Source organism: Kitasatospora sp. NPDC048296 (genome assembly GCF_043201815.1).
Taxonomy (GTDB): Bacteria; Actinomycetota; Actinomycetes; order Streptomycetales; family Streptomycetaceae; genus Kitasatospora.
The window spans coordinates 1-82,050 of sequence record NZ_JBICZB010000033.1; the positions used below are offsets into that span (position 1 = coordinate 1).

General features: G+C 72.3%; 79 protein-coding genes, 1 pseudogene and 1 riboswitch. Of the genes and pseudogenes, 52 read left to right on the forward strand and 28 right to left on the reverse strand.

The window, feature by feature from the left end; translation table 11 throughout:
* Nucleotides 1–182: 182 nt before the first annotated feature.
* Nucleotides 183–902 carry a phosphatase PAP2 family protein gene (locus ACGF12_RS20430; protein ID WP_393031694.1) on the reverse strand — a complete coding sequence of 240 codons (720 nt, stop codon included), beginning with the start codon at nt 900–902 and terminating at the stop codon, nt 183–185.
* 179 nt (nt 903–1,081) lie between these two features.
* Complete coding sequence (locus tag ACGF12_RS20435) at nt 1,082–2,230, reverse strand: NlpC/P60 family protein (protein WP_393031886.1); 1,149 nt, start codon at nt 2,228–2,230, stop codon at nt 1,082–1,084.
* A 248-nt stretch (nt 2,231–2,478) separates the two neighbouring features.
* On the opposite strand from ACGF12_RS20435, the gene ACGF12_RS20440 reads away from it, so the two are divergent.
* From ACGF12_RS20440 to ACGF12_RS20465, 6 genes are all read left to right on the forward strand, one after another.
* The gene (locus ACGF12_RS20440; protein WP_393031697.1) at nt 2,479–2,829 is read left to right on the forward strand and encodes a hypothetical protein; all 351 of its coding nucleotides are present in this window, start codon (nt 2,479–2,481) and stop codon (nt 2,827–2,829) included.
* Nucleotides 2,830–2,997: 168 nt separating this feature from the next.
* Complete coding sequence (locus ACGF12_RS20445; protein WP_393031700.1) at nt 2,998–3,816, forward strand: hypothetical protein; 819 nt, start codon at nt 2,998–3,000, stop codon at nt 3,814–3,816.
* Nucleotides 3,806–5,092: a hypothetical protein gene (locus ACGF12_RS20450; protein ID WP_393031703.1), complete on the forward strand. Its 1,287-nt coding sequence runs from the start codon at nt 3,806–3,808 to the stop codon at nt 5,090–5,092. Before ACGF12_RS20445 ends, ACGF12_RS20450 begins: the two co-directional genes overlap by 11 nt.
* Nucleotides 5,093–5,099: 7 nt before the next feature.
* Nucleotides 5,100–6,689 (forward strand): SCO6880 family protein, encoded by a 1,590-nt coding sequence (locus ACGF12_RS20455; protein WP_393031706.1) that lies wholly within the window; start codon nt 5,100–5,102, stop codon nt 6,687–6,689.
* A gap of 79 nt (nt 6,690–6,768) precedes the next feature.
* A complete protein-coding gene (locus ACGF12_RS20460) occupies nt 6,769–8,118 on the forward strand; it encodes an ATP-binding protein (RefSeq protein WP_393031709.1) in 1,350 nt (449 codons plus the stop codon).
* Nucleotides 8,119–8,326: 208 nt separating this feature from the next.
* Entirely contained in the window at nt 8,327–10,126 is a 1,800-nt protein-coding gene (locus ACGF12_RS20465) for a bifunctional metallophosphatase/5'-nucleotidase (protein WP_393031712.1), read from the forward strand.
* An 81-nt stretch (nt 10,127–10,207) separates the two neighbouring features.
* Here the strand turns inward: ACGF12_RS20465 and ACGF12_RS20470 are convergent, their stop codons facing one another.
* The 5 genes from ACGF12_RS20470 to ACGF12_RS20490 form a co-directional block, all read right to left on the reverse strand.
* A complete protein-coding gene (locus ACGF12_RS20470) occupies nt 10,208–11,698 on the reverse strand; it encodes an ATP-binding protein (RefSeq protein WP_393031714.1) in 1,491 nt (496 codons plus the stop codon).
* Nucleotides 11,695–12,465, reverse strand: coding sequence for a response regulator transcription factor (locus tag ACGF12_RS20475; RefSeq protein WP_393031717.1), 771 nt, complete (start codon nt 12,463–12,465; stop codon nt 11,695–11,697). Before ACGF12_RS20475 ends, ACGF12_RS20470 begins: the two co-directional genes overlap by 4 nt.
* Before the next feature lie 88 nt (nt 12,466–12,553).
* The gene (locus ACGF12_RS20480; protein ID WP_393031720.1) at nt 12,554–13,720 is read right to left on the reverse strand and encodes a S1C family serine protease; all 1,167 of its coding nucleotides are present in this window, start codon (nt 13,718–13,720) and stop codon (nt 12,554–12,556) included.
* 115 nt (nt 13,721–13,835) lie between these two features.
* The gene (locus tag ACGF12_RS20485) at nt 13,836–14,894 is read right to left on the reverse strand and encodes a LacI family DNA-binding transcriptional regulator (RefSeq protein ID WP_393031723.1); all 1,059 of its coding nucleotides are present in this window, start codon (nt 14,892–14,894) and stop codon (nt 13,836–13,838) included.
* A gap of 114 nt (nt 14,895–15,008) precedes the next feature.
* Nucleotides 15,009–15,740 (reverse strand): response regulator transcription factor, encoded by a 732-nt coding sequence (locus tag ACGF12_RS20490; RefSeq protein WP_380613189.1) that lies wholly within the window; start codon nt 15,738–15,740, stop codon nt 15,009–15,011.
* Nucleotides 15,741–16,476: 736 nt separating this feature from the next.
* Here ACGF12_RS20490 and ACGF12_RS20495 point away from each other — a divergent pair.
* From ACGF12_RS20495 to ACGF12_RS20525, 7 genes are all read left to right on the forward strand, one after another.
* The gene (locus ACGF12_RS20495; protein ID WP_393031727.1) at nt 16,477–16,770 is read left to right on the forward strand and encodes a MoaD/ThiS family protein; all 294 of its coding nucleotides are present in this window, start codon (nt 16,477–16,479) and stop codon (nt 16,768–16,770) included.
* A gap of 5 nt (nt 16,771–16,775) precedes the next feature.
* On the forward strand, nt 16,776–18,200 hold the full coding sequence (locus tag ACGF12_RS20500) for a hypothetical protein (RefSeq protein ID WP_393031730.1): 1,425 nt from the start codon (nt 16,776–16,778) through the stop codon (nt 18,198–18,200).
* A 154-nt stretch (nt 18,201–18,354) separates the two neighbouring features.
* Nucleotides 18,355–19,077 carry a DUF2993 domain-containing protein gene (locus tag ACGF12_RS20505; RefSeq protein ID WP_393031733.1) on the forward strand — a complete coding sequence of 241 codons (723 nt, stop codon included), beginning with the start codon at nt 18,355–18,357 and terminating at the stop codon, nt 19,075–19,077.
* Nucleotides 19,078–19,346: 269 nt separating this feature from the next.
* A complete protein-coding gene (locus tag ACGF12_RS20510; RefSeq protein ID WP_350517234.1) occupies nt 19,347–19,427 on the forward strand; it encodes an Ms5788A family Cys-rich leader peptide in 81 nt (26 codons plus the stop codon).
* Nucleotides 19,428–19,662: 235 nt separating this feature from the next.
* A complete protein-coding gene (locus ACGF12_RS20515) occupies nt 19,663–20,499 on the forward strand; it encodes a sulfurtransferase (protein ID WP_393031736.1) in 837 nt (278 codons plus the stop codon).
* Between the two features lie 39 nt (nt 20,500–20,538).
* Nucleotides 20,539–20,829 carry a DUF1416 domain-containing protein gene (locus ACGF12_RS20520; protein WP_030059605.1) on the forward strand — a complete coding sequence of 97 codons (291 nt, stop codon included), beginning with the start codon at nt 20,539–20,541 and terminating at the stop codon, nt 20,827–20,829.
* A gap of 63 nt (nt 20,830–20,892) precedes the next feature.
* A complete protein-coding gene (locus ACGF12_RS20525; protein ID WP_393031739.1) occupies nt 20,893–21,183 on the forward strand; it encodes a DUF3099 domain-containing protein in 291 nt (96 codons plus the stop codon).
* A gap of 37 nt (nt 21,184–21,220) precedes the next feature.
* On the opposite strand, the gene ACGF12_RS20530 is transcribed toward ACGF12_RS20525, so the two are convergent.
* Nucleotides 21,221–21,583, reverse strand: coding sequence for a DsrE family protein (locus tag ACGF12_RS20530; RefSeq protein ID WP_393031742.1), 363 nt, complete (start codon nt 21,581–21,583; stop codon nt 21,221–21,223).
* Between the two features lie 371 nt (nt 21,584–21,954).
* On the opposite strand from ACGF12_RS20530, the gene ACGF12_RS20535 reads away from it, so the two are divergent.
* The 3 genes from ACGF12_RS20535 to ACGF12_RS20545 all read left to right on the forward strand — a co-directional run bounded on the left by ACGF12_RS20535 (nt 21,955) and on the right by ACGF12_RS20545 (nt 24,116).
* Nucleotides 21,955–22,557, forward strand: a complete 603-nt coding sequence (locus ACGF12_RS20535; protein ID WP_393031745.1) for an FABP family protein — start codon at nt 21,955–21,957, stop codon at nt 22,555–22,557.
* A gap of 112 nt (nt 22,558–22,669) precedes the next feature.
* Nucleotides 22,670–23,134, forward strand: a complete 465-nt coding sequence (locus tag ACGF12_RS20540; RefSeq protein WP_393031748.1) for a Fur family transcriptional regulator — start codon at nt 22,670–22,672, stop codon at nt 23,132–23,134.
* Nucleotides 23,135–23,144: 10 nt separating this feature from the next.
* On the forward strand, nt 23,145–24,116 hold the full coding sequence (locus ACGF12_RS20545) for a YgfZ/GcvT domain-containing protein (RefSeq protein WP_393031751.1): 972 nt from the start codon (nt 23,145–23,147) through the stop codon (nt 24,114–24,116).
* A gap of 12 nt (nt 24,117–24,128) precedes the next feature.
* On the opposite strand, the gene dtd is transcribed toward ACGF12_RS20545, so the two are convergent.
* Nucleotides 24,129–24,569: a D-aminoacyl-tRNA deacylase gene (gene dtd, locus ACGF12_RS20550; protein WP_393031754.1), complete on the reverse strand. Its 441-nt coding sequence runs from the start codon at nt 24,567–24,569 to the stop codon at nt 24,129–24,131.
* Nucleotides 24,570–25,056: 487 nt separating this feature from the next.
* Between dtd and ACGF12_RS20555 the strand changes: the two genes are divergently transcribed.
* The 3 genes from ACGF12_RS20555 (at nt 25,057) to ACGF12_RS20565 (ending at nt 27,052) form a co-directional block, all read left to right on the forward strand.
* A complete protein-coding gene (locus ACGF12_RS20555) occupies nt 25,057–25,701 on the forward strand; it encodes an ABC transporter substrate-binding protein (RefSeq protein WP_393031757.1) in 645 nt (214 codons plus the stop codon).
* Nucleotides 25,702–25,773: 72 nt separating this feature from the next.
* A complete protein-coding gene (locus tag ACGF12_RS20560) occupies nt 25,774–26,733 on the forward strand; it encodes an asparaginase (protein WP_393031760.1) in 960 nt (319 codons plus the stop codon).
* 109 nt (nt 26,734–26,842) lie between these two features.
* Nucleotides 26,843–27,052, forward strand: a complete 210-nt coding sequence (locus ACGF12_RS20565) for a dodecin (RefSeq protein WP_030288965.1) — start codon at nt 26,843–26,845, stop codon at nt 27,050–27,052.
* A 142-nt stretch (nt 27,053–27,194) separates the two neighbouring features.
* Here ACGF12_RS20565 and ACGF12_RS20570 read toward each other — a convergent pair whose 3' ends face one another.
* Nucleotides 27,195–27,686, reverse strand: coding sequence for an inorganic diphosphatase (locus ACGF12_RS20570; protein ID WP_030244505.1), 492 nt, complete (start codon nt 27,684–27,686; stop codon nt 27,195–27,197).
* A 142-nt stretch (nt 27,687–27,828) separates the two neighbouring features.
* On the opposite strand from ACGF12_RS20570, the gene dacB reads away from it, so the two are divergent.
* The 6 genes from dacB (at nt 27,829) to folE (ending at nt 35,918) form a co-directional block, all read left to right on the forward strand.
* Nucleotides 27,829–29,385, forward strand: a complete 1,557-nt coding sequence (gene dacB / locus ACGF12_RS20575; protein ID WP_393031763.1) for a D-alanyl-D-alanine carboxypeptidase/D-alanyl-D-alanine-endopeptidase — start codon at nt 27,829–27,831, stop codon at nt 29,383–29,385.
* Nucleotides 29,386–29,647: 262 nt separating this feature from the next.
* Entirely contained in the window at nt 29,648–30,832 is a 1,185-nt protein-coding gene (locus ACGF12_RS20580; protein WP_393031766.1) for a zinc-dependent metalloprotease, read from the forward strand.
* 336 nt (nt 30,833–31,168) lie between these two features.
* The gene (gene tilS / locus ACGF12_RS20585; protein ID WP_393031769.1) at nt 31,169–32,296 is read left to right on the forward strand and encodes a tRNA lysidine(34) synthetase TilS; all 1,128 of its coding nucleotides are present in this window, start codon (nt 31,169–31,171) and stop codon (nt 32,294–32,296) included.
* 70 nt (nt 32,297–32,366) lie between these two features.
* Nucleotides 32,367–32,921, forward strand: a complete 555-nt coding sequence (hpt, locus tag ACGF12_RS20590; RefSeq protein ID WP_393031772.1) for a hypoxanthine phosphoribosyltransferase — start codon at nt 32,367–32,369, stop codon at nt 32,919–32,921.
* Nucleotides 32,922–33,147: 226 nt separating this feature from the next.
* Complete coding sequence (ftsH, locus tag ACGF12_RS20595; RefSeq protein WP_393031775.1) at nt 33,148–35,205, forward strand: ATP-dependent zinc metalloprotease FtsH; 2,058 nt, start codon at nt 33,148–33,150, stop codon at nt 35,203–35,205.
* A 107-nt stretch (nt 35,206–35,312) separates the two neighbouring features.
* Nucleotides 35,313–35,918, forward strand: coding sequence for a GTP cyclohydrolase I FolE (folE, locus tag ACGF12_RS20600; protein ID WP_329883966.1), 606 nt, complete (start codon nt 35,313–35,315; stop codon nt 35,916–35,918).
* A gap of 19 nt (nt 35,919–35,937) precedes the next feature.
* Here the strand turns inward: folE and ACGF12_RS20605 are convergent, their stop codons facing one another.
* Together ACGF12_RS20605 and ACGF12_RS20610 are read right to left on the reverse strand one after the other, a co-directional pair.
* Nucleotides 35,938–36,726, reverse strand: a complete 789-nt coding sequence (locus ACGF12_RS20605) for a ferritin-like domain-containing protein (RefSeq protein ID WP_393031779.1) — start codon at nt 36,724–36,726, stop codon at nt 35,938–35,940.
* A gap of 126 nt (nt 36,727–36,852) precedes the next feature.
* Nucleotides 36,853–38,007, reverse strand: a complete 1,155-nt coding sequence (locus tag ACGF12_RS20610) for an alpha/beta hydrolase (RefSeq protein ID WP_393031782.1) — start codon at nt 38,005–38,007, stop codon at nt 36,853–36,855.
* A 369-nt stretch (nt 38,008–38,376) separates the two neighbouring features.
* Between ACGF12_RS20610 and ACGF12_RS20615 the strand changes: the two genes are divergently transcribed.
* From ACGF12_RS20615 to ACGF12_RS20645, 7 genes are all read left to right on the forward strand, one after another.
* Nucleotides 38,377–40,221, forward strand: coding sequence for a phosphatidylglycerol lysyltransferase domain-containing protein (locus ACGF12_RS20615; RefSeq protein ID WP_393031785.1), 1,845 nt, complete (start codon nt 38,377–38,379; stop codon nt 40,219–40,221).
* A 75-nt stretch (nt 40,222–40,296) separates the two neighbouring features.
* Complete coding sequence (gene folP / locus ACGF12_RS20620; protein ID WP_393031788.1) at nt 40,297–41,178, forward strand: dihydropteroate synthase; 882 nt, start codon at nt 40,297–40,299, stop codon at nt 41,176–41,178.
* A gap of 10 nt (nt 41,179–41,188) precedes the next feature.
* The gene (locus tag ACGF12_RS20625; protein ID WP_387624798.1) at nt 41,189–41,686 is read left to right on the forward strand and encodes a nuclear transport factor 2 family protein; all 498 of its coding nucleotides are present in this window, start codon (nt 41,189–41,191) and stop codon (nt 41,684–41,686) included.
* A gap of 247 nt (nt 41,687–41,933) precedes the next feature.
* Entirely contained in the window at nt 41,934–42,293 is a 360-nt protein-coding gene (folB, locus tag ACGF12_RS20630) for a dihydroneopterin aldolase (protein ID WP_030288941.1), read from the forward strand.
* Nucleotides 42,294–42,336: 43 nt separating this feature from the next.
* Nucleotides 42,337–42,936: a 2-amino-4-hydroxy-6-hydroxymethyldihydropteridine diphosphokinase gene (gene folK, locus ACGF12_RS20635; protein WP_380613211.1), complete on the forward strand. Its 600-nt coding sequence runs from the start codon at nt 42,337–42,339 to the stop codon at nt 42,934–42,936.
* Between the two features lie 177 nt (nt 42,937–43,113).
* Nucleotides 43,114–43,602: a DUF3180 domain-containing protein gene (locus ACGF12_RS20640; protein ID WP_387624792.1), complete on the forward strand. Its 489-nt coding sequence runs from the start codon at nt 43,114–43,116 to the stop codon at nt 43,600–43,602.
* Nucleotides 43,603–43,802: 200 nt separating this feature from the next.
* A complete protein-coding gene (locus ACGF12_RS20645) occupies nt 43,803–45,017 on the forward strand; it encodes a hypothetical protein (RefSeq protein ID WP_393031794.1) in 1,215 nt (404 codons plus the stop codon).
* A gap of 97 nt (nt 45,018–45,114) precedes the next feature.
* Here ACGF12_RS20645 and ACGF12_RS20650 read toward each other — a convergent pair whose 3' ends face one another.
* A complete protein-coding gene (locus ACGF12_RS20650) occupies nt 45,115–45,690 on the reverse strand; it encodes a TerD family protein (protein WP_387632125.1) in 576 nt (191 codons plus the stop codon).
* Between the two features lie 152 nt (nt 45,691–45,842).
* Nucleotides 45,843–46,340 (reverse strand): hypothetical protein, encoded by a 498-nt coding sequence (locus tag ACGF12_RS20655; protein WP_380613215.1) that lies wholly within the window; start codon nt 46,338–46,340, stop codon nt 45,843–45,845.
* 67 nt (nt 46,341–46,407) lie between these two features.
* On the opposite strand from ACGF12_RS20655, the gene arfB reads away from it, so the two are divergent.
* Nucleotides 46,408–46,839: an alternative ribosome rescue aminoacyl-tRNA hydrolase ArfB gene (gene arfB, locus ACGF12_RS20660; protein WP_393031798.1), complete on the forward strand. Its 432-nt coding sequence runs from the start codon at nt 46,408–46,410 to the stop codon at nt 46,837–46,839.
* Between the two features lie 16 nt (nt 46,840–46,855).
* On the opposite strand, the gene ACGF12_RS20665 is transcribed toward arfB, so the two are convergent.
* The gene (locus ACGF12_RS20665; protein ID WP_393031801.1) at nt 46,856–47,392 is read right to left on the reverse strand and encodes a flavin reductase family protein; all 537 of its coding nucleotides are present in this window, start codon (nt 47,390–47,392) and stop codon (nt 46,856–46,858) included.
* A 357-nt stretch (nt 47,393–47,749) separates the two neighbouring features.
* On the opposite strand from ACGF12_RS20665, the gene ACGF12_RS20670 reads away from it, so the two are divergent.
* Nucleotides 47,750–49,543, forward strand: coding sequence for a diguanylate cyclase domain-containing protein (locus tag ACGF12_RS20670; RefSeq protein WP_393031804.1), 1,794 nt, complete (start codon nt 47,750–47,752; stop codon nt 49,541–49,543).
* 201 nt (nt 49,544–49,744) lie between these two features.
* The gene (locus tag ACGF12_RS20675) at nt 49,745–50,749 is read left to right on the forward strand and encodes a carbohydrate-binding protein (protein ID WP_393031807.1); all 1,005 of its coding nucleotides are present in this window, start codon (nt 49,745–49,747) and stop codon (nt 50,747–50,749) included.
* Between the two features lie 63 nt (nt 50,750–50,812).
* Here ACGF12_RS20675 and nagA read toward each other — a convergent pair whose 3' ends face one another.
* Together nagA and ACGF12_RS20685 are read right to left on the reverse strand one after the other, a co-directional pair.
* Nucleotides 50,813–51,994 carry an N-acetylglucosamine-6-phosphate deacetylase gene (gene nagA / locus ACGF12_RS20680; protein ID WP_393031810.1) on the reverse strand — a complete coding sequence of 394 codons (1,182 nt, stop codon included), beginning with the start codon at nt 51,992–51,994 and terminating at the stop codon, nt 50,813–50,815.
* Complete coding sequence (locus ACGF12_RS20685; RefSeq protein WP_393031812.1) at nt 51,991–52,938, reverse strand: ROK family protein; 948 nt, start codon at nt 52,936–52,938, stop codon at nt 51,991–51,993. Before ACGF12_RS20685 ends, nagA begins: the two co-directional genes overlap by 4 nt.
* A 380-nt stretch (nt 52,939–53,318) precedes the next feature.
* On the opposite strand from ACGF12_RS20685, the gene ACGF12_RS20690 reads away from it, so the two are divergent.
* A complete protein-coding gene (locus tag ACGF12_RS20690) occupies nt 53,319–54,557 on the forward strand; it encodes an extracellular solute-binding protein (protein ID WP_393031815.1) in 1,239 nt (412 codons plus the stop codon).
* 19 nt (nt 54,558–54,576) lie between these two features.
* Here ACGF12_RS20690 and ACGF12_RS20695 read toward each other — a convergent pair whose 3' ends face one another.
* On the reverse strand, nt 54,577–54,924 hold the full coding sequence (locus tag ACGF12_RS20695) for a cupin domain-containing protein (RefSeq protein ID WP_393031818.1): 348 nt from the start codon (nt 54,922–54,924) through the stop codon (nt 54,577–54,579).
* A gap of 102 nt (nt 54,925–55,026) precedes the next feature.
* On the opposite strand from ACGF12_RS20695, the gene ACGF12_RS20700 reads away from it, so the two are divergent.
* Together ACGF12_RS20700 and otsB are read left to right on the forward strand one after the other, a co-directional pair.
* Complete coding sequence (locus ACGF12_RS20700) at nt 55,027–55,254, forward strand: DUF3263 domain-containing protein (RefSeq protein WP_387617682.1); 228 nt, start codon at nt 55,027–55,029, stop codon at nt 55,252–55,254.
* Between the two features lie 50 nt (nt 55,255–55,304).
* Nucleotides 55,305–56,144 carry a trehalose-phosphatase gene (otsB, locus tag ACGF12_RS20705; protein WP_393031821.1) on the forward strand — a complete coding sequence of 280 codons (840 nt, stop codon included), beginning with the start codon at nt 55,305–55,307 and terminating at the stop codon, nt 56,142–56,144.
* On the opposite strand, the gene ACGF12_RS20710 is transcribed toward otsB, so the two are convergent.
* Both ACGF12_RS20710 and ACGF12_RS20715 read right to left on the reverse strand, forming a co-directional pair.
* Entirely contained in the window at nt 56,131–57,597 is a 1,467-nt protein-coding gene (locus tag ACGF12_RS20710) for a trehalose-6-phosphate synthase (protein ID WP_393031824.1), read from the reverse strand. The genes otsB and ACGF12_RS20710 overlap by 14 nt on opposite strands.
* A gap of 38 nt (nt 57,598–57,635) precedes the next feature.
* Complete coding sequence (locus ACGF12_RS20715; RefSeq protein ID WP_393031827.1) at nt 57,636–58,640, reverse strand: glucosyl-3-phosphoglycerate synthase; 1,005 nt, start codon at nt 58,638–58,640, stop codon at nt 57,636–57,638.
* 144 nt (nt 58,641–58,784) lie between these two features.
* A riboswitch (SAM riboswitch) is annotated at nt 58,785–58,917 on the forward strand.
* Between the two features lie 17 nt (nt 58,918–58,934).
* Between ACGF12_RS20715 and thrC the strand changes: the two genes are divergently transcribed.
* The 5 genes from thrC to ACGF12_RS20740 all read left to right on the forward strand — a co-directional run bounded on the left by thrC (nt 58,935) and on the right by ACGF12_RS20740 (nt 63,729).
* Entirely contained in the window at nt 58,935–60,242 is a 1,308-nt protein-coding gene (gene thrC, locus ACGF12_RS20720) for a threonine synthase (protein WP_393031830.1), read from the forward strand.
* Between the two features lie 28 nt (nt 60,243–60,270).
* A complete protein-coding gene (locus ACGF12_RS20725; protein WP_387617690.1) occupies nt 60,271–60,549 on the forward strand; it encodes a MoaD/ThiS family protein in 279 nt (92 codons plus the stop codon).
* Nucleotides 60,550–61,100: 551 nt separating this feature from the next.
* Nucleotides 61,101–61,304, forward strand: a complete 204-nt coding sequence (locus ACGF12_RS20730; RefSeq protein WP_030289665.1) for a cold-shock protein — start codon at nt 61,101–61,103, stop codon at nt 61,302–61,304.
* Between the two features lie 348 nt (nt 61,305–61,652).
* Complete coding sequence (groL, locus tag ACGF12_RS20735) at nt 61,653–63,275, forward strand: chaperonin GroEL (RefSeq protein ID WP_045692318.1); 1,623 nt, start codon at nt 61,653–61,655, stop codon at nt 63,273–63,275.
* A gap of 103 nt (nt 63,276–63,378) precedes the next feature.
* Entirely contained in the window at nt 63,379–63,729 is a 351-nt protein-coding gene (locus ACGF12_RS20740) for a hypothetical protein (protein WP_393031835.1), read from the forward strand.
* A gap of 173 nt (nt 63,730–63,902) precedes the next feature.
* Here ACGF12_RS20740 and ACGF12_RS20745 read toward each other — a convergent pair whose 3' ends face one another.
* Together ACGF12_RS20745 and ACGF12_RS20750 are read right to left on the reverse strand one after the other, a co-directional pair.
* Complete coding sequence (locus ACGF12_RS20745) at nt 63,903–65,126, reverse strand: IS4 family transposase (protein ID WP_393031838.1); 1,224 nt, start codon at nt 65,124–65,126, stop codon at nt 63,903–63,905.
* Nucleotides 65,127–65,171: 45 nt separating this feature from the next.
* The gene (locus ACGF12_RS20750) at nt 65,172–65,810 is read right to left on the reverse strand and encodes a hypothetical protein (RefSeq protein WP_393031841.1); all 639 of its coding nucleotides are present in this window, start codon (nt 65,808–65,810) and stop codon (nt 65,172–65,174) included.
* A 64-nt stretch (nt 65,811–65,874) separates the two neighbouring features.
* On the opposite strand from ACGF12_RS20750, the gene ACGF12_RS20755 reads away from it, so the two are divergent.
* Genes ACGF12_RS20755 through ACGF12_RS20765 form a run of 3 tightly spaced genes read left to right on the forward strand, consistent with a single transcriptional unit; the run spans nt 65,875 to nt 67,910 of the window.
* Complete coding sequence (locus ACGF12_RS20755) at nt 65,875–66,228, forward strand: PadR family transcriptional regulator (protein ID WP_393031844.1); 354 nt, start codon at nt 65,875–65,877, stop codon at nt 66,226–66,228.
* Nucleotides 66,225–67,166 carry a hypothetical protein gene (locus ACGF12_RS20760; protein WP_393031847.1) on the forward strand — a complete coding sequence of 314 codons (942 nt, stop codon included), beginning with the start codon at nt 66,225–66,227 and terminating at the stop codon, nt 67,164–67,166. The genes ACGF12_RS20755 and ACGF12_RS20760 overlap by 4 nt, the downstream gene beginning before the upstream one ends.
* A gap of 57 nt (nt 67,167–67,223) precedes the next feature.
* Nucleotides 67,224–67,910: a copper homeostasis protein CutC gene (locus ACGF12_RS20765; protein WP_393031850.1), complete on the forward strand. Its 687-nt coding sequence runs from the start codon at nt 67,224–67,226 to the stop codon at nt 67,908–67,910.
* A gap of 94 nt (nt 67,911–68,004) precedes the next feature.
* Here the strand turns inward: ACGF12_RS20765 and ACGF12_RS20770 are convergent, their stop codons facing one another.
* Complete coding sequence (locus ACGF12_RS20770) at nt 68,005–70,074, reverse strand: HelD family protein (protein WP_393031853.1); 2,070 nt, start codon at nt 70,072–70,074, stop codon at nt 68,005–68,007.
* A 290-nt stretch (nt 70,075–70,364) separates the two neighbouring features.
* Between ACGF12_RS20770 and ACGF12_RS20775 the strand changes: the two genes are divergently transcribed.
* Nucleotides 70,365–70,526 (forward strand): hypothetical protein, encoded by a 162-nt coding sequence (locus ACGF12_RS20775; protein ID WP_393031856.1) that lies wholly within the window; start codon nt 70,365–70,367, stop codon nt 70,524–70,526.
* Nucleotides 70,527–70,538: 12 nt separating this feature from the next.
* Here the strand turns inward: ACGF12_RS20775 and ACGF12_RS20780 are convergent, their stop codons facing one another.
* Nucleotides 70,539–72,176, reverse strand: coding sequence for a DNA repair helicase XPB (locus ACGF12_RS20780; protein WP_393031859.1), 1,638 nt, complete (start codon nt 72,174–72,176; stop codon nt 70,539–70,541).
* Between the two features lie 157 nt (nt 72,177–72,333).
* Here ACGF12_RS20780 and ACGF12_RS20785 point away from each other — a divergent pair, with 157 nt between their 5' ends.
* Nucleotides 72,334–72,585: a hypothetical protein gene (locus ACGF12_RS20785; protein WP_393031862.1), complete on the forward strand. Its 252-nt coding sequence runs from the start codon at nt 72,334–72,336 to the stop codon at nt 72,583–72,585.
* Nucleotides 72,586–72,602: 17 nt separating this feature from the next.
* Here ACGF12_RS20785 and ACGF12_RS20790 read toward each other — a convergent pair whose 3' ends face one another.
* On the reverse strand, nt 72,603–75,104 hold the full coding sequence (locus tag ACGF12_RS20790; RefSeq protein WP_393031865.1) for a helicase-associated domain-containing protein: 2,502 nt from the start codon (nt 75,102–75,104) through the stop codon (nt 72,603–72,605).
* A 342-nt stretch (nt 75,105–75,446) separates the two neighbouring features.
* On the opposite strand from ACGF12_RS20790, the gene ACGF12_RS20795 reads away from it, so the two are divergent.
* Nucleotides 75,447–76,154 carry a hypothetical protein gene (locus ACGF12_RS20795; RefSeq protein ID WP_393031868.1) on the forward strand — a complete coding sequence of 236 codons (708 nt, stop codon included), beginning with the start codon at nt 75,447–75,449 and terminating at the stop codon, nt 76,152–76,154.
* Between the two features lie 60 nt (nt 76,155–76,214).
* Here ACGF12_RS20795 and ACGF12_RS20800 read toward each other — a convergent pair whose 3' ends face one another.
* Nucleotides 76,215–78,632, reverse strand: coding sequence for an LPXTG cell wall anchor domain-containing protein (locus ACGF12_RS20800; RefSeq protein WP_393031871.1), 2,418 nt, complete (start codon nt 78,630–78,632; stop codon nt 76,215–76,217).
* Between the two features lie 212 nt (nt 78,633–78,844).
* Between ACGF12_RS20800 and ACGF12_RS20805 the strand changes: the two genes are divergently transcribed.
* The gene (locus tag ACGF12_RS20805; RefSeq protein ID WP_393031874.1) at nt 78,845–79,375 is read left to right on the forward strand and encodes a hypothetical protein; all 531 of its coding nucleotides are present in this window, start codon (nt 78,845–78,847) and stop codon (nt 79,373–79,375) included.
* Here the strand turns inward: ACGF12_RS20805 and ACGF12_RS20810 are convergent.
* Complete coding sequence (locus ACGF12_RS20810; protein WP_393031877.1) at nt 79,369–80,178, reverse strand: alpha/beta fold hydrolase; 810 nt, start codon at nt 80,176–80,178, stop codon at nt 79,369–79,371. The two genes, ACGF12_RS20805 and ACGF12_RS20810, sit on opposite strands and share 7 nt — an antisense overlap.
* A 183-nt stretch (nt 80,179–80,361) precedes the next feature.
* Here ACGF12_RS20810 and ACGF12_RS20815 point away from each other — a divergent pair, with 183 nt between their 5' ends.
* The gene (locus tag ACGF12_RS20815) at nt 80,362–80,775 is read left to right on the forward strand and encodes a VOC family protein (protein ID WP_393031880.1); all 414 of its coding nucleotides are present in this window, start codon (nt 80,362–80,364) and stop codon (nt 80,773–80,775) included.
* A 63-nt stretch (nt 80,776–80,838) separates the two neighbouring features.
* On the opposite strand, the gene ACGF12_RS20820 is transcribed toward ACGF12_RS20815, so the two are convergent.
* Entirely contained in the window at nt 80,839–81,501 is a 663-nt protein-coding gene (locus tag ACGF12_RS20820) for a hypothetical protein (protein ID WP_393031883.1), read from the reverse strand.
* A gap of 179 nt (nt 81,502–81,680) precedes the next feature.
* Here ACGF12_RS20820 and ACGF12_RS20825 point away from each other — a divergent pair.
* Nucleotides 81,681–82,050: pseudogene (locus tag ACGF12_RS20825) on the forward strand (hypothetical protein); the annotation flags it as partial.

Genomic DNA, 82,050 nt, shown 5'->3' on the forward strand with positions numbered 1-82,050 from the left:
GACCGGACCAGCTACAAGGCCACCATCAGCATCGACATCCTGACGACACCAGACCCGTGACCGGAACCCGCAGGCTCTATCTACACGGCGTTGGGACTAGACCGGACCGGACCCCTTCCCGTCGACGGGCTCCGGTGGGTTCCGGCGGGCCCTGGCAGGCTCCTGAGGCCCCTGTTGGACGCTCAGGCCGCGAGGTCCGACTCCGGCGGCTGCTCCTCGGCACGCACCGCCCCGCGACCGCGCCGACGGCCGCGCGGGGCCGAGCCGCGGGCCGAGTCGCCGCGTTCCGGCGCCCGGATCAGCGGGGCGACCGCCGTACGGCTCAGCGCGTGGCAGAACGGGACCAGCACCGCCATCGCGATCGGCGCCAGCAGCAGCACCACGGCCACGGCGAGTGCGAAGCCGCCGATCACGTCGGTCGGGTAGTGGACGCCCATGAACATCCGGCAGAAGCCCTGCAGCAGGGCCAGGCCCCCGGCGATCCAGCCCAGCTTCCGGTTCACCAGGAACAGCGCCACCGCGACGGCCATCGTCATGGTCGAGTGGTCGCTGACGAAGGAGTGGGTGCCGGCCTTGCCGTCCACCAGCACCAGCAGCCCGGGATGGTCGACGAAGGGCCGCGGCCGGTTCACGATCGCGGCGATCGGCAGGTTGGCGAGCTCGGCGACGGCCACCGAGAGCGGGACCCAGAGCAGGCCGGCGATCGCCACCGGCGCGTCCGCCCGGCGCCTGGCCTGCAGCCAGGCCACCAGCCCGAGCATGGCGAGGCCGATCAGGATGCCGTACTCGCCCACCCAGGAGACCAGGTGGTCCAGCCACTGCGGGGAGCGCTTGGCCAGGCCGTTGACGGCGTAGAGCAGGCCGAGGTCGGGGTTGGTCGTGTCGGCAAGCGGCGTCGACACGCCGCACCTCCTTCTGGTCCGCAGCAGCTGATCGTTTCGGCCGGGGCCCGCCCGGCGCGGAAAGCTGACGAGGGGCCACCGGACCCAACGTCATCGCCGGGGCACAGCGTTCCACGGAAACGCGCGGTTATGGAAACTTGACTCAGCGTCCACAGGGCACACACAGGTCGACGGCGGGCTCAGCCGCCCCCGACGGGTCGGCCCGGCCCGGCCGGCGCGGGCGGGGCGGCGACCGCCGGGGCGGGCGGGGCGGCGACCGCCGGGGCGGCGGCGGGCGCGGACGGGGCCGTCGTGCCGGGACGGCTCGGGGCGTTGACCGCGCCGTTGTCGTTGCGGGTCGGCAGCGCCTGGGCGCCGTCCGAGGTGACCCGGGTCGCCCCGATGTACTCCTTGGTGTCGATCTTGTCGTAGCGGATCACCGCATTGGTGTGCGGAGCGTTGATCATGTACCCGCCGCCGACGTAGATCCCCACGTGGTGGATGCTCCGCGGATCGCTCAGGTCCGTCGCGAAGAACACCAGGTCGCCCGGCCGCAGCTGATCGCGCGACGGGTGCGGGCCGGCGTACCACTGGTCGTTGGCCACCCGGGGCAGGATGATGCCCACGCTGCCGAACGCGGCCACGGTGAGCCCGGAACAGTCGAACCGCCCGTTCTGCCAGGGCTGCCCGTCACCGCCCCACAGGTACGGCGTGCCGAGCTTGGTCTGCGCGAAGTAGATCGCGGCCGCCGACTGCGCGGAGACCTCGACCGGCGCGGTCGGCGCGGTGAAACTGCGGGCCATCGCCTGGATGTTCCGCACGTAGCCCTGGGTCTCCTTGTACGGCGGGATGCCCCTGTTCTTCGTCACCGCGTACGGGCCGGCGTTGTAGGCGGCCAGCATGTTGGCCTGCGGGTCGCCCGGCACACCGGCGACGTCCTTGGCGAGCGCGCAGTCGTAGACCGCCGCCGTGGCGATCGCGTCGTACGGGTTCCAGACGTCCTTCTTGCCGTCCCCGTCGCCGTCCGCGGCGTACACCGGCCAGGTGTCCGGCATGAACTGCGCCATTCCCTGCGCCCCGACGCCGGATTGGGCCTTGGGGTCGAAACCGCTTTCCTGGTACAGCTGCGCCGCGAGCATCGGCGGGGAGATCTCCGGGCAGATCGATCCCCACTTCTGGATCGCGTCCTGGTAGGCGGCCGGAACGGTTCCCGGAGAGAGGACGGAACGATTCGCCGACTGCTGCGGCGTCCCACTCGCCGCATAGGTCCCCATCGTCACCAGACCGACGAACCCGAACGCGACAACTCCCGCAGCGGCGGCGGCCGTACCGGCCTTCCGGAGTACCATCAGCACCATCCCGACGAATCGTCAGTCGAAGTGTCCCGGAAGGCGTTGCTCACCGCAATCATCAGAGATACAAAGAGTGAGCGCTATCCTTCGTACGGTGGACATCCTCGCGTACGTGTCCGGTGCCTCACGACCAATACGCGAGAAGTAGCCAAGTCGACATCAGATCTGGCCAAGAATAGGCACCGACCCTTCGCGCGGGCGGGGTCAGGGCCCTTGAATTTGCCTGATCGGGCGGTGAGATGGAAATGAATCTGAGCAGCGTGCACACCTATGCGGTCGGCCACCTGGCCGACGATCCACCCAAGAAGCCGAGCATCGACACCATCATCGGCGGAATCGCCCCGGACTGGGGGCCGTTCGCGAGCCTCGGGTCGGAGGCCCGGGTGATGGTCGAGGTCATCATGGCCGTCGCCATCCTCGCCTGCCTCGGCATCGCGGTCTGGGGTGCCGCCAAACAGCGGATCGGTGCGACCGCGATGCGTGACAGCTTCGGCGCCGAACAGGGCAAGGGGCTGATCATTGCCGGGCTGACCGGCGTGTTCATCATTGGATCACTCGGCACTCTGTTCACCATTGTCTACGGCATGGCGATCTGACGATCAGACAGCAGTGAGCCGGCCCGCCTGAGGACAGGTTCCCGCCCGTACCTCCCCAGTGGCCGACCCGCCCAGGAGTCCACCCCCGTTCCCACCCCCCGTCCGCGCCCGCCCCCGGACGGAGGGCCCCCGGAGCCGCCCCCGGCTCCCCGCACCAGGAGGGCCGCCGTGCCGTTGTCCGACGACCAGCCGCACACCCGTACGCGGCTGCCGGTCGGCGAACAGCCCTCCTCACCGCCGACCCTCGGTCAGTCACGCCCGCTGCGAGCCCTGCTGACCGTCCTCGTGGTCGTCACCCTGCTCGTCGTGGCCATCTCCATCGCCAACCGCAGCAAACCCGACCCCGGCAGCAGCGGCGGCGGCTCCGCCGACCGCGCCGCCCCCAGCGCCCCCGCCGGCGCCGGTCCGCCCCCCAGCGGCGACCAGCCTGTCGGCACCACCGTCAACGGCATCGCCTCCGGCTTCCCGCACACCGAACAGGGCGCCCAGTCCGCCGCCACCAACTACGCGGTGGCGGTCGGCTCCGCGGACATGTTCCGCGCCGACAGCCGCCACGGCATCATCGCCACCATCGCCGACCCGGGGGCGGTGGGCGCGCTGCAGAGCCGGCTGGACCAGGGATTCTCGCCGGAGACGGCGGCCCGGTTCGGCGTGGACACGCAGGGGAAGCCGCCCAAGGGCCTGACTTTCGTCAGCCGGACGATCCCGGTCGGGGCTAGGAGCAACGGCTACACCGCGGAGAGCGTCAAGGTCGATGTCTGGTGCAACGGCCTGTTCGGACTGGCCGGGCAGCAGTCGACCAAGCCCGTCTCCGAGGAGTGGTTCACGCTCAGCCTCAGCCTGCGGTGGACCGGGACTGACTGGAAGCTCACCGATTTCAGCCGCGTGGCGGGTCCGGCACCTGTCCCGCCGGACCAGCAAGCCGCGACCGCGGAGGAGATCACTGGTGCCGTCGAGCAGTTCGGAGGCTTCCGCTATGCCCGCTGACGGTAACTCGGGTCTCGTCAGGCGGGCCGTCGGCCGTGTGACGGGTTTGGTGCTGTTCGGCGCCCTCTCGGTAGTGCTGACGGCCACCCGGGCGATGGCCGAGCCCTCTCCCACCCCTAGTTCCGCGGCCACCAACACGAGTTGTCCCGGAGTCCCGCTCCCCGGGAACGACGTCTACTGTGCCCCGCCCAGTGGTGGCGGCTCGCTGCCCGGGAGCGGCACCGTCAACAACGTGACCGATCCGCTCGGCTCGCTCGCCAAGGGCTGTGCCCAGGCGGCGGCCTGGGTGGTGCGGAAGCTGTCGGGGGCGATCGACGGGACGACGCAGGTGGACTTCACCAACGCGTCGTTCCTGCAGCAGTACGCCGTGGTGTTCGCGGTGTCGACGGTGATCACGCTGGTGCTCTGGCTGCTGGCGGTGACCAAGCGGGCGGTGCGGGGGGCGCCGCTGACGACCGCGATCTCGGAGGCGATCGGCTTCCTGTGGCTGACCGTGGTGGCCTCCGCGTTCACGCCGCTGATCCTGTTCACCGTGGTGAGCGTGACGGACGGGCTGACCAAGGCGATCGCGGTCGGGACGAAGTCGGACACCGGGACGTACCTGGGCGGGTTCGCCGACACCCTGGAGAAGGGGGACGTCGGCGGCGGCCCGCTGATCCTGGTCATAGTGTCGCTGGTCGCGGTGCTGGCGGCGGCGGTGCTCTGGATCGAGCTGGTGATCCGGGCGGCGATGCTGTACGTGGGCGCGCTGCTGGGGACGGCGGTGTACGCGGGGCTGGTGGACCGGCAGTTGTGGAAGCACGTGCGCCGCTGGGCCGGGATGATGCTGGCGGTGGACCTGGCGAAGCCGATCATCGTGATCATCCTGGGTCTGGCGGGCGCGGTGGCGACCGGTGCCGGGGTCAACGACGACTTCTCCCGGGTGCTGTCCGGGCTGGCGATCCTGTTCCTGTCGATCTTCGCGAGCGCCGCGGTGTACCGCTTCGTCCCGTCCTTCGGTGACGAGATGCTGAACATGCGTCGGGCCCGGGCCAGCGCGGTGCAGGCCGGCTCGGCGATGATCAACGGCACCGCGAACCTGATGAAGCAGGGCATCACCACCCACGGCGACCGCGGTCCGCAGGCGGCCGGCTCGGGTGGCGGGGGTGCGGGCGGCGGTTCGGTCGCGCCCGGCATCGCCGCGCACGCCGGCCGGACGCCCGCCCCACCGCCGCAGGCCGGGCCGCCGCAGGCCCCGGTTCCGATCCGCGACAGCAATCCAGCGAAGGGAGGGTGACGGGTAAGTGAGCAGCGAACCACTCGGCCAGTACGGTGCCCAGTACGCCCAGCCGTACGTGCACCAGCGCCGCACCTACCTGATCGGCAAGGCCCGCCCGAATGCGGTGATCGGCAGGAACCGGGAGTCCGGGGAGATCCTGCTGATCATCTTCGGGGCGTTCCTCGGGATGCTCTGGGGCCTGCTGATGCCGATCCTGCCGCTGCGGATCGGGGGTCTGCTCGGCCTGCCCCTGCTGGCCATCGCGGCGGTCTACGTGCCGTACCGCAAGCGGACCTTCTACAAGTGGGTGGAGATCAACCGCACCTACCGTCGGACGGCACGCAGCGGACGCGGGCTGTGGCGGTCGGAAGCGATGGACGCGGGCACCCGGATGGACGGCCGCGAGGTGGAGATCGGCCCGCCGCCGGGGGTGGGGCGGCTGCGCTGGCTGACCGCGCCGTTCGGGCCGGACGAGGTCGGGGTGCTGATGCACCTGGAGCGGCGGACGGTGACCGCCGCGATCGAGATCGAGGGCCCGGGCGTGGGCCTGCGCGACTCGGAGGACCAGGAGGCGCTGGTCGACCGCTTCGGCACGCTGCTGAAGCACGTCGCCAACGGGGACGGCTTCGTGACCCGGCTGCAGATCCTGGCCCGTACCCTGCCGGCCGACCCGGACGCGCACGCCAAGGACGTGGAGCGGCGCGGCGACCACGACTCCCCGCGCTGGCTGAAGGAGTCGTACGACCAGCTGCAGTCGATGGTGTCGACCTCCTCGGAGCAGCACCGGGCGTACCTGGTGGCCTGCATGCACTACACCCGCGACCTGGCCGCCGAGGCGCACGCGATGGGGCGCAGTGCCCATGAGAAGCGTGCCGCCGGCGGCCCGTCCCGGGACGACGACGGGCTGGCGGCCGTGATGGCCCGCGAGCTGACCGACATCTGTGCCCGGCTGGCCGAGGCGGACATCCGGGTGCGCCAGCCGCTGGGGCAGGCCCGGCTCTCCTCGCTGCTGCACTCGATGTACGACCCGGACCACCCGATCGACCACATCCAGGCGATGTCCCGGCGCAACGCCTGGCCGGCCGAGCTGGACGCGACCCACCCGCAGTACCTGAGTGCGAAGACCCGCGAGTCGGCGACCCGGGAGCCGTGGTGCCATGCCACCGCGTGGATCAAGGAGTGGCCGCTCACCCCGGTGGGCGTCAACTTCCTGGCGCCGCTGCTGGTGCACACCCCGGACGTGATCCGTACGGTCGCGGTGACGATGGACCTGGAGCCCACCGACGTCGCGATCGAGCGGATGCTGACCGAGAAGACCAACGACGAGGCGGAGGCCAGCCGCGCGGCCAAGATGAACCGCACGGTCGACCCGCGCGATCTGGCCCACACCGGCCGGGTGGACCAGCGCGGTGACGACCTGGCCTCCGGCGCGGCCGGGGTGAACCTGGTCGGCTACATCACGGTCTCCTCGCGCAACCCCGAGGCGCTGGCCCGCGACAAGCGGACCATCCGGGCCTCGGCCGGCAAGAGCTACCTCAAGCTGGAGTGGTGCGACCGCGAGCACCACCGGGCCTTCGTCAACACTCTGCCGTTCGCCACCGGCATCCGCCGCTGACCGCCGCGCACGTCCACCCACCGCGCTTTCCCACCCACTGCGTTCGTCCACCCCTACCGCTGGCACCAGGAGGCCGCCCATGGCGCTCGGCAACCTCACCGACGCGTTCACCAGCCTGATGTTCGGCAAGGTGGAGACCACCCGGCTGCCGGTGCGCACCTCCACCGGCCAGGCGCAGGCCGTCTACCTGCCCACCGCGGCGCCGGGGTTGGGCGACTCGGGCGTGATCATCGGGCGTGAGGTGTACAGCGGCAAGGGGTACGTGTACGACCCCTTCCAGCTGTACGGGCAGCAGCTGCCGGCTCCGCACTGGCTGGTGCTGGGCGAGTCCGGCAACGGCAAGTCGGCGCTGGAGAAGACGTACGTGCTGCGGCAGTTGAGGTTCCGCGACCGCCAGGTCGTGGTGCTCGACGCGCAGGGTGAGGACGGCGTCGGCGAGTGGAACCTGATCGCCGACGCGCTGGGCATAAAGTCGATCCGGCTGGACCCGATGGCGGCCCGGGACGGCGGGGTGAAGCTCAATCCGTTGGACCCGGCGATCACCCAGACCGGCCAGCTGTCGTTGCTGCGCACCATCATCGAGGTGGCGATGGGGCGCGGCCTGGAGGAGCGGGCCGGGTTCGCGCTGAAGGCCGCGCACGCCCATGTGGTGGCCTCGGTGAAGGATCGTCAGCCGGTGCTGGACGACATCATCGACACCCTGCGCAACCCCGACCTGTCGTCGGTGGAGTCGCTGGGCGTGGCGGTGGACGAGGTGCAGTCCTGGGGTCTGGACGTGGCGCTGGTGCTGGACCGGCTGGTCGACGGTGACCTGCGCGGCATGTTCGACGGGGCGACCACCGAGGGCATCGACCTGGACGCGCCGCTGATCGTCTTCGACCTCTCGCACATCGACCGCAACTCGATCGCGATGCCGATCCTGATGGCGATCGTCGGGGTGTGGCTGGAGCACACGTGGATCCGGCCGGACCGGAAGAAGCGCATCTTCCTGGTCGAGGAGGCCTGGCACATCATCAACAGTCCGTTCGTGGCCCAGCTGTTCCAGCGGCTGCTGAAGTTCGGCCGCCGGCTCGGCCTGTCCTTCGTCGCGGTGGTCCACCACCTGTCGGACGTGGTGGACGGCGCCGCGGCCAAGGAGGCCTCGGCGATCCTGAAGATGGCCTCCACCCGGACGATCTACATGCAGAAGGCCGAGGAGGCGCGGGCCACCGGCCGGGTGCTGGGTCTGCCGCGCTGGGCGGTGGAGATCATCCCGACCCTCTCGCCCGGCATCGCGGTCTGGGACGTCAACGGCAACGTCCAGGTGGTCAAGCACATCATCACCGAGACCGAGCGGCCGCTGGTGTACACCGACCGCGCGATGACCGAGGACGCGGTGGCCGAACGGGTGCGGGCCGAGCGGCAGTTGGCGGCCGAGCCGGGGGTGTGAGCGGCGCCCCGGCCGGGGCGCCGGGGGCGGCTTCTCCGCGGTCCGCGCACCACTCGGACGGCGACGGTTCGTCAGCAGGTAATCGTCTTGTTACGTCCGACACCCTGACAGCTACGCGCGTTGACTCTAGGCTGCACACGCACAACACATGCCCGAACGCCGGTGCTGTCCGCCGCCCGGCGCTCCTCCAAGGTGCAGAGGACCCCTCATGCTCACCGTCAGATCACGACGGACGGCGCTCGCCGTCGTCGCCGCCGCAGGTCTGTTCGGCACGGTGGCCGTGCCGACGGCCGCCCAGGCCGCCGACGCCAACGCCAAGCGTCACAAGACCGTCAACCTCCAGCTGCTGGCGATCAACGACTTCCACGGCAACCTGGAGCCGCCGGCCGGGTCCTCCGGCACGGTCAAGGAGGTCGACCCGGCCACCGGTCAGGTCGTCTCGACCCCGGCCGGCGGCATCGAGTACCTGGCCACCGAGCTGCGCCGGGCCCGGATCCCGGCCGACGACTCGATCACCGTCGCGGCCGGCGACATCGTCGGCGCCAGCCCGCTCACCTCGGCGCTGTTCCACGACGAGCCCACCATCGAGGCGATGGACGAGCTCGGCCTGGACGTCACCTCCGTGGGCAACCACGAGTTCGACCAGGGCGCTGCGGAGCTGCTGCGCAAGCAGGAGGGCGGCTGCCACCCGACCGACGGCTGCTACGAGCCCGGCCGCACCTTCAAGGGCGCCAACTTCAACTACCTGTCGGCGAACGTCACCGACGAGCAGACCGGCAAGCCGCTGCTGCCCCCGTACTGGGTGACCAAGTCGCAGGGCGTGAAGATCGGCTTCATCGGCGTCACCCTGGAGGGCACGCCGAACATCGTGACCGCCGAGGGCGTCAAGGGCCTGAAGTTCGCCAACGAGGTCTCCACGATCAACAAGTACGCCGCGGAGCTGAAGGCCAAGGGCGTCAACTCGATCGTCGCGCTGATCCACGAGGGCGGCTACCCGGCGAGCAGCGTCTACAACTACGACTGCGGCCCGGCCGGCCAGGGCATCTCCGGTCCGATCGTCGACATCGCCAAGAAGATCGACCCGGCGGTCGGCGCCATCGTCACCGGCCACACCCACAACGCGTACGCCTGCACCATCCCCGACCCCAACGGCGTGCCGCGCTCGGTGACCAGTGCCGCCTCCTTCGGCCGGCTGTTCACCGAGATCGACATGAAGCTGGACAAGACCACCGGCGAGATCGTGCGCCCCTCGGTCAAGGCCGAGAACCACGTGGTGCGCCGCACGGTCGAGAAGGCTCCGGACATGACGGAGCTGATCAACCACTACGAGAAGCTGGCCGCCCCGATCGCCAACCGCCCGATCGGCTACATCTCGTCGGACATCAACGGCCGCGGCAGCGGCGACCTGGAGAAGCCGCTCGGCGACGTGATCGCCGACGCGCAGCTGGAGGGGCTCGCCCCGGCACCCAAGGGCGGGGCGCAGGTGGCCTTCATGAACCCCGGCGGAATCCGCTCCGACCTGGTCCACAAGGCCTCGGGGAGTGAGGGCGACGGCGTGGTGACCTACGGCGAGGCGTTCACCGTCCAGCCGTTCACCAACATGATGCAGGTCAAGACGCTGACCGGCGCCCAGCTGATCCAGCTGCTCCAGCAGCAGGTCAGCGGCCTCAACGACGCGGCGCCGAAGGTGCTCCAGGCGTCCTCGAACCTGCACTACACCCTGGACATGCGCAAGACCGGCGCGGACCGGGTCCTCGTCGACTCGATCCGGCTGAACGGCGCCCCGGTCGACCCGGCCGCCAAGTACCGGGTCGCGGCCAACGAGTTCCTGGCCGGCGGCGGCGACGGCTTCCCGGCCTTCGCGGCCGGCACCGACAAGCTCGTCGGCGCCTCCGACCTGGACGTCTTCACGGCCTACCTGGCGGCCCACAGCTCGGCGGCCTCGCCGCTCAAGCCGCCGGCGCAGGACCGGATCAAGGTCCTCGGCCCGGGCAGCGACATCGACTGACCGTGAGCCGATCCTGAGGGACGGGCGGGGCGCTGTCGGGGCGCCCCGCCCGTCCTGTTTTCCGCTGTTCGGGCTCTTCCGCTATTCGGGCGCCGGCCCGCCGGGCAGCCGTACGGTGGCCAGCGCGCCGGGGCCGCCGTCATCGGCCGGGCCGAGGGTGACCTCGCCGCCCGCCTCCCGCACGCTCTGCGCGACGATCGACAACCCCAGGCCGGAGCCGGGCAGTTGGCGCGAGGAGGGGGAGCGCCAGAACCGGTCGAAGACGTACTGCAGCTCGTCCGGCGGTATGCCCGGGCCGTGGTCGCGGACGGTCAGCACGCCCTGCTGCAGCCGCACGTCGATGGTGCCGCCGGGCGGGCTGTACTTGACCGCGTTGTCCAGCAGGTTGATCACGGCACGCTCCAGCCCGGCCGCGTCGCCGTGTACGAACCAGGGCTCGGTGCTCGTCTCGAAGACCAGCCCCGGCCCGCGCAGCTTCGCCCGCTCGATGGCCCGCCCGGCGATCTCGTGCAGGGCGACCACGGTGAGGTTGGGGCCGGCCTTCGGGGTGTCGGGGCGGGAGAGCTGGAGCAGGTCGCCGATCAGGATGGTGAGTTCCTGCATCTGCGCCTTCATGTTGCCGAGCAGCTTGGTCTTGGTCGCCGGGGGCAGCGGGCGGCCGGTGTCGTTGCTGCGGATCAGCAGGTCGACGTTGGTGCGGAGCGAGGTGAGGGGCGTACGGAGTTCGTGGCCCGCGTCGGCGATCAGCCGGGTCTGGCGCTCGCGGGAGTTGGCGAGGGCGGTGCTCATGGAGTTGAAGGAGGTGGACAGGCGGGCGATCTCGTCGTCCCCGTGCACCGGGATGGTGGTGCCGACCTCCTCGGTGCGGGCGATGTGCTCCACGGCGTCGGTGAGTTGGTCGACGGGCTTGAGGGAGGAATGGGCCACCAGGCGTCCGGCGACGGCGGCGAGGAGGATGCCGCCGAGGGAGACGGCGCCGAGGAGGATGGCGAGGCCCTGGAGGGAGTCCTCTATGGATTTGGTCGGTGTCGCCACCATCACCAGCACGGGCGGGGCACCGGGAGGGCGAACGACGGAGATGCGGACCATCGCGGGATCGCCGTTGGTGTAGCGGCCGTCACGGATGATCGACTGGCCGTTCTTGAACCGGAGCGCCTGGACATCGTCCTTCTGGATCGCGATCGCGTTGCTCGCCATCGATGGTAGGCAGACCTGGGTCGGATCCAGCAGGACGTACTGGGTGTCCCGGGGGACGGGCCCGCCGGTCACCTCCGGCGTGGAGTTCTGAACCTTCTGGAGGGCCGCCTCGGGCGTGCTGGGGCAGGGAACGTGGAGGAACACACCTCGTGGGTTCGGCGCGTTCCGCAGTTCCGTCTCCACCTGGTCGTACAGCTGCTTGTGCACGATGAACCAGCACGCCAGTGCCGACAGCGCGATCGCCACCGCCACCGCCGCCGCGCTCAGGAAGGTGAGGCGGCCGCGCAGCGAGCGGGACCGTAGCCAGTGGACGACGCGCGTGCGGCGGCCGGGCGCGCGCGGCGGCGCCAGAGGGGGAGGCGGAACGGTGCTCACGCGCTCGTGCCGGCGGCAGGGCGCAGGGCGTAGCCGACGCCTCGTACGGTCTGGATGAGGCGCGGCATGCCGCCCTGCTCGGTCTTGCGGCGCAGGTACATCACGTACACGTCCAGGGAGTTGGAGGAGGGCTCGAAGTCGAAGCCCCAGACCGCCTTGAGGATCTGCTCGCGGGTGAGGACCTGGCGGGGGTGGGAGAGGAACATCTCCAGCAGCATGAACTCGGTGCGGGTGAGTTCGACCGGCTTGCCGGCGCGGGTCACCTCGCGGGTGGCGGTGTTCATCCGCAGGTCGGCGAAGGCGAGCACCTCGCTCTCGTCCTCGGCGGCGGCGCGGGCGGCGGCCTCGGCGGCGAGGGCGTTGCGGCGCAGCAGGGCGCGGACGCGGGCGAGCAGTTCGTCGAGCTCGAAGGGCTTGGCGAGGTAGTCGTCGGCGCCGACGTCGAGGCCGGTGACGCGGTCCCCGACGGCGTCACGGGCGGTGAGCATCAGCACCGGGACGGTGTCGCCGCGGGAGCGCATCCGGCGGACGGCGGTGAGGCCGTCCATCCGGGGCATCATGATGTCCAGCAGGACGAGGTCGGGCTTGTCGCGTTCGACGGACTCCAGCGCCTCGTAGCCGTCGGTGGCGGTGGCGACCTCGTAGCCCTCGAAGGCGAGGCTGCTCTCCAGGGCGTCCCGGAGGGCGGGTTCGTCGTCGACCACGAGGAGCCGGGCGGAGGGGTGGCCGGCCTCGGCGGGGGTGCGGTCGTCGGCGGACGGGGTCATGGGCTGGTGCCCTTTCTCGTCGGGTGGAGGGCCTGCTGGGAGTAATTGTCCGCCTCGCGGACTCTTACCGGCTCTTACGGATTGTGGCTCACAGGTTCTGGCCGGCTTCGAGTTTCGGCAGGACCTGCTTGATGTCGTTGATCGGGATGGCGAAGCCGAGGCCGACGCTGCCGGCCGTGCTGCTGCTGCTGCCGCCGCCGGCGGTGGAGTTGGCGCCGTTGGGGGCGTACATGGCCGAGTTGATGGCGATGACCTGGCCGTTGGCGTTGATCAGCGGGCCGCCAGAGTTGCCGGGGTTGAGGGCGGCGTCGGTCTGGAAGGCCTTGTAGGTGGTGGTGTCGCCGCCGCTCTGCTGCTGCGGGATGCTGCCGCGCAGGCCGGGCAGGTTGGGGAAGCCGAAGCCGCCGTTGTTGCCGGTGCTGCCCTCGTCGAGCTGGACGGTGACGTCGCGGTTCTCGGCGCTGATGATGCCGGAGGTGACGGTGCCGGTGAGGCCGTCGGGGTTGCCGATGGCCACGACGGGGTCGCCGACGGCCATGGCGGAGGAGTCACCGAGGACGGCGGGGGTGAGGTTCTTGCCGCCGGTCGCGGTGATCACGGCGGCGTCGAGGTTCTTGTCGGTGCCGGTGACGGTGGCCGGCGCGGTGGAGCCGTCCTTGAAGGTGACGGTGATCCGGCCGCCGCTGGCCGCGGTGTCGATCACGTGGAAGTTGGTGAGGATCTGGCCGCCGGTGTTCAGGACGACGCCGGTGCCGGTGGCGGTGCCGTTGCCGCTCTTGACGGTGATCTGGACGACGCTGGGCGACACGGCGGCGGCGATGGCCGGCACGTCGGCGCTGCCGTCGGAGCGGGCGGCGACCGGGCTGGCGATGGTGCCGACGCGGTTGCCGGAGGACTGCCGGTCGGCGGTGACGACCCCGCCGGCGACCCCGCCGATGACGGCGGCGATCGCGGTGACGGCGGTCACCAGGGCGAGCCGTCCGCGCAGCAGGCCGCGCCTGGTCCGGCTGCCGTGGTCGGGGCCCTCGGGGCCCGAGGGGTGGCCGAGGACGGTGGGCGGCTCGGGCGGGATCGGCGGGGGAGGGGGCGGTCCGTCGAAGCTGCCGCCGGAGTGGTCCTCGTGGTAGGCGTACCCGGCGCGGGGGTCGGTGCTCCCGGTGCTTCCGGTGCCGCCGCCGAGCACGGTGCCCTCTATCACGCGGGGCTGGTACGGGTCGTGGTGCTCGCCGGGGTGGTGCTGCTGCTGTTCGCTCATGCCGACCAAGGTCCGCCTGGCGGATGAGGACCGGATGAGAAGCGGCTCAGAAGGCTCCGAGAAGCCCGTTCGGTTCTCATAAAGCCTGGTCAGGCCGCCTTCGGAGCGGAATCGACTATTCCGCCGAGGCTCGGCCGGGGGCCGCTCCGTCGCAGCCGCAGGAACGGCGGATGACCAGGCGGGACGGGAATTTGCGGACCCGCTCGGTGTCCGAGCCGGGGACCATCAGCGAGTCGTCCAGCACCAGGTCCACGGCGGCCCGGGCCATCGCGTCGCGGTCGGAGGCGACGGTGGTCAGCGGCGGGTCGGCGAGCGCGGCCTCGGGCACGTCGTCGAAGCCGGCCACCGCGAGGTCCTCCGGGACGCGCAGACCGACCTCGCGGGCGGCCCGCAGCACGCCGATGGCCTGGTCGTCGGTGGAGCAGAAGATCGCCCGGGGCCGGTCCGGCGAGCTCAGCAGGCCGAGCGCGACGTCGTAGGCGCCGTAGCGGTGGAAGGGCGCGTCGATCAGGTGCGGCTCGGTGGGGACGCCGTGCGCGTCCATGGCGCGCTGCCAGCCCTCGACGTGGTCGATGACCGGGTCGCCGGGGGCCGGGGAGTCGACCGGGCCGCCGAAGCAGGCGACGTACGGGTGCCCGTGCACCTCCAGCAGGTGGCGGACGACGGCCTCGGCGCCGCCCACGTCGTCGGTGACCACCGCGACGTCGTCGATCGCCTCGGGCCGGCGGTGCAGCAGCACCACCTTCGCCCCCTCCATCGCGGCGAACTCCTCGGCGGCGCGCTGCGAGGGGCCCTGGCTGACCAGGATCAGGCCGGAGACCCGCATGCCGAGGAAGGCGCGGACGTAGTGGACCTCGCGGTCGTCCACGTAGTCGGAGTTGCCGATCAGCACGAGCTTGCCGCGCTCGGAGGCGGCCCGTTCCACGGCGTGCGCCATCTCGGCGAAGAAGGGCTGGCGGGCGTCCGGGACGACCATGCCGATCAGGTTGGTCCGACGGGAGGCCATCGCCTGGGCGACGCTGTTCGGCCGGTAGCCGAGCTGCTCGATCGCCGCGAGGACCTTCTCCCGGGTCGCGGGCGCGACCGGGCGCGGCCCGTTGTTGATCACGTAGCTGACGACCGCGGTCGAGGTCCCAGCCAGTCGGGCTACATCGTCGCGCGTCACCTTGGCCACGGGGGGAGTCTACGCGTGTGGCCCCCGGGGCGGCAGTGGGACCTGGGGCCGCCTCGGGGGCACACCGGGCGCAATCCGGACGAGCCGGGCGGGACGGCCCGCCCGGCGCCGGGGTCAGGCCTCCAGCGGCGCGGAGGGGCGCTGGGCGAGCTCGGGACGCTCGCCCTTCTCGGGCTTCTCCGGGACGACGAAGCGGTAGCCGACGTTGCGCACGGTGCCGATCAGCTGCTCGTGCTCGACGCCGAGCTTGGCGCGCAGCCGCCGGACGTGGACGTCCACGGTCCGGGTGCCGCCGAAGTAGTCGTAGCCCCAGACCTCCTGCAGCAGCTGCGCCCGGGTGAATACCCGGCCGGGGTGCTGGGCGAGGTACTTGAGCAGCTCGAACTCCTTGAAGGTGAGGTCGAGCGCCCGGCCCTTGAGCTTGGCGGAGTAGGTGGCCTCGTCGACCGAGAGGTCGCCGTTGCGGATCTCCATCGGGCTGTCGTCGACGGCGACCTGGAGCCGGCCGAGCGCGAGCCGCAGCCGGGCCTCGACCTCGGCCGGGCCGGCGGTGTCCAGCAGGACGTCGTCGATGCCCCACTCGGCGGTCACGGCGGCCAGGCCGCCCTCGGTGACCACCAGGATCAGCGGGCAGCCGATGCCGGTGGAGCGCAGCAGCTGGCACAGGCTGCGGATCTGCGGCAGATCGCGCCGCCCGTCGACCAGGATGACGTCCGCACTGGGGGTGTCCACCAGGGCGGACCCCTCGGCGGGGGCCACCCGGACGTTGTGCAGCAGCAGGCCGAGGGCCGGCAGTACTTCCGCTGACGGTTGCAGCGCATTGGTGAGGAGGAGGAGAGAACTCATACCCGGTGGTCCCCTTTCCGGGTCGTCGTGGTCGCGTTACAGCTGCCGCCACAGCCGAATGGCGCACGATCGACGGGGCGTCGCGCGATGGGGGTCCCCCCGGCCGGAGGCTGGGGGATCGTCCCCGGAGGGGCGGCAGCGGGCGACGCGGGGGTGAGGGGGAGGACGCGTTCCGGGTGGGCGCCGGGGGTGCGGACAGCGCACCGGGGGTCCCGCAACCCCTGGCGCAACGCTTCTGCCCTGTTCATCCCGCGAACCCTCCGGTCAGGTCCGGTACCGGGTGGCGGCCCGGCGCCGGGTGACGACACCCCGCCGGCCCGGCACGTCCTTGTGCCGCGAGAGGCGGGGCGGTTCCTGCGACGCGCCGGGGGTGGGCCGACGAATCGAAAGAACGTCCGTACTGGCGTCCTGAAAGCACAAAAGGACCCGGGGGCGACTCTGCCCGGATCCCTCTTGGTGGTCGAGGATAGCCGACCCGCTCCCGTGCCGGGAGTGCGCGAATCCGGCGGTTCGCCCAATCCGGGCGCGCGCCGGGTGAGCCTGGACACAGCTTCGAGCGCCGTCGCGCACCCGTCCGGCCAGGGCGATTGCCGGTCGCGACGGCGGACACGCCATCATGGGACGCACATCGGCGGCGCTGCGCGGGTCCATCGTTCGGGTGGTCGGGCGGCCGCGCCGGTGGCGAGCCGGACCGGGTCACCGGGGCCGGGCGAGGACGAACGGAAGGGGTGGCCCGATGGGCGCGACCACCGAGCCCGCGAGCGGCGCCCGGGTGCGCGGGACGATCCGCTACTGGGCGGCGGCGAAGTCCGAGGCCGGGCTGGCCGAGGAGCCGTACGAGGCGGTGACCCTGGCGGAGGCGCTGGCGGCGGCCAAGGAGCGGCACGCGGACCGGCCGAAGCTCGTCCAGCTGCTCGGGCACTGCTCGTACCTGGTCGACGGCGCCCAGGTGGGCGGCCGGGACCACGTGACCGTCGCCCTGACCGAGGGCGGGACGGTCGAGGTCCTCCCGCCGTTCGCGGGAGGCTGAGCGGCGTGACGGACATGAACAACCCGAACCACGGCGGCTACGGCAACTGGCCGCAGCAGCCCCAGCAGCCCCAGCAGCCCTATCCGCACCCGCAGTACGGGCAGCACCACCCGCAGCCGCACCCGTTCGGCTATCCGGTGGACGACGAGGCGGCGACCACGCTGCTGCCGCCGGTGCCCCCGATGGACGACGCGGCGGCCACCACGCTGCTCCCGCCCGTCCCGCCGATGGACGACGCGGCCGCGACCACGCTGCTGCCGCCGGTGCCCCCGATGGACGACGCGGCCGCGACCACGCTGCTCCCGCCCGTCCCGCCGATGGACGACGCGGCGGCCACCACGCTGCTGCCGCCGGTCACGGTCTCCGGTGCGATGCCGGTAGCCCCGCCGCAGCACCTCGGACGGCCGCCGGTGCAGCAGCAGCCGTTCCCGCAGCAGCAGCCGTACCAGCAGCAGCCGACCCGGGCGCGGCACCGGGCCCCGGCGCCGCAGCCCGCCCCGCAGCAGGCCGCCGCGTCCGCGGCGCCCATGCCGCCCGCGGCTCCCGCGGCCCCTGCCGGGCCCGGCTTCGACCCGCCGACCATGACGCTCAAGCGCCCGACCGCCCCGTTGCCCGGCCAGGTGCCCGGCATGCCCGGCGCTCCCGGTGCCCAGCCGTACGCGGCCGCCCCGGCGCAGCCGCTGCCGGTCGCCCCGCCGCCCGCCGCCGCCCCGCGCGGCCGGACCGGTTCGCCGATCATCGACCCGGGCCTGCAGCCCGCCCTGATCACGGCCGGCGTGGCCGCGCTGCTGGCCGGCGGCGCCGCGCTGGGCCAGGTGGCGCTGGCCCTGGTGGTCGCGCTGCTGCAGCTGCTGACGGCGGCCGGCTGGTTCCGGCTGAACGGCATGTGGCCGGCCCGCCAGGGCATCCTGCTCGCCGCGCTGGCCGGGCTCACCGCCGACGTGGCGGTGCTGCTGGCGGACTCCAACGGCGGTGTGGCGGCCGTGGTGGGCACCCTGGGCGGGTTCTTCCTGCTGGTCCTGGTGCTGCAGACGTTCCGCCCGTCGGACCCGAAGGAGCGCTTCTACGCGCTGACCGTGCTGGGCTCGGCCACCGTGGTGACGGCGCTGTGCACCATGCTGCTGCTGGCGGAGTGGGTGCCGGCCGGGGTGGGCGCGGTCGCGCTGGCCACCCTGCTGGCGGCGGCGCCGCTGCCCGGTCCGAAGCAGCTGGGCCCGGTGCTGGGCCTGGTCGCGGCGGTGCTGCTGGGCTTCCTGGTGGGCGCGCCGCTGGCCCTGGGGGCGCTCGCCGGGCTGGGCGCGCTGGTCGGCCGCCGGGTCGCGGCGTACGACTTCCCGTCCCGCTTCGTGCACATGACGGCGGGCGTGGCGCTGCCGCTGGCGGTGTCCGCGCCGCTGATCTGGATCGCCACCGACCTGCTGGCCGGCTGAGCCGGGTACGTCACTTCGATCTCCCGCCCCGGAACCACGTTCCGGGGCGGGACGTCGTACGGTCGTGCGGGAGCGGCCGCGTCAGGGCGGCCGCCAGGGAACAGCGACAGACCACAGCGGACGACGACAGCGACCGGCGATGACGGGGGACACGATGCGCGGATGGCTGAAGGCGACGATCGCCCTGGTGGTGCTCTCCGGGCTGCTGGTGGGCGCCGACCGGATCGCGGTCGGGGTGGCCGAGGACGAGGCCGCCGACCGGATGGTGAAGAGCGGCCAGATGAGCCAGCGGCCGGACGTGACGATCGAGGGCTTCCCGTTCCTGACCCAGGTGATCTCGAAGAAGCTGGACGACGTCCGGATCTCCTCGGACGGCCTGACGGTCCAGAACAACGGCCACCAGGTGGCGCTGCACTCCTTCAAGGCCAAGCTCTCCGGGGTCGAGGTGAGCGACAACCTGAACAGCGCCACCGTGGACGACGGCACCGGCAGCGGCGTGATCTCCTACCAGGACCTCGCCCAGCTGCTGCCGCCGGCCTCCGAGCTGCTGGGCGGCGCCCCGCTGCCGGGCGGCGGCAACTCCCGGCTGAGCCTGTCGTACGGCGGGCCGGGCAAGATCAAGGCCTCGCTGGGGCCGGTCTCGGTCGGCGAGGCGACCGTGCACAACGAGGGCAACACCATCACCGTGGACGGCCTCAAGCTGAGCTCGCTGGCCGAGATGCTCGCCGGGTTCACCAACCGGAAGATCCAGCCGGCCAGTTTCACCCTCGACTCGATGCCGGCCGGGCTGAAGCTGGCCGAGAAGGACGGCGCGACGCCGTTGCCGGAGGGCCTCCAGCTGTCCTTCGAGGGCAAGGGCGTCAAGCTGCTGGGCTGACGCGGCCCCGCTCCGTCTCCGTCCCGCCTCCGTTCCGCCTCCGTTCCGCCTCCGTCCCGCCTCCGTCCCGCCTCCGTTCCGCTCCGCGAGACGCGCTGTCCAGCGCGGACCGCGGAGCGGTTCCGTTCCGCCCGTTGTGTGCCGCGGCCGGGAGCCCGGCCGGTGCCCGCTTGGTCGCATCCCAGCCAAATCCCGGTATTCGGTCGTTTCGATCTCGATATTCGATACGCTAATGACAGCGGGCCTCGGGTGTCCCTAGCATCGTCGGCATGAAGCGACAGACGGATCTCACGAAGCGGCGGGCGGTCGACCTGTGCCGCGTGGCCGCCTGTCTGTGTCGAATGCGCTAAGTCGGCATCCTGGCAGGGCAGTTGACGCCCGCCGCCGATCTCTACGGCGACCTCGCCCGGCTGTTCGGGCCAGCAGTTGCCGCCGTACTCCGCAACTCCCCGCCCGGCCGTCCCGGTTCACCCCATCCGTCCCATCATTCGGACAGGATTTCGGACCGCATCCGTCCGGACACCCCCGCAGCACCCCTGCTGAGCAGCACCTTCCGCCAACCGCCCTCGGATGGAGAACATCACCATGAGCCGCAGCGACGTCCTGGTCGACGCCGACTGGGTCCAGGCCCGCCTGGACGACCCGAAGGTCGTCATCGTCGAGGTCGACGAGGACACCTCCGCGTACGACAAGAACCACATCCGCAACGCCGTCCGGATCGACTGGAAGAAGGACCTCCAGGACCCGGTCCGTCGCGACTTCATCGACCAGGCCGGCTTCGAGGCGCTGCTCAGCGCCAAGGGCATCGCCAACGACGACACCGTCGTGCTCTACGGCGGCAACAACAACTGGTTCGCCTCGTACGCCTACTGGTACTTCAAGCTGTACGGCCACGGCGACGTCCGCCTGCTGGACGGCGGCCGCAAGAAGTGGGAGCTGGACTCCCGCGACCTGGTCTCCGAGGTCCCGGCCCGCCCGGCCACCGAGTACGCGGCGCAGCCCGCCGACGCCTCGATCCGCGCCTTCCGCGACGACGTGATCGCCGCCATCGGCACCCTCAACCTGGTCGACGTCCGCTCGCCCGACGAGTTCTCCGGCAAGCTGCTCGCCCCGGCCCACCTCCCGCAGGAGCAGTCGCAGCGCCCCGGCCACGTGCCGAGCGCCCGCAACATCCCGTGGGCCAAGAACGCCAACGACGACGGCACCTTCAAGAGCGACGAGGAGCTCAAGGCCCTGTACGAGGCCGAGGGCATCGACCTGGCGAAGGACACCATCGCCTACTGCCGGATCGGCGAGCGCTCCGCGCTCACCTGGTTCGTGCTGCACGAGCTGCTCGACCAGCAGAACGTGAAGAACTACGACGGTTCGTGGACCGAGTACGGCAGCCTGGTCGGCGTGCCGATCGAGCTCGGCAGCAACTGAGCCTCCGGCTCGACCTGTAAGTCAGAAGGGAAGACAGACATGTGCGGTGCGAAGGCCGGCGGCCCGGACCTGGCAGGAGTTGACGTGGCGAACGAGACGATCATCCAGGGTTCGGTGACCCGCGACGGTGAGCCGGTCAACGGCTACGTCCGGCTGCTGGACGAGGGCGGCGAGTTCACCGCCGAGGTGCCCACCTCGGCGACCGGCCAGTTCCGGTTCTTCGCCCGCCCGGGCAAGTGGACCCTGCGGGCGCTGGTCCCGGGCCAGACCGTGGACCGTCAGGTGGTGGCCTCCCAGGGCACCGCCGTCGAGGTCGCGATCGCGGTCTGACCGGATCGGACGATCACCCCGAGGGCCCTGCCGCGGCAGGGCCCTCGGCCGTACCGTGGAGAGGTGCAGGGAAGGCGTCGGCGGCGTTTCTACTTCGCCATGATGGGCGTGTGCCTGGGCCTCTTCGTCATGGCCTGGGGCGTGGTGCGGTTCTTCTCGGTGGGTGCCGCGGTCGCCCTGTGCGTGGTCGCGATGGTCATCCCGCCGGCCGCCGCGGTGTTCGCCAACAAGCGGGACCCGGACGACGACTGGTGGAACGACCCGCGCTGGGACGACCCGAAGTGGGACGACCCCGGTCACGACCGGGACCGCCCCGACCACGAGCCGCGCGACTCCTCGGGAGGACGGCCCTAGGCCAGGCAGGCCTCAGGGGCCGGAGAGGTCCGGAGGCCTAGTACACGAGCGCCTGGACGCCGTCCGACATGATCTCGCTGACGAATACCTGCGCGCCCGCGATCCGGACGCCCTCGACCATGTCCTTCTGCTCGATCCCGCGCCGGGCCGCGCACTGGGTGCACAGCGTCACGGAGCCGGCCGCCAGGATCGACTCCAGCAGGTCCGGCAGCGGCGCCGCGTGCGGCAGCTCGAACTCCGCTGCCTTCCCCGGCAGGGCGAACCAGGAGGACTCCCCGGTCAGCCAGAGCGAGACCTCGATCCCGCTGGCGACGGCCACGGCCGCCACCGTGAACGCCTGCGAGCACCGCTCCGGCGCGTCCGCCCCGGCGGTGACCTTGATGACGAGCTTCTTCGACATGGCGCCACCTTAGAGGTCCCGCCGTCCCGGCCCGCCGTCATCCCGGAATCCCTTGGGTAAACCTTGGGCCCCTTGGGGAAACCTTGAGCGGCGCCGGAGCGCGGGGGGCGCGAACCACGACGTGGCGGGGCTCACCGCGACCGGCCGAAGCCCGGCGGATAGAGTGAGCGCCAGCAAAATCCACCACACTGTCGCCGCCTGGGAGCCCCCCGTGTCCGGTCTGGAAATGTTCTTCGACGGTCTGCTGGCCTTCATGGCCGTGCTGATCACCTGGTTCGCCATCTTCTCGGTGATGAAGCTGTACCAGGGCCAGCGCTGAGTCTGCCGTACGGTTGAGGCAGACCGCACCGACCACGACAGCGACCAGGAACATGATCGAGATCCCCTCTGACCTCCACAAGGACGTCGTCCCGCTCGCCTTCCTCCTCGGCACCTGGGAGGGCGCGGGCGTCTACGCCCCTCTGCCTAATGAGGGGGGCCCGGGCACGGAGAAGTGCAACTTCGGCCAGGAGATCGTGATCCGTCACGACGGCCGGCCCTTCCTGGAGTTCCGCTCCCGCACCTGGGTGCTGGACGAGGAGGGCGAGAAGGTCCGTCCGCTGGAGAACGAGCACGCCTTCTGGCGCATCACCAGCAACACCGACGGCACCACCGGCGCCCGCGGGATCGAGATCTCCTCCGTCCGCGACGACGGCACGGTCGAGATCTGGTACGGCGAGCTGGCCGACGGCAAGCCTCAGGTCGACGTCTCCACCGACGCGGTGGCCCGGATCGAGGGCTCCCCGGAGTACTCCGGCGGCAAGCGGCTGTACGGCTTCGTCAACGGTGAGCTGCTCTGGGTCGGCGAGAAGGCCGCCCCGAACGTGCCGCTGCGCCCGTACATGTCCGCGCAGCTGAAGAAGGTGCTCAGCCCGGCGCAGCTGATCAAGGACATCAACGACCTGCCGGACGACGGCATCGCCTTCTTCAAGTAGACACAGCTCAAGTAGGCACAGCTCACGTCAGGCCCGCGCACGAGGTAGGGACCGGCCCGCGGCCGGTCCCTACACTTGCATCAGGACCCCCGACCTTGACAGGGACAGCACCGTGGCGGACACCGGCACCACCGACTGGCAGCTCTCCGGCGACTGGAAGGCCGACCTGCGCGAGCGCGGCTACCGGCTGACCCCGCAGCGGCAGCTCGTGCTGGAGGCCGTCGACGTCCTCGACCACGCCACCCCCGACGACATCCTCTGCCACGTCCGCAAGACCGCCAGCGGCGTCAACATCTCCACCGTCTACCGGACCCTGGAGCTGCTGGAGGAGCTGGGCCTGGTCTCGCACGCCCACCTCGGCCACGGCGCCCCGACCTACCACCTGGCCGGCCGCCACCACCACCTGCACCTGGTCTGCCGGGACTGCGAGAAGGTCACCGAGACCGGCACCGAGATCGCCCAGCCGCTGATCGACCGGCTGCGCGAGGAGCACGGCTTCGACACCGACCTCAAGCATTTCGCCATCTTCGGCCGCTGCGCCGACTGCGCCGCCGGGCGCGTGGACGGCCGGTCGTAAGCTGGCCGGTATGACCGGTGAGAAGAGCCCGCTGCTTGCCCTGCCCGGAGCCGTCCCCGCCGAGGGGGCCGACGAGGGTGTCGCCGCCCACTACGGCGACATCTTCCGCGAGCAACGGAACCTGTCACAGGGCGCCGGCTTCGTGGACCTCTCGCACCGCGGGGTGGTCACCGTCACCGGCGACGACCGGCTCTCCTGGCTGCACCTGCTGCTCACCCAGCACGTCAGCGAGCTGCGGCCGCAGCACGCCACCGAGGCGCTGGTGCTCTCCCCGCACGGGCACGTGGAGCACGCGCTCTACCTGGTCGACGACGGCACCACCACCTGGGCGCACGTCGAGCCGGGCACCCAGGGCGCGCTGGTCGCCTACCTGGAGAGCATGAAGTTCTTCTACCGGGTGGAGGTCGCCGACGCGACCGCCGACTACGCCCTGGTCCACCTGCCGGCCGGCTCCACCGCCTCCGTCGAGGGCGCCGCCGCCGTGCGCGAACTCCCCTACGGTCGGGACCTGTTCCTGCCGCGCGCGGAGCTGGAGGAGCTCACCGCCGGGTACGGCCCGGCGGCCGGGGTCTGGGCGTACGAGGCGCTGCGGATCGAGGGCCACCGGCCCCGGCTGGGCTTCGAGACCGACCACCGGACCATCCCGCACGAGGTGGACTGGCTGCGCACCGCCGTCCACCTGCAGAAGGGCTGCTACCGCGGCCAGGAGACCGTCGCCCGGGTGCACAACCTGGGCCGCCCGCCGCGCCGGCTGGTCTTCCTGCACCTGGACGGCACCGAGGAGACCCTGCCCCCGCACGGCACCGAGGTGCGGCTGGCCGCCGACCCGGACGGGCGGGCGCTGGGCTTCGTGACCTCCTCGGCCCGGCACCACGAGCTGGGGCCGATCGCGCTGGCGATCGTCAAGCGGAACGTCCCGGTGGACGCGGTGCTGCTGGCCGGGACGGTGCCGGGCACCCAGGACGTGATCGTCCCGCAGTAGCGGATCCGGGACTCAGACCTCGACGAGGACGGTGAACGGGCCGTCGTTCACCAGCGCCACCTGCATGTCGGCGCCGAACCGGCCCGTCTCCACCTTGGCGCCCAGCGCGCGCAGCTGGGCGACCACCTCGTCCACCAATGGCTCGGCGACCGGCCCGGGGGCGGCGGCGGTCCAGGTGGGGCGGCGGCCCTTGCGGGCGTCCCCGTAGAGGGTGAACTGGCTGATCACCAGCAGCGGGCCGCCGATGTCCGAGCAACTCTGCTCCACGCCCTCCTCGTCGGCCGACAGGATCCGCAAGGTCCAGAGCTTGCGGGCCAGCTGGGCCGCCTTCGCCGGGGTGTCCTCGTGGGTGACGCCGACCAGGACGCACAGCCCGGGCCCCTCGATCGCGCCGACGGTCTCTCCGGCCACGGTCACCCGGGCCTCGGTCACTCGCTGCACCACTGCTCGCATGCCGCCATTGTGCCGGAGCGCCGCACCGCCCCCGTAGCCCCTCGGGGCACACGTCTGGGGCGCACGTCTGGGGCGCGCGCAGGGATGGCACGCGCCGTGCGGCGCGCGCCTGCGCAGGTTCGGGCGCGCTTCTTCCTGCGGAAAGGGCCGGTCATATCAGCCACCCCCGTTCGCCAGGGGGCCGTTCGGGTGCACGGGCGGTGCGCGCGCGCCGGGTGGGGTGGCACGCTGGGGAACCGTACGAAGGGCCCGGCGCGCCTGGAGGTCCGCCGCACCGGGCCCGGGTTCGGCCGGGCGGTCGAGCCGGTAGGTCAGGCGTTCTGGCCGGGTCGCCCCGGCGGGTGGTTCCAGCCGGGGGACGGAACCCTTCGGGGCCCCCGGGCGTGCCAACGGACGGGACGCGCGGGCCCGTCGGGGGACGGGCCGGACCGGCGGCAGGGACGGGGTGCCGCGAGCGGGCGGGATCGGACGACGGCAGGTGGGCTGGATGATGGACGCGAGCAGCGCGGCGCGGAACCGCTCCGGACAGGCGGCGCAGGCCCCCGGGGACCCTTCCTGGGCGGCCGTCCCGGACGGCGAACCCGAACTGGAGCGGCTGGGCCTGGACCAGCTGCGGGTGCTGCGCCGGGAGACCCTGGAGCAGGAGGCCGACCTGTCCTACCTGCGGCGGCTGCTGCACGGACGGATGGACATCCTGCGCGCCGAACTCGACCGGCGCCCCGGCTGCGGCCCCGCCCACCCCGCCCGGACGGGCGGCGAGGGGAGCGGCGCCCCGCCGACCGGCGAGGGTCGCGGCGGCGACCTGCTGGACCGGCTGCCGGCCATCCTGACCGACGCGCCCTCCGCCGTGCGGCGCTCCGCCCGGCACGTCACCCTCGGCCCGCCGCGCACCCAGGAGTCCCAGCTGGAGGCGGACGCGCTGATGGGCGACGTCCAGCTCGCCGACCTCGCCGCGCACCCCGCCGAGGAGCTGTCGGCCGCCCTGGAGCGGCTGCGCGCGCACGAGCGCGAGGTCTCCGGGCGGCGCCAGCGGCTGCTGCGGACGGCCGACGGTTGCAATGCCGAGATCACCCGCAGGTACCGTGATGGGGAAGCACGGGTCGACGACCTGCTCTCGGAGAGGCCGCTCTGACCGGGTGAGTCGTCGAGGGCGGGTGCGGTCCGGCTTCCTCCCGGTCCACCCTCGCCCCGGAAGGCTCCCCCGATGTCCCAGTCCGCCACCCCGCCCGTGCTCGCCGAGGTCATACGCTCGGGCTTCACCGAGGGCCGCCACCACGGCTCGCTGGTCCTGCTCGCCGCCGACGGCTCGGTGGAGTTCGCGCTGGGCGACCCCGACGCGCCGGTCTTCCCCCGCTCGACGGCCAAGCCGTTCCAGGCGGTGGCCACCCTGCGGGCCGGGCTGGCGATCGAGGGCGAGCTGCTGGCACTGGCGGCCTCCAGTCACTCCGCGGAATCGTTTCACCTGGACGGGGTCCGGGCCATCCTCGGCTCCGCCGGACTCGACGAGACCGCCCTGCGGACCCCGGCCGACCTTCCGCTGGACGAGACCGAGGCGGAGCTGCTGCTCGGCACCGGCGGCCGCCGCGCCCCGATCCTGATGGACTGCTCCGGCAAGCACGCCGGCTGGCTGGCCGCCTGCGTCGCCAACGGCTGGGACACCGAGGGCTACCTCGACCCGGCCCACCCGATCCAGCGCCTGGCCCGCGAGGCCCTGGAGGAGGGCACCGGCGAGGCCCCCGCGCACGCCGGTGTGGACGGCTGCGGTGCCCCGCTGCTGGCCGTGACGCTGACCGGCCTGGCCCGCGGCTACCGCGGCCTGGTGCTGGCCGCCGAGGGCACCGCGCCGCGCCGCGTGGCCGACGCGATGCGCGCCCACCCCGAGTACGTGGCCGGCACCCGTCGGGCCGACACCTGGCTGATGCGGGCCGTCCCGGGCGCACTGTCCAAGATGGGCGCCGAGGCCGTCCAGGTGGTCGCGTTGCCGGACGGGCGGGCGCTCGCCTTCAAGATCGACGACGGCGCCGAGCGAGCCCGCGGGCCGGTGCTGGCGGCCGCGCTGCGCCGGCTCGGGGTGACCGGCGTGGAGGACACCGTCGAGCGGATCGGCGCGGCCCCGCTGCTCGGCGGCGGTGTCCCGGTCGGGCAGGTCCGGGCGGCGTTCTAGGGCGCGCCCTGGCACCTCCCGGACACCCGCCGACGGCCGTCGGGGTGCGGGCCGGGCGGGGGCGGTGCACGGTGGACCCGGGGCCGTCGCACAGCTGAGGGAGTCCGCCATGACCGACCATGTGTACCGGGTGACCGAGATCGTCGGGTCCTCGACCGAGAGCGTCGACGCCGCGATCCGCAACGGGGTGGAACGGGCCTCCCGGACGCTGCGCAACCTCGACTGGTTCGAGGTCTCGCAGGTCCGGGGCCATCTGGAGGACGGCCGGATCAAGCACTACCAGGTGTGCATCAAGGTCGGCTTCCGGCTGGAGGACTGAGCCCCGGAAGCGGCGGACCGGGACGGCGCACCGGGCCCGGACACGACAGAGGCCGGGGTCCGCGGACGAATCCGTGGGCCCCGGCCCCAGCTGTCCCGACCTGCCTCGAACCGTCCTGGTCGAGCGGGATCGGAACGACGGTTCAGTGACCGCCCTGCTCCGCGAGACGCTTGATCGAAGCGGTGACCTCGGCCTCGGCCTCGGCGCGGCCGACCCAGTTGGCGCCCTCGACGGACTTGCCCGGCTCCAGGTCCTTGTAGACCTCGAAGAAGTGCTGGATCTCCAGGCGGTCGAACTCCGACACGTGGTGGATGTCGCGCAGGTGCTCCCAGCGCGGGTCCGTCGCCGGGACGCAGAGCAGCTTGTCGTCGCCGCCGGCCTCGTCGGTCATCTGGAACATGCCGATGGCGCGGCACTTGATCAGGCAGCCCGGGAAGGTCGGCTCGTCCAGGATGACCAGGGCGTCCAGCGGGTCGCCGTCCTCGCCGAGCGTGCCCTCGACGTAGCCGTAGTCGGCCGGGTAGCGGGTCGAGGTGAAGAGCATCCGGTCGAGCCGCAGACGGCCGGTCTCGTGGTCGACCTCGTACTTGTTACGAGAGCCCTTCGGGATTTCGATAAGGACGTCGAACTCCAACGGTTCCTCCAAGGTAGGGACTGACAGAATCCAAGTGTCTCCTACGGGAGTGAGTGCTCAGGAAAGGGGCCGGTCGGTGGTAGCTGGGGGAGGGGCGGCGCGCCGCCGCAGGGGGACGGCCGCGGGACTGTTCGGAGCGGCCTTGTTGGTCGCCGGAACCGTCCTGACCGCGGGCGGTGCGTATGCGCAACCGTCCCCGACCCCCGGCGGGCACAGCGCCGGGCAGGGCGAGGACGACAACAGCCAGGGCGACCAGGGCGACCAGGGCAGCCAGGGCGACCAGGGCGGCAAGCAGGGCGACCACGGGAAGGGCAAGCCCCGTACGGGAGAGAGTCCGAGCGCAGGCCCCAGCCGTCGGGCCGAACCGCCCGCCGCCACGCCCGGTGGCAGCGGTTCGCCGCTCGCGCACCCGCTGCCCGCGACGGGCGCCGTCCTGGCCACCGCGGAGAACGGCCCGGAGGCCGCCGTCCCCACCGCCCAGGGCCTGCAGCAGGCGCTCGCCCCCGCCCTCGCGGACAAGAACCTGGGCACCGTGACGATCGCCGTCGCGGACGCCGCCGGTGGTCAGCTCCTGTACGGCTCCGGGGAGAACACCGCGGCCACCCCCGCCTCCACCACCAAGCTGGCCACCACGGTCGCGGCCCTGTCGCTGATTCCCGGTGACGCCCGGCTCACCACCCGGGTGGTCCGCGGCGCGGACCCGGGCACCGTCACCCTGGTCGGCGGCGGGGACCCGACGCTCACCGCGCTGCCCGTCGACCAGGTGCAGATCGGCGGCCAGCCCGCCAACGCCGACACCGCCCCCGCCTCGCTGGAGGCGCTCGCCCGGCAGACCGCCGCCGCGCTCAGAGCGGCCGGCACCACCACGGTCAAGCTGGACTACGACCTGTCCATGTACGCGGGCAACCCGGCGCACAGGACGAACCCCGACAACCACAACATCGCCCTGGTCGTCCCGCTGATGGTGGATGAGGCCAAGGTCGACCCCAAGAGCCGGGAGGAGGCCCCGGAGCGGGTTGCCGACCCGGCCGGCGCGGCCGCCGAGGCCTTCGCCAAGCTGCTCGCCGCCCAGGGCGTCACCGTCGAGGGCAGGGCCAAGCCGGCCGCCGCCCCGGCCGCCGCCGACGCCCCAGTCCTCGGCAAGGTCGACTCGCCGACCATCGCCCGGCTGGTCGAGCGCGCGCTGACCACCTCCGACAACCAGCTCGCCGAGGCGATCGCCCGTCAGGTCGCCCTGGCCGTCCACCAGCCGGGCAGCTTCGAGGGTGCGGCGACCGCCGTCACCCAGGAGCTCGCCAAGCTCGGGGTGCCGATGGCCGGCGTGGTCCTCAACGACGGCAGCGGCCTGCACTCCGGCAACGCGATACCGCCGGCCGTACTGGTCCGGCTCCTGGCCCTGGCCGCCTCCGAGCAGCACCCCACCCTGCGCCCGGTCCTCACCGGCCTCCCGGTCGCCGGATTCACCGGCACTCTCGACAAGCGCTACGGCTCCGGCTCCGGCGCCGCCGACGCGGCCGGCCTGATCCGCGCCAAGACCGGCACCCTCAGCAACGTCAACACTCTGGCCGGCACCGTCGTCGACGCCGACGGCCGCCTCCTCGCCTTCGCCGTGATGACCCGCACCTCCGCCCCCGCCGACACCGCGCGCGCCGCCATGGACCGCATCGCCGCCCACCTCGCCGCCTGCGGCTGCCACTGATCGCTCCGCGGTGGGGGAGGGCGGGGCTGCCACCGCCGCCGCTGCGGGTTCGACGGCGGCGACCTCCGACGCGGGTGGCTCCGGTGGCCGGGTTCGGGCGGGTGTGGGGGCGGGCAGGGTGGCTGCGGGGCGGGCGGATTCGCCCGCCGGCCGAGCCCGTGAACCGGTGCCTCCGTCCGGTCGTCGCGGCTCCCGGCCGGGCCGGGCGGATGTTCGGGTCGGGTGGCTGCCGTTGGTGGTGGGGAGCACGTACGGTGAGGGCATGACGAGCGCGAGTGGCGGGGCTGACATGGTCGACTGGAATCTCGCGGTCGCAACCGCGACCAGGCTGGTGCGGCCGGGGCCGGAGGTGAGCCGGGCGGAGGCGGCGGCGGTGGTCGCCGAGCTGCGCCGGCACGCCCTGGAGGCCGAGGAGCACGTGCGGGCGTTCACCGGGATGCGGTCGAGCAGTCTGACCGCGGCCGCCGCGACCCCGGTGCTGGTGGTGGACCGCCCGGGGTGGGTGCGGGCGAACGTGGCGGGTTTCCGGACGGTCGTCCAGCCGCTGGTGGAGAAGCTCCAGGCGCGCCGGGCGAACAGCGCGGCGGCGGGCGTGTTCGGCGCGGTGGGGGAGAAGGCCACCGGGATCGAGGTCGGGGCGCTGCTGGCGTTCCTGGCCACCAAGGTGCTGGGCCAGTACGAGACCTTCGCCCCGGCGGAGCCGTCGCTGGAGACACCGGACAGTCCGGCGGCGCTGTTCGACAAGCCGCGGCTGGGCCCGGAGGGCCCCGGTCCGGGCCGGCTGCTGCTGGTGGCGCCGAACATCGTGCACGTCGAGCGCGAGCTGGACGTCGACCCGTCCGACTTCCGGCTCTGGGTCTGTCTGCACGAGGAGACGCACCGGACGCAGTTCACCGCGGTGCCGTGGCTGCGCGACCACATCCAGTCCGAGGTGCAGTCCTTCCTGGCCGAGACGGACGTCGACCCGGGCGCGCTGCTGGACCGGCTGCGGGACGCGGCGGGTTCGCTGGGCGGCGGCCTGCCGGGGGCGGGCGGCCGGGAGGGCCGGGAGAGCTCCTCCTCGGCGAACCTGCTGGAGATCGTCCAGTCGCCCGCGCAGCGGGAGATCCTGGGCCGGCTGACGGCGGTGATGTCGCTGCTGGAGGGCCACGCCGACGTGGTGATGGACGGCGTCGGCCCGGCCGTGGTGCCGACCGTCGCGGAGATCAGGGAGAAGTTCCAGCAGCGCCGTGACCGCGGGGCGAACCGGCTCGACCTGATGCTGCGCCGGCTGCTCGGCATGGACGCCAAGCTGCGCCAGTACCAGGACGGTGCGGTGTTCGTCCGTGCGGTGGTGGAGCAGGTCGGCATGGAGGGGTTCAACCGGGTGTGGACCTCCCCGAACACCCTGCCGACCAAGGACGAGATCCACGACCCGGCCGCCTGGGTCGCCCGGGTCGCGCGCTGAGGGCGCTGGGAGCGCTGGGGGCGCTGAGGGCCGGGCGGGCCTGGAGGGCTGAGAGGACCTGGGGGGCTGAGAAGTCCGACAAGCCGGGACCGCCGCCGGTCGGTGGCGGTCAAACCCGCTCGTACGAGTGGTCCAATCGGGCAGATCGCGGGTGAAGATACGTTTCTCCATTCACCCGTACGTGGGACGGTGGTCGTACCGGTGGCGCGGGTGGCGTAGCGGGTCGCTCCTTTCTGCCACCATCTGTGAGCGCCCGGTAACGCGGCGCTCATGTCGGTGCGCGGTCCCCGCCGCTCCCGCCGCAGTCCTGTCCCCTCCGCCGAGGAGTCGTCCGCCGTGGGCCCTCACCCCGCCGTAGCCGCGATACGCCTGGCCGTTCGCCGTACGCTCACCGACCTCGCCGCCGAGGCCGGTACCACCTTCACCGCGCCCGTGCGCGAGCCCCGCGAGCGCCCGGCCGGGGCGCCGCTGGTCGGTGCCGCCGTCGGCACCACCCTGATCGGCAACGCCGCCCGCCACCCCTCCGGGCTGCCCCGCACCCCGGCCGCCCCCGGTTCGCCGCTGGTCCTGGTCGCGGTCAGCGGCGGCGCGGACTCGATGGCGCTGGCCATCGCCGCCGCCTTCGAGGCCCCCAAGATCGGTCTGCGGGTCGGCGCCGTTACCGTCGACCACGGCCTGCAGCCGGGCTCCGACGACCGTGCCGCCCAGGTAGCCGAGCGGCTGAGCTCGCTGGGCCTGGACCCGGTCGAGGCGGTCCCGGTGCGGGTCGGCCGCTCCGGCGGCCCCGAGGCCGCCGCCCGGGACGCCCGCTACGCCGCCCTGGACGAGGCCGCCGAGCGGCTCGGCGCGATCGCCGTGCTGCTCGGTCACACCCGGGACGACCAGGCCGAGACCGTCCTGCTGGGCCTGGCCCGCGGTTCGGGCGCCCGCTCGCTGGCCGGGATGCCGGCCCAGAAGGGCCGCTACCGCCGTCCGCTGCTGGAGCTGGACCGCGCGGCCACCCGACAGGCCTGCTCCGCCCAGGCGATCCCGGTCTGGGACGACCCGCACAACTGTGATCCCGCCTACACCCGCTCCCGGGTCCGCCACGAGGTGCTGCCGGTGCTGGAGAAGCACCTGGGCGGCGGAGTGGTGGAGGCGCTGGCCCGCACCGCCCGGCTGTTCCGCGACGACGCGGACGCCCTCGACCAGTGGGCCGCTCTGGCCGAACGCGACCTCCGTACGGGCGAAGGCGCCCTGGACGCCGTGAAACTGGCCGAACTGCCGCCCGCCGTACGGCGTCGGGTGCTGCGCCGGGCTGCGCTCCGCGCGGGCTGTCCGGCCGGGGACCTGTTCGCGCGGCACCTGGAGGCGGTGGACCAGCTGGTCACCGGATGGCGGGGTCAGGGGCCGCTGCACCTACCCGGGGGCGTCGAGGCCACCCGCAGGTGTGGCACGCTGGTCTTTCGGCGGCAGGGCGACTGAGGGCGAGGCATGTCCCGGGGGAGCCGGCCGCCGGCCACACAGACCCCGAACGTTTGAGGACGTATCCCCGGTGGACCAGAACGACATGGGCGCTGACCTCGCGAAGGTGCTCATCAGCAAGGACGAGATCGACGCCAAGCTCCTGGAGCTGGCCGAGCGGATCGACCGGGACTACGCAGGCAAGGACCTGCTGATCGTCGGCGTCCTCAAGGGGGCCGTGATGGTCATGGCCGACCTGGCCCGGGTTCTGCACTCGCAGGTGACCATGGACTGGATGGCGGTCTCCTCGTACGGCATGGGCACCAAGTCCTCGGGCGTGGTGCGCATCCTGAAGGACCTGGACACCGACATCGCTGGCCGTGACGTCCTGATCGTCGAGGACATCATCGACTCCGGTCTGACGCTGTCCTGGCTGCTGGGCAACCTGGGCTCGCGCGGCCCGGCCTCGCTGGAGGTCTGCACCCTGCTGCGCAAGCCGGACGCCGCCAAGGTCGAGATCGACGTGAAGTACGTCGGTTTCGACATCCCGAACGAGTTCGTGGTCGGCTACGGCCTGGACTACGCGGAGAAGCTGCGTAACCTCCCCTTCATCGGGACCCTCGCCCCGCACGTCTACGGCGGCTGAGGCCCCGTTCGGGCGACGGGCGGGAACAGTAGGTTGTTCCCGCCCGTTAGGACCGGGGGGACAAAGAACGACAGCCGTGTCGCTGCGCTCCCGCCACGGGCGGGTCCGACTGCGGTACGGTCCAATAAACCGCTCTTCACATGAGCACAGACCGGATGCGCCGCGGCCCACAGCCTCCCGGCGCCGTTGAGTGGCAGGAGGGACGGGGCGGCAACGCCCCGCATGGATGGACGTTAAGCGATACTTCCGTGCGCCGATCATGTGGATCGTGCTGGCCGTCCTCGCCGTCATCGTACTGATGCAGGTCGTTTCGGACTCGAACGGCTACAAGACGGTGGACACCGGGCAGGTCGTCGCGGCGATCGACGCGCACAATGTCAAGTCCGCGCAGATCACCACCGGTGACTCGAACACGATCAAGATCCAGCTGAAGGACGGCGCCACGCTGTCCCCCGCCGGCACGGGCAAGGCCCCGTCCGGCAGCAAGTTCCAGGCCTCGTACATCGGCGACCAGGGTGTCGCGATCGCCGACAAGCTGCAGGCCCAGATCAACGACAAGGACCCGAACACACTCGCCGAGGGCTACACCGTCAGCCCGGAGAAGCAGAGCACCTTCGTCAGCCTGCTGCTGTCGATGCTGCCGATCGTGATCATCGTCCTGGTCTTCCTGTTCCTGATGAACCAGATGCAGGGCGGCGGCTCCCGCGTCATGCAGTTCGGCAAGTCCAAGGCCAAGCTGCTCACCAAGGACACCCCGAAGACCACCTTCGCCGACGTCGCCGGTGCCGACGAGGCGGTCGAGGAGCTCCACGAGATCAAGGAGTTCCTGCAGGAGCCGGCCAAGTTCCAGGCCGTCGGCGCCAAGATCCCCAAGGGCGTGCTGCTCTACGGCCCGCCCGGTACCGGTAAGACCCTGCTGGCGCGTGCCGTCGCGGGCGAGGCCGGGGTGCCGTTCTACTCCATCTCCGGCTCGGACTTCGTCGAGATGTTCGTCGGTGTCGGTGCCAGCCGGGTCCGCGACCTGTTCGAGCAGGCCAAGGCGAACGCCCCGGCGATCGTCTTCGTCGACGAGATCGACGCCGTCGGCCGGCACCGCGGCGCGGGCCTCGGCGGCGGCCACGACGAGCGCGAGCAGACCCTCAACCAGCTGCTGGTCGAGATGGACGGCTTCGACGTCAAGGGCGGCGTGATCCTGATCGCCGCGACCAACCGCCCCGACATCCTGGACCCGGCGCTGCTGCGCCCGGGCCGCTTCGACCGCCAGATCGCGGTGGAGCGCCCCGACCTCCAGGGCCGCCTGGACATCCTCAAGGTGCACCAGAAGGGCAAGCCGATCGCGCCCGACGTCGACCTGTCGGCCGTCGCCAAGCGCACCCCCGGCTTCACCGGCGCCGACCTCTCGAACGTGCTCAACGAGGCCGCGCTGCTGACCGCCCGCTCGGACAAGAAGCTGATCGACAACGGCATCCTGGACGAGGCGATCGACCGCGTCGTGGCCGGTCCGCAGAAGCGCACGCGGATCATGTCCGACAAGGAGAAGAAGATCACCGCGTACCACGAGGGCGGTCACGCCCTGGTCGCGGCGGCCTGCCAGTACAGCGACCCGGTGCACAAGATCACCATCCTGTCCCGCGGCCGGGCCCTCGGCTACACCATGGTGCTCCCGGACGAGGACAAGTACTCCACCACCCGCAACGAGATGCTCGACCAGCTGGCCTACATGCTGGGCGGGCGCGCGGCGGAGGAGCTGGTCTTCCACGACCCGACCACCGGTGCCTCGAACGACATCGAGAAGGCCACCGCCACCGCGCGGGCCATGGTCACCCAGTACGGCATGACCGAGCGACTGGGTGCGATCAAGTTCGGCAGCGACAACTCGGAGCCGTTCCTGGGCCGTGAGATGGGTCACCAGCGCGACTACTCGGAAGAGGTCGCTGCGCTGGTCGACGAGGAGGTCAAGAAGCTCATCGAGAGCGCGCACAACGAGGCCTGGGAGATCCTGGTCGAGAACCGCGACGTGCTCGACAACCTGGTTCTGGAGCTCCTGGAGAAGGAGACCCTGAACAAGGAGCAGATCGCCGAGATCTTCGCCCCCGTGGTCAAGCGCCCGGCCCGGCCGGCCTGGACGGGCTCCACCCGTCGTACGCCGTCCACCCGGCCGCCGGTGCAGTCGCCGAAGGAGCTGGCGCTCACCAACGGCGCCGCCGCCGCCGTCGACACCGCTCCGGTGGACATCGTGAAGCTCCCGCCGATGCCGGCCGCCGAGCCGCCGACCGAGAGCTGAGCAGGGCACCTGTACGGAATGGATGCCGCGTCACCAGGGTTTGTACCCTGGAGGCGCGGCATCCGTGCTGTTCAGCCAGAGTCTTCCCACAAGTAAGCGAGGCCCGCATGATCGACCCGGTGACGCTCGACGGTCCGCCCGCCGTCGGGACCTTCGACCAGAAGCGGGCCGAGAACGCCATCCGCGAGCTGCTGCTCGCCGTGGGGGAGGACCCGGACCGAGAGGGCCTGCTGGAGACCCCGGCCCGGGTGGCGCGGGCCTACAAGGAGATATTCGCGGGCCTGTGGCAGGAGCCGGAGGAGGTCCTGACCACCACCTTCGACCTCGGCCACGACGAGATGGTGCTGGTCAAGGACATCGAGCTGACCTCGGTCTGCGAGCACCACCTGGTGCCGTTCCGCGGGGTGGCGCACGTCGGGTACATCCCGTCCACCAGCGGCAAGATCACCGGCCTGTCCAAGCTGGCCCGGCTGGTCGACGTCTACGCCCGCCGCCCGCAGGTGCAGGAGCGGCTGACCAGCCAGGTTGCCGACGCGCTGATGCGGATCCTGGAGCCGCGCGGGGCGATCGTCGTGGTCGAGTGCGAGCACATGTGCATGTCGATGCGCGGCATCCGCAAGCCCGGCGCCAAGACCATCACCTCCTGCGTGCGCGGCCAGCTGCGCGACCCGGCCACCCGGGCCGAGGCGATGAGCCTCATCATCGGCCGGTAGCGGCCGGCAGACGGACGACTCAGGGCACCTCGTGCTCCGCGTGCGGCGGAGCCGGGGTGCCCAGCGCGTTGCGGCGCTCGGGCATCCGCAGGGTGACCATCCGGCGCCAGCCGAAGGCGCGGTCGTACAGGTACAGCGCGTGCACCCCGAGGGTGACCAGCGCGAGCTGCCAGCGCGGCCAGCGCAGGATCCGCGCCATCCGGGCGGTGACCGCGAGCCCGACGTCCCGGTGGGTGCGGATCTCGCCGCGGGCGCTGGTCTCCAGGGTGTGCCGGATGTACGGGCCGTGGCCCTCGGCCCGCAGCCGCAGCAGCTCCTCGTGGCAGTACGCGAGGTGGTTGTCCTCGTCGGCGGAGATCATCCGCATCGCCCGGCCGAGATCCGGATTGTCCCCGTACACCTTGACCAGCCGGCGCATCTGCTCGGCGGCGCGCTGTTCGGTGACCCGGCTGTGCGCGAGGTAGGTGATGATCTCGCGGTCGGTCAGCGGGACGTCGCTGTTCAGCCGCTCGTGCGAGAGCCCGACGCCCTGGCGCTCCAGCAGCATGCAGTAGTCGGCCTCGTCCGGGACGGGCACCTTGGGCAGGCCGCGCTTGTTCAGCAGCTGGGTGAAGATCCGGCCGTGCTTGCGTTCGTCCGCGCCGTGCCGGGCGACCTTCGGGGCGAGGGCCGGGTCCCGGGTGAGGGCGGTGATCCGCTCGTTCTCCCAGCCGCCCTGGTCCTCGCCGCCGGCCGCGATGCTGCAGAACAGCTGGTAGGCCTGGTCGTTCCGGTAGATCTCGTTGAAGAGCGAGCGGGTGCTCAGCACGGTGCCTCCTGCGCGGATCCGGGGCGGTGCCCGTGGGAAGTCGGACGGGCGGCCGCGATACGTTCCCCCGGGCCGCCGGCCGGCCGGGCCGACCGGCGGGTAGTCACTCACACGCGCCGACGCCGGTCACCCCAGGTGCGCGCCCAGCCATTCGAGCGAGGCGGGCAGCTCCCTGGTCCAGCTGTCGAAGTTGTGGCCGCCGTCCTCCAGGAAGAGCGACTCGACCTTGAACTGCGGATTGGCCGCGGCGACCCGGGTGGCCTGGTCGACGAACTGGGCGGTCAGCGGGTAGTCCGACTCCTTGCGGGTGGAGACCACCAGCAGGTTGAGCGGCGGGGCCGGGAGGTTCTGCAGCCGCCAGCCGAGGTCGTGCTGCTGCGTCAGCGTCTTGTCGCCGTTGAAGAGGTCGCCGCCGGTGTACTGGTCCTGGCGCACCGAGACGTCACCGTGCAGGCCGGCCGCGTTGCCGTAGACGTTCGGGAAGCGCATCGACAGGCGCATCGCGCAGCTGCCGCCGGTGGAGTAGCCGATCAGGCCCCAGGAACCGGCCGAGCGCCCGAGCCGGTAGGTGCTGTGCAGCGCCTCGGGCAGGTCCTTGACGAACCAGGTCTCGGTGCGGGGCCCGCCGGGGACGTCCACGCACTCGGTGTCCCGGGACGGGACGACCGCCGGGCGGGCCAGCACCAGTACGGCTGGCGGCATCTTGCCGGAGTGCTGCAGCTCGATCGCGGTCTGCAGCAGCGGCAGCTCCTTCATCAGGTTCAGGGTGGTGCCCGGGTAGCCGGCGATGGCCACCACGGCCGGGAAGCGGACCAGGGCGAACTTCGGGTCGAAGTAGGCGGGCGGCAGGTAGACGAACATCTGGTCGGTGAAGCCGGTCTCCTTGCCGCTGACCCGGACCGACTCGATCCTGCCGACCTCCTCGGGTGTGCCCTTGGGCAGGTTGCCGATGGTCTCCAGGCCGCCCTCGCCGGTCGGTTGGATCAGCTGCTCGGAGACCGGGGTGCCGCCCTTGTGGTTCTCGTTGCTGGTCAGCGCGTGCTTGGCGCTGCCGGGGTCGAGCAGGTCGTTCCAGGAGGTGTAGAAACCGAAGGAGTTGTTCACCGACAGCGCCAGCACTGCCACGATCGACACCTGAACGACCGTCAGCAGGCCGATCCGGCCGAGCACCGGCAACGGGCGCTGCCGGGCCAGCCGGGGCCAGATCCACAGCGTGGTGAGGAGGGTCGCGGCGCCGAGGGCGAGCAGCGAGTTCACCAGTGCGTCGCTGGTCAGTTCCATGCCGTCGGCCTTCCGGTGGGGCGCTGTCGGTGCAGGCTTCATCGTCTGGCGGTCCGTCAGACCGGGCCACCGCTGCTAGGCCGACCGGATGCCCGGGAGGGCGGGGGGAGACCGGGGGCAACCGGCGCCCTAGAATGCGGCGTCCACCGGTACGTAACGCGTGCCGGAGGGCCCGGACCCGCTTCGCGGCGGCGGGCCCTAGGCTCCCACCCCCGGCTCAACCGCAGCGCGCCCACGGTACCGGTTTACCTACCGTTTCCGGATCCTTGGTATGCGCATGGCCTGATGAAGGAATAGGCATGAAGGTCCATCACACGTGCTCCCCCGGAGTGACCGGACACCGCCCCGCAGCCTCTACGCTGAGCTTCCATGAGTGTTCCCGTGTCCGTTGAGCCGAGCCCCGAGCAGCCGTCGCCGCCCCGTCGGCGTGGTCTGCAGACGCTGCGCAACCAGGCGGCCGCCGTCCCGAGGGCCTGGCTCCCGGGAGCGGTCGGCTACGCCTGTCTGCTGATCGGGCTGTTGGACATCGCCAGCGCGGTGTTCCCCAAGCTCCGGCACACCAAGATGCACACCTTCGCCGGGCAGCTGCCGGGCGGCACCACCAGCCTGGCCGCGGTCGGCACGCTGATGGTCGGCATCCTGCTGGTGCCGCTGGCGCACGCGCTGCGCCGTCGCAAGCGGCGGGCCTGGCGCGCGGTCTGCGTGCTGCTGCCGGTCAGCGCCGCGCTGCACATCGTCCGCTGGCACCAGATCGGCCCGGCGGTCGTCTCGCTGGTGGTCCTCGCCGTGATGCTGGTGCACCAGCGCGAGTTCTACGCCAAGGCCGACCCGCGCACCCGCTGGGGCGCGGTGGTCAACCTGGTCGTGATGGGCACCCTCAGCGTGCTGCTCGGCCTGCTGATCGTGAGCACCCGCACCCGGTACGAGGTCGGGCACCCGGCGATCGTGGAGCGGCTGCAGCACGTCGGGTACGGACTGTTCGGCTTCGAGGGCCCGGTCCGCTACACCAACGAGCGGATGTCCGACCTGGTGGCCTACCTGCTCGGCGGGCTCGGCCTGCTGACCGCCTTCACCACCGCCTACCTGGCGCTGCGCCCCGGCAAGCCGAAGCCGGAGCTCACCGCCGAGGACGAGGACAAGGTCCGCGAGCTGCTCAAGCGGCACGGTGAGCGCGACTCGCTCGGCTACTTCGCGCTGCGCCGCGACAAGAGCGTGCTGTTCTCGCCCACCGGCAAGGCCGCGATCTCCTACCGGGTGGTCTCCGGCGTGATGCTGGCCTCCGGCGACCCGGTCGGCGACGTCGAGGCCTGGCCGGGCGCGATCAAGGTGTTCATGGCCGAGGCCCGCGAGCACGCCTGGGTGCCGGCCGTGATGGGCTGCAGCGAGGTCGGCGGCGAGGTCTGGACCCGTGAGGCGGGTCTGGACGCGCTGGAGCTGGGCGACGAGGCGATCGTCGACACCTCGACCTTCTCGCTGGCCGGCCGCGCCATGCGCAACGTGCGCCAGATGGTCAAGCGGATCGAGCGCAACGGCTACTCCTGCAAGGTGCGCCGGGTCTCCGAGCTCGCCGCGGACGAGAAGTACCGGATCGCCGACGCCGCCGCCCGCTGGCGCGGGACCGACACCGAGCGCGGCTTCTCGATGGCCCTGGGCCGCTTCGGCGACCCGCTGGACGACGACTGCGTCGTGGTCACCGCCCACAAGGCCCCGGAGGAGGGCGAGAGCGGCGACGACCTGAAGGCCGTGCTGCACTTCGTGCCCTGGGGGCCGGACGGCATCTCGCTGGAGCTGATGCGCCGCGACCGCGCCGCCGACCCGGGCCTGAACGAGCTGCTGATCGTCGCCGCCCTGCAGGCCGTGGGCGCCATGGGCATCCGCCGGGTGTCGCTCAACTTCGCGATGTTCCGCTCGGCGCTGGCCCGCGGCGAGCGGATCGGCGCCGGCCCGGTGCTGCGCGCCTGGCGCGGACTGCTGGTCTTCCTGTCCCGCTGGTTCCAGATCGAGTCGCTGTACAAGTTCAACGCCAAGTTCCAGCCCGAGTGGGAGCCGCGCTTCCTGGTCTTCCCGAGCACCCGGGACCTGCCGCGGATCGGCTTCGCCGCGATGCAGGCGGAGGCCTTCATCACCCTGGGCATGCCGCGCTTCGGCCGCAAGCGCCAGCGGGAGGGCCTGATGCCCGTCCCGTCGACCCGTGAGGCCACCGAGGCCGCCTGAGGCTCCTCGACACCGTCCGGGGCCCCTGCCGAGAACGCTCGGCGGGGGCCCCGTTCGATAATGCTCCGGTCGATAATGGGCAGCATGAACGATTCGCCGTCCTTCTCCCTGCCGGCCGGACTGCCGCGGCTCGACCGCTGCGCGGTGATGGGCGTGGTCAACGTCACGCCCGACTCCTTCTCGGACGGCGGGCTCTGGTTCGACCCCGCCAAGGCGATCGCGCACGGGCTGGCCCTGCGCGCCCGCGGCGCGGACCTGGTGGACGTCGGCGGCGAGTCCACCCGGCCCGGCTCGCAGCGGGTGCCCGAGGAGGAGGAGCTGCGCCGGGTGCTGCCGGTGGTGCGCGAACTCGCCGCCGCCGGGATGGTGGTGTCCGTCGACACCATGCGGGCCTCGGTCGCCGAGCGGGCCGTGGAGGCCGGCGCCGCGATCGTCAACGACGTCTCCGGCGGGCTCGCCGACCCGGCGATGGCCCGGGTGGTCGCCGAGACCGGCGCGCCCTTCGTGGTGATGCACTGGCGCGGGCAGTCCGCCGACATGGACCAGCTGGCCGTCTACGACGACGTGGTCACCGACGTGGTCGCCGAGCTGACCGACCGGATGGACGCCCTGCTGGCCGCCGGGGTCAAGGAGGACCAGCTGATCCTCGACCCGGGGCTCGGCTTCGCCAAGACCCCCGGGCACAACTGGGCGCTGCTCGGCCGACTGGACGCGCTCACCGCGCTCGGCCGTCCCGTGCTCGTCGCCGCTTCGCGCAAGCGGTTCCTGGGTACGCTGCTCGCCGACCCGGAAACCGGGGAGCTGCGCCCGGCCCGCGAGCGGGACGACGCGACCGCGGCGGTCTCGGTGCTGTCGGCCCAGGCCGGTGCCTGGGCGGTACGGGTGCACGACGTGTCCGGTACGGCGGACGCCGTCCGCGTGGTCGCGGCCTGGCAGCGCGCGGCGCGGCTGGGGTGAGGGAGGGTCTGTGACAGGTGACGGCAGGTTGAGCGGCGCGGCGGCCGGAAAGGCCCACGAGGTGGACCTGGAGGCGGTGCTCGCGGCGAACCGGGGGTTCTACGAGGCGCTGGAGCGGGGGGACGTCGAGGCGGTCGAGGAGGCCTGGCTGGGCCCGGAGTACGCCGACGACAAGGGTGGCGTGGTGTGCGTGCACCCCGGCTGGCCGGTGCTGCGCGGGCGGGCGCAGGTGACCCGCTCGTACATGCTGATCATGATGAACACGGAGTACATCCAGTTCTTCCTGACCGATGTCGAGGCCGAGGTCCACGGAGATGTGGCCCTTGTCACGTGCACCGAGAACATCCTCTCCGGCGGCGAGGCGGAGGAGGAGGGGGAACTCGGGCCGCTGGTCGGCGGAAAGGTCGTCTCCAGCAATCTGTTCCGTCGCACCCCGGCCGGGTGGAAGCTCTGGTCGCACCATGGTTCACCTGTTCTGACCAGCGGTGACGAGGACGACGAGGACTGATTTCCACGGTCGCGGAAAATCGGCGCCGGACCGTCGCGGGGGAATTTCCGAGTGGTCACCGAACGTTCACGTCAATCGCCGGATCGGTGTGCGTGGCGACGGTTCGTGCCGGGTAGGACGGTCAGACGTTGTCCGCGCTCGCGGGTAGATTCGAAACGGAGTGGCGGGTGTGCTGCCCGCCGTCGCCCTGCCCGTCCATGCCTTTCTCCGGGCGGGGCCCGTCCGACTGGGAGCAGTGATTCGTTTGCTGGACCGCGTCACCCTGCGGGGGCTGCGAGCCCGGGGCCACCACGGCGTCTTCGAGCGCGAGCGCGTCGAGGGCCAGACCTTCGTGGTCGATCTCGTGCTGTACCTGGACACCCGCCCCGCCGCGTCCGGAGACGACCTCACCCGCACGGCGCACTACGGCATCGTGGCCGAGGAGGTCACCGCGATCATCGCCGGGGAACCGGTCGACCTGATCGAGACCCTGGCCCAGCGCATCGCCGACCAGTGCCTGAAGCACGACGCGGTCGAGGAGGTCGAGGTCACCGTGCACAAGCCGGACGCCCCGATCACCGTGCCGTTCGACGACGTGACCGTGACCATCCACCGGGGCCGCGCATGACCCCCACCGCGCGCCTGGTTTCCGATGCAGAGGGATTTCTTCGATGAACAGCAGTGACCCGATCGCCGAGCCGAACGCGTTCGACCTGGAGAGCCGGGTGGACTCCGCCGACACCACGCTGCACAGCCAGCGCTGCGCGGTGATCGCGCTCGGCAGCAACCTGGGCAACCGGCTGGACACCCTGCAGGGTGCCGTCGACGCGCTCGCCGACACCCCCGGGCTGAGGATCAAGGCCGTCTCGGCGGTCTACGAGACCGAGGCCGTCGGCGGCCCGGACGAGCAGCCCAACTACTACAACGCGGTCGTCGTGCTGCGCACCTCACTGCCCCCGCGGGACCTGCTGGAGCGCGGCAACGCGATCGAGGACGCCTTCGGGCGGGTCCGCGAGGTCCGCTGGGGTCCGCGCACCCTGGACGTCGACATCCTGGCCTACGAGGGCGTCGTCAGCGACGACCCGCAGCTGGTGCTGCCGCACCCGCGCTCGCACGAGCGGGCCTTTGTGCTCGCCCCGTGGCTGGACGCCCAGCCGGAGGCCGAGGTGCCCGGGCACGGGCAGGTCGCCGCGCTGCTGGCGGCGCTCGGCGGTCCGGACGCGCAGGGCGTGAAGCGCCGCGACGACATCCGGCTGACCCTGCCGGAGTAGCCCCCACGAGAGACGCGCCCGCCACCGGTCGGCCGGCGGGCCGGGGAACTCGGTCAGGGGGCCCGGCCGTACGAGTAGATGTCCGCCCGGCCCGGCCCGGTACGGTGGCCTGGCGTCGCCGTGCCGGGCCACCGGCCGGCCGGCGGGCTCTGGTACCCCGGGAAGGACCTCCTCCGCGTGAAGCTGCTTCGCCTCCGCCTGCTGATCGGCATCACCGCCGCGACGACGGCGCTGTCCTGGGCCGGTTCCAAGCTGTGGGCCTCCCTGGACACGCTGCCGGCCGTGCCGGCCGCGGCGCCGGCGGTACTGGCGGCGGTGGCGGTGATCCTGCTGGCGACCACGATCTCGCTGCGGTCGCGGCTGAAGGCGGTGCGCGAGCGGCTGCCCGGTGCGAAGCGGGTCGACCCGCTGTTGGCGGCCCGCGCGGTGGTGCTGGGGCAGGCCAGCGCGCTGGTCTCCTCCGTGGTCACCGGGATCTACGCCGGGGCCGGGATCTACCTGCTCGGCGAGCTGGACGTGTCGGCCCGCAAGGACCAGGCCGTCACCGCCGGGCTCGCGGTGCTGGCGGGGGCCGCGGTGATCGCGGCGGCGCTCTGGCTCCAGCACGTGTGCAAGCTGCCGGAGAACCACGACGACCCGAGCGGGCCGGCGGCCTCGCACCGCTGAGACGTCCGCGGGATCGGAAGCCGGTCATCGGCGGGTCGTCGGCGGGGCATCGGCCCGCCGACGCCGGGGCGTCGCTGAGCAGGCCCTTTTTAGTGATCTTGAGTGAAAAGCCGGGCACGTGCGGTAAAAACGACACCCTGTCAAGGGCGGAAGGGGACCCTGGGCTGACAGGCCCCCAATTCGCACGCTAGTTTCTTGGTATGTCTCGCGGACGCCACCGTCATTCCTCCGTCCTCGGCCGGATCTTTCCCCCCACCGCCGCCGGCGTACTGCTGGTCGCCGCACTGGCCGCTCTGCTTTTCAGTCAGGACACCATCCTGGTGCGCTCGGTGGGCGTCGCGGCGCTGATCGCGGTGCTCGGCTTCGCGCTGCTGCTGCGCCAGCGGGACAAGGCGGCCCGGGCGGCCGCCGAGGTGTCCGCCGCGCAGCGGATGCGCGCCGAGGAGCGCTTCGAGGAGCAGTTGGCCGAGGCCGAGTACGCGGCCGAGGTCGCCGAGGAGCGGGCCACCCGGTTCGGGCGGCGGCTGACGGCGGAGAAGTCGCGGCTGGCGAAGGCCGAGACCGAGATCGCCCGGCTGCTGCGGGAGCGGGCCGTGACGGTGGCCGAGCAGGCCCTCAAGGAGGCCGAGGCGGCCCAGCGGGCGCTCGCCGCGAGCCGTCCGAAGTACCCGGCCAGTCCGGCCGCGTTCGTCCGCGCGGCGGCCGTGCTGCGGCTGCTGGCGCGGCGGGCGGCGGAGCAGGAGGCGCAGCGGGCCCCCCGGACGCTGGGCGAGGTGCCGGCGGGCGCGGAGGTCGCGCTGCGGGCGCCCGCGACGCAGGCGCTGAGCGGCACGGCCGCCCCGGCGCCCAAGCCGGTGTCCGTGCCGGCCCCGGTCGCGCCCTCGGTGCCCACTCCCGCGCAGGCACCGGCGGGCCGGGCCCCGGCGCAGCCGAAGCCGGTGCAGCCCGCCGCGCTGCGCCCGGCGCTGACCGCGACGGTCGGTCAGCTCGGCGGGACGCAGAGCGTTCCGGCCGTGGCGCCGGCCCCGGCCGAGCGGCAGCGGACGCGCCCGGCGCAGTCCGGGCAGGTGCGCGGGCAGGGCTTCAGCTTCTTCGGCCGCACCTCGGGTGCGGCGGTACGGGCGGCCGCTCCGGCGCCGGCGGTGGGCAGCATCGCCGAGCTGGGGGACCGTGCGGACCTGGCGGACGTGGTGGGCGACGAGGCGGTCGCCGCGAAGGCGAAGGCCGAGGCGCAGGCGGCGGAGTCGGCCGTGCCGGACGGCGCGCGGCCCGCGCGGTCCGGACAGCCCTCGCAGCCCACGCCGTCGTCGGACGCGGCCGAGGAGCCGGAGCAGGGCGAGCCGACCGTGGTGGACCTGACGCCGGAGGACGAGACCGAGCTGATCGAGCTGCCGCAGCTGCGCGCCTCGCGCTGAGGAGCCTGCGCGAAAGCACGCGGCGCGGGAAGTCGGACGGATCGACTTCCCGCGCCGCGGGCTTTTTCGGGGCAGGCCGGATCTGCTGGGGGGTGCGTCAGATCTGGACGCCGAAGTCCTGGGCGATGCCGGCCAGGCCGGAGGCGTAGCCCTGGCCGACGGCGCGGAACTTCCACTCGCCGTTGTTGCGGTAGAGCTCGCCGAAGATCATCGCGGTCTCGGTGGCGGCGTCCTCGGAGAGGTCGTAGCGGGCGATCTCGGCGCCGCCGCCGGCGTTCACCACGCGGATGTAGGCGTTGCGCACCTGGCCGAAGTTCTGGCCGCGGGCGACGCCGTCGTAGATGGTGACCGGGAAGGTGATCTTGACGGCCTCGGCCGGCAGGCCGGCCAGGTTGACGTTGATCGACTCGTCGTCGCCCATGCCCTCGCCGGTGCGGTTGTCACCGGTGTGCACGACGGTGGCGTCCGGCGTGCTGGTGTTGTTGAAGAAGACGAAGTGGGCGTTGGACAGCACCTTGCCGTCCGCGTTCAGGACGATCGCGCTGGCGTCGAGGTCGAATTCGGCGCCGGTCGTGGTGCGGACGTCCCAGCCCAGGCCGACGCTGACCGCGGACAGGCCGGGGGCCTCCTTGGTCAGCGAGACGTTGCCACCCTTGGAGAGGCTCACTGGCATGGCGATTGCAGTCCCTTCGTTCGCTTTTCCCGGGAGAACGCGATACTCCGGTGGCTTGGTTCCGCGGCGTCCGTGAATTCTTCGCGGGGTGTCAAGCAAGAGCAAAGGGTGGGCAATGCGACGGCCGGGTGGCGGGCTCGGGCGTCGGGGGCTCAGACCCGGGGGAAGCGGCCTTGGAGCGACCAGATGTTCGGATTGTCGGCCAGGTCGGGGTGCATGTCGAAGAGGTCGGCGAGGGTGTCCTGGAGGAAGTCCCGGGCCTCGCGCCGCAGGTCGCTGTGGCGCACCACGGCGGGCGGTTCGTCCCGCAGCCAGGTGGCGGTGATCTCCACCCAGTTGAAGCGGCGGGCGAAGCGCAGCAGCTCGGTGTTCTGGGTGAAGTCGAGGTCGGCGGTCTGCACCCGGGCGGCCCGGGAGCCGTCCGGGTCGCGGTCGAGCTGCTCGACGATGTCGCACAGCGCCCAGGCGAAGTCCAGCACCGGCACCCAGCCCCAGCGGGTGGAGAGTTCGGCGCCCTCGGCGTCCAGGTAGACGTCGCCGCAGAACAGGTCGTACCGCAGCGAGCGCACGGGGGCGGTGCGGTAGTCGGTCTGCGGGGGGTCGGGGAAGCGGTTGGAGAGGGAGTAGCCGAGCTCGATCACGTACGCCATTGTCGGGGTTCGGGGCGCGGGCGGATAACCGGGTGACCCGGTGCACCCGACGCGGGATGATGGGCGCATGCCCGAGCCCATCCGCGTACGGGGGTCGGTGGTCGTCCCCGACGCCGAGCTCGTCTGGCGCTTCTCGCGTTCTTCCGGCCCCGGTGGCCAGCACGTCAACACCTCCGACTCCAAGGTCGAGCTGCGCTTCGACCTGGCGGCCTCCAGGGCGCTGCCCGAGGTGTGGCGCGAGCGTGCCGTGGAGCGGCTGGCGCACCGGCTGGTGGACGGCCGGGTGCTGGTGGTCCAGGCCTCCGAGTACCGCTCGCAGTGGCGCAACCGGGAGGCGGCCGCGGCCCGCCTGGCGGCGCTGCTGACCGAGGCGTGCGCGCCGCCGCCGAAGGCCCGGAGGGCGACCAGGCCGAGTCGCGGGATGGTCGAGCGGCGGCTGTCCAACAAGCGGCAGCGCTCCGAGCTGAAGCAGGGCCGGCGGGCGCCGCGCCAGGACTAGCCGGGTTCCGGGGGCTCTAGCCGAGGGCGCGGTAGCCGCCGCGGAAGTAGAGCAGCGGGTGGCCGCCGGGAGTGGGGACCGTGGCCTCCAGGACGCGGCCGACCAGCAGGGTGTGGTCGCCCGCGGGTATCCGCTGTTCGGTGCGGCACTCGACGGCGGCCAGCGCGCCCTCGACCAGTGGGGCGCCGGTCCGCGGGCCGCGCCGGTGCGCGGTGTCCGCGAACAGCAGCCGGTCGCTGAGCCGGCCCTTCATGGCGAAGCGGGAGCCGAGCGTCTTCTGCCCCTCCGCCAGCACCGAGACCGCCCAGGTGTCGACCCGGGAGAGCACCTCGTCCATCCGGGAGTCCTCGCGGACCGAGATCAGCACCAGCGGCGGCTCCAGCGACACCGAGAGGAAGGACGTGGCGGTCATGCCGATGTCCTCCCCGTCCTCCGGGTCGTGGACGGTCACCAGGCTCACGCCGGCGGCGAGCTGGGAGAGTGCTGCCCGGAACTCGTCGGGCGTGGCGTGGGAGGCAGCTTCGGGCTGCGGGGACGGGTACACGTACCGCACGGTAGCTGGCGGCCGCGGGGAACGGCATCGGGCCGTGGTCGTAGGACCAGCGGTGCGGTCGGGCCGGGCCCGGAGCGGACTCACCCCCAGGAGTGAAGCCGGGGGATCGGCGGGTGCAGGGGGCTTCAGCGTGCGGCCGATGCGGCCGACCACGAGAAATGTTCCGATAGCGCTTTATGTCCCGCTATGGGGCGGATGAACTGATTAAGGACGCATTAGTGTCGTGTGATTTAAGTCACAAGTGGTGGCCTATTGCTGACCGAGCGTGCCGAACGCTGTGCTCCCTGTGATTCAGTTCTTCTGGCAATCGGACGATAACCAATCAAGAACTATCCGAAGCAGCCGGGGAGCCCCCGCATGGAAGCCGAGTCGGAGCCGTACGTCCGTCTCGCGACCCTCCGCACCTTGCACCGGGTCGTGGCGGACCTCAACGCTGCCCGCAGCCTGGCGGGCACGCTGCAGGCCGTCGTCGAGGGCGCGGTGCACGGACTCGGCTTCGACTCCGCCGCGGTCAGCCTGGTCCGGCCGGACGGCGACCTCGTGGTGGCGGCGGTCTGGGAGCTGGAGGAGAGCCCGATGGGCGGGCCCTCGGTGCTGCTCGGGCAGGTCGGCTCGCGGGAGTCCTGGGACCGGCTGCTCGGCGTCAGCGACCACTGGGGCACCCTGCGCTTCCTGCCGTACGACCGCGGCTGGGCCGTCGCCAGCGACATCCCGCGCTGGATCGGGGACGGCCCGCTGCCCGTCTACGCCAACGACTGGCACCCCGCCGACGGGCTGCTCGCCCCGATGTACAGCGCCGGCGGCGACCTGCTCGGCGTCCTCTCGGTGGACCGCCCGCGCAGCGGCAAGCGGCCCGGGGCCTGGACCCGCGAGGCGCTGGAGATGTTCTCGCTGCAGGCCTCCATCGCGATCGGCAACGCCCGGCTACGGGCCGAGATGCAGCGCGCGCTGGCCCGGCTGGAGAAGGAGCAGCAGGCCCTGCGGGCCAGCGAGGAGAGCTTCCGCCAGGCCTTCGAGTACGCGCCGAGCGGGATGGCCATCACCGAACTGCACGGCGTCGGGCGCGGCCAGCTGACCAGGGTCAACGACGCGCTCTGTCGACTGCTCGGCCGCCCCCGGGCGGTGCTGCGCCAGCAGAGCTTCGCGGACCTGGTCCACCCCGAGGACCGGGCGCTGCTGGAACGCACCAGCGCCGAGAGCGGCCGGGCGGAACTGCGGCTGTCCCGGCGGGACGGCGGCTACCAGTGGGTCTGCCTGCGCAACTCGATCGTGGCGGACGCGGCCGAGGGCCCGAGCTTCCTGCTCACCCACGTCGAGGACATCGAGGACCGCAAGCGCCACGAATTCCAGCTCGCCCACCGGGCCAGCCACGACGCGCTCACCGGCCTGCCCAACGGCGCGGAGCTCAAGGCCCGGCTGGGCCGTCGGCTCTGCTCCGAGTCGCAGCCGGTCGGCGCCGCCGCCACGTCCGGCGGGGACGCCTACCCGTCCCCGTACGGCTACCCGGCCGACTCGTACAGCGCGCACGCGGCGTACGACGGCCTGGAGGGGGCGGATCCGTACGCCGGGCCGGTGCACGGATACGGGCCGGCCGAGGACGGCGGCCTGCTGCCCGGCCTCGCCCCCGGCTACGGGGAGCACGTGCACGCCGTGGTCCCGGCCGAGTACGGGCCGACCGGCGACGCGTGGTCCGCGCCGTTCCGCTCCGGCCCGCCGGCCCCGGCGGACAAGGGGCTCGCAGTGCTCTTCTGCGACCTGGACGGCTTCAAGTCGATCAACGACCGGTTCGGGCACAACGCGGGCGACGCGGTGCTGGTCGAGGTGGCCCGGCGACTGAGCGGGGCGGTCCGGGACGGCGACACGGTGGCCCGCCTCGGCGGCGACGAGTTCGTGGTGCTGGCCGACGGGATCGGCCGCGAGGAGGCCAAGGACCTCGCCCACCGGCTGCGCAACGCGATCATCCCGCCGATGCGCATCGACGGGCGGGCGATGCGGGTGGGGGTGAGCCTGGGGGTCGGCTGGGCCGGCTGCGGGATGAGCATCGAGGAGGTGCTGCACACCGCGGACGAGCGGATGTACGACGAGAAGCGGGCCCGTGGCGGTGCGGTGCGGGGGGCGCGCGGGGAGCGCTCGCACCGACGGGCGGGCTGACGGGGCTCTCCGCGCTTCGATCGGCTGTTTGCCGAGGTCGGTCGGGTGCCGAGCATCCGGCGCCGCGCAGGTTACCCGCGAGTTGTCAAGGGCTCTTTTCCCGCTGTCCGCTGCGGCAGGTAGGGTTCCCCGTACGACAGCGTCCATGATCTGCGCCGCCCGCAGCCCGGCGGCGCGCACCGGATGGGGGAACAGACCACCGTGACGACCGCCGGCGACAACGGAGTGCCCGAGGGCCAGGGGGGCGGTGCCCCGCAGGACGACGACCCGTTCGGCTACCTCTACCGCCCGGCCGACGGCTCCACCGGGCAGCCGGCCGAGCCGCAGCAGGGCGTGCCCCGGACGTCCTACAACCGGCCGATGGAGGTCGGGCGTGCGCAGTACGGACAGCCTTACCCGCAAGGGGGGCCGCCGCGTGCGCAGCAGCAGCCGTACGGCCAGCCCGGCCCGTACGGCCAGCAGCCGGTGCCGCAGCAGCAGGCCCCGTACGGCCAGCCCGGCATGCAGCAGCAGGCCGAGTACGGCGTGCCCACCCAGCAGACCCGCTACGCCGAGCACTCCCGGCCGCAGCCGGGGGAGGAGCGGCAGAGCAGCGGCCGGAGCAGGGGCGCGGTGATCGGCGCGGTCGCCGTGGTCGCGGCGATAGCGATCGGGGCCGGCATCGCGCTCTCCACCGGCGACCCGGACGGCGACAAGAACGCCAAGGGCGGCGGCACCACGACCACCGCCCCGCCGGCCCCCAGCACCCCGGCGAGCAGCGCCACCAGCGGGACGGCCTCCCCCTCGGCGAGCGCCGGCGCCACCAACGGGCCGTCGACCGTGGACGCCGGCCAGCTGCAGGGCCAGAACGCGCCGTCCGGCAACAGCGTCAAGGGCGCCAAGTCCGCCGACGGCAGCTACCTGACGCTCCAGCAGGGCGGGTCGGTGACCTGGAACGGCCAGATCGCCACGGCCGGGACGTACAAGCTGAGCATTCACTACAACAACCCCGGCGGGGATGTGAAGGGCGCGGCGTCGGTCAACGGGAAGGACTGGCCGAGCGGCGTCACGTACAAGAACTACAACGCCGGCAAGGACCCGTCGGCCTCGTGGTTCACGACGTTCATCCTCCCGCAGTTCCAGGCGGGCCAGAACAGCGTCACCTTCATGCCGCCGTCCGGCGCGGCGGTGCTGATCGACCAGATCGTGATCGAGCCGAGCAGCTGAGACCGCCTCGGACACGACGCGGCCGCCCGTCCCCTGCCGGGGAAGGGCGGCCGTTGCCGTTGCTCAGGCGGACTTGACGGTGGAGAAGGTCTCGCCGCCGCGGACCCAGCGGCCGCGGCGCATCACGGCGACCAGGTCGTAGCTGTCGGAGTCGAGCACGACCAGGTCGGCGAGCTTGCCGGTCTCCAGGGAACCGACGGAGTCGGCGAGGCCGAGCAGCCGGGCAGGGGTGGCGGAGAGTGACTCGACGGCCTGGTCGATGGTCAGGCCGTTGACGGTGACCGAGCGCTTGAACGCCACGTCCAGGGTGAGGGTGGAGCCGGCGATCGCACCGCCCTCGACCAGCCGGGCGACGCCGTCGCTGACCTGGACCTGGAGGGGGCCGAGGGGGTAGAGGCCGTCGCCCATGCCGGCGGCGCCCATGGCGTCGGTGATCAGGGCGACCCGGCTCGGGCCGGCGGTGCCGTAGGCGAGGTCGAGGACGGAGGGGTGCAGGTGCACGCCGTCGTTGATCAGCTCGACGGTGACCCGCTCGTCCTCCAGCAGGGCGACGATGGGGCCGGGGGCGCGGTGGGCGATGCCGGGCATGGCGTTGAAGAGGTGGGTGGCGACGGTGGCGCCGGCGTCGATCGCCTCCAGGGTGGTGGCGTAGTCGGAGTCGGTGTGGCCGACGGCGGCGATGACGCCGAGGTCGGCGAGCATGCGCACCGAGTCGAGGCCGCCGGGGAGTTCGGGGGCGAGGGTGACCATCTTGGCGTGGCCGCGGGCGGCGTCGACGAGTTTGCGGACGAGGGCCGGGTCGGGGTCGCGCAGCAGGTCGGGGCGGTGGGCGCCGCAGCGGCCCGGGGAGATGAAGGGGCCCTCGAAGTGGATGCCAGCCAGGACGCCGTCCTCGACGAGTTCGGAGAGGACGTGGGCCTGGCGGGCGAGGTCGTCGATCTCGCCGGTGACGGTGGAGGCGACGGTGGTGGTGGTGCCGTGGTCGAGGTGGGTGCGGGCGGCGAGCAGGGCCTCCTCGGCGATGCCGGAGGCGTAGGAGGCGCCGCCGCCGCCGTGGACGTGCAGGTCGACGAAGCCGGGGACGACGGTGTGGCCGGTCAGGTCCAGGTCGCCGGGCTCGGTCGCACCGCCGAAGCCGGCGATGCGCTCGCCCTGGACGGCGATCCGGTCGCCCTCGACGACGCCGCCGGGCAGGACGAGTCGGGCATTCGCCAGGGAAGTACGGTCACGGTCCGCGGTGGTCACGCGGTCACCTCCATCGAGAGCAGATCCCAGGCGAGCAGGCCCGCGCCCAGGGACGCGGCGGTGTCTTTGAGCATGGCGGGTACGACCTCCGGGGGCATCTGGAAGGTCAGGCGCTCGGTGACCGCCGCGCGCAGGGGAGTGAAGAGCGTGTCGCCGGCCTCGGCCAGCCCGCCGCCGACGATCACCGTCGACGGGTCGAGCAGGCTCTGGGCGAGCACGATGCCGTCGGCCAGGGCGTCGACGGCCCGCTGCCAGACGGCGAGCGCGCGGTCGTCCCCGGCGTCCACCGCGGCGGCGCAGGATGCCGCGTCGGCGTCGGGGTCGCCGCTGGCCCCGGCCCAGGCGCGGGAGACGGCGGAGGCGGAGGCCAGCGTCTCCAGGCAGCCGCGGGCGCCGCAGCCGCACTGCGGTCCGCCCGGGCGGACCACGACGTGGCCGATCTCGCCGCCGTAGCCGTGGGCGCCGGCCTCGATCCGGCCGCCGATGCCGATGGCGCCGGCGATGCCGGTGCCCAGGGCGATGAACAGGAAGCGGTCCACGCCCCGGCCGGCGCCGAGCCGGCCCTCGGCCAGGCCGCCCGAGCGCACGTCGTGGCCGAGGGCCACCGGCATCGCGGCGCCGCCGGGGGCGGCCAGGCGCTCGCCGAGCAGCGTGCGCAGCGGGAGGTCGCGCCAGCCGAGGTTCGCGGAGAAGACCGCGATCCCGTTCTTCTCGTCGATCGTGCCGGGGACGGCCACGCCGGCCGCGAGCGGGGCGACGCCGAAGCGACTGCGGCCCTCGTCCGCCAGATCGGCGGCGAAGTCGAGGATGGCGGCGACGACGGCGTCGGGGCCGTGCTCCCGCCCGGTCGGTCGGCGTGCCTCGAACAGCACGGAGCTGTCCTGGGCGAGCAGCGCGGCCTTCATGCCGGTGCCGCCTACATCGAGTGCGATGACGTGCTTCACGGAGGACAGTTTCCCTTGGTCGGGTCGAAGAGGTCTAGTCCAGTTCTTGGATTGGTCTGGTCCATACTGGGTGAGCTTTGTCTCGGGTGCGGGGGCGTCCGCCGGGTCCCGGCCGGCGGCCGTCGGGTCCCGGCTGTCGGTGTCGGCTGTCGGTGCGGGCGGTGTGTCGGCCGGCTGTTGCGCATCGTGCAATGAAGCCGGGCACTTCGGTAACTACTCGGCGGGTGGGGCCGAGTGGTGTGGACCAGTGGACAGCGGGTTTGGCAGTCTTGCGCGTCCCCCCTGCCGGATTCCCTCATCCGGCCGCAGTTCATCCCCTGAAGGCGGTACCCGCGTTGAACAGGCGCGCCCACGTTTCCACCCGTGTGCTCGGTAGTGCGATGGCCGGAGCACTGGTGCTCACCGCGGTCAGCGCGTGCAGCGGGCAGGGCGACGGGCCGGTCACGCTCAAGCTGGTCGCCGCGGACTACGGGGAGAGCGTCGAGACCGGCTCCAAGCACTACTGGGACGACGTCTCCAAGGCCTTCGAGGCCGCCAACCCGGGCATCAAGGTCCAGGTCGAGGTCGACAGCTGGACCGACATCGGCAAGAAGGTCGACGACATGATCGCGGCCGGGAAGTCGCCCGACCTGCTGCAGACCGGCGGGTTCGCGGACCAGGTCGCGGCGGACCGGCTGTACCCGGCGGCGGACGTGCTCTCGATGGACACCCAGGCGAAGTTCATGGACAACTTCACCCACGCCGGGCAGGTGCTGGGCACCCAGTACGGGATCCCGTTCGTGTCGTCGTCGCGGGTGCTCTTCTACAACAAGGCGATCTTCAAGCAGGCCGGCGTCACGCAGCCGCCGACCACCTGGAACGAGCTGCGGGCCGCGGCCGAGAAGATCAAGGCCAAGGTGCCGGGGGTGACCCCGTACGGGCTTCCGCTGGGGCCGGAGGAGGCGCCGGCCGAGTCGATGCTGTGGACGCTGAGCGGCGGCGGGAGCATCTCGGACGACGTCGGCAACTACACCATCGACAGCGACCAGAACCAGGCCACGTTCAGCTGGCTGAAGAGCAACCTGGTGAACACCGGGCTGACCTACGCCGACCCGGGCAAGATGAACCGCACGCCGGTGTTCCAGGACTTCGCGTCGGGCAAGGTCGCGATGCTGAACGGGCATCCGACGCTGCTGCGGATGGCGTCCGCCGGGAAGATCGACTTCGGGACGGCGCCGATTCCGAAGAAGGACGGGGTGGGGAAGACCGGGAGCCTCGGGGTCGCGGACTGGATGATGGCGTTCAAGGCCAACGGGCACAAGAACGAGATCAAGAAGTTCCTGTCCTTCGTCTACTCGCGCGACTACCAGCTGAAGTTCGACGAGCAGTACAACCTGCTGCCGGTGACCCAGGACGCGTTCAGCCAGATGTCGTCCGATCCCAAGCACGAGGACCTCAAGCAGTTCGCGGTCGGGCTGACCAACGCGAGCTTCTACCCCTTCGGGGACCCGGCCTGGGGTGAGGTCAGCAACCGGATCAAGGCCGGGATCGGGCAGGCGGTCACGGGGGACCCGAAGCAGGTGCTCGGCGGGCTGCAGGACTCGGCGGTGAAGGAGGCGGCCCGGGTCCGCAAGCAGTAGGACCCGGGGCTTCCCGGTCTCAGCTGGGGAGCGTGATCGCGTAGGCCTTGCGGAGGGTCTCGTGGACGGTCCAGGTGGTGCGGTCGCCCTCGCGCAGGACGGCGCAGTCGCCGGGGCCGACCCGCAGGGTCGGGCCGCCCTCGATCTCGATGGTGGCCCGGCCGCTGAGCACCACGAACATCTCGTCGGCCTCGACGTCGGTGACCACGCCCGGGGTGATCTGCCAGATGCCGCGCAGCTGGCGGCCGTCGGGGGACTCGGACAGGACCTTCCCGGTGACCTCGGGGGTGCCGGAGACGATCTGGGACGGGTCGAGGGGCTCGGGGACGAGCTCGGTGGTGGGGATGTGCACGGCGAAGCTGATCATGGGTCGACGGTAGCCGTGCGGTGGGGGCGTGGTCGTCCCGCAGAGTGTGTCGGGGTTCGGCGGGAGAATGACACTCCGTAGTGATGGGCGGAGGTGTCCTCGGTGGGCGAGCTGAGTGAGCGGGACCGGGCGGTGCTGGCGCTGGAGGGGCGGCAGTGGCGGACGGCGGGGGCCAAGGAGCGGGCGATCCGGGAGGAGTTGGGGCTCTCCTCCACGCGGTACTACCAGCTGCTGAATGGGCTGTTGGACCGGGAGGAGGCGTTGGCGGCTGCGCCGGTGCTGGTGAATCGGCTGCGGCGGGTTCGGGAGGCGCGGCGGGGGGCTCGTTGAGGGGGTTGCTGTAGGTGGGTTGGTGCGGGGGCGGGGGTATGGGCTGATGTATGGGCCTTGAAGAGATGGTTGCGCCGGTCACTGATGCCGGGCGGGACGGGTTGCGGGCGATTCTGGCGGCGCCGGGGGACGCGGTGATCGCCCTGGACTTCGATGGCACCTTGGCGCCGATCGTGGCGGATCCGGCGCTGGCTCGGGCGCATCCGGGGGTGGTGGGGGCGTTGCGGGGGTTGGGGACCGCGGTGGGGGCCGTGGTGGTGGTGACGGGGCGGCCGGCCGGGTTGGCGGCCGAGTACGGGGGGTTCGACGGGGTGCCGGGGCTGGTGGTGCTGGGGCACTACGGGGCCGAGCGGTGGGAGGGCGGCGTGGTGACGGCGCCCGAGGTGCATCCGGGGGTTGCGGGGGCGCGGGCCGCGTTGCCGGAGTTGTTGGAGCGGGTGGCGGCGCCCGAGGGGACGTGGGTGGAGGACAAGGGGCGCTCGGTGGCGGTGCACACCCGGCGGACGGGGGCGCCGGAGGAGACGTTGGCGTTGTTGCGGGCGCCGGTGGGGGAGTTGGCCGCCGAGTACGGGCTGGTGGTGGAGCCCGGGCGGCTGGTGTTGGAGCTGCGACCGCCGGGGGTGGACAAGGGGGCGGCGCTGACCGGGTTCCTGCGGGAGCGGGGGGCGCGGTCGGTGCTCTTCGCGGGGGACGACCTGGGGGACGTGGCGGCCTTCGCGGCGGTGGAGGAGCTGCGCGGGCAGGGGGTGGCGGGGCTGCTGGTGTGCGCCGGCGCGGTGGGGGACGCGCCGGTGCGCGAACTCGCCGACCGGGCGGATGTGGTGGTCGACGGGCCCGAGGGTGTGGTGGAGCTGTTGGGTGCTTTGGGGGAGGCGGTCAGAGGGCGTTGAGCTGGTCGAGGAACCACTGCTGCGGGGGGAGCGCGGTGGCCGCGGCGGCGAGGCGCTTGGTGCGGTCGGCGCGCTCCTCCGGGCTCATGGTGAGGCCGGTGTGCAGGGCCTCGGCGGTGGCGATGACGTCGTAGGGGTTGACGGTGAGGGCGTCGTCCTTGAGTTCGGCGTGGGCGCCGGCCTCGCGGGAGAGGACGAGGGCGCAGCCGCTGTCGGAGACGACCGGTACTTCCTTGGCGACCAGGTTCATGCCGTCCCGGATGGGGTTGACGAGGGCGACGTCGGCCAGGCGGTAGGCGGCGAGGGAGCGCGGGAAGTCGTCGTTGACGTGCAGGATCAGGGGTTGCCAGGTGGGGGTGGCGAATTCGGCGTTGATGGCGTCGGCGAGCTGTCGCACCGACGCCGTGTAGTCGCGGTATTCGGCCAGGTCGGTGCGGGAGGGGTAGGCGAAGGCGATGTGCACCACCCGGTCGTGCCACTCGGGGTGGGTGCGGAGCAGGTGCCGGTAGGCCTGGAGGCCGCGGACGATGTTCTTGCTCAGCTCGGTGCGGTCGACCCGGACGATGGTGCGGCGGTCGCCGACGGAGGTGCGGAGGGCGGCGAGGCGTTCGTCCACGTCGGGGCGGTGGGCGCGTTCGCGGAGGAAGTCGGCGTCGGCGCCCAGGGCGTGGACGCCGAGGTGGGTGGTGCGGCCGAGGTGGGTGACGGTCATCGCGTCGTGGTCGACGGTGGCGCCGAGTTGGTCCTCGCAGCAGGCGGCGAAGGCGCGGGCCCAGCGTTCGGTGAGGAAGCCGGCCCGGTCGGCGCCGAGGATGCCGGTGAGGACGGCGCGGGCGACGTCGTCGGGGAGCATCCGGTAGTACTCGGGCGGGGCCCAGGGGGTGTGGGAGAAGTGGCCGATCCGCAGGTCGGGGCGGGCCGCGCGGAGCAGGGCCGGGGCCAGGGAGAGGTGGTAGTCCTGGACGAGGACCGCGGCGTTCGGTGCGGCTTCGGCGGCAAGCGCCTCGGCGAAGGCCGTGTTGTAGGCCTGGTAGGCGGCCCATTCGGTGCGGAAGCCCGCGTCGAAGGAGGGTGCGGTGGGGGTCGCGTAGAGCAGGTGGTGGACGAACCAGAGGGTGGAGTTGGCGACGCCGTTGTAGGCGTGGGCGAAGGTCTCCGGGTCGATGTCCAGCATCCGTACGGCCTGGCCGCCGACGTCGTGGCCGGCCAGGTCGAGGCGGCCGTCGGGGGCTTCTGCCGCGGCTCGGCGGTCGGCGTCGCCGAGGGCGGCGCACACCCAGACGGCGTTCGGGTCGTCGATCGCGGAGAGGCCGGAGACGAGGCCTCCGCCGCCGCGGCGCAGGGTCAGCGTGCCGTCGTCGGCGGCGCTGAACGACACCGGTCCCCGATTGGAGGCCACCAAAACGGGGGCGGTGCCGGTCGCGCTCGAACGTTCGGTCGTGAGATCGCCCATGGTTGGGATGTTGCCGGGGGCCTGGGTCGGCAAACGTTTCAATGGCGGGCCGCGTATTCGGGCACGGTGTGCATCGGGGGGCGTTCCAGGGCGGTCACCGGGTGGCTGTGGGCGGTGAAGGCGCGGGTTTCCGGGTCGCGGCTGAACTGGGTGAGGTGGGGGTGGACCAGGTCGGCGGAGGCCTTGAGGCGGTGGGTGCGGTCGAGGCGTTCCAGGGCGGTGCGGTAGATGGTGGCGGCCATCCGGCCGAGGGCCTGGCCGTCCTGGTGGCGGTGGTGTCGGACGCCGACGTCCACCTGGGCCAGGGCGTCCAGGCCGACCAGCTCCAACGCGTCGACCAGGAGGCCGAGTTCGACGCCGTAGCCGGTGGGGAAGGGCAGTCGTTCGAGCAGTGAGCGGCGGGCCGCGTACTCGCCGCCGAGGGGCTGGACGAAACCGGCGAGTTCCGGCCAGTGGAGGTTGAGCAGGGGGCGGGCGACGAGTTCGGTGACCCGGCCGCCGCCGGCGGGGACGATCGCGCCGGACTCCGTTTCGAGGGGGCGGTCGTACATGGCCTTGACCAGCTGGATGTCGGGTTCGGTGAGCAGGGGGCCGAGGATGCCGGAGACGAAGGCGGGGTCGAACTCGCGCAGGTCGGCGTCGACGAAGCAGACGATGTCGCCGTGGGTGACCAGCAGCGAGCGCCAGAGCACCTCGCCCTTGCCGGGGACGGCGGGCAGCCGGGGCAGGATGGCGTCCCGTTGTTCCACCCGGGCGCCGGCCTCGGCGGCGACGGTGGCGGTGGCGTCGGTGGAGCCGGAGTCGAGTACGACCAGTTCGTCGACCAGAGGAAGCCGGTCCATCAGTTCGCGCCGGACGGTGCGGACGATGTCGCCGACGGTGGCCTCCTCGTCGAGCGCGGGGAGGACGACGCTGACGGTCTGCCGGGTGCGCCGCTTGGCCTCCAGCAGGGTGTGAACCGGCCGGTCGGCCGCGCTCCACGAGCGGCGGTGCAGCCAGGACGCCGCCTGCGGGAGGAGTGCGGGGGTCGGTTCGGCGGGCACGGTGAATCTCCTCGGCGAGGTCGGGTGGAACGGGCCATCTCGCGTGACGGACGGTCCCTTTCAGGGTGGACGCCTTCGGATACAGTCTTCGTACAGCGGTCGGACCTTCGCACGCCGGGGTCGCCGCTGAACCACAACTTCACAAGCTCATCCAGAGGGACTGAGGGAACGGCCCGTTGACGTCCCGGCAACCTTCTCGCTCGGCTGTTCACAGGCCCCGGCGGGACAGGTGCCAATTCCGGCCTGTGGCGCGACCGCGCCACGGGGAAGATGAGGAGAGAGGCCTCCGCCATCATGGCTATCGACACTGCCGCACCCTCCCCCAGCCTTCGGCCGGGGGGACCCCCACCGGTTGACCTCGGCCCCGCCGCCGCCCTGTCCTGTCGGGAGTGCGGCACCCGCTTCCCGCTCGGCCCCAGCTTCGCCTGCCTGGAGTGCTTCGGGCCGCTGGAGATCGCGTACGAGTTCGGGAGCGAGCGCGCCGAGGAGCTGCGCAAGCGGATCGAGGCCGGTCCGGCGTCCATCTGGCGTTACGCGCCGCTGCTGCCGGTGCCGGCCGACGTGGCGTCCAAGCCGAACCTGAACCCGGGGTGGACCCCGCTGGTGAAGGCGGACAACCTGGGCCGGGAGCTCGGGTTCACCGCTCCGCTGCACGTGAAGGACGACTCCGGGAACCCGACGCACTCCTTCAAGGACCGGGTGGTGGCCTGCGCCATCGAGGCGGCGCGGGCGTTCGGGTACACCACGCTGTCCTGCTCCTCGACCGGCAACCTGGCAGGCGCGGTGGGCGCGGCGGCGGCCCGGGCCGGGTTCCGGTCCTGCGTCTTCATCCCGCACGACCTGGAGCAGGGCAAGGTCGTGATGGCCGGGGTGTACGGCGGCGAGCTGGTGGGCATCGAGGGCAACTACGACGACGTGAACCGCTTCTGCTCGGAGCTGATCGGGGACCCGGCCGGCGAGGGCTGGGGTTTCGTGAACGTCAACCTGCGTCCGTACTACGGCGAGGGCTCCAAGACGCTGGCGTACGAGATCTGCGAGCAGCTCGGCTGGCGGCTGCCGGAGCAGATCGTCATCCCGATCGCCTCGGGCTCGCAGCTGACGAAGATCGACAAGGGGCTGCAGGAGCTGATCAAGCTCGGCCTGGTGGAGGACCGGCCGTACCGGATCTTCGGCGCCCAGGCCGAGGGCTGCTCGCCGGTGTCGGCCGCGTTCAAGGCGGGCCGGGACGTGATCAAGCCGGTCAAGCCGGACACCATCGCCAAGTCGCTGGCGATCGGCAACCCGGCGGACGGCCCGTACGTGCTGGACATCGCCCGTCGGACCGGCGGGGCGGTCGAGGACGTCACGGACGAAGAGGTCGTGGCGGCGATCCGGCTGCTGGCCCGGACCGAGGGGATCTTCGCGGAGACCGCGGGCGGGGTGACCGTCGGCGTGCTGAAGAAGCTGGTCGAGACCGGTCAGCTGGACCCGGCCAGGGAGACCGTCGCGATCAACACCGGTGACGGCCTGAAGACGCTGGACGCCGTCTCCGACGCCGGGATGACCGCCGTCATCCGCCCGACGCTGGAGTCCTTCCGCTCCGCCGGTCTCGCGTCCGCCTGAACCACCCCCACCCCCCGCTAGGAGAGCCATGAGCGCCAAAGTCCGCATCCCGACCATCCTGCGCACCTACACCGGCGGCGCGGCCGAGGTGACCGCCGAGGGGGCCAGCCTGGCCGAGGTCATCGCCGACCTGGAGCAGAACCACGCGGGCATTTCCGCCCGGATCCTGGACGACACCGGGAAGCTGCGCCGTTTCGTCAACGTGTACGTGAACGACGACGACGTGCGGTTCGCCGAGGGCCTGGCGACCGAGATCAAGGACGGCGCGAACGTCTCGATCATCCCGGCGGTGGCCGGCGGCTGCTGAGCCGTCGCATCCCGCTTCCCGGCCGCCCGTACGTACGGAATTCGACTCTCCGTATGTGCGGGCGACCGCTGGCATTTCGGCGGGAATATTTCCGGGTCAAGTCGGAGTAGAGTGTGGCTCTGCTGGGAACGGGGCTTCCCTTCCGGCTCGCGCGGTGCTTGGCCGGAGGTCGTCCGGTCACTGAGACCGGCTCGCGTCCCGGGCCGTGAAACATGTCAGGCGGATGTCAGAATTCCTGCGAGGGTTTGGGTAATTCGTCCGCTATGTCCGGCATGAAATGCCGATTTCACCCTGGTTTGTTCGTCCTTGTCTCTTGACGGGGCTATGGAATTCCTGGCGGTTGGCCCTGTTGCAGAGGGCGTCGGTCCGGATACATTCAGCGGCGGTCGGCGTAATCGACCGCCCATCGGAAGCCGTTCGGCTTTCTGTGCGGAGGATTGCGGCGTGCACGGCTGCGCCCAGGGGGGGTTCCCCGGGCCGGCCTTCAACCAGACCCGGGCCCGCGACCTGCGGGCACGTGAAGGGCCAGCACAGCACTAGGGGAGTTCGGAATGGCTCAGGGCACCGTCAAGTGGTTCAACGCGGAGAAGGGCTACGGCTTCATCGCGGTCGACGGTGGTGCGGACGTCTTCGTCCACTACAGCGCGATCCAGATGGACGGCTACCGCACCCTCGAGGAGGGCCAGCGGGTCGAGTTCGAGATCTCTCAGGGACAGAAGGGCCCGCAGGCGGACATGGTTCGCGCGGCGGTCTGACCCCTTCCGACTCCAGGAGCTCGGCGCGGCCCACCGCTGGTGGACCTCCTGCTTCTCGACGGGCCCGCACGACACGCGTCGTGCGGGCCCGTTCGCGTTCCCGTCCGTGCCCCGGTCCGCGCTCGCGGACGGGGCTCGACGGCGGCTCGCGGGTGGCCGATTGGGCTTGCACTCGACCACCCGGAGTGCTAATCATTGGCGTTAGCACTCACAGTGTGAGAGTGACAGCGGACCGGGTCGGTGAGGCCCCCGGGAGCGGTAGGGGAATGGACCTCCGCGCACCAGGGCCGTCCGTCGCGGGCACCCCTTGGTCCGAGCAGTCGACCGTGTCCCGGAGGACCACTTCTGATGGCCAAGATCATCGCCTTTGATGAGGAAGCTCGCCGCGGCCTTGAGCGTGGCATGAACCAGCTCGCCGACGCAGTGAAGGTCACGCTCGGCCCCAAGGGTCGCAACGTCGTGCTGGAGAAGAAGTGGGGCGCCCCCACGATCACCAACGACGGTGTCTCCATCGCCAAGGAGATCGAGCTCGAGGACCCGTACGAGAAGATCGGTGCGGAGCTCGTCAAGGAGGTCGCCAAGAAGACGGACGACGTCGCGGGTGACGGCACCACCACCGCCACCGTGCTGGCCCAGGCCCTGGTTCGCGAGGGTCTGCGCAACGTCGCCGCCGGCGCCAACCCGATGGCCCTGAAGCGCGGCATCGAGAAGGCCGTCGCCGCCGTCTCGGACCAGCTGCTGGCCCAGGCCAAGGACGTGGAGACCAAGGAGCAGATCGCCTCCACCGCCTCCATCTCCGCCGCTGACACCCAGATCGGCGAGCTCATCGCCGAGGCCATGGACAAGGTCGGCAAGGAAGGCGTCATCACCGTCGAGGAGAGCAACACCTTCGGTCTGGAGCTCGAGCTCACCGAGGGCATGCGCTTCGACAAGGGCTACATCTCCGCCTACTTCGCCACCGACCTGGAGCGCATGGAGGCGACCTTCGAGGACCCGTACATCCTCATCGCCAACTCCAAGATCGGCTCGGTCAAGGACCTGCTCCCGCTGCTGGAGAAGGTCATGCAGAGCGGCAAGCCGCTCGTCATCATCGCCGAGGACGTCGAGGGCGAGGCCCTGTCGACCCTGGTCGTGAACAAGATCCGCGGCACCTTCAAGTCCGTCGCCGTCAAGGCCCCGGGCTTCGGCGACCGCCGCAAGGCCATGCTCGGCGACATCGCCATCCTCACCGGTGGCACCGTGATCTCCGAGGAGGTCGGCCTCAAGCTGGAGAACGCCGGTATCGACCTGCTGGGCACCGCCCGCAAGGTGGTCATCACCAAGGACGAGACCACCATCGTCGACGGTGGCGGTGACAGCGAGCAGGTCGCCGGTCGCGTGAACCAGATCCGCGCCGAGATCGAGAACAGCGACTCGGACTACGACCGCGAGAAGCTCCAGGAGCGCCTCGCCAAGCTGGCCGGCGGCGTGGCCGTGATCAAGGCCGGCGCGGCCACCGAGGTGGAGCTCAAGGAGCGCAAGCACCGCATCGAGGACGCCGTCCGCAACGCCAAGGCCGCCGTCGAGGAGGGCATCGTCGCCGGTGGTGGCGTCGCCCTGCTGCAGGCCGGTGTCGCCTTCGACAAGCTGGAGCTGGACGGCGACGAGGCCACCGGTGCCAACATCGTCAAGGTCGCGCTGGAGGCCCCGATCAAGCAGATCGCGACCAACGCCGGCCTGGAGGGTGGCGTCGTGGTGGAGAAGGTGCGCAACCTCCCCGCCGGTCACGGCCTGAACGCCGCCACCAACGAGTACGTCGACCTGGTCGCCGCGGGCATCATCGACCCGGCCAAGGTCACCCGCTCGGCGCTGCAGAACGCCGCCTCCATCGCGGCGCTGTTCCTCACCACCGAGGCCGTCATCGCCGACAAGCCGGAGAAGGCCGCCGCGGCCGCCGGCGGCGGCATGCCGGGCGGTGACATGGACTTCTGATCCTGATCGCTTCGATCGGATCGGTTGGTTCCTCGTCCGCGTGGGCGGCTCCCTTCGGGGGCCGCCCACGCGGCGTTTTCGCGTATCGACGGAGAATGGACGGATGGCTGACATCGAGACCGCCCTGCACAACGCGCGGGCACTGATCCTGGCCGACCTCACCGCGCGGGACGTGGCGGACGCCGCCGTCGTCTCGCTGGTGGAGCAGGCCGTCACGCACCGTCGCTGGTGGCTGGAGCAGTGGCCGGACGGCACCGAGTACGTGCTCGGGCTGGTCGCCCAGGACGTCCAGGACGCGCTGCTGGAGGCGTACGGGCGGTGGCCGCTGTGCACCGACTGCGCGGCCGACGGGGACCCGCACGCGCTGAGCGTGGAGCCGGAGTTGGGGCCGGAGCCGCACTGGGTGTGCGGCAAGCACGGCTCGGTGGTGGCGCCGGTGGGGGAGCTGGTCTAGTTCCAACGCCGGTGATTTAAGTCCTGCCCGGTCCGGCGATCGTGACGATGACCGGAGTGGGTGGCGGCCAGTCGCGGTGTTCGGCCCGTTTGAGGGGCCAGTTGGACATCTTGCGTTTGATGACGCGCGGGCAGGATCGCTGACGTCGTTCGGGTAGGAGGCGTTCGCTGATCTCAGCCAGGGTGCGGGTCAGTGCGCGGGTGAGTCTGCCGGGGGGAAAGCGCCGCCTGGGCGGGGACCTGGCGGCGCACGACCCGCAGGCTGCGGGTGAAGGACAGGCGGTCGGGGTCCAGGCCCTCGTGAAGGGCGGCCTGGTGCATCAGCTGCCGGATGGCGTGATGGACCAGGAGGAGCCCGTAGATCTCCTGTTCCACGCCCCATGGGTACTTCGAGCGCAGGACGAGTCTGGGTCCGCGCTGGTGGGTCTTGATCTCGTCCAGCGTGGTCTCGATCTCCCATCGCTGGGCGTAGAGCGCGGCCAGCTCGCGGGCGGGTGCCTGTTCGGGGTCGAGGATGGTGGTGACCAGCCGGTAGACGGTCGCATCGCCGGTGTGGGCCAGGGTGTACTCGACGACCCGCACGGTCACCGGGTTGCGGCGGCTCTTTCGGTCCGGTTCGGCGTGGACGGTGCTGAGGTAGGAGCCGTCGTTCAGGACCCGGACCACGGGCAGGGCGGCGTTGGCGCGGACCCGCCACAGCAGGTCCGCGCCGCTCGCCCGGGCGGCCTGCCACAGCTCGAATCCGTAGAAGCCGCGGTCGGCCAGCAGCAGCATCCCCTCCCGCAGAAGGGGGAACAGCCGCCGGGACAACGACTGCTCACTGACCGACAGCGGGCCAATGGCGGCACCGAACATCGCGTGAGTGCCGCACTCGGCCAGCCCCACCACCCTGGCCTGCGGAAACGCACTGGCCCCACGCCCGGATACGTGCCGGCCGAAGAACTCGGTGTTGGCGTCGGTGTCCGCCAGGTCCAGGCAGGTACCGTCCACTGCCACCACACGCCACCGCCGGTACCAGGCGCCCGTCGTCTCGGGCACGGCCACCGGACGGCAGACCCGGGCGAACAGCGCCTTCAGCGGCTCGACGCCCAGCCGGCGGCGGGCCCGGCCGATCGCGGCGGTCGTGGGCACCCGCCACGACCGCCGCCCGTCCCCGAGTCCCTCGCCCAGCAGCCGGGCGACCTCCTCGTAGCCCTGCCCGAAGAACAGGCACATCGCCAGCACGAAGTACACGACCACCCGCGCCGGCAGCAGACGGCTGCGTTTCTCACCCCGCCCGGTCTCGGCGATCACCTCATCGACCAGACCCGGCGGAAACGCCTGGGTCAGCACCCCGATCGCGATCCGGTCCGATATCCGCTCACCCGCAGGCGACTTGACCTGCCCCACCCTCGCCACACCACACCCAACGAGACACCAGCCGCAAAGTCACTGGCATTGGGTCTAGTTCTCCAGCTGCTTGAGCTCGGCCGTCAGGTTGGTGCGGGCGGCCGCGGTGAAGCGCTCGCGGGCGGTGGGGGTGCGGTAGAGCGCCGGGAGCGCGAGGAGTTGGCGCAGCACGGCGGCCCGGCCCGCGCGGAAGTCCGGCTCCGGGACGAAGTCGTACTCCGCCCGGACGGCGGCCGCGTACGCCGCGTATGCCTCGGGGGAGCCGCCGAGGACGGCGAGGTCCGCGTCGCAGAGCACCTCGCCGTCGCGGTCGCCCGGGGCGGGGTCGTGGGTGACGGTGAGCAGGACGAGCCGTTCGACCTCGGCGACCCGCCCGGCGGGCAGGCCGGCGGCGGTCAGCGCGCGGACGGCCAGGGCGGCGCTGCGCTCCTCGTTCTCGGTGCGGTCGGGCCGGTAGACGGCGTCGTGGAACCAGGCGGCGAGCCGGACGGCGTCCGGGTCGGCGGCGTGCCCGGCGAGCTCGTCGACGTGCCGTAGGACCGCGCGCAGGTGCTCGGGGGTGTGGTAGCGGCGCTGCGGCTCCGACCAGCGGCGCAGCAGCTCCCGTCCGTACGGTTCGGGGTCGTCGGTGGCGCCGCAGTGGTGCAGCAGGGCGGTCCAGACGGGGAGCAGGTCCTCGGTCGCGGTGGGCATGCGGCCCATTCTGTCGGCTGGGTCGGGTGGACGGTATATGCCGGTCGACGATATATATAGACGTATGACAGAACGCTCCATGCAGGAGCCGACGCTGCTTCTGCTCACCGCGCTGGCCGACGCCCCGAGGCACGGCTACGCGCTCATCCAGGAAATCGCCGCGATCTCGGACGGCCGGGTCAAGATGCGTACCGGCACGCTCTACGGCGCGCTCGACCGGCTGCTGGGCCAGGGCCTGATCGAGGTCGCCGCCGAGGAGGTCGTGGACGGCCGTGCCCGGCGCACCTACGCGCTGACCGACGCCGGTCGGGGCGCGCTGGCCACCGAGGCCGAGCGGCTGCGGGCCGTGGCCACCGAGGCGGAGCGCCGACTCTCCGTCGCCGTTGTCAGTCCTAAGGTCAGGGGGGCCTTTGCATGAGTGATTCGACTGTTGGCGTCAGGACGGCGCTGGCGCTCTACCCGGGCCGCTACCGCCGCGAGCGCGGGGACGAGATGGCCGTGGTCTTCGCCGACACCACGGCGGGGGCCGGTCCGGTGGCCAAGGCGCGGGAGCTGTTCGACCTGGCCTCGTACGGGCTGCGGATGCGGACCGGGCTGACCTCGACCTCGCCGGGCGGGCGGCTGGCGGCGCTGACCGCGCCGCTCGCGGCCGGGGCGGCGGCGGGGATCGCGGCGGTGGAGATGTACGCGGACGACAACACGTACCAGATCCCGCATTCCGCGGGGTGGCTGCTGAGTCTCCTGGCCTTCTGGGTCTTGAACGGGTCGGCGGTGCTCTCGGCCGCTGCGGTGCTGCTCGGTCGGTGGACGGTGGCCCGGCTGCTCGCCGGGGCGACGGCCCTCGCGGTGGTGGCGGACCTGCTGCTGCAGCTGAGGGCGTCGATCGGCGGTGGACTCTGGGAACTCCTCTACGACTTCCAGTGGGACGGGCCGTTCCTGCTCTGGGCCCTGGTGCTGCTGGCCGCGCCGCGCGATGCGCTGCCGTCGCCGACCTGGCGGGAGCGGGGCATGGTGGTGGCGGCGGTGCTGTCGAGCCCCTTCCTGGTGCTGTCGACCCCCTTCTATCGCAGCTGGCACCACCTGGACCTGCCGTGGCGGGCGCTGATGGTCGGTGTGCCGCTGCTGATGGCGCTGACGGCGCTGCGCGGGTGGTACCTGGTGGCCGTTCCGGGGCTCGCCGCGCTGCCGTGGACGCTGAGCGTCAACCTCAACGCGATCTGGCAGCAGGTCGGCGGGACGTGGCGGCTGCTGCCGCTGGCCGCAGCGGTGATCGCCGCGATGGTCGGGCTGGTGATGCTGCGCAGGCCGACCGACACGGCCGGTCCGGGCGGCGGGGACGGGCGGTTGGTGGCCTGAGCCCGGGCGGGCGGGGCGGTCTCGCCGGGGGCGGTCGGATGTGGCAGGCTGTCGGATATGTCTAGACCAATTTTCGAAGTCATCGCGCTGACGCCCCAGGACGCCCAGGCCGCCGAGTCGGGCGGCGCCGACCGGCTCGAACTGGTCACCGACATGGCCGCCGACGGACTCACCCCGTCCGTCGAGGACTTCGCCCGGATCCGGGCCGCCGTCGGCATCCCGCTGCGCGTCATGCTGCGGATCCGGGACGGCTTCGCCCCCGGCGACCTGGACGAGCTGTGCGCCCGGGCCGCCGCCCTGCGGGCCGAGGGGGCCGAGGAGTTCGTCCTCGGCTTCCTCGGCGCCGACGGCGCCGTCGACCTGGCCGCCACCGCGGCCGTGGCCGAGGCGATCGCCGGCTGCCGCTGGACCTTCCACCGGGCGGTCGACCACAGCGCCGACCGGGCCGCCCTGCGCGCCGCCGTCGGCGCCCTGCCCGGGCTGGACACCTTCCTCACCTCCGGCGCGGCCGCCGGGGTCGACGCCGGGCGCGAGGTGCTGGCGGCCGAGCTGGCCCGCGCGGGCGAGCCCGGGTACGGCCAGCGGATCCTGATCGGCGGCGGCCTGCGGGCCGAGCACCTCAAGGAGTTGCGGGCGGAGGGCTTCGACGCCTTCCACGTCGGCGGCGCGGTGCGGGCCGACGGCTGGCGGACGCCGGTGGACGCGGCCAAGGTCGCCGAGTGGCGGGCACTGATCGACGGCTGAGCGTGGAAGCGCCGACAGCCGGGCGGTCCGTGGCTGCTGCACGGAAAGACGGAAGGGGGCCGGGTCGTTCGCGACCCGGCCCCCTTCCGTGCCGTCAGCGCAGCTGCTCCGGCAGCGGCTCGGCGTGCAGCACCGTCAGCCCGGAGACGGCGCGGGTGAGCGCCACGTACAGCCGGCGCAGGCCGGTCCGCTCGTCCGGCTCGCCGGCGATCACCGCGGCCGGTTCGTCCAGCACCACGTAGTCGTACTCCAGGCCCTTGGCCAGCGAGGCCGGGACCAGGGTCAGCCGGGAGTCGGCGCTGGTCTCGGTGCCGGGGGTGAGGTGCGGCAGCCCGGCCGCGGTCAACGCCTCGGCGAGCAGCGGGATCCGGGCGTCGGCGGCGATCAGGCCGGTCGAGCCCTCGTGCTCCAGCGCCTCCCGGCAGGCTTCCAGGACCGCCTCTTCCCACTCGGTGATCCGGCGGATCGTCAGCGAACCGGGAGTGTCGCGGACCGAGGTCGCCGGGGCCAGGCCCGGGGCGATCGCCGGGAGCAGCCGGGAGGCGTACGCGATGACCTCCTCCGGCACCCGGAAGCCCTTGGTCAGCTCCTCGACGTGCGCCTCCGGCTTGCCCAGGTGGTGCAGGGCGTCCGGCCAACTCGCCGTCGCCCACGGGGTGGTGCCCTGGGCGAGGTCGCCGAGGACGGTCGCCGAACCGGTGGTGCAGCGGCGGCCGACCGCGCGGTACTGCATCGGGGAGAGGTCCTGGGCCTCGTCCAGCACCACGTGCCCGAGCGAGGGCGTGCGCTGGACCAGGTCCGTCGCCTCGTCCACCAGGACGGCGTCGGCCGGTGTCCAGCGGGCGGTCTTCACCGAGCGGCCGGGCTTGGGCCACAGCACCGCCTGCTGCTCCTCGGGGGTCAGCACGCCCTCGGCGCACTCGGCCAGGAACTCCGGCTCGGAGAGCAGCCGCAGCACCAGCTTGGCCGGGTCTACGGCCGGCCAGCACTCCTTGACCACGGCCTTGACCGCGCTGTTGCGGGCCACCGCGTCCTGCACCCGGTCGTCCGGGGCCTCGCCGCCCTGCTCCATCTTCAGCAGCACGGCGTGCGCGATGCGCTGCGGCAGGGCGTCCCGGGCGGCGCCGTAGCGGACCTCGCGGCCCTTCAACTCCGCGATGATCTCGACCAGTTCGTACGCCGGGACGCGCCAGCGGCGGGAGCCGCGGACCACCACGCAGGGCTCGGTGGGCAGCGTGATGCCCGCCCGCACCGCCCGGCGCAGCACCTCGGCCATCCGGGCGTCGCCCTTCAGCCGGGCCGCCTCCGGGTCGTCCTCGTCCTTCACCTCGACGTGCGCGACCAGCTGCTGCACGGTGGCCTGGGCGACGTCCAGCTCGCCGAGGGCCGGGAGCACCTGCTCGATGTAGGAGAGGAAGGCGGTGTTCGGGCCGATCACCAGGGTGCCGGTCCGGGCCAGCCGCTCGCGGTGCGCGTACAGCAGGTAGGCGACACGGTGCAGGCCGACGGCGGTCTTCCCGGTGCCGGGCGCCCCCTGGACGCAGATGGTGCCCGTGACGTCGGAGCGGACGATCTCGTCCTGCTCGGGCTGGATGGTGGCGACGATGTCGCGCATCGGGCCGACACGGGGCTTCTCGATCTCGGCGGCGAGCAGCGCGGAGGTGGTGGAGCCCCCGGCGGAGCCGGTAAATGTCTCTGTGGCCGGGTCGGTGAGGTGCTCGTCCTCGTAGGCGGTGAGCTCACCGCCGGTGTAGCCGAAGCGGCGGCGGCGCTCGACGTCCATCGGCTCGGTGCGGCTGGCCCGGTAGAACGGCTGGGAGACCGGCGCGCGCCAGTCGATCACCATCGGGTCGCCGTCGGCGTCGTGGACGTGGCGGCGGCCGATGTAGAAGTTCTCCCCGCCTCCTCCCTCGCTGAGTTCCTCGCTGATCGCGTGGAGGTAGTCGAGGCGGCCGAAGAACAGCGGGGTGTCGGCGAGGTCGGCCAGGGCGGCGATCCTGGCCTCGATCTGGTTCTGGAGGATGACGGCGGACACCCAGGTGCCGGTCACGTCGCGCAGGTCGAGCGACTGGACGTCCTCGCGCATCGCTCGCAGCGCGGCCCGGGACGCGGCGAGGTGGTCGCGTTCGCGCTGGAGGGGGTCGGTGGTGGGGGTGGCGGGCACAGCGAACCTTCCCGGCTGCCCCGGTCGCGGGCGCAGCGGATCGATGGAGCTCACGGTGAGTACAGCCGACCGGTTGCCGTGCGGTCGGCACCTCCCCCGGCTGCCGGCGGGACACCGCCAGGTACCACGGTTCGGGAGGGGGCAGGCGGACGATCTTAGACCCGTCCGTCTCAGGGTTCCAGCCCCGCAGGTCTCAGGGGGTGCCGTACACCGGGAGGACGACCGCCGTCCTGGTGGATACGGCCTTTGGAGTGATGCAGGGGGCCGGTCGGGTGCCTACCGTTGAAGACATGAGCACCCAGAACAGCACCTCCCGTTCGGGTCCGGCCGGCGCGACCGCCGTCCAGGGCCGCCACCGCAACCCGCTGAGCGCCGTCGTCCGCAACGTCGGCATCGTCCTGGACACCGCCGCGCGGGTGATCTTCCTCGGGCGCGACGGTGTCCGCTACTGAACGTTCCTACGGTTACAGCACGTCGTCCGCGTCGATGATGCGGTACGCGTACCCCTGCTCGGCGAGGAAGCGCTGCCGGTGGGCGGCGAAGTCCTGGTCCACGGTGTCCCGGGCGACCACCGAGTAGAAGTGCGCCGCATGCCCGTCCGCCTTGGGGCGCAGGACGCGGCCGAGGCGCTGGGCCTCCTCCTGGCGGGAGCCGAAGGTCCCGGAGACCTGGATGGCCACGGTGGCCTCGGGCAGGTCGATCGAGAAGTTCGCGACCTTGGACACCACCAGGACGCCGATCTCCTTGTTGCGGAACGCGTCGAAGAGCTTCTCGCGCTGGGCGTTGCTGGTCTCGCCCTTGATCACGGGGGCGTCCAGGACCTCCCCGAGCTCGTCCAGCTGGTCGATGTACTGGCCGATGATCAGCGTCTGGTCCTTCTCGTGCTTCTTGACCAGCGCCTCCACCACCCGTCGCTTGGTCGCCGTGGTGGCGCAGAAACGGTAGCGCTCCTCCGGCTCGGCGGTGGCGTAGGCGAGCCGCTCGGAGTCGGTCAGGGTGACCCGCACCTCGCAGCAGTCGGCGGGCGCGATGTAGCCCTGCGCCTCGATCTCCTTCCACGGGGCGTCGAAGCGCTTCGGGCCGATCAGGCTGAACACGTCGCCCTCGCGGCCGTCCTCGCGCACCAGCGTGGCGGTCAGGCCGAGCCGGCGGCGGGCCTGCAGGTCGGCGGTGAACTTGAACACCGGCGCGGGCAGCAGGTGCACCTCGTCGTAGACCACCAGGCCCCAGTTGCGGGCGTCGAACAGCTCCAGGTGCGCGTAGACGCCCTTCCGCTTGGTCGTCATCACCTGGTAGGTGGCGATGGTGACCGGGCGGATCTCCTTCCTCGTCCCGCTGTACTCGCCGATCTCGTCCTCGGTGAGCGAGGTGCGCTTGACCAGTTCGTGCTTCCACTGGCGGGCCGAGACGGTGTTGGTGACCAGGATCAGCGTCGTCGACTTGGCGTGCGCCATCGCGGCCGCGCCGACCAGCGTCTTGCCGGCGCCGCAGGGCAGCACCACCACGCCCGAGCCGCCGTGCCAGAAGCCCTCGACGGCCTGCGCCTGGTACGGGCGCAGCTGCCAGCCGTCCTCGTCCAGGTCGATCGGGTGCGCCTCGCCGTCCACGTACCCGGCGAAGTCCTCGGCGGGCCAGCCGAGTTTGAGCAGCACCTGCTTGATCTGCCCGCGCTCGGAGGGGTGCACCACCACGGTGTCCGGGCCGACCCGGGCGCCGACCAGCGGCACGATCTTCTTGGAGCGCAGCACCTCCTCCAGCACCGGCCGGTCGGTGGTGGTGAGCACCAGCCCGTGCGTCGGGTGCTTGAGCAGCTGGAGCCGGCCGTAGCGGCCCATGGTGTCGGCCACGTCCACGAGCAGCGCGTGCGGCACCGGGTAGCGCGAGTACGTCACCAGGGCGTCCACCACCTGCTCGGCGTCGTGCCCGGCCGCGCGCGCGTTCCACAGCCCGAGCGGGGTCACCCGGTAGGTGTGGACGTGCTCGGGCGCCCGCTCCAACTCGGCGAACGGCGCGATGGCGCGGCGGCAGTCGGCGGCCTTGGGGTGGTCGATCTCCAGGAGAAGAGTTTTGTCGCTCTGGACGATGAGCGGTCCGTCGTTCACGCGGGGGAGCCCTCCACTGGCTGACAGGCTGGATTGACGCAGACCCTCCAGTGTCGCTCATTCCGCGCGGAACGTGGGCGGGCTCCTTCCACTCGCTGATGTCCGCCCCTCAGTCGCTGCGAGTGACCACGGTCCGTACTCGCTCGTTGAGCAGGTCATGAAGACCTCGAAGCGCGTTCTCACCGCCCTCGCCCTGATGGGCACGGCCTTCGCCGCCACCGCCTCCTCGGCCGGCTCCGCCCACGCCCTCGCGGGCGTCGGCGAGGGCCCCGGCGGTCTGCTGGCGGCACCCGGATTCCTGATCGCCGACCAGGTCGGCGGCGGCTCGCTGCCGGTCGGGCAGGGGCAGCTCGGCAGCCTGGCGGACCAGGCGGTCAAGGAGAAGATGAAGGAGGCGCACGGCCACTGACGCCCCGTCGCGAACGGTTACTCGTCCAGCTCCGCGACGCCCGTGATGCGGTGGAGGGCGAAGGTACGCAGTTCGTCGGCGTGGTGGTCGAAGGCGGTGACGAAGCCGCCTTCGACCTTGACCGGGTCGATGATGCGCTGGCTGGCGATGCCCTCGGCATTGAGGTAGCCGATCCACATCCGCTCGCCGAGCAGGACGGCCGTCTGCAGGGCGGCCAGGGTCTCGGCGGCGGCGGTGCGGGGGAGCTGGCGCGGGTCGGGGGTGGGCTCGCGGCGGGAGGCGGTGGCGGCGCGGTCGCCGGCCCGGATGGCCTTGATGGCGGCGGCGAGCAGGGTGTCGTCCGGGCTGGGCGGGCCGTCGGGGACGGGCGTGGGTGCCGTCCGGGGCGGGGTGCGGTGGCTGTCCGGGCGGGTGATCAGCACGTCGCCCTCGGCGGACTCGGCGGCCGGGGCGTAACCCATCGTGCGCAGGGCGGCGAGCAGCACGTCCGGGGCGGCCTGGGCGGCGAGGACGGTGGGGGCGAGCAGCCGTAGCCGCAGGTCGGCGGCGCGGCGGTCGGCGAGCACCTCGCCGAGCAGCGACGGGTCGTCGCAGCGCAGGTAGGAGGAGGCGGCGCCGACCCGCAGGATGCCGTGCCGGCGGGCGACGTCGTCGATCAGGTAGCTGAGCGGCTGCGGGACGGGCGTACGGCTGTGCTGCGCCAGGAAGGTCTGCAGGTCGGCGGCGGTGCGTCCGGCGTCCAGGGCGCGGCGGACGGAGCCCGGGGTGAACCGGTAGACGGTGGCGCCGCCCTTGGACTCGATGTCGGCGCAGAGCGCGAGCGCCTGGGCGAGCGGGGTGAGCAGCGGGCCGGGGGCGATCGCGGTGAGGTCGGGCTGCAGGATCACGTGGTCCAGCGGCTGCGGCAGCAGCGGGGCCAGCACCTCGGCCGGGTCGGACTCGGCGGTGAGCAGCGCGCGGGCGGGGGCGGCGAGGGCGCCGCGGCCGGTGATGCCGAGGAGTTCGGCCTCGGCGAGGGTCCAGGTGGTGAGGTCGTCGCGCAGTTCGCGGCCGTCCGGGCCGGTCGGGCCGCCGCGCAGCGGGCGCTGCCAGCGCAGGGTGGGCAGCAGCTCCTCGGCGGTGGCCGGGGTGCCGGGCGGCAGTTCGGCGAGCAGGGCGAGGGTGGCGCGGCGGACGGACGGGGCGAGGGTGCGGTCCAGTTCGGGGCCGAGGGCGGCGCGCGGCTTGCCCTTGCCGTCCGGGGTGCCGGTGAGGGCGGACACCCGGGTGGCGGTGAGCCAGGCGGTGGCCAGCACGGACCAGCGCTCGGCGGTGTCCAGCTGCAGCCAGCTGTCGTACCCGGGGGTCGGCGCCCAGCACTCGTCGGCCTCGCCGTCGGGGGCCAGCAGGCCCGCCGTGTAGGCGAGTTCGAGCCAGAAGGCGGCCAGCTGCTCGGTGGTTTCCAGGGTCTGGGCGGTGCGCTTGAGGTCCCGTACGCCGAGGCCGCCGGCCCGCAGGGTGGGCGGCGGGGTGAGGCCCCAGGCGTCCAGCAGCTCCTCGACGGTCTTCACGGCGGTGTGGGCCTGGCCGGCCGCGGCGCTGTCCACAGCCTGTGGATCGCGCGGGGCGGCGGCGGGCGCCGGCTCGGGCTGCACCGGTTCGACGGTGCGGTGGGTGCGGCCGCCGCGCAGGTGCAGCGCCAGTTCGCGGGGCAGGACGACGCTGCCCGGGCTGGTGGGCAGCAGCAGGCCGCGGGCGAGCAGCCATTCGACCGGGCTCTGCGCGTCCTCGGCGGTGACCGGGCGGGTGGCGTCCGGGACGGTGCCGGTGGGCGGGCCCCAGACCAGTCGCTCCAGCAGCCGCAGCGCGGGCTCGGGGGCGGTGTCGAGCAGTGCGGCGCAGCGGGTGCGGTCGGTGAGCAGGGTGGTCAGGGCGGCGACGGCGGTGACCGGGTCCGGGGTGGCCGGCTGCCCGGCGGAGGCGAGCAGCTGCTGCAGCCGGGCCGGGGACATGCCGACGGTGGCCTCGGCGAGGGTCGGGCCGAGGCCGGTGCGGCCGGGGTTGGCGGCGGCGGGGGCGAGCGCCTCGCGCACGGCGAGGACCAGTCGCAGGCCGTTGTCCGGGCCCCAGAGCAGCGCCCGGTCGCGCAGGGTGGCGATCGCGCGGGGGAGCGCGGTGGCGACGGCGGACCGGTCGGCCGGGGTGAGCGGGGTCGCGCCGGGGTGCGGCTTGACCTTGCTCGGGCCGGTCAGCAGGGTCCGCACGGTGGCCAGGCCGGTGCCGTCCGGGGCGGTGGCCAGAGCCTCGGCGACCTGCAGGGTGAAGCGGTCGAGCCGCTCCAGGGCGCGCAGCGCGGAGGCGCGCGAGGACAGCCGGGCGGACAGCTGGGTGAGGTCGCCGGGGACGGGGTTCAGCAGGTCGGGGCGGGAACGGAGCAGGGCGGCGAGCGCATCGTCGGGGCGTGCCCGCAGCTCCTCGGCGAGGGTGCGGGGGCCGGCGGGCGTCCTGCCCTGGCGTTGAGGGCCCTGCTGTGTGGTCATTCGACCTAGGTTAGTCGGGTGGGCGGACGACGGGATCCCCTCGTGCGGCCGGGCGCCCTCGCGGGGGAGCGGTGCGTGCGGGTGATCGCGGCGGACTCGCGCGGGCGGGGCACGGTGGGTAGCGTCACGGCCGAGGGCGGTTCGGTGGGCGGCCGCGCTCTCCATGGGCGAGCCGGGCGAGGCGGGGTGTCGGTGATGACGGACGGCGAGTGGTGGCGCAAGAGCGGGCCTTGGAGTGAGCGGGCGGGGGCGTCGGGCTCGTCCGGTTCGTCCGGCTCGTCCGGCTCGTCCGGTGACGGTGCTGCGGCCCCGGGTGTTCCCGGCGTTCCGTCCGAGGACAGCGTGTACGGCCCGTCGGCCGCGCCCGCCGCGACCGGCGGCATCCCGAACGTGTCGCTGGACCTGCCGGGTGTTGCCGGGCCCGAGACCGGTTCGGAGGTGATCCCGCCGCCGACGGTGCAGAGTTCGAGCCCGTGGACCATGACGATGCTCGACTTCTCGGACACGCCGCAGCCCGCGCCGAAGCCGGTCCCCGAGCAGCGGGCGGCGGAGGAGGCGGCCGCGCGGGCGGCTGCGGCCGCGGCCGCTGAACAGGCTGCGGCGAAGCCGAGGAAGCAGAGGAAGGCGAAGGCCGCCCCCGCTCCCGCCGCCGGCAAGGCCTCGGGCAAGGCCTCGGGCAAGGCCTCGGGCAAGGGCGCCCGCAAGCCGTCCCCGCTGATCCTGCTCTCCTGCGGACTGCTGGTCGGCGGCGCGGTGTCCGGCTTCTTCCCGGCCATGCTGGCGGGCTGGGGGCTGGGCTACCTGACCCGTCAGATCTCCGACACGATGCGCAAGTTCGTGATCCTCGGCATCCCGCTGGTCACGATGAGCGCGTCCACCCTGTTCGCGATGAATCACGCCAAGCAGAGCGGCGGCGCCGTCCAACCCGGCTCCCCGCTGGGCCAGTTCAGCTGGTCGATGGCCCCGGGCGTGCTGCGTACCGCGGCGGTGCTGACGGCGGTGGTCCTGCTGCTGCTCGGCCTGCGCCGCCGCCCGCCGCAGCAGGGCTGAGCACGGGACCGGCCCCGCACCAGGCGGGTGCGGGGCCGGTCGTACGGCTGTGGAACGCGGTCAGGCCCGGCGGCGACGCCACCAGACCATGGCCGCGCCGCCCGCCAGGAGCACGGCGGCGATGCCGGCCAGGGGCAGGACGTTCGCGCCGGTGCTGGCGAGGCTTCCGCCGCCACCGGTGCTGCTGCCGCTACCGCTGCCGCTGCCACCGGCTGGGGCCGGGGAGGGGCTGGAGCTGGCGGTGCCGCCACCCGCCGGGGTGCTCGGCGCGGTGGTGGGCGTACCGGTGGGCGTACCGGTGGGCGTGGCGCTCGGGGTGTCCGTCGGGCCGCCGGTGGGAGTGCCGGTCGGGGTACCGGTGGGCGTCGACGTCGGAGTGTCCGTCGGCGTCGGGGTCGGAGTCGGGCCGTTGTCGGCCGGCCCGCCACCGCCGAGGAGCAGCAGGTCGTCGGTGTCCGCCTTGTCGGTCATCGCCTTCACCGAGGTCTGCGCGGAGCGCGGCAGGTCCTGGTGCTTGGCGGCGAACTCGGACGCGCCGATGTCCTGCTTGGGCGCCTGGGAGAAGTCCACGCCGCCCACGACGCAGATCTGCCCGTTGTTCCCACAGGGGTAGCTGTAGTCGCCCTGGGTGAAGGACTTCACGTACTCCTCCCAGGTCTGCCGCGGCGTCCAGCTCTTGTTCCCGCCCCGGAGCGGCCACTGGGAGACGTCGTTGCTGTTGATGATCGACCGGTAGTCGGTGGCCCCCTGCTGGTCCTGCTGCCGCACGTACTCGGCGGCGACCCGGGCGCTGTAGACGCGGCGCAGATCGGCGTACGCCGGGGCGGTGTTGACCTTGTGCTCGATGTCCGGGACGACGATCTCGCGGACCAGCCGCTCGAAGGTGTGGGTCTGGGCCTCGGTGAGCTTGCAGTCCCCGTTCGGGTTGTGGGCGGTGGTGACCGCGGCCTCGGAGTTGACCTTCAGCGGCGCGTCGAGGATGTAGACGCCGTTCTCGTCCGCGCGGATCTTCGCGGGCAGCGGCACGATCCAGTTGCGCTCGATCGGCCCGCAGTCGAGGCCCTCGGCCTGCATGGCGTCCGAGAGCTTCTTGCCGGTGCCCTGGCGCGGGTCCACGTCCTTGGCCCAGTCGTGCTTCATCTCCAGGTCGGCCTGGAGCAGCACCCGCCCGGCATCGGTCTTCCCGAAGGCCGGGTCCATGATCCGGTCGGGCTGGTCGGGCATCAGGTTGACCCAGAACTTGTCCGGCGTCAGCGCGAGCCAGGTGAAGAAGGAGTCCGAGATGAGCTGCGCCTTCTCCTGGCCGCCCCAGCCGAGGTTCTCCTCGTCCTCGTCGGCCTTCTCGGCGGCGAAGGCGTAGTTCAGCGCCTGGCCCTTGACCGGCTTGCCGACGTAGGAGAGCTGCAGGGTGGAGAAGTCCACGCCGCCCGGGCCGCGCACCCGCAGACCGGCCGGGTCGTCGGCGCGGATGCGCGCCATCCGCTCGGCCATGTCCTTCGGGGTGGGCATGGACCCTTCGAGGTTCCGGGCGGCGCCGCCGGACGGTTGCTTGGTTCCGGTGTTCATGTACGGGTCGGGCTTGGAGGTGGCCGGGTCGAACTGGTACTTGGGTATGCCCGTGGACCGGTGCTCGTAGCTGCGGACACGCGGGTTCGCGGGGTCCGAGCCCACTTCCGTGTTGACCCTGGCGAGGTACTTCGTGGTCGCGCTCGTCCTCTCCTCGCCGAAGACGTACGTGACGCGTGCGTTCTTGCGCTGGGGGTCCTGGAGGAAGGCCTTGTTCGTCGGGTCCTGGTTGGTGTCACGGCCGCCGCCGGCCTTGAACTCCAGGAAGTCGTCGGTCTTGTAGTTGACCGCGTCCCACTTGCGGACCATCGGCTTGCCGTCCTTGCCGAGGACGGGCTTGCCCTCCTCGTCGAGGATCGGGATCTCCTCCTGGCAGAGCCAGTCGGGGCCGATCAGCCCGAGGTCCTTGACCACCTTCTCCTCGTAGAAGGCGCCGCGCCGGTTGTTGTTGTTCGGCAGGATGTAGGCGTCGGAGAGCCACTTGTCGAAGGTGTCGAACTTCGGCTTGTCCGGGTTGCGTTCAAGGTAGTTCTTGTAGCGCGCGTAGACGCGCTCCTTGGTGTTCTCGGGGTACTTGTTGTAGTCCGAGTCGAACTGTTTGAGGAATTCGTCCCGCGCGGCCGGGTCGGACGGGACGGTGAGCCCGTCGAAGGCCTGGCGGGGGGCGTCGAAGTCGTACGAGTCCCAGGCGGACTTGTCCCGGATGCTGTCGGACGACTTGTCCCAGGGGAAGGACGTCCCCTGCCGGCCGCCCTTCGCGCCCTGGTAGATCTCGTCGCAGCGCTTGCCCTTCGCCGCGTAGGCGGTGCCCTGCAGGCCGGGCAGGCCGGTGACCGCCAGGACGGCGGTGCAGGCGAGTGCTAGGCCGCCGCGCACCCAGATGCGTGCGCGGCGGGGTATCAGGTCTGTCACGTGGCTACTCCCCCAAGGAGCCCGCTGATGAAGACAGTTGTGTGGACGGCGCCGAGACGGGCCCCCAATTGACGTGTCCGCCGCCAGAGTTCGAACAGTAGACGGTGGGTGGCGGTCGCGTCTCCTCGATTCGACGCCCTGCTGAACGTCAACCCACCTTGCACACAGGACTGTTACGCCTTGCAGCGGCGATCGGCCCGTAGGCTGGCGGCATGGATGAGATCGACAGCCCGGAGTGGGCCGACAACCCCCGGCTGGCCGGATGGCTCGCCGCGCAGCGCCAGGGGTTTCCCGCGTGGGCGGAACGGGGCGGAGGCGGCTGGGACTTCACGCCCGCCACGTTCGACCGGCTGGAAGCCTTCATCCGTAGCCGGTTCGACAGCTGGGATGAGGTCCGCGCCGCCCGGGGCACCCCGCTGCTGGAGGTCGCCGCCTGGTACCTGGGTGAGACCCTCATCCGCCGCTGCGGGGTGATGTGGCGCTGCACCCCTGTCCTGCCGGAGCCGAACCGGCTGGTCGGCGGCCACCCGCTGGTGACGTACGCCCGGGACGGCCTGACGGAGTACGAGCGGGACGTGCTGGAGGAACTGGAGGCGCAGGACGAACAGTCCGTCCCGCTCCTCGACCCGGCCGACGCCATCCGGTCACTGTTCGCGGTCCCGGACTACCGGCTGGGGGGCACTGTCGACCGGTTCGACCGGTTCCAGGAGTGGCGCCGCGGCCTCCCGGACGACATCTACTGATTCCGCCTGTCGTACGGTAGGCGAAGGGTGGCGTCCGCGTCTCCTGGAACCGACGTCCTGTCGAACGTCAACCAGCCTTGCGCACAGGACTGTTGCGCCACATCGAGGCTCTCTCCCCGTAGGCTCGCGGGATGGATCCGATCGACACCCCGGAGTGGGTCGACAACCCGCGGCTGGCCGGGTGGCTCGCCGCTCGGCGTCAGGCGTTTCCTGCCTGGGTGGAGGAGAACCGCGGCGACTGGGACTTCACCCCCGCCTCGCTCGACCGGCTCGAAGTGCTGATTCGCAGTCGGTTCGCCGGCTGGGAGGCGGTTGACGTCGTCGGTCGGCAGCGAGTGCCCCGCGTCGGGCACGATCTCGACCCGGGCGGCCGGGACGAGCCGGTGCAGCCGCTCGGAGGCGGCCCGGGCGTCGTTCATGGCGCTGCGCTCGCCGAGCAGGAAGAGCGCGGGGGTGTTCAGCCGGCCCAGCTCCTCGTCGGTGAGGGTGGTGGCCAGCGGCAGGCGGCGGCGGAAGCCGATCGAGGCGCGCATCAGGGTCATCAGCTCGGTCTCCAGGATGGCGCTGTTGCCGATCGCCCGGGCGAGCCGGGGCCGGAGTGCGCGCGGGGCCGTGGCGGCGAGGCCGCCGAGGATGAGCCAGGTGTAGAAGCGCCGGCCGACGTCGGCGAGGCCCGCCGTGTCGACCAGGGTGAGGCCGGCGGTCCGCCCGGGGTGGCGGATCTGGTGGTGGAGGGCGATCCAGCCGCCGTAGGAGCAGCCGACGACGTGGACGGCCGGGAGGTCGAGGGCGGCGATGGTCAACGGGCTGGGGTCGAGCGTCCTCGGCGGCCGGCGGGACGGCGAACAGGCGCTGGCGATCCTCGCCCACCACCTGGACGAACTCTTCCGGCCGTAATCCGTTCCGCGAGTCCGTCACATCCGCCCGCCTCGATCCGTCGGTGAAGCAGTGGAGCACCACCGACGGCAGGAAGGGACGGCAGCGAGATGCTGACCAACATCATGTACGTGACGGTCTACGTCACCGACCAGGAGCGCGCCCTGGAGTTCTACGCGGGCCAGCTCGGCCTGGAGAAGCGCGTCGACTACCCGGGCCCCGAAGGACGGTTCCTGACCGTGGCCGTCCCGGGCAGCCCGCTGGAGGTCATCCTCTGGCAGCACGCCCCGGCCGCGGGACAGCCCGCCGGACGCCGGTCCGGCGCAGCTGCGCCCGGCCCGCTCCTCATCGAGTCGGACGACCTGCGGGCGGACTTCGAGGTGCTGCGCGAGCGAGGCGTGGTCTTCGAGCAGCCCGAACCGGAGGACTACGGCTTCGGCGTCCGCATCGAGACCGTGGACCCGGACGGCAACCGCGTCTCCCTCCGCCAGCGCGCCGCCTGGCAGGGCGGCGGCAAGGGCTGAGCGACCGCGGCCGTGGGGTGGCCCCCGTGCAGGGGGCCACCATGCCGGGGTTGCTCGGTCGGGTCAGAAGCCGAAGGTGAGCAGGGCCGCCACCGTGTTGCCCTCGGCGTCCAGGCATGCGGTCGTGTTGGAGCCGTCCGGGTCGACCAGGATGCCCAGCACGGTGCCGGTGCCGGCCTCGTCCGGGATCATCAGCCAGTTGTTCTCGAAGTCGCCCTCGACGGGTTCCACCGGCCAGTCGGTCGGGTCCACCCTGGCGCGCTGGAGCATCTCGCGGAAGTTCTCCAGCTGCCAGTCGTCGCCCTCGGCGGCGCGTGCGTGCAGTGTGGCCCAGGCGCGCTTGACGATCTGGGCGGCCGGTTCGATCCAGGTGGTGCTGGGGCTCCCGTGCAGCACGGCCAGGCCGGAGGGGGTCGCCACGCGGTCACCCCAGTCCTCCGTCCGAACCGGGACGGTGTCGCTGGGGTGCACCAGAGCGGCCACCGGGTCATTGGGTGCGTCCTCGCTGGAGACCAGGTAGACCGGCGTGCCGCCGGGCCGCATCGGAAAGCCCGAGCCCTCCGGCCCCAGCGGGTCGTAGATCGTGCCGTACTCGGCGGACCCCTGGACCAGGCCGAGCCGCACGATCCGCCAGCCGTCGATGGTCCACTTCTCCTCGGACGGATCGGCCAGGGCGGTGATCAGCGCGGGCAGGTACTCGTAATCGTCGTGATCGTCGTAGGACATCCGGTCTTCCCCAGGGCTCGTAGGTGATGGGGAGCGTAGACCGTGGCTCCGACACGCCGTCCCGCGAGGCCGGGGCGTCTCGGGCCTGCTGACGCCCCTCGTGGTGCGGGGGTTAACACCCGTACGGGACGGGTGCTTTCCCCGTTCTTCGCAGCCGCCCCTCGAACCAGACTCGGGGCATGCCCACACAGTCCGTGACGATGACCAAGGCTCCCGAGGCCGCCCCCGCCCCACGGCCGGAGGGCGGCGGCAGCGACTTCGCCCGGTTGAGCCGTCGGATAGCCGCCGAGGGTCTGCTCGACCGGCGTCCCGGCTACTACGCCGTCCGCGTCGGCCTGGTGCTCGCCGCGTTCCTCGGCGGCTGGTGGGCACTCCTCGCGCTGGGCGACACCTGGTGGCAGCTCGGCCTGGCGGCGGCGATGTCCGTCGTCTTCGCCCAGATCGGCCTGCTCTCAGAAGCGATTCCCAAACCGCGTGGCACGGCTGCCGCTCGAATTTTCGCGCGCATCACTCTCGTTCGGGTGATCGCTGATCGGCACGCGCATAGGA

Excerpts from the sequence above, each read along its gene's own strand:
- ACGF12_RS20435 (WP_393031886.1), bottom strand. The coding sequence starts at position 2,230 with ATGGTACTCCGGAAGGCCGGTACGGCCGCCGCCGCTGCGGGAGTTGTC.
- ACGF12_RS20440 (WP_393031697.1), top strand. The coding sequence starts at position 2,479 with ATGAATCTGAGCAGCGTGCACACCTATGCGGTCGGCCACCTGGCCGAC.
- ACGF12_RS20450 (WP_393031703.1), top strand. The coding sequence starts at position 3,806 with ATGCCCGCTGACGGTAACTCGGGTCTCGTCAGGCGGGCCGTCGGCCGT.
- ACGF12_RS20460 (WP_393031709.1), top strand. The coding sequence starts at position 6,769 with ATGGCGCTCGGCAACCTCACCGACGCGTTCACCAGCCTGATGTTCGGC.
- ACGF12_RS20465 (WP_393031712.1), top strand. The coding sequence starts at position 8,327 with ATGCTCACCGTCAGATCACGACGGACGGCGCTCGCCGTCGTCGCCGCC.
- ACGF12_RS20475 (WP_393031717.1), bottom strand. The coding sequence starts at position 12,465 with ATGACCCCGTCCGCCGACGACCGCACCCCCGCCGAGGCCGGCCACCCC.
- ACGF12_RS20480 (WP_393031720.1), bottom strand. The coding sequence starts at position 13,720 with ATGAGCGAACAGCAGCAGCACCACCCCGGCGAGCACCACGACCCGTAC.
- ACGF12_RS20490 (WP_380613189.1), bottom strand. The coding sequence starts at position 15,740 with ATGAGTTCTCTCCTCCTCCTCACCAATGCGCTGCAACCGTCAGCGGAA.
- ACGF12_RS20495 (WP_393031727.1), top strand. The coding sequence starts at position 16,477 with ATGGGCGCGACCACCGAGCCCGCGAGCGGCGCCCGGGTGCGCGGGACG.
- ACGF12_RS20505 (WP_393031733.1), top strand. The coding sequence starts at position 18,355 with ATGCGCGGATGGCTGAAGGCGACGATCGCCCTGGTGGTGCTCTCCGGG.
- ACGF12_RS20510 (WP_350517234.1), top strand. The coding sequence starts at position 19,347 with ATGAAGCGACAGACGGATCTCACGAAGCGGCGGGCGGTCGACCTGTGC.
- ACGF12_RS20515 (WP_393031736.1), top strand. The coding sequence starts at position 19,663 with ATGAGCCGCAGCGACGTCCTGGTCGACGCCGACTGGGTCCAGGCCCGC.
- ACGF12_RS20520 (WP_030059605.1), top strand. The coding sequence starts at position 20,539 with ATGTGCGGTGCGAAGGCCGGCGGCCCGGACCTGGCAGGAGTTGACGTG.
- ACGF12_RS20530 (WP_393031742.1), bottom strand. The coding sequence starts at position 21,583 with ATGTCGAAGAAGCTCGTCATCAAGGTCACCGCCGGGGCGGACGCGCCG.
- ACGF12_RS20535 (WP_393031745.1), top strand. The coding sequence starts at position 21,955 with ATGATCGAGATCCCCTCTGACCTCCACAAGGACGTCGTCCCGCTCGCC.
- ACGF12_RS20545 (WP_393031751.1), top strand. The coding sequence starts at position 23,145 with ATGACCGGTGAGAAGAGCCCGCTGCTTGCCCTGCCCGGAGCCGTCCCC.
- dtd (WP_393031754.1), bottom strand. The coding sequence starts at position 24,569 with ATGCGAGCAGTGGTGCAGCGAGTGACCGAGGCCCGGGTGACCGTGGCC.
- ACGF12_RS20555 (WP_393031757.1), top strand. The coding sequence starts at position 25,057 with ATGATGGACGCGAGCAGCGCGGCGCGGAACCGCTCCGGACAGGCGGCG.
- ACGF12_RS20560 (WP_393031760.1), top strand. The coding sequence starts at position 25,774 with ATGTCCCAGTCCGCCACCCCGCCCGTGCTCGCCGAGGTCATACGCTCG.
- ACGF12_RS20565 (WP_030288965.1), top strand. The coding sequence starts at position 26,843 with ATGACCGACCATGTGTACCGGGTGACCGAGATCGTCGGGTCCTCGACC.
- ACGF12_RS20580 (WP_393031766.1), top strand. The coding sequence starts at position 29,648 with ATGACGAGCGCGAGTGGCGGGGCTGACATGGTCGACTGGAATCTCGCG.
- ftsH (WP_393031775.1), top strand. The coding sequence starts at position 33,148 with ATGGACGTTAAGCGATACTTCCGTGCGCCGATCATGTGGATCGTGCTG.
- folE (WP_329883966.1), top strand. The coding sequence starts at position 35,313 with ATGATCGACCCGGTGACGCTCGACGGTCCGCCCGCCGTCGGGACCTTC.
- ACGF12_RS20610 (WP_393031782.1), bottom strand. The coding sequence starts at position 38,007 with ATGGAACTGACCAGCGACGCACTGGTGAACTCGCTGCTCGCCCTCGGC.
- ACGF12_RS20615 (WP_393031785.1), top strand. The coding sequence starts at position 38,377 with ATGAGTGTTCCCGTGTCCGTTGAGCCGAGCCCCGAGCAGCCGTCGCCG.
- folP (WP_393031788.1), top strand. The coding sequence starts at position 40,297 with ATGGGCAGCATGAACGATTCGCCGTCCTTCTCCCTGCCGGCCGGACTG.
- folK (WP_380613211.1), top strand. The coding sequence starts at position 42,337 with ATGAACAGCAGTGACCCGATCGCCGAGCCGAACGCGTTCGACCTGGAG.
- ACGF12_RS20645 (WP_393031794.1), top strand. The coding sequence starts at position 43,803 with ATGTCTCGCGGACGCCACCGTCATTCCTCCGTCCTCGGCCGGATCTTT.
- ACGF12_RS20650 (WP_387632125.1), bottom strand. The coding sequence starts at position 45,690 with ATGCCAGTGAGCCTCTCCAAGGGTGGCAACGTCTCGCTGACCAAGGAG.
- ACGF12_RS20655 (WP_380613215.1), bottom strand. The coding sequence starts at position 46,340 with ATGGCGTACGTGATCGAGCTCGGCTACTCCCTCTCCAACCGCTTCCCC.
- arfB (WP_393031798.1), top strand. The coding sequence starts at position 46,408 with ATGCCCGAGCCCATCCGCGTACGGGGGTCGGTGGTCGTCCCCGACGCC.
- ACGF12_RS20670 (WP_393031804.1), top strand. The coding sequence starts at position 47,750 with ATGGAAGCCGAGTCGGAGCCGTACGTCCGTCTCGCGACCCTCCGCACC.
- ACGF12_RS20690 (WP_393031815.1), top strand. The coding sequence starts at position 53,319 with ATGGCCGGAGCACTGGTGCTCACCGCGGTCAGCGCGTGCAGCGGGCAG.
- ACGF12_RS20695 (WP_393031818.1), bottom strand. The coding sequence starts at position 54,924 with ATGATCAGCTTCGCCGTGCACATCCCCACCACCGAGCTCGTCCCCGAG.
- otsB (WP_393031821.1), top strand. The coding sequence starts at position 55,305 with ATGGGCCTTGAAGAGATGGTTGCGCCGGTCACTGATGCCGGGCGGGAC.
- ACGF12_RS20710 (WP_393031824.1), bottom strand. The coding sequence starts at position 57,597 with ATGGGCGATCTCACGACCGAACGTTCGAGCGCGACCGGCACCGCCCCC.
- thrC (WP_393031830.1), top strand. The coding sequence starts at position 58,935 with ATGGCTATCGACACTGCCGCACCCTCCCCCAGCCTTCGGCCGGGGGGA.
- ACGF12_RS20725 (WP_387617690.1), top strand. The coding sequence starts at position 60,271 with ATGAGCGCCAAAGTCCGCATCCCGACCATCCTGCGCACCTACACCGGC.
- ACGF12_RS20730 (WP_030289665.1), top strand. The coding sequence starts at position 61,101 with ATGGCTCAGGGCACCGTCAAGTGGTTCAACGCGGAGAAGGGCTACGGC.
- groL (WP_045692318.1), top strand. The coding sequence starts at position 61,653 with ATGGCCAAGATCATCGCCTTTGATGAGGAAGCTCGCCGCGGCCTTGAG.
- ACGF12_RS20740 (WP_393031835.1), top strand. The coding sequence starts at position 63,379 with ATGGCTGACATCGAGACCGCCCTGCACAACGCGCGGGCACTGATCCTG.
- ACGF12_RS20750 (WP_393031841.1), bottom strand. The coding sequence starts at position 65,810 with ATGCCCACCGCGACCGAGGACCTGCTCCCCGTCTGGACCGCCCTGCTG.
- ACGF12_RS20755 (WP_393031844.1), top strand. The coding sequence starts at position 65,875 with ATGACAGAACGCTCCATGCAGGAGCCGACGCTGCTTCTGCTCACCGCG.
- ACGF12_RS20760 (WP_393031847.1), top strand. The coding sequence starts at position 66,225 with ATGAGTGATTCGACTGTTGGCGTCAGGACGGCGCTGGCGCTCTACCCG.
- ACGF12_RS20765 (WP_393031850.1), top strand. The coding sequence starts at position 67,224 with ATGTCTAGACCAATTTTCGAAGTCATCGCGCTGACGCCCCAGGACGCC.
- ACGF12_RS20775 (WP_393031856.1), top strand. The coding sequence starts at position 70,365 with ATGAGCACCCAGAACAGCACCTCCCGTTCGGGTCCGGCCGGCGCGACC.
- ACGF12_RS20785 (WP_393031862.1), top strand. The coding sequence starts at position 72,334 with ATGAAGACCTCGAAGCGCGTTCTCACCGCCCTCGCCCTGATGGGCACG.
- ACGF12_RS20790 (WP_393031865.1), bottom strand. The coding sequence starts at position 75,104 with ATGACCACACAGCAGGGCCCTCAACGCCAGGGCAGGACGCCCGCCGGC.
- ACGF12_RS20805 (WP_393031874.1), top strand. The coding sequence starts at position 78,845 with ATGGATGAGATCGACAGCCCGGAGTGGGCCGACAACCCCCGGCTGGCC.
- ACGF12_RS20815 (WP_393031880.1), top strand. The coding sequence starts at position 80,362 with ATGCTGACCAACATCATGTACGTGACGGTCTACGTCACCGACCAGGAG.
- ACGF12_RS20820 (WP_393031883.1), bottom strand. The coding sequence starts at position 81,501 with ATGTCCTACGACGATCACGACGATTACGAGTACCTGCCCGCGCTGATC.